The following is a 115,343-nucleotide window of genomic DNA, read 5'->3' as shown; positions in this document are numbered from 1 at the left end:
ATTCCGCCTGCCGTCATGGCACGAAGGACGTCGTCTTCATCCGGTTCGGGTGATGTGGCGGTTAATAGCGAGAGCATAAAACCGGTTAAAAAGGCATCTCCGGCGCCCAGTGTGTCGACGGGCTCGATATAGTCAGGTTGCCAGATGATATGTATTTTTTCAGAGTGGTAATAAACATGTTCATGTCCCCGGGTGGCGATAATATGGCGACAACCGTAATCATAAAGTTGCCTTATTTTTATTTGTGTTTGATCGGGTGTTAACGCGCCGCAGGAGACAAAACCATAATCGACCCACGGGAAAACCTGTTTGAAATAGTCATCCGTTCCTCGTGCGGAGAAATCAAATGACAGTGTGATATTGCGTTGTTTTATTTTTTCCAGTTCCGTTTCGAGGTGTCCGTTTAAACTGGAATGTACCAGATCGAACTGCGCAATATATTCCATATCCTCGGGCGTTAAATGCAGGGGATGCTCGCGCAGTGCACCATTCTTATTACTGGTGACAAATTCCCTGTCCCCCTGATTCAACCTTATGCAGGCATAGCCGTTCTCGCCGTCATAATGACGACAGCGCTGTGTATCGACGGTCAACTCGCGCAGCGTCGCCTGAACGTGCTGGGCGGCGGCATCATTGCCGAAGGCACCTAAAAATGCACTCTCATGGCCGGCGAGTCGCGCATAGGCGGCAAAGTTTAGCGCATTGCCGCCGGGATACATGATGCCGGTGTGCAGATATTTATCGACGACATTGTCACCAATGCCTATCACCTTAATGCTCATCGTGATTCCTTATGCGCTAACGTTATTGAGAGCGTCCCTGCCGATGAATATTCCCGGGTGTTATCAGTATTCCACTTTCCACATATAACGACGGGTGGTTAATGGGTGCTGGCGAACCTCTGCCAGCGCTCGGTTATATACCGGGTACACGTTGTTAAACAGTGAGTGGTTAAAATAATCAATCACGCTGGGTTTGATGGTGGAGAGGCCCAATTCTTTCGCATCCACCACTTCTATCCGACGGCCATATTTTTTCAGAAAGTTGAGGGCACGCTCATCGACGGCGCGCGTGCTGCCTTCGGAAAACTGGAAGAAGAAGGGGGTGTTGGCATCGGTAATTTCAAAAGGACCGTGGAAAAATTCGCCGCTATGAATACACGCGGAGTGGATCCATTGCATTTCCATAAAAATACAGATGCTTTGCAAATAGGCCGCGCCGTAACCGGCTCCGCTGGCCATGGTATAAATCACCTTGTCATCTTTATATTCCTGAGCGAAGGCCGCAGCCCGTTTGCTCAGGTGTTCGCAGGCACGATAAACAATACGGTTGATTTTGCTCAGACCATCCTGGAAATCATCATAAGCGGCATAGCCTTCGGTCTGGTGCAGGATCTCCACGGCGCTGATCAGCCCTTTCAGCGTTTTCTCCTGCGCGATATCTTTGCCATCGCCAAAGCTGTAGCTTTCAACAAAATCGCAGTGAGCTACCAGTGGTGAATCCATTACCCAGGTTAACCCGATAACCGGCACGCCACGGCTTTGCGCCAACGCTGCCGCCTGAATGGTTTCCGGCGTATTTCCCTTGTGAGACGCGACGACGACGATGGCATCTTCACCCAGTGCCACCGGCGGGTTATGGATAAACTCTCCGCTGTTATACAGCCCGACAGACACCGTTTTTGCCTCTTTCTCAATAAAGGCTTTCGCCGGATAAAACGCTGCATAGGAGCCCCCGCAGGCGACGTAGTAAACGTGCTTAACGCCCCCTTTCTCCGTTTTACTGGCCACGATGTCGCTAATAATTTGTTGAATACTCATCTCTTTTCCTCTTCGGTCGCTGCCGACATTGGCGCTATTACGTCATGTCTTGCACATTGAATCTTTAATGTATCTAAATGTATTTTTTTTATGTGTATAACATTGAGATACATTTATGGCAATACACGCAGCAATAAAAAATCGGGAGCCGCGATGCGGATCCCGATTTAAGCCGTAACAGGGCGTGATGAACAGAAAGAAAAAGTGATTACACCGTGAAGCGCAGCTTGTCACCGACCACTAATTGGTGGGAAATGCACGAGATATCGCGGTGGTTATCTACCATTTCACTCTTGATCGAGATGAGCGGATGGCGCTCGGCAACGCCAAGGTAGTGTGCGACATCGAAATTGGCGTACACCAGTTCGATCACTTTGCTGGAGTGGGTAAACCACAGATCGTGGTGTTGGCGCAGGACGTCATACAGTGAGTTATTGTTGAGATCTTCGTTGATCAGAAAGGCAAAACGCGGTGGAAACCACACGGTTTCCAGTGAAACGGGCACATCGTCAGCATAGCGAATGCGCTCCAGCACCACCGCTTTTTCCTCTTTGCTCATGCCAAAGCGCTCACGAATCTCTTTACTGGCGGGTTCGAAAACGGATTTGATGGTGTGTGCGCCGGGCCGGCGTCCCTGTGAACGGCACAGTTCGCTAAAGCTCATGATACCCGTCATGCTGCGCTGAAATTTCTCTTCTGATACAAAGGTGCCTTTACCCGATACCCGGGTTAGCAGCTTCTCTCGGGTCAATGCATCCAGCGCTTTGCGTACCGTTACGCGGCTGACATTCCAACGGGTACTCAGGTCGTTTTCGGTCGGGATTTGTTGTCCGGGCGGAAATTCACCGCTGAGAATCGCCTCTTTCAGCGCTTCTTCGAGCTGTTTATACAGCGGTGTTGCACTCGTGGTATCCGGCAGATTCACGTTAAGTATCCTTTTGTATTATCCTCGCCCTCGCGCAAGGATAGCATACAATACTTTCTCTTATGGATAACGTTCGTCTGTGTAACGCATACTGGCCGTGTGCAACGCCCACTGTCTTTGCCGTCAACCGATCAGGAAGAGGCCGCCAGACGCGGAATAAACGCCGCTGCCTGCTCCTGATAGCGCGGTACATCGTTGACCTGGAAAATCGCTACCGCCTGCGTGAGCTGGCGTGCTTGTTCTTCCAGCGATGCCGCTGCGGCCGCGGATTGCTGTACCAGCGCCGCGTTTTGTTGCGTGACGCCATCGATATCATTAATCGCCTGGCTTACCTGATGAATGCCCTGACTTTGTTCATCGGATGCGGTGGCAATCTCTTCGATCAACGCATTGACCTGACCGATGGCCTCAATAATGCTATCCATCACATCGCCGGTGCGGGTGACGTGGCGTGCCCCGGCATCGACGCGTTCGACGGATTCGGCTATCAGGGTTTCGATATCTTTGGCGGCCTGCGCGCTTTTTTGCGCCAGATTGCGCACTTCGCTGGCAACCACGGCAAAACCGCGTCCTTGCTCACCGGCACGCGCGGCTTCGACCGCTGCGTTCAGCGCGAGAATATTGGTCTGGAACGCGATACTGTTGATCATGCTGGTGATGTCAGTGATTTTATGTGAGCTGGCGGCGATGCTGTCCATAATGCCACCCAACTCTTTACCCATTTCCCAGCCCTGCTTCGCCACGCCGGTGGCTTTTTCTGCCAGACGCGTGGCCTGATGGACATTGTAGGTGTTGTGCTTGAGCGTGGTGCCCAACTGTTCCATGCTGGCTGCTGTTTGTTGCAGTGCCGCCGCCTGCTGCTCGGTACGGCTGGAGAGATCGTTATTGCCCGCATAGATCTCCGACGTCCCCACGTAGATGGCATCGGCGCTGCCGCGAATGGCAATGACGGTCGCCTTCAGGCTGTCCTGCATTTCCCGCAAATAGGGCACTAACTGTCCGGCATCGTTGCGGCCAAAGCCATCCAGATTCTTCTCCAGTTTGCCTTCGGTCAGGGTGCGGAAGTGGTGGCGGATCGCGGTGAGCGGCTTGATGACGCAACCGACCAGATAGCGATCGGTGAGCAGCAGGATCACCGCGCCGGCCAACAGTGCGACCATCAGGATGTTTTTGCACCATGACACCAGACGATCGATGGTTTGCACCGTTTGGTTATCGGCGGCGACCGCCTGGTAGCCATTGACGGCCGCAATAAACTTTTCATTCAACGGATGAAAATCATCGCGGAACACGCGCCGATATTCAGCAAACTTTTTCTCTTGCAGCGCGCTCATCATCGGTTGCAGACCCTGTTGCAGGACGTTCTGCCAGTTTTGCACGGTTTCATCGACCGTTTGCTGTGCAACCTGCGGGTGAGGCATGACTTTGAAGGCCTCCAGACTGGCGGCACTGTTTTTGTATTCGTCAACAGCTTGCGCCAACGTGGCATCGACATCGGTCAGTTTGCCACTTTGCATGAGCGTCACCACCTGATTGAGGCGGATTGCGGTGTTCATGGATTGGTTCGCGCCTTTGGTCAGCGTATTCAGTCCTTCCACCTGGGTGTTACCCACGATCAAATAGTGCGTTGCCTGATTAAGGGCGGAGAGCGTAAACCACGCCACACCTCCCCACAGCAAAAGAAACAGCGTCAACACCATCAGCAACACCTTTCTGATGGTCATATTGCGTAAAAAAGACATGATGATACCTATCCATTTTCCAACCCCTGGTGATGTTAAGCTACGGCAAGATACGGGAATTCTTACATACGTCTTTTTTATAGGTCGAGGGCAGTATAACAAACTGAAATTGTTGAAAGTTACCCAATGTAAACCCCAATCGCGCGCAGGGGATATGTCGACGAGGGGCGCTCGTGGTATGCTCAAGTAAAAAACGTTTATTCCCATCATGGTTTACGGGGCGTGTTCCTTTGCGCGGCCAGGCAATACTGCGTTATTTATGTTGCTTTTATGTAAACGGAATTAACAAAACGTTCAAAAATTGATATGCTGGAGTGCATGACGATCTTACTGCCGGATACGCCACCCTACATTTTCACAGGCGGAGGATACATCGCCTGACGCGTAACCGGGTATGGACATCACAACCGGGAGCGAGAGCGCCGGACATAACGAAGACAATGAGAGCGAGGAGAGAATCGTGCTAGAAGAATATAGCAAGCACGTGGCCGACCGGGCTGCACAGGGCATCGTACCCAAGCCGTTAGACGCTTCACAGATGGCAGCGCTGGTCGAAGCGCTGAAGAAACCGCCTGTTGGCGAAGAAGAGGTGTTGCTGGATCTGCTGGTAAACCGCGTGCCGCCGGGCGTTGACGAAGCTGCCTATGTAAAAGCCGGTTTTCTGGCGGCCGTCGCGAAAGGAGAAGCCCATTCTCCGTTAATCAGCCCGGAAAAAGCCGTTGAACTGCTTGGCACCATGCAAGGCGGTTATAATATTCATCCGCTGATTGACGCGCTGGACAATGAGACGCTGGCTCCCATCGCTGCTGATGCGCTGTCACATACGCTGCTGATGTTCGATAACTTCTACGATGTAGAAGAGAAGGCCAAAGCTGGCAACGTGCACGCTAAACGTGTGGTGCAATCCTGGGCTGATGCCGAATGGTTCCTGTCTCGCCCTAAACTGGCGGAAAAAATTACCGTCACCGTTTTTAAAGTCACCGGTGAAACCAATACCGATGACCTCTCTCCGGCACCTGATGCCTGGTCTCGCCCTGATATCCCGTTACATGCGTTGGCGATGTTGAAAAACGCCCGCGATGGCATTACGCCGGATCAACCCGGCGCCGTTGGCCCGATCAAACAGATCGAAGCGCTCAGCCAGAAAGGGTACCCGTTGGCCTACGTGGGTGATGTGGTGGGCACCGGTTCTTCGCGTAAATCCGCCACCAACTCGGTGCTGTGGTTTATGGGCGACGATATTCCTCACGTGCCGAACAAACGCGGTGGTGGCGTGGTGCTGGGCGGCAAAATCGCGCCTATTTTCTTTAACACCATGGAAGATGCGGGCGCATTGCCGATCGAAGTCGATGTGAACGAATTAAACATGGGCGATGTGATCGACATCTACCCCTACAAAGGTGAAGTTCGCCTGCACGACAGCGATACCGTGTTGGCAACCTTTGCGCTGAAAACTGACGTACTGCTTGATGAAGTGCGGGCGGGTGGGCGTATTCCTCTGATCATTGGTCGCGATCTGACCACCAAAGCGCGTGAAGCGCTGGGCTTGCCCGCGAGTGATATCTTCCGTCAGGCGAAAGATGTGGCGCAGAGCACGCGCGGCTTCTCGCTGGCACAGAAGATGGTGGGGCGTGCCTGTGGCGTTGCCGGGATTCGTCCGGATCAGTATTGCGAACCCAAGATGACCTCCGTCGGTTCTCAGGACACTACCGGACCGATGACCCGTGACGAACTGAAAGATCTGGCTTGCCTTGGCTTCTCTGCCGACTTGGTGATGCAGTCATTCTGCCATACGGCCGCCTATCCGAAGCCCGTTGACGTCACCACGCATCATACGCTGCCGGACTTTATCATGAACCGTGGCGGTGTCTCCCTGCGCCCGGGCGATGGCGTTATCCACTCCTGGCTCAACCGCATGTTGTTGCCGGATACGGTAGGCACCGGCGGTGACTCCCATACCCGTTTCCCGATCGGTATCTCCTTCCCGGCGGGTTCCGGGCTGGTGGCGTTTGCTGCCGCTACGGGCGTGATGCCGCTGGATATGCCGGAGTCGGTGCTGGTACGCTTTAAAGGCAAGATGCAACCGGGGATTACCCTGCGCGATCTGGTGCATGCCATCCCCCTGTACGCCATTAAACAGGGGCTGCTGACCGTAGAGAAGAAAGGCAAGAAGAACATTTTCTCTGGCCGCATTCTGGAAATCGAAGGGTTACCCGACCTGAAGGTTGAGCAGGCGTTTGAACTGACCGATGCGTCAGCAGAGCGTTCTGCCGCCGGGTGTACCATCAAGCTGGATAAAGCCCCGATCATCGAGTACCTGAATTCTAATATCGTGCTGCTCAAGTGGATGATCGCCGAAGGCTACGGCGATCGGCGTACGCTGGAGCGTCGTGTTCAGGGCATGGAAAAATGGCTGGCCGATCCGCAACTGCTGGAAGCCGATCCCGATGCAGAATATGCCGCGGTGATCGATATCGATCTGGCGGATATCAAAGAGCCGATTCTGTGTGCGCCGAACGATCCGGACGATGCGCGCTGGCTGTCGGATGTGCAGGGTGAGAAGATTGACGAAGTGTTTATCGGCTCTTGCATGACCAACATCGGTCACTTCCGTGCCGCGGGTAAACTGCTGGATCAGCATAAAGGCCAACTGCCGACGCGCCTGTGGGTTGCGCCGCCGACCAAGATGGATGCCGCGCAACTGACGGAAGAGGGCTATTACAGCGTGTTTGGCAAGAGCGGCGCGCGCGTTGAGATCCCAGGCTGCTCGTTGTGCATGGGTAACCAGGCGCGCGTAGCCGATGGCGCAACGGTGGTGTCGACGTCTACCCGTAACTTCCCGAACCGCTTGGGCACTGGCGCTAATGTCTATCTGGCGTCTGCGGAGCTGGCGGCGGTGGCGTCACTGCTGGGTAAACTGCCGACGCCTGACGAATATCTCGCCGCGATGGCTCAGGTGGATAAAACCGCGCAGGATAGTTATCGCTACCTGAATTTTGATCGGTTGGATCAGTATACGGCGAAAGCGGACGGGGTGATTTTCCAAAGCGCTGTCTGATTTCTGTGTGTGATAAAGACGACAAGAGCCCATGATGATATGGGCTCTTTTTTTTGGCCGCTCGCCGTTGAGCGCGCAGGTAGGCTTTTGCATGGCCGATGCAACGCGTAAACAGCGTGTCCAGCATGCGTTTATCCTCCGGAGTCATTGACGGTGGCATCTCAGGGCGCTCAAAGGTATTGGTGATACGGTTGAACATGGCGGCTATGCCAACCGGTCTTCCCTTTGAATCCTCATAAACACGGTCGTCTCTCGGCGCGACGCCGCCCGCTGCTACGCCAGGTATATCCATATCGTGGTTCCATCCCGTATTCCGTGTCTGGCGAGTGCAAAGCATTCCTTTTTTCAGCCGGGGCAAACAGCTGACGTATTGTCACCGTATTTATTGTTGGTTTCTTCCAGAGAAACGTGCGCGTTTTGCCGCAATAGCGGGTATCATCCCCGCCGCGTTGCGTGACCTTGCAATATTTGCAGGCTGTCACTGTGAGACACAGTGTGGTCCGCTACACTTGATAGTAAGCACTACCGTGGGAGGATGGCGTCATGGATTATGAATTTTTACGGGATGTCTCAGGCCAGGTTATTGTGCGTATGTCAATGGGGCACGAAGCCGTTGGCCACTGGTTTAATGAAGAAGTCAAAGAGCAGCTTGCTCTGCTTGATGAGGTAGAACAAGCGGCGCGCGAGGTGGCAGGCAGTGAGCGCCAATGGCAAAAAGTCGGGCACGAATATACCCTGCTGCTGGACAGCGAAGAGGTGCTTATTCGCGCTAATCAGCTCTCTTTCGCCATGGATGAGATGGAAGAGGGCATGAGCTATTACGATGAAGAGAGTCTGGCGCTGTGCGGGGTGGATGACTTTCTAACGCTTGTGGCCAAATACCGGGAATTTGTGCAATATCCGCGATAATCAAACGCCTGCGTTGATAAACGCAGGCGCAGTTTCCTCAAGGCAATGCGCTCTTCTGGCGCACACCACCCGCTTGTCGTTACTTTTGCGCTTCCAGCCAGACGTCAGACAGGGTGTTTTCAATACCATCCGCGGTGAGCGAATGATCGTGTACGCGCCGATTGTAAATCGTGATGTACTGCGGTGAAATCAGGCTGATATCCGGCAGTTCACGTCCGACGATTTTCTGAAATTCAATAAACTTCTGTTTACGCACTGCCGGATCGTTTTCGGTTTGCGCGTCTTCCAACAAACGATCGACTTCAGCATTCTGGTAGTGAGACTCATTGGAGAAAGGCACCCCTTTGCGGAAATTCTTCGACCAGTAAATGCGTTGCACCCCAACCGTGGGATCGAACAGATTGCTGTGTCCGTTTAATGTGAATGAAAAATCACGATCGGTATAAACCCGGTTTCACAAAGGCGGATAAATCCTGTGAACGCAGCGTGACGTCAATACCGATTTTGGCCAGAGACGAGCGCACAATCTCCCCGGTGGGTTTCAAACCGTCAGATATCGGGTTGTAATCCAGCGTGGTTTTAAAACGGATACCCTTGGCATCGCGCGGATAGCCCGCCTCATCCAGCAGTTGATTGGCGCGTTTGATATCCAGCGCGTAGGGCGAGGGAGACGGATCGTGGAAATCCTTTAACCCCGGCGCGATGGGAGAGGCCGTCACGGTGGCATAGCCGTAATAAGCCACTTTGCGAATCAGCTCTCGGTCTAACGTGTGTGCAATGGCCTGACGCACTTTCAGGTTTTTGAAATGCTCATCATCCAGATTGAACTGGAGCGAGGAGACATTATAAGAATAGCTGGTACCTTTGGTTTCAAACGCCAGTTTGGGTATCGCCTTCAGACGATCCAGATCGCTGAGCGCCACCGGGGAACGATAGCCAAGATCCACGGTGCCGGTTTCAAAGGCAACCGATCGCGATGAAGCGTCAGGAATAAAGCGGATCACAATTTGATCAACATACGGCTTTTCTTTGTCCCAGTAGTTGGGATTGCGCTTGAGGATCAGATGGCTACCGCGTTCCCACTGGCTAAACAGGTAGGGGCCGGTGCCGATCGGCGCGCTGCCGTTCGGATTTTTAAGCGGATCGGTATTCTCGTAGATGTGCTTGGGCAATATCGGCGATTCTGCTGCGGTCAGCGCACGTAACAGATAAGGCGCAGGCTGCGACAGCGCAATCACCGCTGTGTTGGCATCCGGCGTTTTCACCTCAGTCACGCTGGCGAAGGTGCTGGCCCCGCGCGGGTGGTATTTCTTGAGCAATTCTATCGAATAGGCCACATCCGCTGAGGTGAAATCCTGCCCATCATGCCATTTCACGCCCTTGCGCAGATGAAAGGTGTAGGTTTTACCATCGGGACTGATCTCCCAGGCCGTGGCCAACTGCGGCTGCGGATTGAGGTCGAAATCGTATTTCAGCAATCCTTCCGTTACCTTGCCGCTTACACTCAGGCTTGGCGTAGCAACGGTGGACAGCGCCACCAACGTCGGCGGCTCGGCGTTCAGGACGATATTCAGCGTGCCGCCGCGCTGCGGCTCCGTTGTTTGCGCGTATACGGTAGCACCGCTGGTGGCTAACAGGGCGTACAGCGCCAGCGTTGCCGCCAGCTTTACCGGACGCTGTTGACGCTTTTTCCCCAAATAAAAGTCTAACCAATTCATAAGCACCTCAACCTTGTCATGCGTTGTCGTTATTTGTTTTCATCACCGTAGTGGTAATCACGGCTGGCAGCTTGTGTGCTGACCAATCCGCTACGAACATCCTGGGCGATAGCGTGTGCAGAACGTTCGCGCGCGCCGTCCGCACCGCCTTCTGCGCCACGGGCGGGATAAACGATACGATCCCACGCCGCACCCAGTAACATCGGTGCCTGCTGCCCATGGGAGATTTCGATGACTTGTCCCAATCCTCCGCGTTGCCGACCTGCGCCGCCGGAATCCGGTCGGTACTCTTTACGCCAGAACACCAGCGGGCTCATGGTTTCCAGAATTTCGATGGAGATATTGCGCACCCCGCAGGGGAACGAGGTGGTGGAAAACCCATCCAGCGCCGGACGACCGCCGGTGCCACCAGTGGAAAAACTGGTGATGGTAAAGCGCTGTTCGTTGACCAAGCGCTCATTGGAATAGCCCGCAATCGGATGACCGCCCGACAGGCGGATATTCCACAGCGATGAAGAGCCTTCGGCAGGCACCGCGCCGGGGCGTGCTTGACGCAGGCAGCCAAACACCACATCCGGCAACAGCTGACCGATAATGTGGCGCGCGGCGACTGCCGCAGGGTAGGGCGCATTGACGATAGAACCCTCCGGTGCGCTGACGCGAATCACGCCTAACGATCCGGCATTGTTAGGAATATCGGCACCGATCAGGCAGCGAATGCCAAACGAGGTGTAGGCATCGGTGTAGGCTTTCACCACGTTAATACCTTGCGGAACATAGGGATCGGTGCCGGTAAAATCGACCTCAATCTCGCCGTCGCGAATGTGTAGCGTGGCGCGAATGCGGATCGGCGCATCATAGCCGTCCACCAGCAGCTCATTGCTCCAGCTTCCTTGCGGCCACTGGCGTACCGCATCGCGCATCGCCTGCTCGGAGTGCTGTAAAATATGCTCGCCTACCGGTACCAGCGAATCGAGGGTGAATTCATCCATCATGCGGTTGAGGAAACGGGCGCTGACGTCGTTACAGGCCACCAGCGCCAGCAAATCGCCTTCGACCTGCTCCGGTTCGCGCACGTTGGCGCGAATAATGTCCAGCACCACCTGATTGATCTGGCCGCCATCGATAAAACGCAGCAGCGGCAAAAACAACCCTTCGTGATAGATCAATTGACCGTCCGGTCCTGGGCCTAAGCCACCGATATCCGCAACGTGCAGCGTAGAGGCGAACAGGCCAACCGCCTGTTCCTGACGAAATACCGGTGTCACCATCGTCATATCGTACAGGTGGCCGGTGCCCTTCCAGGGATCGTTGGTTAAAAACACATCGCCCGGACGCATCTGTTCCAAAGGGAACGCGTGCAGGAAGTGTTTGACCGATTCCGCCATCGAATTGACGTGGCCCGGTGTGCCGGTAACCGCCTGCGCGATCATGCGCCCATCTGGCAAAAAGACCCCGGCGGACAAATCACCGGCTTCTCGGGTTGAGGTGCCAAACGCGGTACGGATCAGCGCTTGCGCCTGCTCCTCTACCACGGAAATCAGCCGGTTCCACATCACCTGATACTGTAGTGCTGCCACTGGCGCGGAGACGGACGTTAGGTTACTCATGATGAAAATCCTCGCTGCCAAGCTCAAGAATCAGATGACCTTGCGGACTAAGATGGGCGGAAAAACCGCTGTCCACCACGGTGGTGGTTTCCTCTTCGACGACCAGTGCCGGGCCGAATACGTATTGCTCCTGCGCTAGCGCCGTACGCTCATGGAGCGGCGTGGCGGTAAAGGCGTTATCCTCAATCTGATACACCTGACGCTGATGTGGCGATGACGCGGCCGTCAGCGTGTTGTCCGGCGTCCAGCGAGTGGCCGCCGGAGCAAGATCGTCATGGGTCGAGGCAGCAACCGACCAACTGATGGCTTCAATCGGCACATGGTCGAGACTGCGGCCATACAGCTCGCGATAGCGCTGTGCAAAACGCGCTTGCAGTAGGTTGATGGTTTGCGCCTGCACGGCACCGCCCGGCAGTTCGATAGGGACTTCATGTCCTTGGCCGGCATAGCGCAGATAGACGATGCGCTGTACTTGAATATCCCCCTGCGGCGCGGCCTGACGTACGATAGCGGTCGCTTGCGCGGTCAATCCGGCCAGCAGCGCGTTGACCTCATCGTAGTTCAAGCGATCTAACCGTTGATAGAAGCTACGTACCGCCTGATAGGCTATCGGAGCCCAAAGAAAACCCAGCGCGGAACCGACACCGGCAGAACGGGGGATCACCACGCGGGTAATACCCAACTTGCGTGCCAACCGCGCAGCCTGAAGCGGTGCGGCACCGCCAAAGGCGATAAGGGTGTAGTGCTCAACGTGTTTGCCCTGTTCGCTGGCATGTACGCGTGCTGCGTTAGCCATATTCTCTGCCACGATCTCTGCGACAGAGAGTGCCGCCAGTTCAGCGGAGTAGCCCAGCGGTGCACCGATCTGCGCGGCGAGCGCCTGTTGTGCGGCTTCAATATTTAAGGCCACTTTACCGCGGGCGAAGCGCGCAGGGTCCAGACGGCCGAGTACCGCATTGGCATCGGTTACCGTGGCCTGGGTGCCGCCTAATCCATAGCTGACCGGCCCGGGTTCAGAACCGGCACTGTCCGGCCCTACCTGGATGCGTTGCAGGGTATCCACGCGGGCGATCGAACCGCCGCCTGCGCCGATCTCCACCATTTCAATCACCGGAATGCGGATCGGCAGCCCGGATCCCTTCTGGTAACGGTGCACGCGGCCAAATTCGAAGTTGCGGGAAATTTGCGGCTGATAATCATCGATAAAGCAGATTTTCGCCGTGGTGCCGCCCATATCAAATGACAGTGCTCGGGTTTCGCCCAACTCTGCGGCCACGCGCTGGGCCAGAATAGCGCCACCCGCCGGGCCGGATTCCACCAGACGCACCGGCTGCTCGATGCCGGTTTGCAGCGTGGTGATCCCGCCGCCGGAGGTCATCAGAAACAGCGGGATATGCAATCCGCGCGCGGTCAACAACTGTTCCAGACGTGACAGATAGCCTGCCACCTGTGGTTGCACGTAAGCGTTCGCGCAGGTGGTAGAGAGCCGTTCGTATTCCCGGATTTCCGGGCACACCACGCTGGAAAGCGACACGGCGAGGTGAGGCAGTTCGTGTTGCAGGATCTCGGCAACACGCTGTTCATGCTGCGGGTTGCGATAGCTGTGCAGCAGCACCACGGCAACGCTGTCGATATCTTCCTCGCGCAGCGTCTGTGCAATGCGTCTCACGTCGTCTTCATTGAGCGGCAGCAGCACGTCTCCCTGTGCGTTGATGCGTTCGGTGACGCCAAAGCGCCAATAGCGAGGTACCAACGGCGCCGGTTTTTGCAGGAATACATCGTACTGTGCGAAGCGGTCTTCTAAACCGATTTCGACCAGATCGCGAAACCCCTGGGTGGTGATCAATGCCGTGCGTGCCCCTTTGCGCTCTATCAGCGCATTGGTGGCAAGCGTAGTGCCGAGGATCAACAGGTCGACATCGTGCAGGGTCCGGCCTGCGAGCTTCAGGTTCTCTTCGATACCTTGCAGCACGCCGTGTTCCGGTTCAGTGGGGGTGGTCAGGGTTTTTGACGTGTAACGTTGTTCACCATCGAGCAACACCACATCGGTAAAGGTGCCACCGACATCAACGGCCAAACGTATGGCGGGCTCTGGTTTATCTTGCGAGGAAAGCGGTAATTCAGACATAACGCGAACGTGTTCCAATGCAGTTGCCAAACCATCACCGCGCCGCATGTCAAAACACGCAGCAAACGGCAATGCTCAGGGGAGATGACGAGATGGAAGCACTATCGGGCGATATAACGGACAAAACAATAAAGTATATTTGCTAACCATATGCAGAATAAGCAATAGGCTGCTACGGGGTTTGCCGCCCTGCACCGGTTATCCCGCGAGGAGCCTGTGAGGGGCGGCAATCAGGTTGGTAGGTGTTAATAAACTACAACGATGCGCCACCGCATATCACCAACTGCTGGCCGGTGATGGCGGCGGCAGACGGCGAGAGCAGATAACACACCAAATCGGCCACTTCCTGTGGCTGGATAAATCGCCCGATTGGAGGCAATTTTGGCGGCGAACTCTGTCTACCTGGTTGGTTTAGCATCGGGGTTTCCGTGGCTCCCGGCGCCACGATATTCACCGTGATGCCGCGCGGTGCCAACTCTGCGGCCCAACTTCTTACCATACCGATCATGGCTGATTTGGTGGTGACATACTGGCTGCGTCCCGCCGCACCGCTGGAGGTTCGACTGCCCAACAGAATGATGCGTCCACCGCTTGGCAATTTATCGACCAGCCTATCGGCCAGCACTTCAGCAACCTGTACATGCAAGCGCCACAGCTTTTCGCTGTCGGCCACATTGAGTTGACCCAATGGGGCCGCTTTCATCATGCCTGCGGCGTGAATCACCGCATCGACCCGGGTGATGTGCGCAAGATAACCTTGCAGCGCATCGAGATCGGTAACGTCCAGCGTCTGATGGGTAAATTGTGGATGCGTGAGCGCGCCGGGTTGACGCGACAGCCCCGTCACTTTCCATCCCTGCGCCAACAGCGTTTGGGCAATGGCGGCGCCAATGCCGGAGCTGGTTCCGGTGATCAGCGCATGTTTGCGTTCGCTGACAGCCATAAGGTGCTCTCCTGTATCAAGGTTCGTCAGGGTTACAACGGGGTAACATCGCTGACGGGCACTTTAAACACCGCTTTTTTTACCGGTGCGGGAATATCGCCTATCGCGCACAGCGCCTGATGCGGTTCTCCGGGGTAGAACGTGACGAAATCTCCGGCGCGCAAGTGGATCTGATGCGGCACCTGCGGGTTGTCTAAAATATAGAGATCGGGCTTACGTTCGGTCGCGGGTTGCCCAATCACGCTGTTCAGCCCATAACCGATGATCTCTTCCCCGGACAGAATCAGCTGAATATCCAGAAAGTTGTGGTGGAACTCGGTGTGACGTTCTGCCTGCGGGGCGGTAGATACTGTGCCAATACTGTAAAACCAGTCTGCCCCTTCCGGTTGATATTTTCCTTCCGGCTTGGCGTTCAGTTCATCCAGCGTCATGCCGGGTGAAGAGAGAATCGCTAACAGCGGCGCGGGCAGCGTTGCCAACGGCAGATGCTGTAAATTGCCTGCAATCATGGTGTAGCTCCTGATAAAAAGAGACACCGCAAACGCGGTGCCTCTTGGTGTATCACCCTTTTACCCATGCCTCATCGACACAAACGTATTTGATAGCCTGACGGAAATAGGTGAAGGCCACATGCAATTTCCCTTCCGGTCCCTGCTTGATGCTGGGATAGGAGAACTCGCGGTTCAGCTTCTGTTGCGAGTTGTTGGTCATGCAATAGCCATCGCCCACTTCGATATTGCGCTGCCACGGCCAGGTCTTGCCACCATCTTCCGAAATGGCCAGCGTCATGGGCGCGCGCGGTGCGCCCCAGAAGGCGCTGCGCCCTTCGGTGATTTCCGGCATTTTGGCGTCATTGCCGCCGTCTTCATCTTCGATTTCGTCATACAACGACACGCGGCGCTCGGTGGCATCGGCGGCGCTCATGTGGTTGAACACCAGCGCCAGATGGCCGTTTTGCAGCGTCGTCACCTGAATGGACGAGTTGTTGTTTGGCAACGTGGTGGGCACGGGCACCGACCAGGTTTTGCCGCCATCCGTAGAGTGGCTACGATAGATAAAGTCAGCCCAGCGGCTGCGGAACAGCGCCAGCAGTGAACCGTCCGCCAGCGGCGTGATGTTCATGTGGACACAGCCCGTGCTGTTCGGCACCGGGTATTCCTGCCAGGTTTTACCCTGGTCGCTGGAGATTTTAACTGCGCTATCATCGTTGTTACCCAACCATTTCTCGCCCGGCTCAACGCGGCAATAGAACACCGGCAGCAGCCAGTCGCCGTTCGGCAGCACGGTGATCGGTTGGCGGATAAAGGTGCCCGGCTGATCGAGCAGTGTGCCGATTTCCCCCCAGGTGTGACCCTGGTCGGTCGATTGACGGTAACGCACAATGGCGGTGTCCTGATTACCGGATTTCTGCGCGGTATACAGCAACCACAGTACGCCGTCTGGTGCCAGAAACAGTACCGGGTTCTGCTCAGAGCGCGTGGCATCTTCCGATAACTTCACGGCGTCTGACCATTGCGTGCTGCCGTTAGCCAGGCGCGACTGGTAAATCGAGATATCCGCAATCCCTTCTTGTGTGCCGCCAAACCAGACACACAGCACATCGCCATTCGGCAAGTGGAGCAGGTTAGCGGCGTGGTTTTGCGGGCAAACGGAAGGTAGATAGGCATCAATGCGCTGCGCATCTCCTTCGGCCTGATGAATCACGCCGGTACGTTCTACGGTGATGGTTTCAGTCGTCATGACGATTAGGCTCCTGTTTGAGAGACGGATGTTTTCTTTTCTGACCGTGGTGCGTTTTTGTTCGGAATCAGACGATCCAGGAACATCACAACCGCAGGGGTGACTAAAGCCACATACATGTTATCAATGCCGAACGGATTACCCATCACATACCATACCGAGGTGACTACGCAGGCAGCAATCAGGCTGGCGTTCGCACCGCGAGTGCTGTTGAAGAACGGCAGGTAGAACGCAATCATCGCGACCACCGAGATGGACAGACGGATGGCACGGGTAAAGAACGACAGCTTCAGCACTTCAGGCACCAGCAGCACAAAGACCAGGGGCAGGAAACCGATGATGAGCGAGAATACGCGCGTCATCTTCATCTCTTTTTCCGGCGTCGGGTTGTAGTACGGTACGTAGAAGTCTTTCACGATCAGAGACGCAATTGCCAGCGCCACGGTACTTACGCTGATAAAGATGGATGCCACCAGCGAGGTGGTAACCAGACCTGCCACCCACGGGTTCATGTCTTGCAGGAACACCGGCAGTGCGTACAGGCTCTTGATTTCCGGATGGACGAACTTCGCTGCCACACCGATCACGGCGATGGCCAGGGCAATCGGCATACAGAACAGGAAGGCAATCCAGGTGGCGCGTTTGGCGGAGGTCGCATCTTTGGTCGCGGAAATCGCCTGAATCACGAACTGGGTACAGAAAATCGAGCCGATAGTACCGATCAACCAGGCAAAGATGGTGCTCGCGCCAATGTTACCGTCCCAGGTCCAGTAGAACTCTGGCATCTGTTGAACCATCGGGGTGATCCCGCCGGTCATTTTCAAGGCCACGTACAGAATGATCATCACGCCGACATATTTCACGCCGCTGTGGATCAGCGTGACATAGGCCACACCTTTCAACCCACCGAAGTAGAAGTAGAAGGTACTGACGATTGCGGTGATCAAGGCCGCTACTGGCAGCGAGATTTTCAATACGGTGGAGATGGCTGCTGCGCCGCTGACGTAGTTACCCACGTTTACCAGCAACAGGGCATAGATCATGATGATCGAAATGATGTTTTTGGTGGAAGTGCCGTACTTCTCGGCGATCGCACCGGAAATGGTAACTTTACCGGTGTTGTAGATCTTCTTCACCAGGATCATGCCGAACAGCAGAAAGCCGATGGCAGCACCGATCACTGACCAAGAGGCGGCGATGCCACTTTCGAACGCCGCTTGTGCGGTACCTACCGTGGATTTTGCACCGATAAACTCGGTCATCAGCAAAATACCGACGATAAATGCGGGCAGCGCACGCGACCCTTCCATAAATTCGGAGCTGTATTTACTGCGTAATTTCAGCGTCAGCCAGGAAGTGAACGCGATATAAAACACTATCATCCCGATGATGATGAGGGTATCTGTCAGATCAAAATGGTTCATATCTTTCGACCTATCGTTGTCGTTGTTGTCGCAGGGTGGTTGTTGTCAAACAGAGTAATAAACGTCGCTATGCAAAGGCGCTGACGATACGACGGATAGCTGCTTCATCCTGTTCGGAGAACTGGATAGGGTAGCGACTTACGCCAACGTCATGGCCCATTAACGTCAGTGCCTTTTTCACTGCGGCAGGCGAGAACGCAATGGCGTACAGCGTTTTTCTCAGCTCGCTGACCTGTTCCTGCACCTGACGGGAGCCGTCGATATCACCGGCATGGAAACGGTGCCAGATTTGGCTGATAGGCTCTGGTGCCACGTTAGCCAGCCCGGAAATACAGGCGGAGCAGCCTTCGACGAAGCCCTGATGAATCAAGGAGTCCGGCCCGTGAGCACGTCAAAGTTCGGCATATCTTTAGCGGCTTGCAGGAAGCCGTTCAGGCTTTCATAGCTACCTGCACTGTCCTTGATGCCGATGATGTTGGGATGATCGGCGAGAATGCGCACGGTTTCCGGCGTAAGCGTATTGCCGGTACGTGCAGGAATGTTGTAGAGGAAGATCGGAACGGTTAACGCATCCGCTACCGCGCGGTAGTGGGCGATCAGTTCTTCTTGTTTCAGCGGAATGAAATAGGGAGTGATAACCGAAACGGCGTCGACACCGAGTGCGGCGATACGCTTGCCGAGCTTGATGGTTTCACGCGTAGATATTTCACCGATATGGCCTACCACCGGTGCTTTGCCTGCCACTTCATCCACGCAGGTTTCAGTCACCGCGACTTTTTCATCGGTATGTAGTACGAAGAATTCGCCGTTGGTACCGTTGCAGAAGATACCGTTGCCATACCGCATCTGGCGCTGAATCTGTGCGCGCAATGCTGTTGGATTGAATTCACCCTGACCGTCAAAGGGCGTGACGATTGCGGTCAACACGCCGGTAATACGTTTGCTCATTGTTTTTCCTCGTTACTGCGTAATCAAAAAAGAACACCAAGTCTGTGAATCAGAACAGCGTCAGATAAATATCGCGCACGTCGTCCGCCTTCACCGTGGCGGGCACGTTTTTCATAAGACGCTGAACCTGCAAAGCCCCTTCGACCAGATCGGGCAAATGCGTTTTTTCGATACCTAATTGTTGCAGTGAGCTGGGCAGCGCCAGGCGCTGTACCAGATCGGTGAAATAGGTGACCAGTGCGTGCGATTTCTCCGTGACGGAGAGCGACAGGTTGGCGTCGGGCAGCAGGTCATAAGCTTGCGCGAATTTCGCTTCCGCCGCCGGGCGCACAAAGCGCATGCAGGGGGCCAGCAAAATGGCATTCGCCACGCCGTGGGGAATGTGATACTTGCCGCCGAGCGGGTAAGACATGGCGTGCACCAGATGTGTGCCTGCGTGAGCAATAGCGGCACCGCCGTAGTAGGAAGCCCACAGCATGTTCAGTCGTGCTTCCAGATTCTCGGGTTCACGGATGGATAGCTCGATATTGGCAAACAGCTTTTTCAAACCGATCAGCGCGTAGTTATCACCCACCGGGTTGGCGATGGTCGCGGTGAAGCATTCGATCAGATGACACAGCGCATCGATACCGGTGGACGCCGCAATATGCGACGGCATGCTGGTGGTCAGTTCCGGCACCAGGGCAACATAGTCTGGCAGCATTACCGGTGTGATGATGCCCACCTTGGTGGCTTTCTCAGGGATCGCCAGAATGGCGTTCGGCGTGGCTTCAGAACCGGTGCCTGCCGTCGTCGGGATCAATAAGGAGGCGGTGCGGCGCGTCGGTTTTTCACCGGCCAGCAAGGTATCAAGAGAGACGGCGTCATCACCGACGCACAGCAGACACAGCAGTTTGGCCACGTCCAATACGCTGCCGCCGCCTACGCCAATCACCAGTTCCGTGCGAGCGTTGGGCAGCGCTTCCAGAATACGGGCAACATCGTGCTGGCTCGGCTCCGGCGGCACATTATCAATCAGGGTGATGGCCGGCACGCACGCTTTAACCTGGTTGAGCAGCGCCTGCACACCGGGTTGCTGCACGATATTGCGGTCAGTCACGAACAGAACGTGCTGGCATGAGGTTAATAGGTAGCGGATATCGTTAATGGCCTGGCTGCCGCTGATGATAGTGCTATTGATGTTCATGGCGTTCCTTTACAGTGTTCACGCAGTGAAAGTGATTTTTCTCAATCAATACGTGCTATGCGATCGTGTTTTGACGTAATAACGTCATTTTGTAGCGTAATTTATAGGCTATATTGCTTTTAAATAATTTTATTTTGATCAAATATAATCAAATATGATTCAATATAATCATTATCAGGTAATCGACACATACGCGTCGCTATACCGTTATCGATAAATAAGGGGTGGGTATGCCACAGCGGCAAGATGTCAGCCTGGAATTTACAGCTCCCCAGGTGTTGGTCGTCGCGGATGATTTTACTGGCGCTAACGATGCTGGGGTTGGACTGGCGCTTCAGCAGGCACAGGTCAATGTGATTCTGGAGTTGGACGCATTGACGACGGGAGCGTTGCATGAGGTGACGGTCATCAATACCGACAGCCGTGCGCAGGCAGCGCAAGACGCCGCACTGCGCGTGGTGCACGCCGTGACACGCTGGCGTGAAGCGGGCGGCAACGGGTGGGTATTCAAGAAGATCGACTCCACGCTGCGCGGCAACCTCGGCGCAGAGATCGCGGCGGCCTTGACTGCCAGCGGCGCTGAAATGGCGTTGATTTCACCCGCTGTCCCTGCGCTCGGACGCATCACGCGTGATGGCAACGTGTGGGTCAACGGAACATTGCTGACCGAAACCGAATTTGCCAGCGATCCGAAAACGCCGGTACGCAGCGCAGAGATTGCCGAACGTATCGCCGAACAAAGTGCCTTGACCACGGCCACATTAACCGTGAGTGAAAATAATCATTTTGCGCTCGCTGAAACGCTGCTGCATCTGCGCGAGGCGGGTATCAAGGGCGTGATTATTTACGCTGAGACGCCGCAGACGTTGGCACTGATCGTGGCGGCAGCGCAGACGTTGCCGGTGAAACCGTTATTGGTTGGTGCAGCTGGCTTGAGTGAGGCGCTGGCTCAGGCTCTGCGTTTCACGCCGCCACCACGGCCCGCGTTGCTGGCAGTGGTGGGGTCGATGAGCGAAATGACGCAAAAGCAGATCGCTGCGGTGAGCGCGCTATCGCAGGTGATGCTGCTTGATGTGGATATTCGGCCTTTGCTTACGCCTGCGGGAACCACATTGGCGCAAGACACCGCGCGCACCGCTGCCGCAGCGCTGCTGGCAGGCCGACATTGTTTGATTCGCACCTGCCGTGATGAGCAACAGCGGCACGAGATTGCGCAGCTATGCCAACAGCACGGCCTCAGTCGCCAGCAATTGGGTGAACGGATCAGTGATTTTCTGGGAGAGATGGCCCGTTGTACGGTGACATTGTGCCGTCCAGCTGGACTCTATCTCTCCGGTGGCGACGTGGCGATTGCCGTGGCCGCTGCGCTCGGTGCTACCGGGTTTCATATCAAAGGACAGCTTGCGTCCTGTGTACCTTGGGGACGCTTCATCGACAGCATCGTCGGCGATATCCCTGTCATGACTAAAGCAGGCGGCTTCGGTGATGAAGCCACCTTGCATCACGTTTTACGCTTTATTGAGGAGAGAGTGAGTGAGTAAAATTATTGCAATAACCATGGGTGATCCGGCGGGTATCGGTCCTGAGATTATTATTAAATCCCTGGATGAAGGAGAATTGTCTGGCGCATCTGCCGTGGTGGTAGGCTGCGTACAAACGCTGCGTCGCATCCTTGCGCTGAACATTGTGCCGCAGGTTGAGCTGAATGTTATTGATGAGCCAGCTCAGGCGCGCTTTGCCCCCGGCATTATTAATATCATCGATGAGCCGCTGGCTGACCCGCAGGGGCTCATCCCGGGCGTGGTGCAGGCGCAGGCAGGGGATCTGGCCTATCGCTGCATTAAAAAAGCCACGGCGTTGGCGATGGCGGGGGAGGTTCAGGCGATTGCCACTGCGCCGCTGAACAAGGAAGCGATGCACTCTGCGGGGCACATTTACCCTGGGCATACCGAACTGCTGGCGAAGCTGACCAACAGCCGGGATTACGCCATGGTGCTGTATACCGAAAAACTAAAAGTCATTCATGTGACAACGCACATTGCATTGCGCAAATTCCTGGATACCCTAAACCGCGACCGTGTAGAAACCGTCATCGGTATGGCGGATACGTTCCTGAAACGTGTGGGTTACACTACACCGCGTATCGCTGTCGCTGGGGTTAACCCGCATGCAGGGGAGAACGGCTTGTTCGGTGATGAAGAAATCACCATTGTCGGCCCTTCCGTTGAAGCGATGAAGGCAAAAGGGTTGGACGTTTACGGGCCTTGCGCGCCGGATACCGTCTATCTGCAAGCCTATGAAGGGCAATATGACATGGTGGTGGCGATGTATCACGATCAGGGCCATATTCCGCTCAAGCTGCTGGGCTTTTACGATGGGGTGAATTTAACCGCAGGCTTGCCGTTTATTCGCACCTCGGCCGATCACGGTACGGCATTTGATATCGCCTGGACAGGTAAAGCGAAGTCTGAGAGCATGGCTATCTCGATTCAACTCGCCATGCAGCTTGCCTGACAGGGGAGGGGATTCAACTCATGGACATCGTTGTGGGGCAAACAGTGAGTGATGCTTTCCGCGTTAGCGGAGATAGAGTAAAAGGGCAGAGCCGTCTCGATCAGATTATGGATTATTTGAAAAGCCATAATCTGGTGACGGTAGACGAACTGGTTGCCGTGATCGACGCCTCGCCAGCGACGATCCGCCGCGATCTCATCAAGCTTGATGAACAGGGCGTGATCAGCCGCAGCCATGGCGGCGTCACGCTCAACCGTTTTATTCCCTTGCAGCCGACCACCAACGAGAAGCTGCATCGCAATCTGGCAGAAAAGCAGGCGATTGCCCGCTACGCGGCGTCACTGGTGCAACCGGGTGATGCCGTGGTGCTGGATGCGGGCACCACCATGCTCGAACTGGCGCGTAACCTGACGCACCTGCCGCTGCGAGTGATCACGGCGGATTTGCAGATTGCGCTGTTCTTGTCGGAATTCAAGCAGATCGAAGTGACCATTATCGGTGGCCGCATTGATGACAGCAGCCAGTCCTGTATTGGCGAGCACGGTCGCCGCCTGTTACGCAGCATTTACCCGGATATTGCCTTTATCAGCTGCAACTCATGGAGTATGGAAAAAGGCATCACCACGCCAACCGAAGAGAAAGCGGGGGTGAAACAGGATCTGGGCATGAATGCCAGCCGCCGTGTGTTGCTGGCCGACAGCAGCAAGTACGGTGCCTATTCGCTGTTTTGCGTTACGCCGCTCACGGCACTGACCGACATCGTCACCGACAGTGCGCTGGCGCCGGAGACGCAACAACTGCTGCACGCACAGCCAGTGCAACTGCATTTGGTATAACGTCTTTTGCCGCTTGGCATCATGCGGCTCAGGTTATGATTCAATCGGCGGGCAGCGGTAACGTTCGGGTTCGACAAACTGATCAATACTCGCCGGTCGGCCAAAATACCACCCTTGTACAATCGCATTCGGGCAGTGTTGTGCCACATAAGCGGCCTGTTCCTGGGTTTCCACCCCTTCTACCACGATGCTGGCATCCAGTTTTTGTACCAGTGAGAACAGCACATCGGTGAAGGCGGCGTTGACGGAATCTGTGCCGATGGCACCTACAAAAATCTTATCTATCTTCACCAGATTGAATGAGAAGCGGCTCAGGTAATCCAGATTTGAATAGCCGGTGCCGAAGTCATCCAGCGCGATTTTATGCCCTTGCTGCTGCAATGATTGCAGCGCAATCTCAAGTACCTGCGGCGATGCGGTTGAGCGTTCTGTCAGTTCTAAAATCACACGCTCGCGCATGACGCCGTTGCGCTCACACTCGCGCTGTAAAAAGCGGTGGTAGTCGGGAGAGATGATGTCGCTAACCGCAAGGTTGATGCTGAGCGTAAAGGATGATGGCTGCGTAAGATAAGGCCGCATATCCCGAATGGCACAGCGGGTGATGGCTCGGGTTAACTCATCGATCATGCCGTTTTCTTCGGCGATACGCACGAACACTTCTGGCGAAATTTCCTCACCGGCGCCGTTACGCCAGCGCGCCAACGCTTCAACGCCAATCAGCGAGCGCGTGGCAAGGCTGACCAGTGGCTGGTAGTGGGCGCGCAGTTGATCGTTCTTCAGCGCACGTTCCAGCTGGCAAGGCAGGGAGCGCCGTTTTTCACGGTAAAGTGAGTAGCACAGTGTAAAGCTGCCGCCCAACGCCGCCCCCATCAGAATGATGCCCGCTATCACATACCACGGACGATATATCACACCCGCATCCTCAAACTGCGCCAGCACGCAGATATCAAAGCTGTTTGAGCAGGTGAAAAAATGGCGTGTACCCAAGGTGAGCCAGCCGTTTTTCAATCTGCTTAAGTCTTCTTTATGGGGGAGTGTCAGAGAACCGAAGGTTTGATAGGGGTGGTCGAGATTCTTATTGATTAAGGTGGCGCTGTATCCCTGTGGAGGTTGTGAATAGCGGCGAAAAGCAGCCGAAGCGGTGATCGTCGCTACGCCTCCGCTGCTGGCGATATCGGCGGTGATCCTGGGGTCAACCAGCCTTTCCATCGCGGTCCATAGTTGTGTGCCCGTCGAGGTCGTCAGGTCGGGCGGCAACAGCGCGATAGGGGGATTCAGCCTTCCCCATCCCGCAGAGCAAATCAGGCGATCGTTTTGGATGCGCCCCACGTCGCGCAGATTAAGCGCGTAAAAGGACAGCAGGCGTAACTCGCGCAGATCGGCATCGGAGCAGGGGATATTGCCCAGTAACAGTATGCGCTGCACCGTATCCCGGCTCTCTTGTGCGACGGCAACCCCTTGCGCCAGCACATCGTGTGCGTAGCTCTCCAAACGCTTTTGTTCTGACTGCGCAATAAAGGTTTGGCCAATAAACAGCGCCAATAGCGCGCTGAGCAGCATGAAAATGAGTAATCTGAACCATAATCCGGCATTGTTGGAGGATAGCATCGTTATTATCCAATCAGTGGTGATGAACATAACTCGGCATGTGGATTCAGATATCGCATCCTTGCCAATCTGGTGAAGTTATCGGCCATGTCTACCGTGGCTTGAGAAAAGGCGTTTCAGTTTGCCGCATGACGCAATGTTTAACCTGTATGTGTTGAACCGGTTGCTCGATAACGCAGTGGGTAAATGCGATAAGCCACTGAATACCGTCTCTGTACCCTGCCATGCTATCGACGTTGCTGAGAATGATAATTATAAATGCCGATTATCAATCAGGGTAATTTTTTAATTAATATAACTTACTTGAAGTGTTAGGTTTTTTATACAGATATCCGTATCGACATCGTGCATCGGTAGGTTTTGTTGGCAACGCAGGTGATGCTGCCGCAGGTGATCCCGGTTGGGATTCGGCGTATGGTTGGTGAAGCATTGGGCGACAGGGAGACAGGGACACAATGGTTGATATTCACATCAAAACGCTGATAGAACGCGATCCGCTCATGGCAAGCCTGGTTGCGCTGCGTGACGTGACCTGGTTTAACCCGGAGAGCACCACGCTTGCCGAGGGATTGCCCTATGTCGGGCTTGGGCATGCGGATGTGCAGGCGGCGGATGCGCGCTTACGCCGTTTTGCGCCCTATCTCCGCGAGGTTTTTCCCGCGTTGGCGGCGAGTGAAGGCATCATTGAGTCCGATATGGTTGACATCGCCGCGATGCAAACCGCGCTGGATGCGCGTTATGGCAAGGTATTACCCGGCAAATTGTGGCTGAAAAAAGACAGCCACCTGCCGATTTCCCGTTCGATCAAAGCGCGCGGCGGTATCTATGAAGTGCTGGTACACGCGGAGCAATTGGCGTTACAGGCGGGATTGATTGCTCCCACCGATGACTATCGTCAACTGGCAAGCGAAGCCGCGCGGCACTTCTTTAGCCAATACCGTATTGCCGTGGGATCGACCGGTAATCTCGGTATGTCGATCGGGATTATGGGGGCGACCCTGGGCTTCAACGTCTCGGTACACATGTCGGCGGATGCGCGCCAATGGAAAAAGGACAGATTGCGCGCACACGGCGTTGACGTCGTGGAATATCAACAGGATTACGGCGTTGCCGTCGCACAAGGGCGCAAAGCCGCGCAGGACGATCCCTACTGCTTTTTTATTGATGACGAGAATTCCCACTCGCTGTTTCTTGGCTATGCGGTTGCCGGTGACCGGCTCAAAGCCCAGTTTGCTGAACGTGGCATGGTGGTCGATGCGGATCATCCCCTGTTTGTCTACCTGCCGTGCGGCGTGGGCGGTGGGCCAGGCGGGGTGGCGTTCGGTCTGAAGCTGGCGTTTGGCGATCACGTACACTGTATTTTTGCGGAGCCGACGCACTCGCCCTGTATGCTGCTGGGCGTGTACACCGGTCTGCACGACGGCATTGCGGTGCAGGATTTGGGTATCGACAACCTGACCGCTGCCGATGGGCTGGCGGTGGGGCGTCCATCCGGTTTTGTTGGACGTGCCATGGCGCGGCTGATTGACGGTTATTACACCTTGAGCGACGACGAAATGTATCGCTTGCTGGCGATGTTGGCGCACACCGAAACGCTCTGTCTGGAACCCTCTGCGTTGGCCGGAATGGCCGGGCCGTGGCGCGTAGCGGGCAACGCGGAATACCTGTCGCGCTTGTCGTTATCCGCGTCAGCGATGCAACAGACAACGCATCTGGTGTGGGCGACGGGCGGTGGCATGGTGCCAGATGCAGAGATGCAGAAATATCTGGCGCAAGGGGCAAAATAGCCCGCGCGCCAGATGCCTTGTTTACTTCATGCTGGCGGCAAGGGTGTCCACATTGTGTTTGAACGCGGCGGTGTAGCTGGCGGCCGGGCCCGTGCTGTCAGTTAACGCTTCCGGGTAGAGTTCACCGCCCGGCTGTGCGCCGCTGGCGTTAGCTATCTGTTTCACCAAACGAGCATCGGTCTGGTTCTCGATAAAGTAGCTGGCGACCTTCTCTTGTTTGATCTGGCGGATGAGCGTGGCAACCTGTTTGCTGCTGGCTTCCGCTTCCGTTGAAAAACCCAGCGGTGCCAGGAAGGTTACGCCATAGGCCTGGCTGAAATAGCCAAACGCATCGTGGCTGGTGAGCACTTTGCGTTTTTCGGGCGCAATGGCGGCGAAGGTTTTCTTGGCATACGCATCCAACGCCTGAAGTTGTTGAATATAGGCTTTTCCCTGCTGGCGAAAATAGTCAGCATCCTGCGGTGCCGCACTGGCTAACGCATCGATGATATTCTGTGCGTAGATAACCCCATTCGCCGCGCTGTTCCAGGCGTGCGGATCGGTCTGGGTTTTTCCCTCTTCTTCCATCGCCAACGTGTGGATGCCTTGCGAAGCGGTCACCACTTTCCCTTGATAACCGGAAGCGGATACCAGACGCGTTAGCCAGCCCTCCAGACCCAGCCCGTTAACGAAAACCAGATCTGCGCTCGCCAGCGTTTTGCTGTCTTGCGGTGAGGGTTCGAATTCATGGGGATCGCCGTTGGGCTTGACCAAATCGGTAACGATGATGCGATCGCCGCCAATATTGCTGACCATATCGCCTAAAACGGAAAAGCTCGCGACAACCTGCAACGGCTTCGCCATCGCAAACGTGCTGAATAACAGGCTGGAAAGTGCCAGTGCGATAACAGGGTGTTTCATGATGTCCTCATTGATGATATGTGGATGATATTAGCGGCGCAGGCGAAACATGCCGCCCTCAGCGCCGAAAGCGGCCGAGAACGCAAAAAATAGCGTGGCGGTCAGGATGATGGCGGGCCCGGCGGGCAGCGAGGCATAGTAGGACCACAGTAGGCCGATAAGGCTGGATGCGATGCCCACCAGTACCGAGACTGCCAGCATGACCGGCAAACGGGCTGTCCAGAAGCGGGCGCAGGTCGCGGGTAGCATCATCATGCCGACCGTCATCAGCGTGCCAAGTAGTTGAAACCCAGCCACCAGATTGAGCACCACCAGTGCGAGAAATAACGCGTGGATCAGCGTGCGGCCTCGCGGTGAGGCGAGTTGCATAAAGGTGGCATCAAACGATTCGATCACCAGCGCACGATAGAGCCACGCCAACAGCAGTATCGAGGCCGAACAGATCAGGCCGATATCGATCAGTGCGCCGCGATCGACCGCCAAAATCGATCCAAACAGCAGGTGCAACAGATCGACGCTGGAGCCGCGCAGTGACACTAACGTGACGCCGAGCGCCAGCGACCCCAGATAGAGTCCGGCGAAGCTGGCGTCCTCTTTTAATGTCGTGTTGCGGCTGACAAAACCGGAAAGTAGCGCCACGGTCAGCCCAGCGATAAACCCGCCGGTTCCCATTGCCAACAGCGACATGCCAGAGAGCAGATAACCGATGGCGACGCCGGGCAATACCGCGTGCGACAGCGCATCGCCGATCAAACTCATGCGGCGTAGCAACAAAAAGCAACCCAACGGTGTGGCACTGAGCGTAAGTGCGATACATCCCACCAGCGCGCGCCGCATAAACCCGAATTCCACCAGCGGTGAAAGGAGACTTATTGTCATCATATTACCGCCCTGACTCGCGCCTGCGCGCCGTGGGATGCGGAGCGTGCCGCGGTTAATATATCGTGAGTTGCGCCCCAGCGATGTCCTGCGGCGCTGAGCTGTAGCACCAGCGGAAAATGGCGCTCGACAATGTCACGATCGTGCAGCACCGCCAGAATGGTGCATCCTTGCTGATGACGTTGGTGGATCAACGCCAGCAGAGCCTGCGTTGTTTCGGCATCTACGCCGGTAAACGGCTCGTCCAGCAGCAGTACCGGCGCATCCATCAACAGCAGGCGGGCAAACAGGACGCGCTGTAGCTGGCCTCCCGATAGATGGCCGATAGGGCGGGTGGCGAACGCAGTCATTGCGACCGCCTCCAGCGCGGCATACGCACTGCGCCGCCAGAGACTATTGAGACCACCGAACAGACCGCGTTGCGGCAGGCTGCCCATTAACACCAAATCCATGACGCTCAACGGAAACTGGCGATCGAACTCCGACAGCTGTGGCAAATAGCCAATGCGCGGCACTGTGTTGCCATCGTGCGTCAGCGAGCCTGCCAAGGGGGGGAGCAGTCCGGCAAGGGTTTTTAACAGCGTCGATTTACCACTGCCGTTTTCACCGACGATGGCTGTCAACGAACCTGCGCTGAAGCTGCCACTCAGCGTGCCCAGCGGCGAAGATGACGTGTAGCCAAATGTGACGTTATGCAGTGCGATCATGGCAGCGCTACCGCCCAGGCGACCAGCGCCCATAACAATGCCAACAGCGCCAGCGCAATGCTGATGCGCATCCAGGCGGAAAGAGAATAGAAGCTCACTCGCAAGTGCCATACAGAGGGAATGTATTGTTATGTTATAATATAACAAAAAAAGTGCTAGCAGAAAGGCGTAAGAGAATGTGACATGCCGGCTTTAGCGCCTGTCTGTATGCAAATGTTCTCGTGGTTGTTATTGCGTTAACCCTCGACAGTGTAGAGATAAGCGGTAGGAAAGGGGGCTGATGCGTTGAGTGATGTCTTGCTAAAACCGTCTATTGTGAGCCTCGCAAACACAGGGATGAAGGAATAATGGCAACATTAAAGGATATTGCGGAGTGTGCAGGCGTCTCTATCAGTACGGTTTCTCGTGTATTAAATGGCACTGCGCCGATCAGTGCCAAAGTCAAACAGCAGATCCTGGCGATTGCCACAGAACAGGGTTATCCGCTGCATAAATTGGCGAAACCGGTGGCGGAAGCCTTGGATCCCTTGCGCCATGTTTTGCTGGCAGCACCGCGTAACCTGATGCTGGAGAGTGATTACAATCTGGTTTCCCTGTCATTGATCAATGCGCTCAAAACCTTGTGCGTACAGCGTAATATCCGAATGCGCCCATTTCTCTCGGAGCATGACGCCATGACGGAAGATCAAATGATTGCATCGCTGCAAGGTGTGCGGCAGAGTGGCATCGTGATCGTCAATGATGCGCATATCCCCTTATTGCAGGCGGTGGTGAAAAGCGGAATACCTGCCGTATTGATCAACGGTGAAGATCCCGCCATGTGTTTAAACCGCGTCACACCGGCTAATTATTCCGCCGCTGCTTGTGCCGTTCGTCATCTGATAGAACACGGGCACCGGCGAATTCTGCATTTAACCTGGTCGTCTTGCATCACCATTAAGCAGCGGGAGCGCGGATACCGTGATGCTTTGCTGGAGGCAGGGATTGCTGTCGATGAGTCATTGATTCTTGCTTTGCCTGATTTTCACCCCCTTACTGCACGCGATGCCATGCTGCGCTGGCTTTCCGCACATGCTGACCGCCTTGGTGTGACCGCGATTTTTTGCGCGGCGGACAATCAGGCGGTGGGGGTAGTGGATGCGTTGGCGCAGCGTGGCATTCGCGTTCCGAATGATATGTCGTTGGTGGGAATGGATAATATCTTGCCATTGGATATGCTGCCGGTGTCACTGACCACGGTGCACATGCCGCTTGATGCGGTTGCCAGAGCCGCACTGCAACTATTAACCCAGCAGTTGGTTCCCGCACAGTCGCTGGGGGTGACGCAACATGTTGAGTTGGCTGGGCATTTGGTGGTGAGAGAGTCGGTGAAATGTCTTAACACTCTCGCCTGATGCTCGCTAAAATTGTGCAGCGGTGGCCGCGATCAGCGCATCTATTGCCAGACGTAAGCGGGGCAACATTACTGGCGTTGCCCGCCATAAGGCATGAATGGGCAAATGTCCGGTAATAACCTCGTCCAGCACGCTAACCAGCAAGCCGCGCTCGAGTTCCTCCTTGACTAACCAGTAGGGCACCCTGCCGAGACCGTATCCCTCTTTGATGGCGTTGACGGTCAGCAGTGCGCCATCCAGTAATAAGCGGGTATCGGGCGTCATCACCCGATGTGTTTTGTCTGCCAACTGAAAGTGCCAGGGGGCGGCGTAGCCCTCTTTCAGCGTGCCAATCAGGGTGTGGCGCTGAAGATCGTCGATGCCGTGAAGCGGTGGCGACTGAGCAAAGTAACCCGGCGTACCGCACAGGACGATGCGTTGCGTGCCCAATCTTTTGGCGACAATCCCTGCCGCATCCGGCAATTCTCCTACACGTACGGCAAGATCGACAGACCCATCGAACAGGTCAGCCATTTCGACAGAGGCCGAGATACTGATACTCAATTGCGGCCACTGTTGACACAGTGCCAACAGAGCGGGTGTGATGACCTGTGCGCCGAGCAGCGGCGGTACGCTTACCGCTAGCTGTCCTGCGGGTTCTGCTGTGATACTGGCAAGCAGCATTTCGACGCGATCAACCTCGAGTCTTGCAGCTCGGCAGGCATCCCGATAAATCACACCCTCTGCCGTTATGGTCTGCTGCCGGGTGGTGCGGGTAAACAATGGCGTTTTCAGGCGGTTTTCCAATCGCTGAATGGCTTTGGTGACCGCTGAAGGGGTGAGCCCAAGCAGGTTTGCTGCTGCGGTGAAGTTGCCGCTGTCACATACGGCCAGAAATACGCCGATGTCATCTCCTGGGTAATGTCGCATAGCGCCTATTGCTGAATATCAGGAATAAATTTTGATAGTTTATTTCATTTTACCGGAATAATATTCGTCAATAAGCTCTGTGTTATGAAAAAGACACAGACTTACGCCATTCTTGGTGGCACTTCAGGCATTGGATTCGCTCTGGCTCAGCGACTGGTAGCGCGCGGCGATCGCGTGGTGATCGGCGGTCGTTCGGCAGAAAAGCGGGCTACTGCGCTCAGAACACTCGGCGATCGGGCATCTGGCTATGTTGTTGACGTTACCGATCGCGCATCTTTGGCCGCCTTCTTCGCGCAAACCGCCTCGCTTGCCGGACTGTTTACGCCTGCCGCATCCTACACCACGGGCGCATTTCAGGAGGGAAGCCTGGAGACCAGCGAAGCGCTGTTTCAGGCAAAATTTTGGGGGCAATATTGGGCGGTTTATGCCGCGTTGCCCGCGTTGTTGCCGGATGCGGCGGTGGTATTGATGTCAGGGGCCGCTTCTGCGCGTCCCCTTGGCGCGCCCGCTTATGCCGCGTGCAATGCCGCCCTGGAGGGCTTGGCGCGCGGGCTGGCGGTTGAACTGGCGCCACGCAGGGTGAACTGCTTGTCACCGGGCACCACCGACAGCACATTGTGGCAGCAACGCCCGGCGCAGGTGCGCGAGGCTGCTTATCAACAGTGGTGCAAACTCACTGTGTTGCAACGCCCTGCAACGGTGGAGGAGCAGGCCGACGCGGCGCTGTTCCTGCTCGACAATACGCACATGACGGGCAACACGCTCTATTGCGATGGGGGATATACATTGCGTTAAGCATGGGCAACGTCAATGCTCTGACGTTGCCTTTGCCGTCTCTGCATTGCTTGCCTTTCTTATCAACACATCTCGCCTGTGTCTTAAACTCACCTTTTAACAAATTCCACTCTTGATTTGCCTCCTGCCTTGACGATTTAAGCATCAATTTTATTGTTGTTCGAAGACGATAGCGTCTATTTCACTAATGAAACCGATATCGGAGGGCGCGATGTGCTGGATTCGTGTATCAGATACAAGAGAACAGGCCGTTTAGTGGCAGCGTGGAAAATAACGCCGTCGGCGTTTACCTGCTCGATGGCAAGTACTACGCCCTTGAGGATATTTGTCCGCACGCGTATGCCCTGCTGAGTCAGGGATTTATTGAAGATGGCAGCGTTGAGTGCCCCTTACACGGCGCGGTGTTTGATATCAAAACCGGGCAATGTCTCGGTGGGCCGGGTGAGCGTGACCTGCATTGCTACCGGGTACGATGCGTCGAAAATCACATTCAAATCAGGTTAACGGAGAACACCCTCGCATGAAGACCGAGCAGGAATTCAATCCGGCGCGAGTAGCGCCGCAGCCTACCATTTCGTCCATTGGCGGTGGCAATGGTTGTATCCATTCTCCCGGGGGATATCACAATCGGGTCTGGCAGAGCTGAAGCCGTGCGCCGACGTCTTGGACGCTGGCCTTTATCGCCGGGCTGGAAATCCTGTTTGATAACGGTATCGACACCCTGCCCGGATTGGTGGAAGGGTTGAATTCAACAGCAAGCTACGATCAGCAAGGTCAGCCCTGGCAGGAAGCAACGCTACGGGCCTTTTTGCAACAAAACGGCAAGTAAAGGAGGACGCCATGGAGTCGACGGTGCAACAATACCTCGATCGCGGATTACGTGGCTTGTGGTATCCCGTACTGGCCAGTTGGGAAGTGCAAGCCAATCCTGTTGGCATCACCCGTTTGGGTGAGCAGATTGTCGTGTGGCGCGACAGCGACGGACAGGTTCAGGCACTGGAAGACCGCTGTCCGCACCGGGGGGCTCGTCTGTCGCTTGGCTGGAACCTTGGCGATCGCATCGCCTGCTGGTATCACGGTGTCGAGGTGGCAGGGGATGGGGTGGTCAAGGATGTGCCCGCCGTTGAACGCTGCCCGTTAGTGGGGCAACGTATGGTGGTTAGCTATCCGGTGAAAGAAGCCTATGGTGCCATTTTTCTCTGGTTCGGTGTTACCGCCAACCAGGCAGCGGAGCCGTTGGTGTTCCCTGAAGAGCTGGCCGACGGCGAAAGTTACAGTCATTTTCTCTGCACTGCCGCCTGGCGGTGTAACTATTAGTATGCGCTGGAAAATGTGATGGACCCGATGCACGGGACGTATCTGCATTCCGCGTCTCATTCCATGGCGCAGGGGGCGCGTAAAGCGGAGATGGTGCTCGATCCGACATCAAGCGGTTTCATCTTCAGGAAAAAACATCAATCTGGCGTTAATTTTGATTGGGTGGAATTAGGCATCAGCGGTGCTTACTGGATGCGACTTTCCATTCCCTATCAGCAACGTTTCGGGCCCGGTGGCCCTTTCTGGATTGTCAGCATGGTGGGGCCGGAAGATAACGATAACTGCCGCGTTTTTTTCTGGCGTATTCGTCGTGTCTCGGGCTGGCAGCGGGATATGTGGCGTTTTATGTACCGAAATCGTTTAGAGAAATTGCATTGGGCCGTACTGGAACAGGATAGGCGCTTGCTGGAAAACTTGGCACCGGACGCGAACGCTTACGAATACCTCTATCAACATGATGTTGGGCTCTCTCGCTTGCGTCGAATGATGCAGAAAACGGCAAAAGCACAGGTGGCAGAGCGGGAAACACAGCACGCGTTGCGATAATCGATTCAGACGCCGGACGGGCCCTGATGGCGAACTGTAAATGGAAGATTATCAATCGATCACCCTATAGCATTTCCGCTGAATTTAATAATGAAAGGGTATCAGCGGTAATGATAAGTATCTCGACAGCAAACAGTAATCAAACCAGTGCGGCCAATAGAGAAATCACAACCAGTGCCAAAACGGTCCGAATGAAGGATATCCTTGGATTGAGAAAGGCCGTGAAATACGTTGAGAATCTGGTGACAACGTTTAATCGCGATTTGCAAAATCCGACACACTGGCAACGTCCTAATGTAAACAGCCTCAGACAGCTGTTAGCCGATATAAACGTGGTAAGCGCGCGTGCAAATCAACTGACAGCTAAAATAGAAAGCTCTTCTTACCCGCATCATGCATCCAAAATGGCCAACCTGGGAGAGATCAAGGCAACCATTGATACGTTGAATAAAAACGTCAATACCAGCTTTAATCGCTCACAAAAAAACATGCAAGTTATGCGTGAACGAGAAGATCGATATCAGGAAGATCGAGTGAACAGTGCGAGAGCGCGTTCTGAGCGTCGGCAGCATGTTAACGAAATGATTAATTCGGGAAGAGGTGATGAGCTGTATAACGGGGGAATGGTGAAATAGTGGAGGGGGCGCGGTGTTGTGGCATTATGAATTTCAACATGAATCCTTCAAACATAACGTCCTGCTTTAGCAGGACGTTATGTTTTTGCTGAACCAAAAACTTAGAACGGAATATCGTCGTCAAAGTCCATCGGCGGCTCATTGCCGCCAGGCATCGGGGCATTGTTCTGCTGGCGCGGCGCTTGCTGTGCACCACCGCTGAAAGCCTGACCGCCCTGAGGCTGCTGTGGTTGTCCCCAGCCACCCTGCGGTGCGCTGTTGCCTGCGTTGCCGCCTGCTGGTGCGCTACCGCCTTGACGGCCGCCCAGCATCTGCATGGAGCCGGAAATGTCGACTACCACTTCCGTGGTGTAACGATCCTGCCCACCCTGATCCTGCCATTTACGCGTGCGCAGTTGACCTTCGACATACACCTGCGAGCCTTTACGCAGGTATTCTCCAGCCACTTCAGCCAGCTTGCCGTACAGCGTGACGCGGTGCCATTCTGTGCGCTCTTTCTGCTCGCCGGTCTGCTTGTCGCGCCAGGTATCCGACGTGGCCAGAGTCAGGTTAGCAACGGCACCACCGTTCGGCAGATAACGGACTTCCGGGTCTTGCCCCAGATTCCCGACAAGAATCACTTTATTAACGCCTCTGCTGGCCATGCTTGTGTCTCCTGATGAGTCAATACGTAAAGTCTAAGCCAGAAATCATAACATGCCAGCACTGTGCTGAGTACCCGCGATGTTGCATCCACACTTTTTTTATTGGTTACATTGTTGCATCAGAGTACTGGATGTTTATTCAGTTTTTTGTTAGCGTATTTCTTCTGCATGTCCCCCCACTGAGCCGCCATCTGCGGTGCTAGAAAACGCAGCGGGTGTATTTTTGTGTCATAATTGCACGTTTCGTACCGGTTATCTCCGCCTGCGGGATGATGAAAATAGCGTTAACTCCGGGATGTATGTGAATGGATAAGATCGAAGTTCGTGGTGCCCGTACTCATAACCTCAAAAATATCAATCTGGTAATTCCCCGCGATAAACTGATTGTGGTCACCGGGTTGTCGGGATCCGGTAAATCGTCGCTGGCGTTTGATACCCTGTATGCGGAAGGGCAGCGGCGCTACGTTGAATCGTTGTCTGCCTACGCGCGCCAGTTTCTCTCGTTAATGGAGAAGCCGGACGTCGATCATATCGAAGGGTTGTCACCGGCGATTTCCATCGAGCAAAAATCCACATCTCATAACCCGCGCTCAACCGTGGGTACCATCACCGAGATTCACGACTATTTGCGCCTGCTCTTTGCCCGCGTGGGTGAGCCACGCTGTCCGGATCACGACGTACCACTGGCAGCACAGACTGTCAGTCAGATGGTGGATAACGTGCTGGCGCAGCCGGAAGGGACTCGCCTGATGCTGCTCGCCCCCATTGTTAAAGATCGCAAAGGGGAGCACACCAAAACGCTGGAAAACCTGGCGACACAAGGCTATATCCGCGCCCGTATCGACGGCGAAGTGTGCGATCTTTCCGATCCGCCCAAGCTGGAATTACAGAAAAAACACACCATTGAAGTGGTGGTCGATCGTTTCAAGGTGCGTGAAGATTTGGCACAGCGTCTGGCGGAATCGTTTGAAACTGCGCTGGAGCTTTCCGGCGGTAGCGCCATCGTGGCGGATATGGATGACAGCAAGTTGCCCGAACTGCTGTTCTCCGCCAACTTTGCTTGTCCGCAGTGTGGCTACAGCATGCATGAGCTGGAACCGCGCATGTTCTCCTTTAACAACCCGGCAGGTGCCTGTCCGAGCTGTGATGGATTGGGCGTGCAACAGTTCTTCGATCCAGCGCGTGTGGTGCAAAACGGTGAGCTGTCGCTGGCGGGGGGGGCTATTCGCGGCTGGGATCGACGCAACTTTTACTATTTTCAGATGCTGCGTTCACTGGCGGAGCATTACCGTTTTGATGTCGAGGCCCCCTACGACAGCCTGAGTGAAAAAATTCGTCACGTCATTCTTTACGGCTCCGGTAAAGACACTATCGAGTTCAAATACATCAACGATCGTGGCGATACGTCGGTGCGACGCCATCCTTTCGAGGGCGTGTTGAACAACATGGAGCGGCGTTACAAGGAAACCGAATCAAGCGCGGTGCGCGAAGAGCTGGCCAAGTTCATCAGCAATCGTCCCTGTGCCAGTTGCAGCGGCACGCGCCTGCGTAAGGAAGCGCGCCATGTGTTTGTCGAACAGACTACGCTGCCGCAGATTTCCGACATGAGTATCGGCCATGCGATGACATTCTTCCAAAACATGAAGCTAAGTGGTCAGCGCGCGCAGATTGCTGAAAAGGTGTTGAAGGAGATAGGCGATCGTCTGAAGTTCCTGGTGAACGTAGGATTGAACTACCTGTCGCTGTCGCGTTCTGCCGAAACTCTTTCTGGCGGTGAAGCGCAGCGTATCCGACTGGCGAGCCAAATTGGTGCCGGGTTGGTGGGGGTGATGTACGTATTGGATGAACCCTCCATTGGCTTGCACCAGCGGGACAATGAACGCCTGCTGGAAACCTTGATCCACCTGCGCAATCTGGGTAACACGGTGATTGTGGTGGAACACGATGAAGACGCCATTCGCGCGGCGGATCATGTGATTGATATCGGTCCGGGTGCTGGGGTGCACGGCGGCCAGGTGGTAGGGGAAGGTACGGTAGAAAAGATTATGGCGGTGCCTGAATCGCTGACCGGACAGTACCTGAGCGGTGAGCGAAAAATCTCAGTGCCGTCGCAACGGGTGCCTGCCGATCCTACCAAAGTGCTAAAGCTGGTGGGCGCGAAGGGCAACAACCTGAAAGATGTCACGCTGACGCTGCCTGTCGGGTTGTTCACCTGCATCACCGGTGTCTCTGGTTCCGGCAAATCGACGCTGATTAACGATACGCTGTTTCCGCTGGCGCAACGTCAACTCAATGGTGCAACGCTGGCGGAACCGGCACCGTACCGTGAAATTCATGGTCTTGAGCATTTTGATAAGGTGATCGATATCGATCAAAGCCCGATTGGGCGCACACCGCGTTCCAACCCGGCGACTTATACGGGCGTATTTACCCCTATCCGTGAACTGTTTGCTGGCGTACCAGAAGCGAGAAGCCGCGGATACAACCCGGGGCGCTTTAGTTTCAACGTGCGCGGCGGGCGCTGTGAGGCCTGTCAGGGCGATGGCGTCATCAAAGTGGAGATGCACTTCTTGCCGGATATCTATGTACCGTGCGATCAGTGCAAAGGCAAACGCTACAACCGTGAAACGCTGGAAATCAAATATAAGGGTAAAAGCATCCACGAAGTGTTGGAAATGACCATTGAGGAGGCGCGTGACTTCTTTGATGCCATTCCTGCGTTGGCGCGCAAGCTGCAAACCCTTATCGACGTGGGGCTTTCCTATATTCGTCTTGGCCAGTCGGCAACCACGCTCTCCGGCGGTGAAGCACAGCGTGTAAAACTGTCTCGTGAGCTGTCCAAGCGAGGAACCGGTCAAACCCTGTATATTCTTGATGAGCCGACCACCGGGCTGCATTTCGCCGATATTCAGCAATTGTTGGACGTATTGCACCAACTGCGCGATCAGGGGAACACCATTGTGGTGATTGAGCATAATCTGGATGTGATTAAAACCGCAGACTGGATTGTAGACCTTGGTCCGGAAGGGGGCAGCGGTGGCGGTCAAATACTGGTGTCCGGCACCCCAGAGACGGTAGCCAATTGCGACGCATCGCACACTGCCCGTTTCCTCAAGCCGATATTGGCACGCAGGTAATGCTGTTCACGACGCCCGATATTGCGCCGGGCGTCGTGATTATAAGGAGATCCACGTTAACCTTTTATTTCGATACGCCCCGCTTTCGTTGTCATACTGTTATTTCATGCTATTTCTCTCTGCGATAAATATCCTTTCTACGACAATCACACGACAAATCTTTTCTATTATCTCTGCATCTGACGTGCCACTTACCCTATTAAATAATATCAGTAGAGGTATTTTTTACTTATTGCATGATTCTGTCGATCGATCCACTTATATTGATAAGTTTTGGCTTTTATTTGTTAATTTTTAAGTGATTAAAACGATCAATAGGGTAAAGATGATATGCTTACTGCCGATAAACCTAAAGACATCAGGGGTAATCTGGGGCGAACGAAGCAGATAACAACCATCAGCAACGTATTATGACGGCGACTGCTGGGTAACATTAAGCAGCAATTCTTAGCGTCAGATTTTATTTTTTCGATGATAGCACTGCATCATGGGTGAGGGGATGCTATTTCCCTAACATCGGCGAAACAGCCATTTATATTGCTTAGTGTTAACGCGAGACAGGCTTCGTCAGCAACAGGTCATCACTCATTTTGATGGTATTGAACAATGGAAGAATAACCTGGCTGTGATACGCAATATGGAAAGGAGTGAAGAATGAATATCGCTAACTGGCGCATCGGTTATCGCCTCGGCAGTGGATTTGCTTTTCTGGTGCTGATGCTGTTTGTGGTCAATGCGTTCTCAATCTCGAAACTGTCGTTGTTTCATGAAGATGCGAAACTGATTGTCACGCGGGTTTATCCTGATACTGTGACAACCACCGATCTTATCGATGTGGTGAACAGCACGTTGGTTGCCTATCAGCGACTGCTGCTGGTTACCGATCCGGCTCAAGTAAAAAGCACACTGGACATGCTGGGCGATCTGCGCAAACGTGGCGGCCAGTTGCTGGATAAATTGGTTGCCAGCAATAGCCCCGAGGCATCGCAACAGATCATTCGGGATATCCAACAGGTTCGTCCACAGTTCCTGGCCTCTGGCGATAAGATTATTGCGGCGCTGAACGCCGGAGATCGTGAGGCGGGTGTGCGGGAATTCACCACCGCCATGAATGATATACAGCGCAACTATCGCGAGCAGGTGCGCAAGTTGGTCGCTTTTCAAAACGGCACGATGACCAAAACCCTCGATACCATGACGACCACCTACAATCAGACGCGTCTGCTGCTGGTGTTGATCTGCCTGGCCGCAGCGGCGGCGGGTGGTATGATCGCCTGGCTGATTACGCGCAGCGTGACACGCCCGATTCATCAGGCACTGGCATTGGCCGATCGTGTGGCACAGGGCGATCTCACTTACCGCGTACAGGCTGTTCATCAGGATGAAACTGGCTTGCTGCTCAAGGCATTGGATAACATGAACAGCAGCTTGCGTCAGATAGTGGGTCAAGTGCGCGACGGTGCGGAGGCAATTTCCACTGCGGCTTCACAGATTGCCTCAGGGAATCAGGATCTCTCTGCACGCACCGAAGAACAGGCCAGTTCGCTGGAACAAACCGCTTCTTCCATGGAAGAGCTGACCTCAACCATCAAAAACACCGCAGATAATACCCGTCAGGCCACGTCGGTTTCGCATCAGGCATCAGATGCAGCCAAAAACAGCAGTGAAGTGATGCTCTCGGTGACGCAAAAAATGCGGGGTATTCAATCGTCATCGCAGCGTATGGCTGAGATTATCGGCGTTATTGACAGCATTGCCTTCCAAACCAATATTCTGGCGCTCAATGCGGCCGTGGAAGCGGCGCGCGCGGGTGAGCAAGGGCGCGGTTTTGCCATGGTCGCCAGCGAAGTGCGTTCACTGGCACAGCGTAGCGCAACGGCCGCCAAGGAAATTAAGACGTTGATCGATGACTCCGTCAGCAACATTCAGGACGGGATGAGTTTGGTCGACAATGCCGATGAAACGCTGGGTCGTTTGACCAACCATGTGCAGGACGTTAACGCTATCATTGCGGAGATTTCTCAAGCCAGCCAAGAGCAGAGCGATGGCGTTAGCCAGATTAACGTTGCGGTTGGGCAGATTGATACCACGACTCAGCAGAATGCGGCACTGGTGGAAGAGTCCGCGGCGGCGGCGATGTCGCTGCAATCCCAGGCGTCGGCATTAACCCATACGGTGAGTGCATTCAAACTGAATGCGGGCGAGACGACTGCCAGACCGTTGGCCGCGCGGGAATCAACGCTTGTTCGGCCAGCCAAGCCCGCGTTGGCATTGGCAACGGGCACAGCCGCGCAGAATAATCAGGACTGGACCTCGTTTTAATTGCTCTTCTGGGCGCAGCCTTGGCCGCGCCCCATTTTTCTTTCAGTCCCTGATGCTAATCATTTTGCTGCTTATGCAGCATCATCGCCAGGTCCTCCGGAATATCCTGCACAATCACTTTATTGCGCCCCGCCTTTTTAGCGCGATACAGCGCGTTATCAGCGGTTTTGAGCGCGGCATCGATAGGCACTTCTTTCGGCAGGAAGGAGGTTACACCAATCGAAATAGTGATGTGCTGGCAAATGGGGAAACTCATTTCCGCGACATTTTTGCGTAGCCGCTCGGCAATCACCACGGCAAGGTGGATATCAATGCCGGGCAGCAGCATCAAGAACTCTTCACCGCCGGTGCGGCACACCAGATCCGTTTTGCACGAGTTGGTTTTTAAATGTCGTCCCAGCATTTTAATCACTTCATCGCCTACATCGTGCCCGTAGGTGTCATTCACATTCTTAAAGTGATCAATATCGATAACAATCACTGAAACGACGCTGTTGTTGAGCAGCGACATTTCAATGTTTTCGTGCAATCCACGCCGGTTGAGCAGGCCGGTGAGCGGGTCAGTGTGAGCCTGCGAACTGAGTTTTCCGATACGTTTATGCAGCAGAATAGTGCCCCACAGGATGACGCGCTTAAGGTGTTCGACTTCGAAATACCAGGAAGATACCGCACGAATTTTGCTGATGACATCAGGATCGTCCATACGGCTGGCTGCCAGTCCCAGCATGCGCAGCGGTTTGGCGATGTAGATCGTCAGCAAGGTAATCATGAACAGGGTGATGAGCAGCACGGGCGCACTTTTCTTTGTCACATCAATCATTACGTTATTTAATGCCTGAGTGACAATTTGTTCCGTTTGTAGCGTAAGAATAATCCAATCCGCGCGTTTAACTTTGGCGAACCCGGCTAAAAATGTTGCTCCTTGTGAATCGGTCAGACGAAAATTGCCTTCGTTCCCCAATAGCGCCATCTGTTTTAATGAGTTGTCGTCTATTTTTTGCCCAATGCGGCTTTTATCATGATGATAAATAATTGTTCCATCTTTATTGAGGACATAGGTATCGTAATTATCATCATCAAACTGCGAATTCATAAATTCATTTGTTGCATTGCGGTTGTTGAGATAAATAGAACCGCCAACGTACCCTAGCTGTTCACCTTCAGCATTGTGGATAGGCACAGAAATATAGACAATCAGGTTACCAATTAGAGAAACATAGGGCTGACTGATAAAAAAGGTGTTGGCCTGAACGGTGGCCGCATGGGAAGGGGAAGTCAGTCGCGCATCAATCACCCCAGGTTGTAATGGGGAGAACGCGCGAATGTAGCCCTGCTTGTCAATAACCGAGACGGAGTTGAAGCGATGACCAATCTGCCGAATCCGCTCGAGCTCTTTTTGCAGCGTGTCGGCATTTTTCATGTTATCGGCGAGCAGTTGGGCGCTAAAACTGAGTTGTGATTGGGAAGAAGAAAAAAAAGTCTCGACGGTATTTGCAAGTTTTAATGAATAGTTGAGGTTTATTTTAAAAAACTGATCGGTCAATAACTTTTTTTGCGTGTCGTAGAAGGCGAAATAGCTATTTACAAAAATAACTGACATACCCGATAGTGCGATGAAAAGAATGAGACGTCGTAAATTGACTTGAAGAATAAAATGCTTCTGAAATGGTTTCATTTATTATCTTTCTGCTTATTATTGTTGTCGCAAATCAGCGAGCGATCGGCTGTTCAACATCATGATGTAAGTTAATGATTAAGAAAGTGAATGTTGAAAGTACCCTTTCTTTTTCACAGTAGGGGGAGACTGGCTCCCGTACACCTCAGACTCAGCTGAGGACTGCGCCCTATCCATCAAAATCTGTTGGGTAATAAATTATGGGATATATCTTAAGTAGTAGTTCAGAGCAAGCAGAGTGTCAATGTCACGCTATATAAAAATTTCTTATGAATCACAGCGAAAGGGGAATGATTGGGTAAGTGGAATGGCAAAAAGAAAAGGCTTAACGCAGGGCGTTAAGCCTTTGATGGGTTATTGAACCGCAGCGAACGCTTTGGCAACACGTACCACATTGCCCGAATTCAGGCCTGCAACACACATTCTGCCACTGGCGATCAAATAAACACCAAATTCGTCGCGCAGGCGATCAACCTGTAGCGGGCTGAAGCCGGTGTAGCTGAACATGCCGCGCTGTGTCAGCAGGTAGTCAAAATTGCGCGTTGGCAGTTCTGCTTTCAGGGCATCTACCAGCGCTTTACGCATGGCGAGAATGCGGGAACGCATTTCTTCGACTTCCGCTTTCCACTCCGTGTTGCGCGCCGCATCGTTCAGCACGTTAGAAACCACTTGAGCGCCGTAATTCGGTGGTGTTGAGTAGTTACGACGTACCGTGGCTTTCAACTGTCCCAATACACGCTGCGCGCTATCGGCATCTTCGCACACCACGGAGAGCCCACCCACGCGTTCACTATAAAGAGAAAAAATCTTGGAGAAGGAGTTGGCTATCAGGGCAGGAACACCCGCGCTGGCGATGGCGTGCAGTGCGTAAGCATCGGCATCAATGCCGCCGCCAAAGCCTTGGTAGGCAATATCCATAAACGGAATCAGTTCGTGTTTGATCACCGTTTCAATAATGCGATCCCATTGCGCATGGGTCAGATCGGAACCCGTCGGGTTATGGCAGCACGGGTGCAGCAGCACGATGCTGCGCGCTGGCAGGCTTTCCAGCGTGGCAACCATGCCATCGAAATTTACACCCAGCGTCTGCGCATCAAAGTAGGGGTAAGTGTGTACCTTAAACCCGGCGCCGGCAAAAATAGCGATGTGGTTTTCCCAGGTCGGATCGCTGACCCACACCTCGGAATCAGGGAAATAGTGTTTCAGGAAGTCAGCACCCACTTTCAGCGCACCGGAACCGCCCAGCGTTTGGATCGTTGCAATACGGTTTGCCGCCAGCGCTGGGTGTTCTTTGCCAAACAACAGCGTCTGAATAGCGGAGCGATAAGGCTGGAAACCTTCCATCGGCAAATAGGAGGAAGCCGCTTTGGGTTGCGCTTCAAGTACTTCAACGGCACTGCTCACGGCGCGCAATTGCGGGATGATATTCTGTTCGTTGTAATAGAGCCCGATACTGAGATTGATCTTATCTGCGCGCGGGTCCTGCTTGTATTTTTCCATCAGAGACAGGATGGGATCTCCGGCATAGGCGTCGACATGTTGGAACACGGTTTTTCTCCTGAAATAATTATCTGCCACGCTTAACGCGTAGCGCGCAACCCCTGGACGCCAATTAGACCGTATAACGCCCCGGGCGGTGATTCATCGCAATGATTAAGTTAAGAATCACGGCACCTAATACGGAAACCACCAGCATAGGTATGCTTACCACAAACAGTGAAGCCAGTACAATCACCACATCAACCGCCATTTGTAACTTGCCAGCGCGTATGCCGTAGTGATCCTGAAGGTAGAGCGCCAAAATATTCACGCCACCCAGACTGGCCTTGTGACGAAACAGCACAATAAAGCCCAACCCAATGATGATGTTGCCAAACAGCGTGGCATAGAACGGCTGAAGTCTATCGAAGTGAATAAACAGCGGATGCACGTCTGACAGCAGGGAAACCAGCCCGACGGCACAGAAGGTCTTGATGGTGAAATGCCAGCCCATGCGGCGAACGGCCAGATAATAAAACGGCAGGTTGATCAGAAAGAAAATGGTGCCAAATGAAATGTGCGTGATGTAGTGCAGCAGGAACGCCATCCCTGCCGTGCCGCCGGTGAGCGCGCCAGATTGGCGTAACAGGATGATCCCAAAAGACACCATCAATGAGCCAATCAACAGCGCCAGAACATCCTCCAGCAGCGTGTGTTTTAGATTTTCAGTTGCAACAACGTTATCCATGGTGTGCTCAATGGCAGAAAAAATAAAAATGTGACGCAAGCAAAGCAAGAAATGCACCAAAAATGGGGCTTACCGCGGGGAAAATGACGTATTACCGTGATAATAAATATAAGTTATTGAAATGCTGTCATTACGGTGTGCACAAAAAATGCAGAAAACGTAATTTTTTGCGTGATCTACGCGTAGCTTAAGGTGTTAATGCGCGTTCTTATTCTTTTCATGCACTAAAAGGAAGCGTCTTGCCCTATTAGGGTGCAAGCCTTCAGTTAGGCAACATGAGCCCATTCTCTTTTAGGCGATTCAGTACCACCGAGGTCTTCAGATGAGAAACGCTTTTATTCTGCGACAAGATGCGACTGATCAGATCGCTCAGCCCTTGCAGATCGGCTACTGCAACTTTCAGTAAATAGTCGGCATCGCCGGTGGTTTTATAGGCATCAATGATCGCATCCACCTCTCCTAGCATTTGGTGAAAGCGCTCCACGTAGTCGGGGGTATGGTTGATCAGGCGCACTTCGATCAAACCCAGACACATCCAGACCGATGGCATTGGGTGCCAGGCGGGCGTGGTAGCCCAGGATCTGTTTAGCCTGTTCAAGCGCAATGCGACGGCGCGAGCACTGCGATGCGGATAATCCGATTAGCTCGCTTAACTCTTGATTGGTCAAGCGGCCGTTGGTTTGCAGTAAGGTCAGCATTTTCAAATCATAATCGTCTATCTGGTACATAGTGCTTTATCCGCATGATGTATCGGGAGATAAAACAGACTAGCAGCTTTTTATCACTGCGTGCCGCTTCTTTTCATACCCCGGTTCTCAGGGGGATTGCACAACCAATGGGCATGCACCGTGTTGGCGCAATATCGTGCGTTCGGTGATGCAATTAAGGGCATTTTGTGCATGTGATTGCCTGTTTATGCACCAGTCTGTTTTGTGCTGCCCCGGAGTATCCCGCAATGTGATAATAAAAATAATGAATATATTCATGATATTAGTTTCTTTTATGGCCGAAATTTGCCGTGGTATTGCCGAGGCTGGCCTGATTGTTGCTATGAAATTGCCAACACAACATCTTGTTCGGGGAATGTCATGGATACGTCGCAGACAGCGGATCAACTGAAAAGAGGGTTAAAAAACCGCCATATCCAGTTGATTGCATTAGGGGGCGCGGTAGGTACCGGGCTGTTTTTGGGGATTGCGCAAACCATCAAAATGGCCGGGCCATCGGTTCTGTTGGGTTATGCGATTGCCGGGATTATTGCTTTTTTCATTATGCGTCAGTTAGGGGAAATGGTGGTGGAGGAGCCCGTAGCCGGTTCCTTTAGCCATTTCGCCAATAAATACTGGGGTAGCTTTGCCGGTTTTATGTCCGGTTGGAACTACTGGGTGCTCTATGTGCTGGTCAGCATGGCTGAGCTTTCTGCGGTCGGGATTTACATTCAATACTGGTTTCCCGATGTGCCGACCTGGGTGTCGGCAGCGGTTTTCTTCCTGCTGATTAACGCCATCAACCTCACTAACGTGAAGGTTTACGGTGAAATGGAGTTCTGGTTTGCCATCATCAAAGTGGCGGCGATTATCGGCATGATTGCGTTCGGTTGCTACCTACTGATCAGTGGGAGTGGCGGGCCAGAGGCCAGCGTGGCTAACCTGTGGCAACACGGCGGGTTTTTCCCCAATGGTTTTGGTGGCATGGTGATGGCAATGGCGGTCATCATGTTCTCCTTTGGCGGCCTTGAATTGGTCGGGATCACTGCCGCTGAGGCCGATCAGCCAGAAAAAAGTATTCCGCGCGCCACCAATCAGGTGATTTATCGCATTCTGCTGTTTTATGTGGGGGCATTGGCGGTGTTGCTGTCGCTGTACCCCTGGCAGAAAGTGGTGGAAGGTGGCAGCCCGTTTGTGTTGATTTTCCACGCGCTGGATAGCAACGTGGTGGCAACCGTGTTGAATCTGGTGGTGCTCTCTGCGGCGCTCTCGGTGTATAACAGTTGCGTCTATTGCAATAGCCGTATGCTGTTTGGCCTGCCTAAACAGGGCAACGCCCCTCGGGCACTGTTAAGCGTCAACAAACGTGGCATTCCGTTGAACGCGCTTGGCGTATCGGCGTTGGCAACCGGGCTGTGCGTGGTGTTGAACTACCTGATGCCGGGCAAAGCGTTTGAGCTGCTGATGGCGCTGGTGGTGTCCGCGTTAGTGATCAACTGGGCGATGATTTGCATTACACACCTCAAGTTCCGCCATGCGATGCAAGCGGCTGCAAAGGAAACGCGTTTTAAAAGCTGGGGCTATCCGGTGACCAACGTGATTTGCCTGCTGTTTCTGGCGGGTATTCTGGTGATCATGGCGATGACGCCCGGTATCCAGATCTCGGTATGGCTGATTCCCGTGTGGCTGGTGGCAATGGCTGTGGCTTATCGGGTGAAGAACCGTAAACGCACCCCGGCAGATGTTGCGGTCAGTGACGCGTAATTGATGGGAAAGGCGTACCCTGCGGTACGCCTTTCTTACGCATTAATCGTCGAGATACACCAGCGCCAGGCGCTGTGTCACGCGGGTAATCAGTTCGTAAGCGCTGATCTTGCTGTGTGCGGCGATCCGCTCGACGGGCAGCGCCTCTCCCCACAAGATCACTTCATCGCCCACCCGCTCCCGGGCATCGGGTCCCAGATCGACCGTCAACATATCCATCGATACGCGTCCAACCAACGGCACTTCACGGCCATTGACCAGCACTGGCGTACCCAACGGCGCTGTGCGCGGGTAGCCATCGCCATACCCCATAGCGACCACGCCGAGCAGGGTATCGCGCTCGCTGGTCCAGATACAGCCATATCCTTCGGTTTCACCCGCTTTGTGCTCACGCACCGCGATCAGGTGTGAGGTGAGGGTCATGGCGGGTTGCAGTCCAAAATGCGTGGCGGTTTCAGTGGCCAACGGTGATACGCCGTAGAGAATAATCCCCGGCCGCACCTGATTACGGTGTGCCTGTGGCCACAGCAGAATGCCGCCGGAAGCCGCGATAGATTGCGCGCCGGGCTTCCCTTCGACAAAAGCATCAAAGCAGGCGAGCTGTTTCAGGGTGGTATTGAACTCTGGCTCATCGGCGCGGCAAAAATGGCTCATGATATTCACCGGTTGCACCACATTGCGGCACTGGGTCAGCCGTTGATAAAACGCTTCCGCTTTATCGGGACGCACCCCCAAACGGTGCATGCCCGTATCCAGCTTCATCCACACGGTAAGCTGATGTGGCAAATCGGCCTGCTCCAAGGCTTCCAACTGCTCGACGCTGTGCACCGCGGTTTCCAATTGATGCTGCGCCAGTAAGGGAAGGTCGTCGGCAGAGAAAAACCCTTCCAGCAGCAGGATGGGTTTGGTGATGCCCGCGTGGCGCAGTGCCAACGCTTCCGAAAGTCGGGCGACGCCGAAGCAATCGGCATCCTGAAGGGTGGTGGCGCATTCCACGGCACCGTGGCCGTATGCATTGGCCTTGACGACGGCGACCAGCCGACTGTTAGGCGTTAACTGGCGCACGCGCTGCATATTGTGACGCAATGCGCGGCGGCTGATGACGGCGGTTGCCGTTTTCATTTCTACTGTCCTTAACGCTGCCCACTTAGGTGCGCTATTTATTCATCATCGTATTGTGGACCGGCGTAATTATCAAAACGCGACCACTGCCCGTTGAAGGTCAACCGAACGGTACCGATAGGGCCGTTACGCTGTTTCCCCAAGATAATCTCAGCGATGCCTTTCAAATCGCTGTTTTCATGATAAACCTCATCACGATAGATAAACATAATCAGGTCGGCATCCTGCTCGATAGAGCCGGATTCACGCAGGTCGGAGTTGACCGGGCGTTTATCCGCTCGCTGCTCCAGACTACGGTTAAGCTGAGAGAGTGCGACCACAGGCACCTGCAATTCTTTTGCCAATGCTTTGAGAGAACGGGAAATTTCGGCTATCTCAAGGGTTCGGTTATCCGAAAGGGCGGGCACCCGCATCAGTTGCAGGTAGTCGATCATGATCAGGCTGAGACCATCATGTTCGCGGAAAACGCGGCGCGCGCGGGAGCGCACTTCCGTGGGCGTCAGGCCGGAAGAGTCATCGATATACATGTTCTTCTTCTCCAGCAGAATACCCATGGTGCTGGAGATACGCGCCCAGTCCTCGTCATCCAACTGCCCGGTACGGATACGGGTTTGATCCACGCGCGACAGCGATGCCAGCATACGCATCATGATCTGTTCGCCGGGCATTTCCAGACTGAAGATCAGCACCGGCTTCTCTTGCATCATCGCGGCGTTTTCGCACAGGTTCATGGCGAACGTGGTTTTCCCCATGGAGGGACGTGCCGCGACGATAATCAAGTCTGACTTTTGCAGCCCGGCGGTTTTTTTATCCAGATCCTGATAACCACTGGAAACGCCGGTTACCCCGTCGTGTGGGCGTTGATACAACTGCTCAATACGAGAGACGGTATCTTCCAGAATGCGGTCGATGCTTTTCGGACCTTCATCCTTGCTGGCACGGTTTTCGGCTATCTGAAACACGCGTGATTCCGCCAGATCCAGCAGATCTTCACTGCTGCGGCCCTGTGGATCGTAACCGGCATCGGCGATTTCATGGGCGACAGCGATCATCTCACGCACCACCGCTCGTTCGCGCACGATATCCGCATAGGCACTGATGTTGGCGGCGCTGGGGGTGTTTTTCGCCAGTTCAGCCAGATAGGCAAAACCGCCGACCGTGTCCAGCTCGCCTTTTTGCTCCAACGATTCGGACAGGGTGATGAGATCGATGGGCTTGTTCAATTCCAACAGGCGCTGCATTTCGCTGAAAATCAGACGGTGGGCGCGGTTGTAGAAATCGTTGGCGACGACGCGTTCTGCGACGTTATCCCAGCGCTCGTTGTCGAGCATCAAGCCGCCCAGAACCGACTGTTCCGCTTCCAGCGAGTGGGGCGGAAGCTTTAACCCTTCCACCTGTCGGTCGCGGGGCTGTTTCGATGGGGGTGCGGTGCGCTTTTCTGCCATGGGATTACGTTCTTTGTTGGTTGATTTGTCATTCCAGAAGGAGGCATTGTATACGAAACTGACGTGATAAAAACGCGCCCGTGTGTTTATCGCACCGGACCGCATCAGGAGAAAACATGGCGAAACGCATTCAATTCAGCGCCCACGGTGGCCCTGAGGTGCTGGAGTACGTTGATTTTACCCCGCGTGAACCGGCTGCGGGTGAAGTACAAATTGAAAACCGCGCTGTCGGAATCAACTTTATCGATACCTACGTGCGCAGTGGGCTTTATCCCGTGCAGACCTTCCCGTCTGGGCTGGGCACTGAGGCGGCGGGGGTGGTGGCGAAAGTGGGTGCGGGGGTAAGTGGTTTTCAGGTCGGCGATCGCGTGGTGTACGCGCAAGCGGGGCTGGGCGCTTACAGTGCGGTGCACAACGTGGTGGCGGATCGCGTAGCGCATCTACCAGAGGCTATCAGCTTTGAGCAGGGCGCGGCGTCGTTCCTGAAAGACCTGACGGTATACTACCTGCTGCGTGAAACCTATGAGATTACCTCCGGTGAGACATTCCTGTTCCACGCGGCCGCCGGTGGCGTTGGCCTGATCGCCTGCCAGTGGGCCAAGGCGCTGGGCGCGAAACTGATTGGTACCGTCGGGTCCGATGACAAGGCGGCGCTGGCGCGTCAGGCGGGGGCCTGGGCGACCATCAACTATCGCAGTGAGAACATCGCGCAGCGGGTGCTGGAATTAACCGATGGGCAGAAAGTGCCGGTGGTGTACGACTCGGTGGGTAAAGACACGTGGGAAGCCTCGCTCGATAGTCTGCAACGTCGCGGTTTGATGGTGAGCTTCGGTAACGCTTCAGGCCCGGTGACCGGCGTGAATTTAGGCATTCTAAATCAGAAAGGCTCGCTTTACGTGACGCGTCCGTCGCTGTTTGGCTACGTGACCAACCGGGCTGAACTGGATAAAGCAAGCAGTGAGCTGTTTTCGCTGATTGCCAGTGGCGCCATCAAGGTAGATGTGTCTGCCAACCAGATCTTCGGGCTGTCGGAAGCGCAAAAAGCGCATCGCGCACTGGAGAGTCGTCAGACGCACGGTTCCTGCCTGCTGATCCCAGGACGATAAGTGAGGCGCGGTAGTCTGTCCTAAAAGGGCAGGTCAGCGTAAAAAAGTAAGGGCCCCAAACGGGGCCCTTGTTGCTGCATTATTTTTGATATTTCATCATGCTGTATGTAGGGTACAGCGTGGCGAACGTCAGCGCATCGAGGCGTAATTTTTTTGGATGATGATGCTCTGACGCTGATGAAATCATTTTTTATTGATTCGCACAGGCCGCGTGTCCTGTGCGTGTTACCGGTTACGCAAACCGCCTTGCTACATGGAGGCAGTCATAGTGACCAAGAGCCGCCATCCTAACAGCGGCTTAGGGGAAAAAATATCTGCTGGCGCACAAAATTCGCGTAAATTACTGAGGATTGTGGTGCTCAGAAGCGGTATTTGCAGCTGCCGTCACAACGCATGGCATCAGCGGTAATCGCGCAGCGGTTTTTGCTGCCAGTAACGCCACTGCCAGCAGCAGCCAGGGCAGTACTTTGATGGCGGTAACAATCAGCCCACCCACCAGCATCACCACCGCCGCAATGACCAGTGCGCCCAGTACGCCAATCAGTGAAATCCCGGTGACCATTAACATCACGAAAAAGCCCACAACGAACAAAAACTCCAGCATGATTCCTCTCCTCAATCAGGTGTGCCGTACTAAAGACGTGCTCTGCGGGAGGTATTACAAGAAGCATGCCAACCTTTCCCCTCTGATAACGCTTTGATTTATCAGAAGGGGATGTGGGGGGGGCAATAAATAGTGGCTATTTTGACTAACTATTGGTGTTTTTTATGCTACACGATCGCGTACCAGCGCCAGTGCCGCTTCCACCACCGGGATGCCTGCGCCGGGTTTATGAGCATTTTCGCTTAAGTGACGGCGCCATTGACGCGCGCCGGGGATACTTTGGAACAAGCCCAGCATATGACGGGTGATATGGCCTAAATAGGTTCCGTTCGTCAGTTCATGCTCAATGTAAGGATACATCGCTTCCACCACGCTAAACGGGCTGATGGCAGGGGTATCAATACCGAACAGTTGCGAATCGACATCCAGCAGCAAGCCGGGATTCTGATAGGCTTCGCGCCCCATCATCACCCCATCGAGCTGTGCCAAATGGGTTTTTGCCTCTTCCAGCGTTTTTACACCGCCGTTAATGGCGATGGTCAATGCTGGGAAATCGCGTTTGAGCTGATAGACGCGTGGATAATCCAGCGGTGGGATCTCGCGATTCTCTTTTGGACTGAGACCCGAAAGCCAGGCTTTGCGCGCATGGATAATAAAGGTATCGCACTGGCCGCGCTCGGCCACGGTGTGAACAAAGTCGCACAGGAAAGCGTAGCTATCCTGATCGTCGATGCCGATACGGGTTTTCACCGTAACCGGGATCGATACCCGATCGCGCATCGCTTTAATGCAATCCGCCACCAGTTCTGCTTCTGCCATCAGGCAGGCGCCAAAGCGTCCATTCTGCACACGGTCCGAAGGGCAGCCAACGTTGAGATTGATCTCATCGTAGCCGCGCTGCTCTGCCAACTGCGCGCACTGCGCCAACGCGGCAGGATCGCTACCGCCCAACTGCAACGACACCGGATGCTCGGTATCACTGTAAGCCAGATAATCGCCTTTGCCGTAAATAATGGCACCGGTCGTGACCATCTCGGTGTACAGCAGCGTTTGACGGGTCAATTGGCGGTGGAAATAGCGGCAATGACGATCGGTCCAATCGAGCATCGGCGCAATGGAAAATGTTTGCTTATGAACAGGTCTGTCAGGTTTGACTTCGAAGCTTGATTCTAATGGGGATTCTGAGTGTTGTTTGTGCATCATTTTCGAACGTATCCAGACATTGTTGATGAAACTAGCCTCCTATCTGTCCCTACTGTTTTGGGTAGATGAATACCACAAGCTCTCTATGGCCAGTGGCATAATAGAAAAGCATAGTACCAGCAAGGCGAGTTACGCTATCGCTGCACCGTCAGGCAACATAAAGGCGGGGGGTAGTATACCGAGAATCCCGCGCCTTGGGCAGAGGTTAGAAAACCTAATGCTGACTATCGCAATGAGCGCTTATTGCACGGGGGCGAGTTGTGGATCAACGCCCGTTAGACGGATAGAGAGATCCCAAAGTCGCCTTGCAAGCGCAGGATCCTGTGCCTTCGCTGATATCAATGCCTTGCCAGAACACCCTCTTACGCCACCAAAACCGATCGGGCCATAATAATCGCCAGGTTGAACAGTCGCTGTTGCAGCTTGTAATGTTGGCCATGCTCCTTTTTGGGCGCTATTGAGTATGCATTTGACCAGAGGATTAAGGATCTGTAGTGGGCCCATATAGCGACCCAGCTCAGTTGCAGCCATCCCCGGATGGCAACCTACGGAGATCACGGTATCGTTGATTGCCTGCAAACGACGATCAAGTTCATAAAAGAACAATGCATTAGCCAGCTTGCTCGCCGAATAACGTTTCATCCGAGCATAGCTATTTTCCGCATTGATGTCGTTCCAATCAATGTCTGCATTTCGGTGAGCAATACTGGATGTTGTTACGATCCTCGCCCCCGCAGTCTCCCTGAGTTTAGGGAGGAGGTGGGCGGTCAGCGCGAAGCAGCCGAGATGATTAACACCAAACTGAAGTTCGAAACCCTGTTTGGTACGCATCAGCGGTGGGGTCATTACGCCTGCATTATTGATAAGTACATCGATTTTGGGTTCATCACCCGCTAGCTGGGCTGCTGTTTGAATACTGGAAAGATCGGCAAGATCTAACGGCAGGAAGGCAAGATCTGCCGATGGGATATCGTGTTTTATGCGCGCAATGGCTTCATTTGCTTTCGCCTTATCACGGCAAGCAAGCAGCACTCTGGCCCCACGCGAGGTTAAAACACGCGCTACCTCGAACCCGATGCCCGTGTTTGCCCCTGTGACAATGATGCATTTTCCCGTTTGGTCGGGTACATCGGCTTCTGTAAAGCCCTTGGATGGAGTGGACATGTTAATTTTCTCGCAGCAGTGAATATCTGTTTTTCCCTTGGGGGGATGAGCCGTTTCTTGTTCTGCATGTGTCTGAGGATATTGGTGTAATCCATTCCAGCAGGATTGTGTTGAATCGCGCGGAAAGATAACATGAGGCATCCTCCGTTTATTTAAGCGGAGGATTCCTCCGAATGTCAAGTGAGACGATGAGCCGTGCAAGAAGAAATCAAAATACGCAAACCACGAGCCGATGCGCTACGTAACCGACAGCGTTTATTGGATATCGCCAAAGTAGTTTTTGCTGAACATGGGCTATCCGCCAGTTTAGAGGAGATTGCACGTAGTGCAGGCGTTGGAATTGGGACGCTTTATCGTCATTTTCCTACGCGGGAAATACTCATTAATGAAATTTACAGTGAGCAAGGCATACGGCTGCATCAAGCTGCGCTTAAGCTGTCAACAAACTATCCCCCGCGGGAAGCCATTCGTCGATGGTTGCTGGTGTTCATTGATACATTAAAGAACAAGCAAATTATGGCTGGGGTACTGAGCTGTCGATCGAATGGCGGCGATGCGTTTTGTGCTTTATCGGGTGAGGTACTTGTTACTGCCTTCGACACGTTGTTGGCTCATGTCCTTCAAGAGGGGAGTATTGTGCAAGATATTCGGGCGTTAGATATCTTGTGTGCCATTGCTGGGATCGCGAGTTATGGTCAAGAGAGTGAATGGGAAGAGAGTGCGAAACGCTTGGTCGATGTAGTACTTTCTGGGGCATCCGCAGCCTGATGGACGCTCAATCGCCATAAGGGACGGCATTAACATTGAAATTATTGTAGATGGAGTGGGTATGCAAAACAGACATATCGGCGAAACAATATTGAGTGCAACTGAGATAAAACAAGGGGTAGAAAAGGTTGCTCAACAGTTGAATCATGTGTTTAGTGATGCTGTCGTTATAACCGTTGTTCCTGGCGGAATGCTATTCACCGCTGATGTTGTCAGGATGCTTAATTTCGATATTTCAATGGATTATATCTCTTGTCCCCATACACCCGGGGAGAGAAATAACGGTTCTGATATTATTTTCCATGATAATGTGGGCGTGTCGGGCAGAGATATTATTTTAATGGATGATGCCATCGAGTCTGGCGGCACCATGAAGCGGCTTGTTACTCACCTGAGTGACCACTTCATGCCAAAATCTTTATCGATCGCCACGCTGTTTGTTAAACCTAACCGAGTCGTTATACCCGCCAAACAATACTATGCCTATGAGATGGGAAATGATGATTTGCTCATCGGCTATGGCCTACCCTGGCAGGATAAATATAGAAATATCCCCTATATATCAAAATTGAAGATGTAGTTCGTCTGAAAAATAGCCGGTGTCATCGACACCGGCTTACGGGGAGTGAATAGCGCTTAGGCAGCGAACCCGCCGATCTTAACCTGCAAAAAGGCGCGCCACGCATCGATATTGCCGAGAAATTCCACCGTCTGGACGATCTCTCTATTACCGTTGGCGGTTTCCAGCACAAAGGTGGGGAAGCCGTGTCCGCCCACTTTCGCCAATAATGCGCGGCTCTCCTTGAAATGGTGCTCCAGGCCATCGGCGTTAACGAAGGCATACTCATTGGCAAAAGCAACGGGGTCCAGCCCGATTTCACTGGCGCACTGTGTCAATACATCGACATCAGCGATTTTTCTACCCTGTTCATAATGCGCTCGTTGCACATGGTGCAGCATCTCATAGCCTTTGTTAGCCATACGTTCTGCCGCGATAACGGCTGCCGTCGGCGGCGCGGAGTCCAGCACGACGCTGGTATCGCGCAGCAGTTTATCGAAGTAGGGCCGGCCAAAAGGCTGACCGGTCAGTTCTGCGATACGCTGGTCATGCGGTAACACGTAGTCATGCCACTGCGGGGTGACCTGACGGCGGTTGCTGCCTGTCATCATGCCGCCACCGTGCAGCACCACATTGACGCCTGGCATTGCTTGCGCGGCCTGCGCCAGCGGCGCGGCACCGTAGCACCAGCCACACAGCGGGTCATAAATATAGTGCAGCGTTACTGCGGCCATTTCATTTCACCTTTAAGCACTTTGGCACTCAGTTCCAAGCTGGACTCTTCGTGCAGGTCGGGGTACTGCTTTTTCATGGTATCGATCAGCGCAGCAGAATCTTTACTGGTCGCCAGCGCTTTTTCCAGCGTGTCCAGGTATTGCAGGCTGAACGTGACGCTGCTCAGGCTGTAATCCATGGGCGGCAGGAAGTGACCCGGCACCACTTGTTTCGGTTTTAACTGCTCAATCTGTTGTAACGTCTGACGCCAGTCAGCGCGAGATTGCGGCGTTTGGGTATCGGCAATCCACAGATGGATATTGGCGGAAACCGGAATCCCTCCTACCACGGTGCTCATCGACGGGATCCACACGAACGTGCGATCCGGCGTAGGCCCTGTCAGACCTTTCACTTCCAGTTTCTGACCATCAACGGTGAAGCTGTCGCCCTTCAACGGCGTTGGCACGATAATTTTTTGCGGCGCGTTTTCTTTCATGATCGGGCCCCAGTAGGCCACTTTACCCGCCTGGCTGGTTTCGATCGCGGCGATGGTTGCCGGGGTGGCAATCACTTTCGCATCTGGGAAAGCGGCCTTGATCACATCCAGACCGAAGTAATAATCCGGATCAGAATGGCTGATATAAATGGTTTTCAACGGCTTGCCGGTGGCTTTAATGCGACCCACCAACGTTTGTGCATCGTTACGCTGGAACTGGGCGTCAATCAGTGCCACTTCATGTTCGCCAACAATCAGCGCGGATGATACCGGGAAAATACTGGCTTCACCGGGGTTAAAGACTTCAAGCTTCAACGGCGAGGCGGCGTGAGCCACAGTCGTCATACTCAGTACAGCGGCGGCAACCAGCGTTAAGGTAGATTTTTTCATAGCAAGAACTCCATTCATGTCTTTATTCGTTAAAAGTGAGATTCGTTTAAAAGTACGCAACGGGGTCTATCTTAAGTTGCAATTATCGTAATAAAAATGGCTAAATGGTGGCTTCTCTGTTGCATAAATCGAGCTAATCATGGATCGCATCACTGCTGCTGAAGTATTTGTCGCTATTGTTGAACGGGGAAGCATGAGCGCTGCCGCCGAACTATTGGATATGTCGCGCGCGATGGTGAGCCGCTACCTGAACGAGATGGAAACCTGGGCGCAGGCACGTCTGCTGCATCGCACCACGCGTAAATTGAGTTTAACCGATGCGGGTGAAAAAACCTTGCAACGCTGTCGTGAGATGCTGGCGTTGGCGGGAGATATGCGGGTGGAAAACGCCTCGGATGTGGCGTCTATCGGTGGGCTGCTGCGCGTCAGCTGCTCGCAATCGCTTGGGCAAACAGCACTGGGCGTGGCAATTACGGCATTTTTGCAGCGCCACCCGCGCGTAGCGGTGGATATGCAGATGAATAACCGTGCGATCAATCTGGTGGAAGATCGCATCGATTTGGCACTGCGCATCACCAATGCGCTCGATCCCAACCTGATTGCTCGTCCACTCGGCCAATGTGCCTCGGTGCTGTGCGCCGCGCCCACTTACCTGGCAAAACAGGGGATGCCGCGCCAACTGAGCGATCTTTCGCTGCACAACTGCCTGACCTACACCTACTTTGGCAAAAGTCTGTGGAATTTTACCCATGATAATGAGCCGGTTACCGTACCCGTGAGCGGCAACTTGAGCGGCAACGAATCGCTGGTGCTGTTATCCGGCGCGCTGGAAGGGGCCGGTATCACTCTGCAACCGCGCTACTCGGTTCAGCGCTATCTTGCCAGCGGCGCACTGGTGCCGCTGCTGACAGAGTATCGACCGCAGGATATGGGCATTTACGGCATCTACGCGTCTCGTCAGCATATGCCGCCTGCGCTGCGCGCATTGCTGGACTTCTTGGTGCACTGGTTCGCTCATGAGCCGCGCTGGCTGGCGCTGCAAGCGGAATAGTGGGCCACTCAGCGCACCAGCACCGCGTCCAGTTGCGCGGCAATGCCTGCTGTATAACGCGTTAGATGGGCGATCACGGTATCCACCAGCGCGGAGGCTGGGCGGTGCAGCGGGCGAATCAGGCTGACGGTAAAAGGCACCGCAACGCTGAACGGACGCACCACCACGCCGGAGGCGGCGTAATCCAACGCGGTGAGCGGATTGACGATAGAAATACCAACACCAGCGCGCACCATGGCGCACACCGATGCCGCGCTGTGGGTTTCCAGCACCATATCACGCGCTATCCCGGCGCTATCAAACAGTTTATCTAGCAGTTGGCGATAGCTATCGCTGCTTGAAAGGCTGATAAATCGCTCATGGCGAAAATCTTCCGGCGTCAGTTTCTGGCGCGCGGCTAAACGGTGCTGTGCGGGAAGCACGCACACTTCGTTCAATGTGAGCAGGGTATGGCGCTCGGTGCCTACGGGCGTCACGCTGTTCTCCGTCAGACCAAGATCGTGGCGCTGTGCTGACAGCCACTCTTCCAGCAGCGGCGATTCCTGAGGGATGACGTGCAGGCTGAGCGAGGGATAGCTGTCCAGCAACGGCTTGCATACGTTAGGGAGCAAGGATTGAGAAAACACTGGCAGGCAGGCGATAGAAAGCTGTGCCTGTTCAAAACGCCGAATGTCGCGCGCGGCATTGATGATGCGATCCAACCCGTAGTAAGAACGTTGCACCTCTTCGAACAGTTGCAGTCCTTGCGCCGTAGGGTGAAGACGTCCGCGCACCCGCTCGAACAACGGCATTTGCACCAGATGCTCGAAGCGTGCCAGCTCACGGCTGACCGTGGGTTGCGAGGTGTTGAGCAACGCGGCGGCCTCGGTGAGGTTACCGGTGGTCATGACGGCATGAAAAATTTCAATGTGGCGCAGTGAAATGGTCGGCATCATCGCCTCAGTCGTGGTTGCCTTGCTAACCGATATCATAAATGAATAGCTTAACCGGGATTTATTTATTTTTTCACCAAATGCGGAGGGAATCGCGCTTGCTGGCTGTTCAATCAATCGTGAGGCACATTTTCTGCGGTTAATGTCACATGACGGTAATGTTATCACTGTGGTTCACGGCCTCTGGATGGATGAAGCCATGAGGCTGAACTATCATCGGGTTACTGCACTTCGTGCAGGCGTATTTCACCAGAATCAAACACCGGTATCGCGCAATGTGCACCATGACGGGGAATGTCGAGCCTGGCCCGATGGGTATGCTCTCGTCCCACCTTGCGCGGACATGCGGTTGTCATACACCTGACATATAACTTTCATCCCGCTGTGCTGAATTGGCGTAGTTATTGCTGGCTAACACCAGCGTCGCGAACCTATAAAATCAGGAGCATCATGATGAAGAAATTGTTGTCTTCCGTGTTAATCAGTAGCGCACTGTTCTCCTCAATCGCCTTTGTTTCCGCCCCGGTGTTGGCGCAGTATCTGGCAGCACTGGAAAAAGCTGCGCGGGCTGAAGGCGCGGTAAACAGCGTAGGGATGCCGGACAGCTGGGCCAACTGGAAAGACACCTGGCAGGATCTCTCTACCCAATACGGTTTGAAGCACAGTGATACTGATATGTCTTCCGCGCAGGAAATCGCCAAGTTTGCGGCTGAAAAAGAGAATGCCAGTGCTGACATCGGTGACGTAGGTGCCGCGTTCGGGCCGATTGCGGCGCAAAAAGGGGTAACCCAGCCCTATAAACCGACTACTTGGGAACAGGTGCCTGACTGGGCTAAAGATAAAGACGGGCATTGGGCACTGGCTTATACCGGGTCTATCGCCTTTATTATCGATAAACAGCAGGTGAAAGAGATCCCGCACAGCTGGGCTGACTTGCTTAAAGGCAATTACGTCGTGACCATTGGTGACGTTAACTCCGCCTCGCAGGCGGTAAGCGGCGTACTGGCTGCCAACTTTGCGCTGGGGGGAGACGAGAAAAACCTGAAACCGGCGTTGGAGTTCTTTGGCAAGCTGGCGAAAGCGGGGCGTCTTGGCGTTACCGATCCGGTGATCTCGAATATCGAAAAAGGGGAAGTGCAGGTTGGCGTGGTGTGGGATTTCAACGGCCTGAACTACCGCGACAAAATCAACAAAGATCGCTTCGAAGTGCTGATCCCTTCCGATGGTTCGGTGATCTCCGGTTATACCACCATCATCAATAAATACGCCAAAAACCCCAACGCGGCCAAGCTGGCTCGTGAATACATCTTCTCTGATGCCGGGCAGATCAATCTGGCATGTGGCTATGCGCGTCCGATTCGTGCGCAGCACATCACGTTGCCGGATGATGTGAAAGCTAAACTGTTGCCGGAAGAACAGTACAAAAGCGTGCGCCCGATTGCTGACGGCGAGGCCTGGGATAAAACGGTGAAAACGTTGCCGCGTCAGTGGCAAGAGCACGTGATTATCAATATGAAGCAGTAAAGCCTGTTCCTGTGCGCAGCCTGTCCGGATACGGAGAGGAGGCGCACAGGCCGTATTGGTCCACGCCGCAGAGGGAGGATAACGCGTGAGAAAAAACTGGCTGGTTGCAGGGATCCTGTTGCCGTTTTTTGCCGTCTTTTTTGCGTTCCAGATAGCACCACTTATCTGGATCCTGGTGAACAGCTTTTACAGCCAAACGGAAGAGGCGTGGGGGCTGGCGAACTATACCGATATCCTTTCTTCGCCGTTTTATCTTCAGGCGATCCGTTTTTCACTGTATATCTCGTTTTGGTCCAGCTTCTATGGCGTCATTATCGCCCTGATTGGCGGCTACTCGTTGCGCCAACTGGGGACGGGGCGTTTGCAACGCTTCGTGTTGTCCTTTGCCAATATGACCAGCAACTTTGCGGGTGTTCCGCTGGCCTTTGCCTTCGTGATTATGGTGGGGCTGAACGGTTTTTTTACCTTATTGCTGAAAAAATATGGCGTGATCGAGGGGTTCAACATTTACTCCCGCGACGGCTTGATCCTGATATACACCTATTTTCAGATCCCTCTGGGGATATTGTTGCTCTATCCCGCGTTTGACGGGCTGCGCACGGAATGGCAAGAGTCGGCGGCGTTGCTGGGCGCACCACGCTGGCGCTTCTGGCTGCACATCGGCATTCCAGTGTTGACCCCCGCGCTGCTCGGCACCTTTGTTATTCTGCTTGCCAATGCGCTCGGGGCTTACGCCACTATTTACGCGCTCACAACGGGTAACTTCAACGTGGTGCCGATACGTATTGCCGCGCTGGTTGCTGGGGATATCACCCTGGATCCTAATCTTGGCAGTGCGCTTTCCGTGCTGCTGGTACTGCTGATGGCGCTGATTACCGTTGTCCACCAGTGGTTGCTGCGGCGGAGTTATCTCCATGCTGCGCCGTAATCCCCTGACCGGAGGCTGCCATGTCATCCTTTGAACGGCGCTACCATCAGACGGTGGTATTACTGGTGCTGCTGATTCTGCTGTTGCCACTGCTCGCCACCTTGGGCTATGCGCTGGCGACAGAGTGGGGCGCCACCATTCTGCCCAACGGCGTGACGCTAAAGTGGTTTATTGCCCTGTGGGGCGACGGCCGGTTTTTGGTGGCACTGGGCCATTCGCTGCTGATCTGTTTTGGCGCACTGCTGTTTTCACTGCTGCTGGTGTTGCCCGCGATGTTTGTCATCGCCTGGTGGTTTCCGCGTTTGGATGGGGTGATGAACGTGCTGATTTTGCTGCCGTTCTCGGTGCCACCGGTGGTCTCTTCTGTCGGATTGTTGCAGCTCTATTCCTCAGGCCCACTCGCGATTACCGGCACGCCCTGGATTTTGATCGGCTGCTACTTTGCTATTGCGCTGCCTTTTATCTATCGCGCCATTTCCAACAACATTCAGGCGATTAACCTCAAAGAGCTGCTCGATGCGGCGCATTTATTGGGTGCCAGTACCTGGCAAGCGGCGCTGTGGGTGGTGCTGCCTAATTTGCGTAAAGGCGTGATGATCGCGGTATTGCTTTCGTTCTCTTTCCTGATTGGCGAGTTTGTGTTTGCCAACCTGCTGGTAGGCACCCGCTTTGAAACGTTGCAGGTGTATCTCTACAACAAACGTAATGACAGCGGGCACTTTACCAGTGCGCTGGTGATCTCCTATTTCCTCGTCGTGCTGCTGGTGACCTGACTGGCCAATATCCTTAACCGGGAGAAATCCTGATATGCCCTATCTTGATGTAAAACAGCTTAATAAACACTATGGTCCAACCAAGGTGTTTCACAATATCGATTTCTCAGCGGCAGAGGGGGAGTTTGTTACCCTGCTGGGGCCGAGTGGCTGCGGCAAATCGACGCTGTTGCGCTGTCTGGCTGGTCTGACGCCCGTGGACAGCGGACAGATCTTATTACAGGGGCAGGATATTGTGCCGGTATCTCCGCAAAAGCGCGGCATTGGCATGGTGTTCCAGAACTATGCGCTGTTCCCCAATATGACGGCAGAAGGGAACGTGGCGTTTGGGTTAAAAATGCAGAAGCTCGGCGCAGGGGAGATTCGCCAGCGGGTGGCCGAGGTGCTGGCGCTGGTGGAATTGAATGAATTTGCCCACCGTTATCCACATCAGCTTTCTGGCGGTCAGTGTCAGCGTGTGGCGCTGGCGCGTTCGTTGGTGACGCGCCCACGTTTGCTGTTACTGGACGAGCCGCTTTCCGCGCTGGATGCCCGTATTCGTCGCCACCTGCGTGAACAAATCCGTCGCATTCAGCGTGAACTGAACCTGACGGCCATCTTTGTTACCCACGATCAGGAAGAGGCGCTGACGCTCTCCGATCGTATCGTGCTGATGAACAACGGGGAAATTGTACAGGATGGCGATGCGGTATCGCTGTATACCCAGCCTGCCAATCTGTTTGCCGCCAGTTTTATCGGCAGCTATAACCTGCTAAGTGCCGCGCAGGCACAACAGTTAACGGGAGAACACTTCACCGGTCAGGTGGCACTTCGCCCTGAATCCATCACGCTGGGTGTGCCTGAACAGGGCATTGCTGGGAAGATCCTTAACCACAGCCTGTTAGGGAACGTGGTGCGATACCGTATCGTGGTGAATGGCGTAGAGCTGGCTGTGGATGTACTGAATCGTGCACCGGGCGATTTGTACCGTGCGGGCAGTATGGTGGGCGTGCATATTACGGCTGACGCGCTGCGTGAAGTGGCTTAGCCAATCCATATCATGTATGAATAGAGTATGCGAAAAACGATATTTGTTTAAATCGGTGTAGCCCGTTACCGTGTGGTCATTGCTCCCTTTTTGTTGCACGGAAACCCTATGCCGCACGATCTGAATGACCTTACCCATGCGCTTAACGCGCATAGCCTGCGTGAATTACCTGCTCGTTTTGGATGCCCGGTGTGGGCGTATGATGCGCACACCATTGTGGCGCGTATCGCACAGCTCCGTCAGTTTGACACCATCCGTTTTGCGCAAAAAGCCTGCTCCAACACCCATATTCTGCGTCTGATGCGGGCACAAGGTGTAAAAGTGGATTCGGTATCGCTGGGGGAAATTGAGCGTGCTCTGGTGGCCGGGTTTGTGCCGGGTACGGCAGATCATGAGATTGTGTTCACCGCTGACATGCTGGACACGCCGACGCTGGCACGTGTGGTGGAACTGAATATTCCGGTTAATGCCGGTTCAGTGGATATGCTGGCGCAACTGGGGGCAGCCCAGCCGGGTCACCCGGTGTGGTTACGCGTCAATCCGGGGTTTGGTCACGGCCATAGCCAGAAAACCAACACCGGCGGTGAGAACAGCAAACACGGTATCTGGTATGCCGATTTACCGCTGGCGTTGGCACAAATCCAACGCTACTCCCTGAAGCTGGTCGGCATTCATATGCATATCGGTTCCGGCGTGGACTACGGCCATCTGGAGCAAGTGTGTGATGCCATGGTGCGTCAGGTGGTTGAGTTTGGTCAGGATGTTAAGGCCATTTCCGCAGGCGGCGGGCTTTCCATTCCTTATCGCGTGGGTGAACCGGTTATTGATACTGAGCACTACTTTGGCCTGTGGCACGCAGCGCGTCAGCGTATTGAGACGCACCTTGGTCACCCCGTAACGCTGGAAATCGAACCGGGACGTTTTCTGGTGGCGGAATCTGGCGTCTTAGTGGCGCAGGTGCGCGCCGTCAAAAATATGGGTAGCCGTCACTTCGTGTTGGTGGATGCCGGGTTTAACGATTTGATGCGCCCCGCCATGTACGGTAGCTATCACCACATTTCGTTGTTGCCGGCAGATGAGCGTTCTCTCGCTGGCGCAACGTTGCGCGATACGGTAGTGGCAGGGCCATTGTGTGAATCCGGTGATGTGTTTACGCAACAGGCTGGCGGCGGCGTGGAAACGGTGGCGTTACCTGCGGTTCAGGTCGGCGATTATCTGGTGTTCCACGACACCGGGGCTTACGGTGCCTCTATGTCTTCCAACTACAACAGCCGCCCCCTGCTGCCGGAAGTGTTGTTCGAAAACGGTGAAGCACGCCTGGTTCGCCGCCGCCAAACCATCGAAGAATTGCTGGCGCTTGAAGCGCTGTAACCGCGTGGTATTGAGGTCTCGGATGACGCCACGCTAAGCCGCAGGGATGCGGCCCAGACCGCTGACGCAGTGCGTTGTTAGGTGAAGTGCGGCGATGGGGTCGTAGCGGCGTAAGCCGCCGGGGCGCCCCTCGTCATGATTCGCCGGGAAACCCGGACATACCGAAAAGGAACTTCAGCCGCAGGAATGCGGCTCTTCTCCCCTGCAATGTGATAAACCTCTCGCTTTCTTGTTCTGCGACACAAAAATATTTATACAAATGCCCAGTTTTTTCGTGTTGCGACACATAGGTTATTTTATTGCCAAGTCATAGAATAATTTTCAATCCATAAGAGCATGTGATAAGGAATTATTTATCGGTTCTGATTTCTTCCCAAAGAAAGCTATTTAGAACGGCGTAATTTATTACCACATTAAATAATGCAGATTCCACCAGGAATGTATTTGCATTAGCACCCTATTGTCGAAGACATATAAAATATAAGAGGTCTCATTATGCATACCATAGAACCCTTGGCATGGTACGGGGCGTTGATTGGTCTTTTCATTGCCATTGCGCTCATCCTGAAAAAAATTAATCCGGTGTATTCCTTGTTCCTCGGCGCCATTCTCGGTGCGGTGATCGGCGGTGGTAATCTTGAACAGACCATCGGCCTGCTGACATCTGGCACGCAGAGTGTGATGGGTACGGTGATCCGCGTGCTGGCTGCGGGGGTACTGGCTGGCGTGATGATGGAATCGGGCGCGGCAGAAACCATCGCTCAGGCCATTGTGAGGAAGATGGGGGAGAGCAAAGCGATTTTAGCGCTGGCACTGGCCACCATGATCATCACTGCGGTGGGCGTATTTATCCCCGTTGCCGTATTAATTGTTGCACCCATTGCGTTATCGGTGGGTAATAAAATGGGTATTTCCAAACTGGCATTATTACTGGCGCTTTCCGGCGGCGGTAAAGCTGGGAATATTATATCGCCGAACCCCAATACTATTGCCGCAGCAAACGGTTTTCACCTGAATTTAAGCGATGTGATGATCGCCGGTTTTATTCCTGCCGTATTCGGGTTGATTATTACTGTCGTTGTCGCCTCAATGTTGAAAAATAAAGGGATCATGGTAAGTGGTGAAGAAGCCGCCGCTGCCTACGGCACCCAGAGCGCGAAGAATGACAAAACCTACCCCACGTTGGGTAAAGCCATCGTCGCGCCAGCGGTTGCCGTTATCTTATTGATGATTAACCCGATTGGTTCCATTTTTCACATCAGCGCGCTGACCGCGTTCAAGCTGGATGCCCTGTATGTATTGCCGATCGCCGGTATCGTCGGTCTGATTGCCATGGGGCAAAAGCACAAGGTGATTGCCTATACCGCTTCCGGTCTGGAAAAAATGACTGCGACCGTGCTTATCCTGATTGGTGCGGGTGCAATTGCAGGCCTGATCGCTGCCTCCAACCTGTCTGCCCAGGTGGTACAACTGATTGACATCATGGGTATTTCCGGCACCTTCCTGGCACCTATCTCCGGTATTTTGATGGCGGCAGCCACGGCGTCCACCTCCACCGGGACCATTCTGGCGACCGGAACCTTCGGTAATGCTATCGCCACTATCGGCATTGCGCCGATTGCCTCTGCGGTCATGGTACACACCGGGGCGACCGTTATCGACTCCTTGCCGCAGGGCAACTATTTCCACGTCACAGCGCAGAGCATGAACATGACCATCAGACAGCGTATGGGCCTGCTGCCCTACGAAGCGATTGTCGGTGGCACCATGACCCTTGTCGCTACCGTGCTGTACGGCTTTATTCTTTAGTTTGAGGCAACCCACAATGAAACAAGAAACGTTTGTATTAGCGCCCGATTCATTTAAAGAGAGCATGACGGCGAAAGAAGTGTGTAACGCGATGGAAAAAGGGTTGCGTAAGGTATTCCCCGAAGCGAATTTCGTGCACGTTCCCATGGCGGATGGCGGATGGCGGCGAAGGCACCACCCAGTCGCTGATTGATGCGACCGAAGGCACGCTGTATGCGTTAAACGCGACCGGGCCGTTGGGAGAAACGATTGAGGCCAGCTACGGCATCATGGGGAACGGCGAGATTGCCGTGATTGAAATGGCGTCTGCCAGCGGTATTCAATTTGTTAACCGCGACACCAAAAACCCGTTGGTGACCACCACCTACGGCACCGGTGAACTGATCCGCGCCTGCCTGGACAAAGGCATCAAGAAAATCATTCTGGGCATCGGTGGCAGCGCAACCAATGATGGTGGCGCAGGCATGGCAGAAGCGCTGGGCGTGCGTTTTTATGATGAAGCGGGCAACACGCTGCCGCGCGGCGGCGGCGCGCTGGATCGTTTGCATCATATCGATCTTTCCGGGTTGGATAGCCGCCTGGCACAGGTGGATATTCAGGTTGCCTGTGATGTCACCAACCCACTGTGCGGCGAGCAGGGGGCATCAGCGATTTTCGGCCCACAGAAAGGGGCAACGCCGGAGATGGTCGCACAGTTGGATAACAATCTGGCGCATTACGCGGCGGTGATCCGCAATCAGTTGGGCAAAGAGATTGCCACTGTGCCGGGTGCCGGCGCGGCGGGCGGTCTGGGCGCGGGGCTGATGGCTTTCACCCAATGCACACTGCGTAGAGGCATTGATATTGTCGTCGAATTCAGCGGGCTGAGTGACAAACTGGCCGGTGCGGATTTCTGCTTTACTGGCGAAGGGCGTATCGATTACCAAACCAAGTTCGGTAAAACCCCTTACGGCGTTGCCAGAACCGCCAAAGCACAGGGCGTACCGGTTATTGCAGTATCCGGCTGCGTTGGCGAAGGTGTTGAAGCGCTGTACGGCGAAGGCATCGACACCATTTTCGGCATTATTCCGCGCGCAGACAATATTGAAGCGCTGCTGAAAGATGGCCCGATTAATATGGAACGTGCGTGCGAGAATATTGGCCGCCTGTTGAAAAAAGCGGCGGCATAATTAAGCGCCAGTAATAAAAAGGGAAAAAATATGACTGAAACACTTCGGCGCACCAAGATTGTTGCTACTCTCGGCCCGGCAACCGATCGCGATAATAATCTGGAAAAAATAATTAGCGCGGGTGCTAACGTAGTCCGCTTTAATTTCTCGCACGGTGCGGCAGACGATCATATTGCGCGTGCGGAACAGGTTCGTGCTATTGCCCAGCGTTTGGGTAAGTCAGTGGCTATTTTGGGCGATTTGCAAGGGCCGAAAATTCGGGTATCAACCTTTAAAGAAGGTAAAGTATTTCTGCATGTTGGAGATACCTTTATTCTTGATGCCTTGTTGGAAAAAGGCCTGGGCGATAATACTCAGGTTGGCATCGATTATAAGGCGCTGCCGCGTGATGTGGTGCCAGGCGATATTCTGTTGCTGGACGATGGCCGTATTCAACTGCGTGTCGTGCGCATTGAGGGCGAAAAAATCATCACCGCCGTCACCGTAGGCGGAATCCTTTCCAATAATAAAGGCGTCAACAAGCTCGGCGGTGGGCTTTCAGCCGAAGCGCTGACGGAAAAAGACAAGGCAGATATTCTGCTGGCAGCCAGAATGAAGGTAGATTTTCTGGCGGTCTCGTTTCCACGCACCGGGGACGATTTACGCTATGCGCGTCGTTTGGCGCGCGAAGCGGGCTGTCAGGCGGCCATTGTTGCCAAGGTGGAGCGCGCAGAAACCGTTGCCACGCCAGAAAACATGGATGATATGATCCTGGCGGCGGACGTCATCATGGTTGCACGGGGCGATTTGGGCGTAGAAATTGGTGATGCCGCGCTAGTGGGCGTCCAGAAGCGCCTGATTCAGCGCTCGCGTCAGTTGAATCGCGTGGTGATCACTGCGACGCAAATGATGGAATCGATGATTTCCAGCCCGATGCCGACCCGTGCTGAAGTAATGGACGTTGCCAATGCGGTGTTGGACGGCACCGATGCGGTCATGCTATCGGCGGAAACTGCCGCAGGCAGCTATCCGGCGCAAGCGGTAGCGGCGATGGCGAACGTGTGCCTGGGGGCTGAGCGTAGCCCGAGCATCACCACCTCGAAACACCGCCTCGACGTGCAGTTTACCAATGTTGAAGAGATGGCATCGATGTCTGCGATGTATGCGGCTAACCATTTGCAGGGGGTTAAAGCCGTGATCGCGATGACGGAGTCAGGTCGCACTGCCCGCATGATGTCTCGCATTAGCTCCCGTTTGCCGATTTATGCGCTATCGCGTCATGCCGAAACGCTGAATCAGGTTGCGCTGTATCGCGGCGTTACGCCCTTGCCGTTCAACGGCCGTGCCGAAGGGCTGGGCGCGGCGCAGGATGCCATCGCACTGCTGAAAGCGCGCGGCGCGATTGTGACCGGTGACCGCGTCATTTTGACGCAGGGTGACAGCGTCGGACAAATTGGCAGTACCAATACCTGTCGTATTTGCATCGTGGAATAAGCGCGTGACGATCATCGCCGTCGGTTGGCTATGGCGGCGATGTATCGCATTAATTTCTTGTGTCTATATTCATGATTTATTTTTTTATCGCTGTTGAAGTCTTTATTTTTAAACGGAAATAAAAGGCAAGGCACGTTATGAAATAACGTTATTTTCCTTTCCCTTTATAATAATCGGGTTGGTATAAATAACTTTATTAAATTACAAAAGGCAGTGGTTATTGATGTGGCGTATTTACATGCGGGTTATTTCCTGCTGGTGAAATATTTTTGCGCTGCACCAGGGGAATTGTAAATGACAGATTATGATTTCGACGCGAAATTAGCTTATTCGATCGTTGAACGCACCATGAAAATTATTGACTGTAATATCAACGTCATGGATGCCAGAGGCCGAATTATTGGCAGCGGCGATCGCGAACGTATTGGCGAAATTCACGAAGGGGCGCTATTGGCGCTCAGTCAGCAACGGGTGGTATCGATTGATGATGCTTCCATGCATACGCTGCACGGTGTCAGGCCCGGTCTGAACCTGCCGCTGCGGTTAAATAACCAAATCGTCGGTGTGATTGGCCTGACTGGCGATCCCGATGGGCTGCTGCAATTTGGCGAGTTGGTGTGCATGACGGCGGAAATGATGCTGGAACAGGCTCATTTGCTGCAACTGCTGGCGCAAAACAGCCGCTTGCGTGAAGAGCTGGTGTTGAGCATGGTGCGCAATGATAACTACTCCGCCACCATGCAGGAGTGGGCGCAACGTTTGGGGGTCGATCTGGCATTGCCGCGCGTCGCCATGGTGGTGGAGTTGGACAGCGGCCAGCTCGGTGTCAGCACGGCAATGAGCGAATTGCAGCAGTTGCAGTCTCTGCTGATGGAAACCGGTAAAGATGATCTGATGGCGATTGTGTCACTCACCGAAATGGTGGTGTTGAAACCCGCCTATCTGCACGCGGAGCGCTGGGAGCCCGAAGAGCACAAGCGCCGCATGGCACAGCTTTATCAGCGTTTGCAGCAGGGCAGCCCGCTTAAAGTTCGTCTGGCACTGGGTAACTTTTTCCCGCAGGAAGGGGGCGTGGTGCGCTCTTACCACACGGCGAAAACCACCATCAGTGTAGGCAAACAGCGGATGCCCGATGTGCACTGCTTCTGCTATCAGGACATCAAACTGCCGGTGCTGCTCGACAGTCTGCGCGATGGCTGGCAAGCGGCAGAGCTGGTAAGCCCGTTGCAGCGGCTAAAAGCGAATGACGGCAACGGGGTGTTTCGAAAAACCTTGCATACCTGGTTTCGCCATAATCAGCAGGCCGGTGAGACAGCCAAGGCGCTGTTTATTCACAAAAATACGCTTGAATACCGCTTGCGGCGCATTGCTGAACTGACCGGACTGAATCTGGCGAGTTTTGAGGATCGGTTTCTGCTCTACGTGGCGGCACAGCTGGATCAAGACTAGCGCCGCGTAACGGTATGCAGCTCAGGCAGCACCGGCGAACTCCCGCCGCAGCATCACAATTTCTTCAGCCAGATCGCGACATAACATCGCTGTCATCAGATGATCCTGGGCATGTACCAGGATCAGGTTGACCGGTATCTTTCCTTGTCCTTCATCTTCCCCAATCAGTTGCGTCTGGATCAGATGCGCGGCTCGCACTGCGTCCTGAGCGGCCGCTAATGATGCGGTGGCCAGTTCCCACTTCTGTTGGCGTGCTGCTTGAATGGCCATCATGGCCTGAGAACGTGCTTCTCCGGCATTGATGATCAACTCCATTACGGTGGTTTCCATCTCGATCGTCATTTTTAGCCCCTTATGGTATGCCAAATTTTGCGTTGATCATCATATTGGAATTCCAATATTGGTTTGTGGGAGTGTTGTCACAGAAAAATAACGCATCTTGGTCGAATTTTGGTATGCCAAACGCACATGCGCGATGAGCGGTATGCATTCTGCGCGTAACGGCTATCTGGGGCGCTGTCCCGCACGACACAACCATTGTGATGAGGTGCTGTTATGTCATTCAAGGACCAAGTGATTGACGCATTGGGTTCTTTTGCCAATAAGTTCAATAGCCTGCGTTATATTATGGCCATCAAGGCCTCGTTTATTACCCTGATGCCGGTGATTATCGTCGGTGCCTTTTCCGTGTTGATCTCCAACATGGTGCTCGATCCGAAAAATGGTTTGGCCAGTTTCGCGATGTTTTCTTTTTTGGCACCGCTCAAACCCATCATGAGCGGTATCAATTATGCCACGCTTAATTTTCTGACCATTGGTGCGGTGTTTCTGATTGGGATCGAACTGGGGCGCATTAACGGCTCACGCAGCCTGTTTCCCGGCCTGCTGGCGGTGATCTGCCTGATTTCGATTACGCCCACCACCATCGATATCGTGGTGAACGGACAAACGGTGCCGGTCAAAGACGTGCTGGCGCGACAGTTCTCGGATACCAAAAGCCTGTTTCTCGGCATGTTTATTGCCATCCTCTCGGTGGAGATCTACAGCAAGCTGGAAAAAGTAGACCGCTTGCGCATCAAAATGCCGGACAGCGTCCCACCTAACGTCGCCGCATCGTTTTCGGCGTTGCTCCCCGGCATTATCACCGTGACGTTCATTGCCACCCTCGGCTTCACGTTCCACGCGGTTACCGGTATGCACCTGTATGACGCCATTTACAAAGTGGTGCAACAGCCGCTGGAGTCGGTGGTTCAGAGTCTGCCAGGGCTGCTAGTGTTGATGTTCGTTGCGCAACTGTTCTGGGTTATCGGTATCCACGGTAATCAGATGATCAAACCGATCCGCGAACCGCTGCTGCTGGGGGCGATCGCGGTTAACATGACCGCGTTTGAGCAGGGGCAAGAGATCCCCAATATCATCACCATGCCCTTTTGGGACGTCTATATGAGTATAGGGGGTTCCGGGCTGACCATCGGACTTTTGCTGGCGGTGATGATTGCCTCTAAACGGCGGGAAATGAAAGAGATCGCCAAGATCTCCTTTGGCCCCTGTGTGTTCAATATCAATGAGCCGGTGATTTTTGGTATGCCTATCATGCTGAACCCGATCCTGGCGATTCCCTTTATCATCACGCCGTTGGTTACCGGCACTATCGGGTACTTTGCCACCAGCATGGGCTTTGCCGGTAAAGCGGTGGTGATGGTGCCCTGGACCACGCCGCCCATCATCAACGCCTGGCTCTCTACCGCTGGTTCCATGGGCGCGGTAGTGACGCAGCTGGTGTGCATTCTGACCGCCACCCTGATCTATCTGCCTTTCGTGCAGGTGGCATCACGTCGTGCTGATCTGGCGCAGCGGGAAGCGGAGCAGGCGGCGCAGCAGGCTAACGCGGCGGGCAAATAACCAGAGTGAGGAGCTGAACGATGAGTAAGGTCACTGTCACCATCCCTGAGGATTTTATCCTGGGCGCTGCGGCATCCGCCTGGCAGACCGAAGGGTGGAGCGGAAAGCGTGCAGGGCAGGATTCCTATCTGGACCTGTGGTACAAGCAGGATCGCCAGGTCTGGCATAACGGTTATGGTCCGGCGCGCGCCACCGAGTTTTATCACCGCTATCGTGAAGACATTGCGTTGATGAAACAGTGCGGATTGACGCACTACCGCACCTCGATCAACTGGTCGCGCTTTATGCTCGATTATGAGCGGGGTATCGTCGATGAAACCTATGCCGCCTATGTGGATAGCGTCATCGATGAGCTGCTGCGGCAGGGGGTTACCCCGATGCTGTGTCTGGAACACTACGAGCTGCCCGCTATTCTGATGGAGAAATATCAGGGCTGGGCATCGAAGCAGGTGCTGGAGTGGTTTGTCACCTACGCACAGGCAGTGTTTGCCCGTTATGCGCACAAGGTGAAGCGCTGGTTTGTGTTCAATGAGCCGATTGTAGTGCAAACCCGTGTCTATCTGGACGCTGAGCGTTATCCCTATGAGCAGAACACCGGCACCTGGATGCAGTGGAATCACCACAAAAATTTGGCGACAGCGAAAGTTATCGCCTGTTTTCGTGCCAATGGCCACGATCGCGACGGTGGGCGTATCGGCACTATCCTCAATCCGGAGGTGACCTATCCGCGCTCCCACGCCGCGCACGACGTTGAGGCGGCGCGCCTCTACGACCTGTTTTTCAATCGTGTGTTTCTCGATCCGGCGGTGAAGGGCGAATACCCGGCAGAGCTGCTGACACTGCTGGAGAAACATCAGGTTAAATGGGCCTATACCGATGATGAGTTGGCGATCATCCGTGATAATCGGGTGGATGAACTGGGTATCAATCTTTACTTCCCACACCGGGTGAAAGCGCCGGAGCGTACATGGCATCCCGATACGCCGTTTCACCCCGCCTACTACTATGAGCATTTTGCCTTGCCGGGACGCCGCATGAATCCCTCCCGAGGTTGGGAAATTCAGCCCAAAATCATTTATGACATGGCGCAACGTATGACGCAGGAATACGGCAATATTCCCTGGTTTGTGGCGGAAAACGGCATGGGGGTGGAGAACGAGGCGCGCTTTAAAAACAGCGACGGTGTGATTCAGGATGACTACCGTATCGATTTTATTGCCGAACACCTCTACTGGACGCTGAAAGCGCGCGAAGAGGGGGCAAACTGTCAGGGCTATATGCTGTGGGCCTTTACCGATAACGTCTCCCCCATGAATGCGTTTAAAAACCGCTATGGCCTGATTGAGATCGATCTTGAGCAGGAGCGGGCGCGTCGACCGAAGGCCTCGGCAGGTTGGTTCCGGCAACTGCGCGACACGCGTACGCTCAACCTTATGTTGGATGATGAAGACAAATAGCACCCAAGGAGATTCGCCATGAAACGCATTGTGTTGGCCTGCTCGGCGGGCATGTCCACCTCGCTGGTGGTGACGAAAATGGAGAAAGAAGCCACGGCGCGCGGCTTGGAACTGAAAATTTACGCCATTCCTGAACAAAATCTGCGTGAGGAGCTGCAAGATTACGGTCAGGATATCATCGCGGTATTGCTGGGGCCGCAGGTTCGCTTCAAACTGGCTGAAAATCAAAAGCTGACTGACAGCTATCAGGTGCCGATTGCCGTGATCGACCCTGTGGCTTATGGCACATTAAATGGTGCCAAAGTGCTCGATCAGGCGCTGAGTTTGGTAAACTAGCCACAATATCCTGACGCGCGGCATGCCGCGCGTTGTTGTTAACCGGTGTGCCGTCGTACTCTGACACGGTGGCATCTGGTCAACGTGCGCGTTATTTGTTGGGCTGCGGTAGCTAGGGTGAATGTGTGGCAAAAGATGTGGTTCTGCAAGAAAAGAAACAGTATCAGGAGATCGGCAGCGATCTGCGCGTGAAAATCCAGCAGGGAAAATTCCCGGTCGGGTCGCGCCTGCCGCCGGAAAGAAACATTGCCGAAACCTACGGCGTTAGCCGCACCATTGTGCGTGAAGCGCTGCTGATGCTGGAGCTGGAAGGCACCGTTGATATTCGTCAGGGATCGGGTGTCTACGTGCTCTGCATCCCCGATGAAGAAACGCAAGAGAGTCAGGCGCATCACCGCATTGGTGCTTTTGAAATGTTACAGGCCCGCCAACTGTTGGAGAGTAACATTGCGGCCTTTGCCGCACGTATGGCGACCCGTGCCGATATTGAAAATCTGCGCGTTACGCTGGAAAAAGAGCAGGCGGCGATTGCGGCAAACGACTACCGCAGCGATTACGACAAGCTTTTTCATCTGCAAATTGCCGGCGCGACGCAAAACCAGATGCTGCTGGAATCGGTCAGCCATATCTGGACCTGCCGTGACGATAATCCCCTGTGGCAGCAGCTTTATGCGCACGTTGGCAAACACGGCTATCGTCTGAAATGGCTGGCGGACCACCAGACTATTCTGGCCGCGCTGCGCCGACGCGACGTACCGGGTGCCTATCAGGCGATGTGGGAGCATCTGGAAAACGTCAAAAGTACGCTGATGGCGATTTCCGATGCGGATGCGCCAGAATTTGATGGTTATCTTTTCGATTCGGTACCGATTTTTCAGGGAAAACTGGTCTGAATCTTTATGTTGGGCGCTCGCGTTGCGCCCGTATCAGGATTGCTGGGTTATGGTTGAGATTGTTCCTTTAGCCTCCCATCCGCACCATCAGGCGCAGGTGACGGACTGGCTGTGGCAGGCGTTCGATCGCCACAATGGGCGTGAATTTTTCGCCAGCATTGTACAAAGCAGTATACGGCACGAGGGGCTGCCTCTGACCTTTATAGCACTGGATGAAGGGCAACTGGTGGGCACGGTAGGGCTGTGGCTGTGCGATCTGCAAAGTCGCCAGGATCTCTCTCCCTGGTTGGCTGCTCTGTATGTCGATGAAAATTATCGGGATAAAGGATTAGGTAAAACGCTGCAACAGCACGTGTTGACCTATAGTCGTCATGCCGGTTTTTCATCACTCTATCTGTATGCCACCTTTAGCGGTTACTACGAAAAAATGGGCTGGCACTACATCGGTGACGGGCTGGAATACCCAGCCAAACCGGTACGGCTCTATCATCAGGCGTTGGTATAAACCCAAGAAAGCTCGCCCCGGAAGGCGATCGTAGTCAGGCATCACATCAGAACGATGTCCAATCCCCTTCTTTGTCTGCGGCAGGTTTGCTGACACCAAGAGCCGGTTTGAGCAGAAGCGCACTCGATGCCGCCGCAGGCAGCGGTTTAGTCGCTAATGCGGCGTTGGTCTCCCGGTTGCTAAGGCGGAAAATGCTGACGGTACGCGCCAACTGTGCCGCCTGCTGTTGCAGCGATTGCGTTGCCGCCGAAGCCTCATTGACCAATGCGGCGTTCTGATGGGTAGTGGTTTCCATCTGGTTGACAGCCACGTTAACCTGCTCAATGCCCAGCGTTTGTTCCTGGCTGGCGGAGCTGATTTCACCGACCAGATCGCTCACCTGACGCACACCGTTAACGATCCCAACAATCGATTCGCCGGCCTGTTCAACCAGACGATTACCGGCTTCCACCGTTTGCACGGAATGGTCGATAAGTTCTTTGATCTCTTTGGCGGCACCTGCACTGCGCTGTGCCAGATTACGCACTTCACTGGCGACCACGGCGAAACCGCGGCCTTGCTCACCGGCACGGGCGGCTTCTACGGCGGCGTTCAACGCCAGAATGTTGGTCTGGAAGGCGATACTGTCAATCACGCCAATGATATCAACGATCTTTTTCGACGATGCATCGATAGCACCCATGGTTTTCACCACGTCCGTCACCAACTGTCCACCCGCTTGCGCCTGACCGGCGGTGGATTGCGCCAGGTGATTCGCCTGTTTGGCGTTGTCGGCGTTTTGACGCACGGTCGAAGCCAGTTGTTCAATCGAGGCCGCGGTTTCTTGCAGCGCGCTGGCTTGTTCTTCGGTGCGGCTGGAGAGATCAATATTGCCTGCCGCCAGTTGCCCTGACGCTCCGGCAATGGATTCGGAGCCTTCACGCACTTCACCCACGATATTACGCAGGCGCTGGGTCATGTTGTGCAGGGCGTGCAGCAGTTGCGCGGCTTCATCGCGCCCTTCCGGCCGGACGTCATGGGTTAAATCGCCATCGGCTACCGCTTGTGTCGCCTGTACGGCGCGCGCTAACGGATGCACAATGCTGCGCGTTAATACCCAGGCAATCAGCACGCCGGCCACGGCGATCAGCAGACCGATCACCCCGAGAAACAGATAGCCATTGTGTGCGCTGTTGTCGATGGCTTTGCCCATCTCATCGATGGCGCTGCGCTGGTGTTCGCTCAACGCTTCTACGCTGGCCAGATAGCCGCGCGAGGCGGACATAAATTCATTTTCGAACAGTTGCTTGGCCTGTTCCATATTACCGGCTTTTTTGGCGGCAGTGATCGCGTTGCGCTTGTCCAGATAGCGTTGACGGAATTCCCCGAGCTTATCGAACAGGGCCTTCTCTTCGGGCGTCGAGATTAGGCTGGCAAAGGCATCCTGACGTTTGGTGCTCTCTTTGCTCGCGGCGACATTCTCCGCTTCGAACAATTTAGCCAACGCCGGATCGTCACTCATCGCAACGGCCATACTACGCTGTACGCCTGCCACCAGCGCGCCGTGCCAGTCTGCCGCCAGACGCTCTTTCTGCAACGGTGCCTGCATCATCCAGGCGGTGCTGCTTGAGATTTGTTTCAGTTGGTATACCCCGGAGACCAACATGACCAGAGAAAAAAGGATCAGCAAGCCGAATCCCCCAGCGAGCCTGGTGCCAATCTTATAATTCTTCATTATTTTCCATAACCTTTATACGATTTTATGAACTTGCCCGATGCAAGCGTGATTGATAGTAGCGCGTGAGTGGGAAATAATTCCGTTGAAAAAAGCGCCTAAATACACGTTATTTGTGTGGTTATTTGTTCCTGTAAAATGCAGTGCTGTTTTCCCTTACCAGGACAACTGCATCCAGAAATCCACCGAGCAACGCCTGATAGCTATCGGCAAACTGGGCCGAACAGCGTGAGATGTAGATCACGTTTTAGGCCGGAAGGGGATTTTTATCACAATGTGGGCGGCCGACTTTACATGACTCGGCAGAAATTTACAGTTGGTTGCACTTAGAGCAGAACTCTTGCGATTGTCCACTGGCCTCATCCAGGGCGAGTCTCTAGAGTAGACCATCCCAGAGGTATTGATTGGTGGTAAATCGATGGACTCTGTCGAGTAAATCGCAGAAGTACATTGAACCATGAAATTGCACCAACCTACGCGGATGCTTAGGTTTTTTTTTGCCTGCCGTTCACTTCCCCGCTTTTCCTATTTTTTCTCGTTATTTCCGCATCATGCATGCGGCACAGTTGCCCTGACACTCGTCTGATAGCTATAGTAGTTTGAATGTCCCGCCGTTTTTATGTGGTCGTTTAACTGTGAAGGGCCAGCCTGCTTGCGGCACGCTGATGGCCTGACTATGGGAGAAGGAATGATATACACCCTGCTGCGTTGGTTGTTCCAGCGCCTGTATCGCATACGGATTGAAGGCGATAGTGCGGTATTTAAACAATCAAAGCTGCTGATTACGCCAAATCATCAATCCTTTTTAGACGGTGTGCTGCTGGCGCTGTTTTTGCCGATTAAGCCAGTGTTTGCCGTCTATTCCAGCATCAACGATCGCTGGTTTATGCGTTTCCTGAAACCCTATATCGATTTTGTGCCGCTCGACCCGACCAAGCCGTTGGCAATCAAGGGACTTATCAAAGTGATTGAGCAGGGGCGCCCGGTGGTGGTGTTTCCCGAAGGGCGTATCACCGTGACCGGCTCTCTGATGAAGATCTACAGCGGTGCTGCCTTTGTTGCGGCAAAATCGGGTGCGACGCTGGTGCCAGTGCGCATCGAAGGCATTGCGTTCAGCCCGTTTGGTCGCCTGAAAGGTACGTTTAAGCAACGCCTTTTCCCACAGGTCACTCTCTCTTATTTGCCGCCGACCACCTTACCGATGCCAGTGGCGGGTAGCGCGCGTGAACGGCGCGAGCTGGCGGGTGAGCACTTGCATCGCATCATGATGGCCGCGCGTATGGAAACGCGCCCGCGCCAGACGCTGTATCAGGCGTTTCTCTCTGCCTGCCAGCGCTATGGCTACAGCTCGCCGTCCATCGCAGATATCGCTTTCAGTGAAGACAGTTACCAAGGGCTGCTGAAAAAGTCCCTTGGCGTTGGGCGCATTCTGCAACGTTTTACCCGGGAGAAAGAGCACGTCGGCCTGCTGTTGCCCAATGCCACGGTGACGGCGGCGGCCATTCTCGGTGCTTCGCTGCGCGCCCGCGTGCCTGCCATGTTGAACTATACGGCGGGGGCAAAAGGCATTAAGAGCGCGATGCTGGCGGAGGAAATCAAAACCATCGTCACTTCGCGTCAGTTTCTGGAAAAAGGGAAACTGACCCACCTGCCGGAGCAGGTGAAAGAGGCCAACTGGGTGTATCTGGAAGATTTGAAGGGCACGGTAACCCTGGCTGACAAAGCGTGGATTTTCTTCCACCTGCTGTTCCCGGTGCGCGCCATGGTGCCGCATCAGCCAGATGATGCGGCGATGATCCTGTTTACCTCCGGTTCTGAAGGCAACCCGAAAGGTGTGGTGCACTCCCACGCCAGCCTGCTGGCGAACGTCGAGCAGATTCGTACCGTGGCGGATTTTACTCCGCGCGATCGCTTTATGTCGGCGCTGCCGCTGTTCCATGCCTTTGGCTTGACCGTGGGTTTATTTACCCCGTTGCTGACCGGCGCGCGGGTTTTCCTTTATCCCAGTCCGCTGCATTACCGTATCGTTCCTGAGCTGGTTTACGATCAGAACTGTACCGTGCTGTTTGGCACCTCCACCTTCTTGGGGCACTACGCGCGCGTGGCACATCCTTATGATTTTGCTCGCTTACGCTACGTGGTCGCCGGGGCGGAGAAGCTGTCTGAGAATGTGCGTAACGTTTGGCAGGATAAATTCGGTATCCGCATCCTTGAAGGCTATGGCGTTACCGAATGCGCACCGGTGGTGGCGATCAACGTCCCAATGGCGGCAAAGGTGCACACCGTAGGGCGCTTGTTGCCAGAGATTGAATTCCGATTGATTCCGGTGCCGGGCATCGAGCGCGGCGGCCGGTTGCAATTGCGTGGCCCCAATGTGATGAAAGGCTACCTGAGGGTAGAAAACCCCGGCGTGCTGGAGCGCCCGGTGGCGGAAAATGCCGAGGGTGAGCGCCAAGAAGGGTGGTATGACACTGGCGATATTGTCGATGTGGACGCGCAGGGCTTTTGTACCATCGTGGGCCGGGTGAAGCGCTTTGCCAAGCTGGCCGGAGAGATGGTCTCGCTGGAGAGCGTGGAACAGTTGGCGCTGCAGGTTTCAGCGGACAAACAGCATGCTGCCAGCGCGAAAAGCGACAGCAGCAAAGGGGAAGCGTTAGTGCTGTTTACCACCGACAGTACGCTGACCCGCGAGCGTTTGCTGGCGCAAGCGCGCAGCAGCGGCGTGCCGGAACTGGCGGTACCGCGTGACATTCGCGTGCTCAAAGCACTGCCCCTTCTGGGCAGTGGCAAACCGGATTTCGTGACGCTGCGCCAGATGGCAGAGCAGCCGGAGGGCGCAGAGTGAGTTCGTCGCAAGGAGCCATGCCGCCGCTGCTGTCGCGCAGTATGAATGCGGTCATCGTTGCGCAGTTTTTCTCCGCCTTTGGCGATAATGCGCTGCTGTTTGCCACGTTGGCACTGATCAAATCGTTGCTCTATCCCGAGTGGAGCCAGCCGGTGCTGCAAATGGGGTTTGTGGCGGCCTATATCGTGTTGGCCCCTTTTGTTGGGCAAGTGGCCGACAGCTTTGCCAAAGGGCGAGTGATGATGTTCGCCAACGCCTTGAAGCTGCTGGGTGCCCTGTCGATCTGCGTGGGGGGCAACCCATTCCTCGGCTATGCGTTGGTTGGCGTCGGGGCGGCGGCATACTCGCCGGCTAAATACGGCATTCTTGGCGAAATCACCCACGGCGATCAGTTGGTGAAAGCCAACGGTTTAATGGAAGCGTCGACCATTGCGGCCATTTTGATTGGTTCGGTCGCAGGCGGCGTGCTGGCTGATTGGAACCTGTATCTGGCGTTGGGGGCCTGTGCGTTGGCCTATGGCATTGCGCTGGCGGCGAACCTGATGATCCCACGCTTGAAAGCGGCGCGACCGGGCACCTCCTGGCATCCGAAACGCATGGCGCAAGGCTTCTTCTCTGCGGCTATCACGCTGTGGCGTGACGGTGATGCCCGGCTCTCTTTGATCGGCACCAGCCTGTTTTGGGGGGCGGGCGTGACGCTGCGCTTTCTGCTGGTGCTGTGGGTGCCACTGGCGCTTGGTATTACGGACAACGCTACACCGACGCTGCTCAATGCTATGGTGGCGGTGGGGATTGTGTTGGGTGCGGCGCTGGCGGCCAAATTGATTACGCTAAACACCGTGCGCCGTTGCCTACCTGCTGGGGTGCTGATTGGCGTTGCGGTGGTCTTTTTTACCTTGCAGACCAACCTGATAGGCGCCTATGGCCTGCTGGTGATTATCGGTGCGCTGGGCGGCTTTTTTATCGTGCCGCTTAATGCGCTGCTGCAAGAGCGAGGACGTATCAGCGTGGGGGCGGGTAACGCCATTGCAGTACAAAACCTGGGTGAGAATACCGCGATGCTGCTGATGCTGGGCCTCTACTCGTTGGTGGTGAAACTGGGCGTTCCGGTTCTCGGCATTGGCGTCGGGTTTGGCGTATTATTTGCCTTAAGTATTGTGGTGCTGTGGGTGGCGACGGCGCGTGCGCGACATTCAACCGGTGGAGCGTAAGGATAGACGACATGGCGGTAATGGCTGAGGAAATGAAAATGAACCTGATTTGGCACGACTGGAGTGCCAAGGATCTGAACCTGTATGCGCTGTATGACATCTGGCGTTACGCAATCAGGTCTTTGTGGTCGAGCAGAACTGCCCGTATCAGGATATTGATGGACAGGATTTGGTGGATAGCCATCGCCATGTAGCCGCTTATCATCAAGGAAAAATGGTGGCCTACGCCCGGTTGCTCGCGCCTAAGACGATAAAAGACAGCGTGAAGATTGGGCGTGTTATCGTTGCGCCCAGCGCGCGTGGGCAGCATGTGGGGCATCTGCTGATGGAGCATGTGCGGGTGGTTTGCGCGCGTCACTGGGCTGACAAGCCGCTTTTCCTCTCGGCACAGGCCCACTTGCAGCACTTCTACGGCGGTTTCGGCTTTACGCCTTGCAGTGAGGTGTACGACGAGGACGGCATCCCACACATTGATATGCAATCACCGCGCTAAGTTACTCCCCTTCTGTGTTGGTGCGATATCCCGCTGGTAGGGTTATCGCTCTGATCAATATCCCCCCCTCTTAACATGTCCCTTGTTACCGTCAATGTGTCATTTGATGACTATTGATGTTGCTAATTTGTTTTTGTTGCCCGTTTTGTGATTCATATTGTAGTACAATATTTTATTATAGTACTACAATGAGCGCCAGAAGAGAGAGCCTGGTGTGTGAATTGTGCAGCAATTCGACGACGCATAACGGTCTGGCAGGTAAAGTAGATGCAGTGGCATCCATCCGTTTTGGCTCTTTGAGGTGAATATGAACCAGCAGGACCTGAGTAAGACTGACCGCATCATTCTCGATATTGGTCAACAGATTGTCGGTGGAAAGTATGCGCCAGGCGCACCGTTACCGGCTGAGGCGGAACTGTGCGAGGAATTTCAGACGTCGCGCAACATCATCCGTGAAGTGTTCCGGGCGCTGACAGCCAAGCGCTTGGTTGAGGTGAAACGGTATCGGGGCGCGTTTGTTGCGCCGCGCAACCAGTGGAATTACCTGGATACCGATGTGCTGCAATGGGTGCTGGCCAGCGACTATGACCCCCGACTGATTGGGGCCATGAGCGAAGTGCGTAATTTGGTGGAGCCGACCATCGCACGCTGGGCGGCAGAACGGGCAACATCGAGTGAATTGGCCGTGATTGAGGCGGCGCTCACCGACATGATCGCCAACCACCAGAACCGGGCGGCGTTCAATGAAGCGGATATTCGTTTCCATGAGGCGGTGCTGGCGGCGGTGCACAATCCGGTTTTACAACAATTGAGCGTGGCAATCAGTTCACTGCAACGGGCGGTGTTTGAAGGCACTTACATGCCGGATGAAGCGAACATGCCGCGCACCTTGCAAGAGCACCAGAATTTGTATGATGCCATCCGGCATCAGGATGTTGAAGCAGCAGAGCGGGCGGCCCTCACCATGATCGCCAGCTCGACCAAACGGTTAAAGGACATTACATGAGTGCAAGCTATATCGCCGTTGATTGGGGATCTACCAACCTGCGTGCCTGGTTGTACCTGGATGGCGTGTGTATTGACAGCCAGAAATCGCAAGCGGGTGTGACTCGCCTGAATGGTCAAACGCCGCAGCAGGTCTTTCAGCGTGTTATCGCTCCCTGGCAGCAACATAACGTGCCGGTGGTGATGGCGGGTATGGTGGGCAGTAACGCAGGCTGGCTTTCCGTGCCTTACCTGCCTTGTCCGACGCGTTTGACGGAGATCGGCAAGCGCCTGACGCGCGTCGACGCGGCTGAACCCTTTACCGCCTGGATTGTGCCGGGACTGAGCATTGAACAGACTGATAACTGCAATGTGATGCGCGGGGAAGAAACCCAGTTGATCGGTGCTTATAGCGAAGTACCTTCCTCTTTGTATCTGATGCCTGGCACCCATTCAAAATGGGTTCACGCAGAGGGCAATCGCGTACTGGATTTTCGCACCGTGATGACCGGCGAATTGCATCACCTGTTGATGGCGCACTCGCTGATCGGTGTCGGTCTTTGCGAGCAGCAGCCTTCGCCGCAGGCTTTCCAGCAGGGATTAGCGCTCGGCTTTGCCGACGACAACATCATTCGCTGCCTGTTTGAAACACGCGCGGCTCACGTGCTGGGGCGCTTGGAGAAAAGCGCGGTGAGCGAGTGGCTCTCAGGGTTGCTGATTGGCAATGAAGTGGCACAGATGCAGCGCCACTATCCGGTGTCGGCAGAGGAGTCCATCACCCTGATTGGCGCTTCCGCACTTACGGCCCGTTATGAACTCGCATTACAACAAGCTGGATTACGCTGGCAGCAAATGGACGGCGATCGGGCTTTTCAGGCAGGTATAAGGAGCATTGTGAATGAGTTGGAAAACTGATCTTCCCCTGATTGCCATTCTGCGTGGCATTACGCCGCCAGAAGTGGTGGCACATGTTGGGGCACTATTGGATGCCGGGTTTGATGCGGTGGAAATTCCGCTCAACTCTCCGCAACCCTATCTCAGCATTCAGCAGGCGGTTGAACATTTTGGGCATCGTGCCCTGATTGGCGCGGGGACGGTGCTACAACCTGAAAATGTCGATAAATTACAGGAAATTGGCAGCAAGTTGGTGGTGACACCCAGCATTTCTCCAGAAGTGATTCGCCGTGCGGTGGGGTATGGCATGGTGGTGTGCCCAGGGTGTGCCACCGCAACAGAAGCCTTTACCGCACTTGATGCCGGGGCGCAAGCCTTGAAAATTTTCCCTTCTTCCGCCTTTGGACCGGCCTATATCAAGGCGTTGAAAGCCGTGCTGCCGAAAGAGATACCTGTATTCGCGGTCGGTGGCGTGACGCCAGAAAACCTGAAGGAGTACCTGCAAGCCGGTTGCACCGGGGCGGGATTAGGCAGCGATCTTTATCGGGCCGGCCAGTCTGTTGAGGTCACCGCGCAGCAAGCGCATGCATTTGTTAACGCCTATAAGGATGCTGTTGAATGAAAATTACCAAACTCACGACCTACCGGCTGCCGCCGCGCTGGATGTTCCTCAAGATTGAAACCGATGAAGGGATCGTCGGTTGGGGGGAGCCGGTGATTGAAGGCCGTGCGCGCACCGTTGAAGCTGCCGTGCATGAGTTGTCTGACTATCTGATTGGACAAGATCCGGCGCGGATTAATGATATCTGGCAAGTGCTCTACCGTGCGGGTTTCTACCGGGGTGGGCCGATCCTGATGAGTGCCATCGCAGGTATCGATCAGGCGCTGTGGGATATCAAAGGCAAAGCGTTGGGCGTTCCCGTCTATCAGTTATTGGGTGGGCTGGTGCGTGACAAAATCAAAGCCTACAGCTGGGTGGGGGGCGATCGTCCTTCAGAAGTGATTGCGGGCATTAAAAAGCTCACCGAGATTGGTTTTGATACCTTCAAACTCAACGGCTGTGAGGAAATGGGGATCATCGACAATTCCCGTAAAGTGGATGCCACTGTCGCCGTGGTCGCTGAAATTCGTGAGGCTTTTGGTAACAGCATTGAATTTGGCCTGGATTTCCACGGTCGCGTGGATGCGCCAATGGCAAAAATCCTGATCAAAGAACTGGAGCCGTATCGCCCACTGTTCATTGAAGAGCCGGTGCTGGCCGAGCAGGCGGAGTATTACCCGCGTTTGGCTGCGCAAACACACCTGCCTATTGCCGCCGGTGAGCGGATGTTCTCGCGCTTTGACTTTAAACGCGTACTGGCAGATGGCGGTTTGGCGATTATTCAGCCCGACCTGTCGCACGCAGGCGGGATCACGGAGTGCTTCAAGATTGCTGCCATGGCGGAAGCTTACGACGTGGCACTGGCACCACACTGCCCACTGGGCCCGATTGCACTTGCTGCCTGTCTGCATCTCGATTTTGTCTCCCGCAACGCGGTGTTCCAGGAACAAAGCATGGGGATTCACTACAACAAAGGGGCAGAATTATTAGATTACGTGGTGAACAAAGACGATTTCACCATGACCGATGGCCACTTCTACCCGTTAAATAAACCGGGACTTGGCGTGGAAATCAATGAAGAACTGGTCATCGAGCGCAGCAAAAACGCGCCAGATTGGCGTAATCCAGTGTGGCGTTATGCCGATGGTGCCGTCGCTGAGTGGTAATCGCTTGCCACAATAGCGGTACCCTACATAACAGAGAAAAAACCTATGCGGTATACATTAAGAGCACGAGCTACCCTTCGTGCAGAAATAGAACAAACGCGAGTTCCCTCTGACACGTTGGCCATCTGGAGCCTTGGTCAGGCGGGATTTGTATTAAAAAACAGTGAAAATAATATACTGGTTATCGATCCGTATTTGACGCGTTCTATCGAGATAAATAAACCCGGCACTGAATTTGTGCGGGCGTTTGATCCGGTGGTTGAACCCGAGGATATCGCCAGTGCGGATGCCATTTTGATTACGCATCATCACGATGACCATATGGATTTATCAACGCTGCAACGCATCGCTGCCGTCCGGGAGAATATGCCGTTTTATATTCCCTCCGAGGATGCCGATGCATTAAGGCATACTCATGCCAACATTCAGGGAAATATCCATTCAGCGCTGACCGGCGTGGCGTTTCAGGTTGGGAATTACCGTATCCTGCCGATTGCCTCTGCCCATAGCGTCTATGAAAAAAATGCGCAGGGGCACGATCGCTATCTCGGGTATCTGATCACCACCGATAATCTGTCGTTTTACCACTGCGGCGATACGTTGCTGACACCGGAATTGGAAGCCGAAGTGACGGCGTTCGCGCCGGATATTATTGCATTACCGATCAATGGGGGAGATTACAGCCGGGAAAAAAGAGGCATTATCCCGAATATGAATTTCAGGGATGCGGCAGATCTTTATCATCAGTCTGGTGCGGATATGATGCTGCCTTTTCATTTCGATATGTTTGCGTGCAACACGGATAATCCCAGTTATTTTGTGGATTATATGCTATCAGCGTATCCAGGAAACAAGTTCCATTTAATGGTCCCCGGAGAGCGTTTTATTTATATGAAATAGGTGGTGTCATGCGTCCTTTAAAACCATCTTTTGTTGATGATGTTCCGATAAGTACCCTGATTAGACGGGAATTCTTCTTTATGGTGATTTCCGGACTAATGATAAGCATATTAATCGCATGGGCGACGGTAGGGTTATTTGAAACCACGTTTGCTGTGCGCTTTTTCTATGCGAGTGTAAGTATTATCTCGTTAAATGTAATTGCCTATATAGTCAAAATGTCACGGCGATTAAAATAATAAAATTAGGGGGATCATATGGTTGGTTTCAAAGTGCCAAGGGGCGCCCGTGCCAGTTGGATTATGCTGTTCCTCACGTGGCTGCTATGGGTGATGAATGCCAATGACCGGGAAATTATGTTCCGTGTTCAACCATCCATCATTAATGAGTTTCATCTGACTGGGGTGGAGTGGGGTTATATCGTTAGCCTGTTTTTCCTGGCTTATGCCTTGGTGGCGCTACCTGCCGGTATTATTGCCGATAAGATTGGCCGTGGCTGGAAAAGGAAGAAGAGTCAGGTGTGGTATATGGTGTTTTTCACCACGTTTTCGATCCTGATTGGTATTAAAGCGACCTGTTTGAATTTATGGCAATTCATCCTGTGGCGCGTGTTAGGCATGGGGGCGGCCGGTGGGGCTGAAGTCACTAATATTGCGCAATGTTCTGAATATTGGCGCAAAGAGCACCGTGGTTTTGCCTTGGGTTTGCACCACACCGGGTATCCGGTAGGCGCATTGCTGGGCGGTTTGGCGGCAAGCTGGATTTTGGCGACCTTTGGTAGCGAGAATTGGCGTTTGGTGTTCCTGCTGACGCCGATCATTGGTTACGTGCTGGCGGTGATGTTATGGATGTTTGCCACGCCGAAAAGCTATCAGGAAGTGAATGACTATGCGCATGCACATGGATTGACTGCGCCGTCTGACGAGCCGGAAGAGGTGCTGACGTTCAAAGAACAGTTGGCAGAAACCAAGCAGGTTCTGGCGAATCGCAATATTTTGCTGACGGTGATCGGTGCGGGCCTGATTAACTTTTCACAAACGGTAGGGCTGTGGTTCCTGGCTCCTTATGTGGTCTTTACCATGAATCAGCAGGATACCTTTGGTGCCATCATCGGCGTGGTGCCGTATATCACCGGCTGGTTTGGTCAACTGTTCTTCGGCTATATCTCCGATCATATTGGCCGTCGCAAGACGTTGATTTTCCTGTCAGCCTGGTATGCGGTGTGTGTGTTCTCGCTGATTTTCGTATCCGGTATCAGCATGCTTTGGGTCGTGTTGTTGATGTGGGGGTTGGGATTGAATGCGGTATTCCCGGTGTACTACGCCATGATGGCGGACCATGCGCCGAAAGCATCCGGTTCTGCAATGGGCCTGTTGCTGATGCTGACATTTTTAGGCACGTTGCCCGCGTCGCCACTGGCCGGGTGGATGATTGACCACTTTGGTGGTTGGGGCAACGCGCAAGGTTACCTGGCGGGCTTTATTGTTGGCTCGGTAGCGGCATTGTTGGCCGCCGTGTTGCAATATTTCACGCGGGACAGTGTAGGCGCAAAAGCCGTCCATTAAGATAACCAGGAGGCGTTGGCAACGCCTCCTTATCCTCTGTTTTCAGCGAGTAATGTTACTCTTGCGTCAAATAAAAATACTGAACACTACTATTGCGCCAACGCAGTACGCAGATCCCAAACGGTTGAGAATTTTTTTATCGCCACTTGATCAACGGAAGCGGGATCAGCACAGTTTTTTCTCATGTCTTCCCCGATACTCAACAACTGCGCATAACTTATCTTATCGACGGACGTTTCCTTTGAAGAAAGAAATTCAGAAATAAAATTATTTCCACGTAACAGGTAAGCATTATCGTGTGTGAAGTTTCTTTTTCTATTGACAGGAAGTGCATCGCATATATATTTTATCTTTTCGGTAATAGCAACATCAAGCATTGGTTTTTTTTCCGCATTTGACGAATCTGTTTTTGTGCGCTGCTCTAGTGCCGTGACGGCAAGTCCGAGAGTGCGCAGGCGTTCCCGCTGATTTTTCAGAACACCAGGTGTGTCACATAAAATATCGTCGACCAGCAGATCATATTTTAATGATATTTCTTTTGCTTTAGTTTTGATGTCATTGCTTGAATTTTCGGTAAAACTGATACACCGAGAGAGATTTTTTTTGTGCGCCGTATCCTTTGTATTTTGCGCGCTGAGAGCGATATGCATTGTAGGTGGGGAATATATTTTTATTATCATTGATAATGTCCTTCGAGTCCGTCAAGGGGCGTGAAATTATCACCTCGCAGGTTTGCCAACAATCAAAAAACAGGCGTTATTACTATTCAGAGGACAAGTGACGGTCAGCATTGTCTAACCGTTCACCTGTTTTTTCTTTTTCTGGTTGCAATCATTCCGCCAGAAACCCTTCCAGCAAGGAGTTCAGAAACAGCTTACCGTGTTCGGTAACCTGCCAATGGGTCTCGGTTTCTGTCAGATAGCCTTGCGTCAACGCCCAGTCTATTTGCGGGCGCACAGCGCTTTCTGCCAAGCCGGTGTAGGCACTGAATTCGCTACGCGGCGCGGGTTCCAGCAGCCGAAAGCGGTTCATAAAGAATTCGAACGGCAGGTCTTCTGCTTGCACCTCATTGCGCTGGTCCAGGTAAGTACCGCGCATATAACCGCGCGGATGGCGGGTTTTTACGGTTCTCAGGATAGGTCCATCATCACGTGTAATTTTGCCATGTGCACCACACCCAATCCCCAGATAATCGCCAAAACGCCAATAGTTGAGGTTGTGTTGACACTGATAGCCCGGTTTGGCGTAGGAGGACGTTTCATATTGCTGGTAGCCTGCGGCAGTGAGTAACGCATGGCCCTGCGCAAAGATATCCCACAGCGCATCGTCATCGGGCAGCACCGGTGGGCGCGAACCGAACAGGGTATTCGGCTCAATCGTCAATTGATACCACGACAGATGCGGCGGATTGAGCGCAATCGCCTGGCGCAAATCGTCCAGCGCTTTTTCCAGCGTCTGATCCGGCAAGCCGTGCATCAGGTCAAGATTGAAACTGCGCAGCCCAAGTCCAGCCGCCAGACGCGCGGCACGCTTAGCTTCTTCTGGGCCATGAATGCGTCCGAGACGCGTCAATTTTTCCGGGCTGAAACTTTGCACGCCAATGGAGATTCGATTAATGCCTGCGCGCTGGTAGCCGCTAAAGCGATCGGCCTCTACCGTGCCGGGGTTGGCTTCCATGGTGATTTCGGCATTCGCGCTAAGGGGCAAGCGGGCGCGCACGCCATCGAGCAGCGCCTGCATACCTTCTGCGCTCAGCAGGCTTGGCGTGCCGCCGCCGATAAAGATTGAACTGAGAGCCCGGTTGCCGCTCAGTGGCAGATCCGCATCCAGATCGGCCAATAAGTGATCCACGTATTCCTGATGCGGCACCTCGCCTTTCAGGGCGTGGGAGTTAAAATCGCAGTACGGGCACTTTTGCACACACCACGGAATGTGAATGTAAAGGCTGAGCGGCGGCAGTTTATGCATGACGCAACGCATCCAGCAGCAAACGCAGTGCCTGACCACGGTGCGATAGCGCATTTTTCTCATCGCGCGTCATTTCTGCGGCGGTTTTGCCTGCGCTCGGCACGTAAAAGATAGGATCATAGCCGAAGCCGCCTTCGCCAACCGCTGCTCGCGTCAGCACGCCCTGCCAGCGGCCGTGGCAGACCAGCGGCGTCGGGTCATCGGCGTGGCGCAAGTAGACCAGCACGCAGTGGAAGCTGGCTCCGCGCTGTTCGTCAGGCACATCCTTGATGGCATCAAGCAGTTTGTCCAGATTGGCTTGATCGCTGGCATCCACCCCGGCGTAGCGCGCAGAGTAGATGCCCGGTGCGCCGCCCAACGCATCCACCGCCAGACCCGAGTCATCAGCCACTGCAGGTAATCCGGTGATGTGCGCCGCGTGGCGTGCTTTGAGCAGTGCATTCTCGATAAAGGTCAGTCCGGTTTCTTCGGCAGAATCAACGCCCAGTTCGGTTTGTGCGACGATATTCATGCCAAAATCTGCCAGCAGATCGGCGAGTTCGCGAACTTTTCCGGGGTTGCCGGTGGCTAAAACGACGTTTTGCCTCGTGGTATCCATGCGTGTGTCCTGCATTCTGTTAATGCCATCGTCGGGAATGGCGGGGCGTTATCTGTTGCGATGCGCAGTTCCCTGCGGTGGGTTACTGCGAGATCAATGCGGCGATTTCCGTAGGAATGTGCTGCGGATTAACAATTCTAATCTGTTTATGGCGGCCCAGCTCGCCTTTTTCAATGTTCACCGCGCCTTTTGCCACCCGGAACTGCTTGGCAAGGAATTTGACCAAATGCGCGTTGGCCTGGCCATCGACCGGCGGCGCGGTGATGGCGACTTTCAGCTCATCACCGTGCAGGCCGACTATCTGGTCACGGCTGGCCTTCGGCTGAATATAGAGCCGAATGACCAACCCGTCGGGCAGCAGTGCTATGGCACTCACAGCAGGAACCAAAATTCCGGGAACAAGTCCATGCCGAGGTAGTTCAAGAGATACAGGATCAAAATTACCGCCATGGCGGAGAAATCGATGCCGCCCATGGCTGGAATAATACGGCGAATCGGCGCCATAAACGGCTCGGTGAGTTGGAACAGCAGGTAGTCCACTGGGCTGCGTCCCTGGCTCACCCAACTCATCAGCGCTCGGATGATCACCACCCAGAACACCAGATAGCCTGCGGATTTTAACAGTGCCAACAACCCCACCAGCAAGTTCACCGGGCTTATCGCGAAAGCGCCTACCTGAATCAGCATCAGCAGCGGGTATTTCAACGTGGTAAGCAGAAACGCCAACAGCAGCGATGCGCTATCGATGGGGCCGAGTGCGGGCAGAATACGGCGCAGCGGCCTGACGATAGGCTGCGTGATTTTCACCACGAATTGCGACAGTGGGTTATAAAAGTCACTGCGTGACCATTGCATCCAAATGCGTAACAGCAGCACCATTACATACAGGTCGACCAGTGTCTTGACCAGAAACGTCAGGGTTAGCATAGAAACATCAATTCCTTATCAGCTATAGGGAGAATAACGGTGCGTTAAAACAGTTTTTCCATTTCCTGCGCGCGATGCACGGCAGCCTGCATGGCATCGGCGACGGTTTGTGTCAGTTGGTGTTCGTTAAACACGCGCAGCGCCTCTGCGGTGGTGCCGCCTTTGGACGTCACATTCTCACGCAGCGTTGCAAGCGGCGTATCGGGACTGGCTTCTACCAGTGCGGCTGCACCGAGTGCGGCCTGCTGCACCAACTGACGTGCACTGTCCGGTGTGAATCCCTGGCGAATGGCTTCTTGCTGCATCGCTTCCATAAACAGGAAAAAGTAGGCCGGTGCACTGCCTGCGGCGGCGATAACGCCGTTGATGCCGCTCTCTTGCTCAACCCAGCATACTTTACCCACGCTCTGCATCAGTTCGGCGCTAAAGGCCCGATCTTCCGCTGATACGTTAGCGGGGGCGTAAAGGCCGCTCATGCCTTTGCCCACCAACGACGGGGTGTTGGGCATAATGCGCACCAGCGTTAGCGGCTCCCCTAACAGTGCTTGAAAACGCGCTACGCTGACGCCAGCGGCAATAGACAGCACCAGCTTGCCCGGTACGTTCAGCAGGCCGCGTAACGGCTCGCATACGCTTGCCATCAACTGCGGTTTCACCGCCAGCACCACGACATCAGCGTCCTGCGCACCCGCGAGGTTATCGTCGCTGCTGATAACGCCATAGCGCTGTGCCAGCGCATCCCGTCGTGTGGCGCTTGGTGCGCAGACGCGGATACGATCGGCAGGATAACCGCCGTTAACCAGCCCTGCAATGATGGCCTGTGCCATGTTTCCTGCACCAATAAAGGTGAGCTTGCGGTGTTGCATCGTTATGTTCTCTCGTGTTCGTCAACCGGCCAGTAGCAGCGTTCAGCCCCGAAGGGGATTATCCATGGCGAGAATTATCCATGTATAGGCTTTCCATGCTGAGGCCTATACATGCTGAGGATAGTCACGCGCACCGAAAATGGCGGTGCCGATGCGTACCAGCGTACTGCCTGCCGCAATGGCGGCGCTCATATCATCCGTCATCCCCATGGAGAGGGTATCCACCTGAGGATAATGCAATTTTAACTGCGCAAACAGGTCATTCATCGATTGAAATACAGCCAATTGCCGTGCGTAGTCACTTTCCGGTGCCGGAATGGCCATCAGGCCCCGCAGCATCAGGTGTGGCAGTGCCGCGACGGTGGCGGCCAGGGCGGGAAGATCGGCCGGTGCGATCCCCGATTTGCTGGCTTCACCGCTGATATTCACTTGCAACAACACGTTCAACGGCGCTATTGCCGCCGGACGCTGTTCGCTCAGACGTTGGGCGATTTTAGGGCGATCGACGGTGTGACACCAGTCAAAATTTTCGGCAACCAGGCGGCTCTTGTTGGATTGCAGCGGCCCGATAAAGTGCCATTGTAATGCCACCTGAGGCATGGCCTCACGGAAATAAAGGACCTTGTCCACGCCTTCCTGTACATAGTTTTCCCCAAAGCCTCGCTGCCCACAGGCAATTGCTTCTTCGATCGCCGCCACAGGTTTGGTTTTACTGACGGCAAGCAGGGTCACCGCGTGCGGGTCGCGTCCACATGCCGTGGCGGCGGTAGCGATCTTCTCTCTGACGTTCTGTAGATTCTGCTCAATCGGGTTCATGGTCATGCTAAGGATGGGATCTATGGATATCAATGAGTGGATAACCTGTAGTGTAAAACAGAATGCCTCCGATCTGCACCTGTGTAGCGGATATCCGCCGATGTGGCGTATTGAGGGTGAGTTACAACCGCTACAGACCAACGCCTGTTGCAACGCTGTGCAGTTGGAGCGTTGGGCTGACAGTTGGCTGACGGCCTTTCAGCGCCAGCAATTACACCGCGAGGGGCAGGTCGATGGCGCGTTGACCACACCCGATGGCATTCGGCTGCGCGCACATCTGTTTCGTCAGCATGCCGGGCTTGCCGTTGCGCTACGTACCATTGTTACGACGGCGCACGCGTTGGAAACACTGCATGCGCCACCGATTCTGTCTTGGTTAATCATGCGACCTGCTGGGTTGATTCTGGTGACAGGCGCAACGGGCAGTGGAAAATCCACCACATTGGTGGCGATGGTGAATGCGCTCCGGCAGCGGCAAGCTTGTCATGTGATTACGCTGGAAGATCCTATTGAATTTGTCTATGCCTCCGAGCCTTCGGCAGATCGCGGCCTGATTCAACAGCGTGAAATCGGCGTGCACTGCCCGTCGTTCGCTCACGGCCTACGCGGCGCGCTGCGTGAAGACCCGGATGTCATCCTGCTGGGGGAATTACGCGACGGTGAAACCATTCGGTTGGCGTTAACGGCGGCAGAAACCGGGCATTTGGTGCTGGCGACGCTTCATACGCGCGGCGCCGCTCAGGCGGTAGAACGCCTGCTGGATGTGTTTCCCGCACAAGAGAAAGATTTCGTGCGCAGCCAACTGGCGTTGTGTCTGCAAGGCGTGGTGGCGCAGCAGCTGGTGCGACGATGCGGTGGCGGTCGCATCGCGCTGTATGAAGTGTTGCTGGCGAATACGGCGGTGGCCAACCTGATTCGTGAGGGCAAAAGCCATCAACTGCCGGGTCTGTTGCAGATGGGGGGGCAGCGCGGGATGCAAACTTTTGCGCACAGTTGGCAGCAGTGCTGGAAAGCCGGATTGCTACCACCGGATGCGGAACCGGCGTTCACGCCATAAGCAGCACGCTAAACAACGATGAAAAAAGCCCCGTGGCGGCCCGATACGCCACGGGGCTGCCAGAGTTACTTCAGCCCGGCTAATGCCTCTGTCAACGCCAGCATGGTAAGCGACTGACCATACGCGCGCTGTTTGATGGCAATATTGCGATAGTGATCGAGATCGTGCCCGACGGATGTCCCTGCGGAGACATCCGCGACTTCCCCCTGTGGGCTGATACGGCTTAGCAGGGCATCGACGCCTTTCCAGGCCGCATCGTGATAGCGTTCGTCAAGCAGACCAAGGCGTATGCCTTTCAACAGCGCGTAGGTGAAACCGGCGGTGCCAGAGGCCTCCAGATAGCTGTCCGGCTGGTTAAGCAGGGTTCGCCACATACCGCTGGCATCCTGATAGCGCACGGCTGCATCCGCCTGACGGCGGAAGGTGTTGAGGATCATCTGGTAGCTGGCATCTTGCCTACCCAGCATCTCAAGAAAATCAACGGTGCTGATGGCTGCCCAACCGTTACCGCGCCCCCACAGTGCTTTGCCGTAGTTACCGTTACCGTTACCGGTGAAGTTCCAGCCGTGCATCCACAGTCCGGTATCTCTGTCGATCAGGTACTTGATGTGCAACAGGAACTGATAGCTGACTTCATCCAGGTAGCTTGGGCGATTGAGATAGGCGCTGGCGCGCGCGTAGAACAAGCCGCTCATAAACAGCGTATCGACCCAGAGTTGCTCTTCATTAAGGTGATCGCTGGTGCAGTGGGTGAACCCATTCTCCTGGGTGCGTAGCAGTTCGTGTTCAATCCAGTGGGCGTATTCCTCGATTAGCGCCTGGTGCTCGCGAGTTTCCTGGGCGATCCCCATGGTGGTGAGCGTCAGCATCGGTGCCATGCGGTTGATGTTTTTCTCCGGCAACCCTTCCGCCAAGCGGCGTTGATACCATGCCAGCACATAGTCCAGATAACGCTGTTCGCCCGTGACCTGATAAAGACGCCAGATACCGTAGATCCCCACGCCTTGCGACCAGTCCCAGTTTTCGATCGAGAGATCGGAGGCGATCACCTTCAGCTTCTTCAATGCGGCATCGTCCGTGCGAACGGTGATGATCTCATTGAACAATTGCTCAAGTTTTTGATAAATCGCGTCGTAGCGGCGTGTGTCTGCCGCGGTGTCCGTGTGCGCAGTGTCAAAGGCGTTCATAGTTTTCTCGCATGTTTACAAATAACGTAGTGACAGAATAAAACGGTTTACCCATTACTCATAGCGCCTACGCCACACGGATGCGTAGCGTAGGTGTCGGTATTACATGATTTTTTTCAGAATGCGCTGCCCCGATTTGGGGAACGACTGCGCCATTTCTTCCAGCGTCATTTGGCCGTAATCGTATTTTTGCAGGTGTTCAAGGAACGAGGCCAACAGCTGTGGGTTCTCCATATAGGGAGACGGTGCGATATTGCCATACAGCGATTCCACCTGTTTCAGCCCCTGTACGGGCAACTGTGTAGTATTGAGCGTACCCGCATCCATTAACTGTTTGCTGGCAACCTGACTCAACGGTACGCCGCGTTGCAGCCCCATGGCGCTGACCCCTTCCGGCGCGTTCAGCAAGAAGTTGATCAATTGGGCAGATTCCTGCGGATAGCGGCTGTTTTTGCCGATAGAAAGCATCATCGCTGGTTTGTAGAACATGCCGCTGTCTTTGGCCCCTGGCAGCGTCGGATAGGGCCCCACTTCCAGCGTGGCCGGTGCTTTCAGGCTACCGGAGAAGGTGTTGTCGGTGCTCCAGGTGTGTACGCCGCCAATCTTGCCTTCCAGCCAGTTGGGAATTTCCCAGGCGTTGGTTTTGCCGTAGGCGGCGAAAAATTTCATGTTAGGGATGACGTGCCCATCCACCAGTTTTTTGTACATCCCGAAGTAGTCCAGCCACTCCTGCGGGGTAAAGGTGAAGGACTGGGTTTTATCATCGATCATGGTTTTGTTGTATTTCTGAATCATGTACGAGTTCAGAAACGTCATGATAGTGGTGTCGTGATTAGCCAGTACGAATGGGTAGTGATCGTCGCCCAGTTTCTGTTTAAAAACCGGACCGGCCGCCAGCATGTCATCCCAGGTTTGCGGATAGCTCAATCCCGCTTTTTGCCACAACTCCGGGTTGTAATACATGGAACGCCCCGTCATCGCGACAGGAATGGCGTTAAGCTTGTTGTCCACGCTGGTCATTTTGAGCGCTTGCGGGGAGAACTGTGTCAGGTCAATCCCTTTGGCATTGTTGAGGTTATAGAAACCGTTGCCGTCCTTGGAAAACAGCACCAGCCAGTTCCAGTTGGTTTGCATCACGTCCGGCTCGGTGTTGCCCGCCAACTGGGTGGTTAATTTGGAGAGGTAGCCATCCCACCCCGCGGGTTCTGCTTTCACCTTGATGTCCGGGTGCACTTTTTCAAACGCGGCAATGGCGGCGAGCGTGGCCTGGTGGCGCTGGTTGCCCCCCCACCAGGAAAAACGCAGTTCTTTGGTTTGCGCCTGCGCACCAGCGATTCCTGTTACGGCAAAACTCACAGCAAAACATAAGGGCAGTAATTTTATTTTCATAGCAACCTCATTATTTTTTGTAGGGTAAGGCTTTCGTCCAATGATTTCGCAGAGTGAGATTAAAACTCCACGACCGCCTTCAACAGATTTTTATTATTAACTATTTCAGTTTCATAAATCGCCGCCAGGGATGAAAAGTCAAATCGATGACTTAACATCATTCTCGCACTGATTTTTCCTTCACTCATCAATCTTGCCACTTTAGCAAAATCCTCATGGGTGGCATTCCGGCTTCCTTTCATGGTTGTCTCTTTTTTATGAAAATCAGGATCGGAAAAGGAGAGGTTTCCTTTAAATAAACCAACAAAAATAATTTGTCCACCGTGACGAATAAGGTTAACGCTGTTATTCATCGCAATTTCATTGCCGGTGGCATCAATCACTTTATTGGGCAGTTCTCCCTGGAAGTTGGCACGAAGTTGTTGCTCAAACTGGGGGGGTGCCGGGTCCAGTACCGGTATGCCCAGCAGGTTATGGGTATGCGCCCGTCGCTCTGCTTGGGTATCGGCCAGTGCGATATTCAGACCGTCCGCCAGGCCAATGGCCGCGACGCCCAGCCCAATCGGGCCACCGCCGACGACCAGCACGCTGTCGCCCGGCGCACATTCAGCGCGACGGATTGCGTGAGCGCTGATGGCAAAGGGTTCAATCAGCGCCGCCGCCGCGGGGTCAATGCCTTCTGCCAGCAGTACGTTACTTTCCGGCACAGCGATATATTCCACCATGCCGCCGTCCTGATGTACGCCGATGACTGAGATATTTTCACAGCAGTTCGGACGATCATTTAAACAGGCGCTGCACGCGTTACAAGAGAGATAAGGAATAACAGCGGCCTGCTGTCCAATATGAAAGCGGGTGACATTATTTCCGATAGCAACAACGTCACCACAAATTTCATGACCGAGCACGCGAGGATAATTAAAGAAAGGCTGTTTCCCCGCCCAGGCATGAATGTCGGTGCCGCATATGCCGACCGTTTTGACTTTTAATAATACGTCGTTTTCCGCTGGTGTTGGCACGGGTCGTTCTTTATATTCGAATTGTGTGGGTTGGCGGCATATAAGACTTTTCATTTTTTATTCTCTACATCAATTTCCCCTGGTGCAGTTATCTTTTCCTAAAACCAAAGACCATGTTGCAGAGTGTTTTCAGTAATGTGATAAATCACACTGACTTCGGCTCTTAATCGGTTTTTAATGAATAAAAAACCATAACGGGTACTTTATGAGCCGTACACCGACCTTACGCCAGCATGTCATTAATCAGTTTCTCGATGCGATAAATCAGGCTTCGCTGGTTTCTCCGTTGCCTTCGCAGGCGGTGCTGGCCGAGATGTTCAACATCAGTCGGACTACCGTGATGCACACGCTGGATTACCTGACGGAGCGTGGCATTGTGGTGCGCGAAGGCGGCAAATATCACATCGCGCGCGTGCCGCAGAACAATGACGGTTTTGATGTGATTGCGGAAACGCTGGAGGAACAGACGGCACTGTTCGAAAAGCGCTTTTATCACATGATCAATCAGCGCCAGATCGTGCCGGGCGATGCTTTTACCGAACTGCAATTGGCGCGTTGGTGCCACGTCCGACCGGTAGTCGTGCGCGAGTTTCTGCTGCGTTTCTCACGTTACGATCTGATAGAGAGTCTGCGCCGGGGCTATTGGCGTATGAAGCAGTTCGATCAGGCCTATGCCGAAAAACTGTTCGAACTGCGGGAGATGTTGGAAACGCACGCGCTCAACGCCTTTATGAACTTGCCTGACAGCGATCCGCGTTGGATCACGGTGAAAGAACTGCTGGAGAGCCACCGTGAACTGCGTAATCGCATTCAGGAATACTATCGCCTGTTTTCGCCGTTGGATCAGCAACTGCACCAACTGATTATTTCTGCCGCGGATAATCCGTTTTTTGATCAGATGAGCGAGATAATCTCGGTGGTGTTCCACTTTCACTACCAGTGGGACGAGCGCTCGCTCAAGCAACGCAATGCGCTGGCGGTGGAGGAGCATCTGGCATTGCTGAGCGCGATGCTGTGTCGTAACGATCTGCTCGCAATGCGTGAACTGCGCCGCCATTTGGATACCGCGAAGCAGTCGATGATCGATTCGATGGAACGACAAATGCCCGCCAATGCGGCGTCCTGAGTGCCGCGTTGGCGGGAGGGGAGGGTTATGCCGGGTAGATCAGTTGTTCCGGCACGCGCTGCATGATGATCTTGCCATGACGAATGGAAACGCGCGCTTTGGCCTGCTTGCGCACGGCATCGTAGTCGTTTTCTGCATCCAGAATCACCAGATTTGCCGGGCGACCCACAGCAATCCCGTAACGATTGCCGAGGTTGAGCGCCTTGGCGCTGTTATCGGTGACGAAATCCAGACAGCGTTGCAGATCGTCATACCCCATCATGTGGCAAATGTGCAATCCGGCATCGAGTACGCGCAAAATATTGCCATTGCCCAGCGGGTACCACGGGTCTTTGATGGAGTCTTGTCCGAAGCAGACGTTCATACCCGCACGATCCAGCTCCGCCACGCGGGTAACGCCACGGCGTTTCGGGAAGGTGTCAAAGCGCCCTTGCAGGTGAATACTCTCGGTGGGGCAAGAGACAAAACTGATCCCTGAGCGTTTTAGCAGGCGGAACAGTTTGGAGCAGTAGGCATTATCGTAAGAGCCCATCGCCACGGTGTGGCTGGCAGTGACTAATTCACCCACTTGACGCGCACGCGCCTCTTCCGCCAGCACTTCGAGAAAACGCGACTGTGCGTCGTCGGTTTCATCACAGTGCACATCCACCAGACAACCGGTGCGTTCAGCCAAATCCATCAGGAACTTGATGGAACTGACGCCCTGCTCGCGAGTGTATTCGAAATGGGGGATACCGCCGACCACGTCGGCCCCCATATCAATCGCGGCCTCCATCAGGCGACGGCCATTATCGAAAGATTCAATGCCCTCCTGCGGGAAAGCGACAATCTGAAGATCGATCAGATCGCGCGCTTCTTCTTTTACTTCCAGCATCGCTTGCAGCGCAGCCAGCGTCGGGTCGGTTACGTCGATGTGGGTGCGTACATGCTGAATGCCGTGATCGCGCAACATACCGATGGTGGTGTGGGCGCGACGTTTGGTGTCTTCGTGGTCGATGGTGGCTTTGCGTTGGCTCCAGCGCTCAATGCCTTCAAACAACGTGCCGCTCATGTTCCATTCTGGCTCGCCTGCCGTCAGGGTTGCATCCAGATGGATATGGGGTTCCACCAGCGGCGGGATCACCAGATTGCCTGCGGCATCCAATAGATCAGGGGCAGTAACCGGTGCGATTAAGGCCGGTTGCGCATCGATGGCGGTAATCACGCCATGCTCCAGAGAGAGTGTGAACAGGCCGGGTTGATGACGCAGTGCGGCATTGATGATTTTCATAGAAACTCCTGCTGTTGCGCATGAGACATGCGCCAGATTAAGAGGGCAACGGAGACGTTCAGCCGCCACTGCGGATCGTTCACGCGGTGGTCGGATTGACGTTCGATCCGTTGCAAGCGTTGATTGAGGGTGTTGCGGTGAATGCCGAGACGCTCGGCGGCTTTGATCACGTTGCCGTTTTCTTGCAATATTGCCTCCAGCGTGTCGATCAACAGCGCCGGATGTTTACGGTTGGTGGCAAACAGCGGCCCCAGTGTTTCCTTCATAAAGCGGTTGAGCAACTCTTGGTCGGGAATCGCTGTCAGCAATTGCAGCACGCCCAAGGCGCTAAAATCACATATCCCTTTGTCAGGACGCATGCTTTCAGCCACTTCCAACGCGCGTCGCGCCTCGCCCAATCCACGCCGGTAATGGTGTGCCTGGGTGACTGTGCAAGAGAGGCCACAAAATAGCGACAGCGGTTGGAGCGATGGGCTTAAAGACTGGCGCATTTCTCCCAGCCAGGCTTTGCCATCAAGAAACGCTGCATCCACTTCTGGCCAGAACAGAATAAACAGTTCACCTAGCGTGACCAGCGGCAGCGAAGCAGGCAGAGTGGCAAGCCGCTCTTCAAGCGCCTGTCGCAGCGCCTGACGCGCGGCTTGTAGCTGCGCTTCGGCACGGTCCGGCGGCGCGTTATCAAACAATGCGGGGATACCTGACAGGCGCAGAGTAATCACCCGGTGCGGGCGGTTCAGCGTTAACTGTAAATGTGAAGCACGTTGACGCGTCAGTTCGATGCTGGGGTAATCGCCGGTAAGCAGTTGGGTCAAAATTTCCCGCTGTGAACGTAGCAGGCTGTCGCGTTGTACCAGCGCCGTGCCCACAAGCTGTGTGACGATGACCATTTTCAGCATGTAGGGCTGTTCTATCAGGGGAATACCCAGCGCATCCGCCTGTGCAACCACAGAATCAGGGATCGCGTGAATAAACGCCTCACCGGTGAGAATAACCATCCCGGCGATGCCGTTCTGGTGGCCTTCCTGCAACAAACGCAGCAGGTTCGCTTCATCGCGGGTATGGTTGATGCCGGTGACGAACACCAGTTCACCGCCCATGACCCAATCGGCGATCCCTTCGTTTTCTGCCACGTAATACCAGCGTACTGGTCGATGGCAGTGGCGTTGACCAGCACGCAGCCGCAGAGCTTCAAGCCCCGGCAGTGCCAGAATGTCACCCACCGTGAGGTTCATGATTTACTCTCCTGACAGCGCCAGAGCTGGCGCAAAACGTTTTGCCAGTACGCTCAGCAACACATAGCTGCCTGCCGAAGCGGCAATCCCTACCAGTGGTGCAATCCACGGCGACAAATAAGCCAGAACGGCACCGATGGCATAGGCACTGAGGCCGATATAGTTGAAGCGAGGCAGCGTGGTGGAGTGCAGGGAAGGGTACTGGCCGCGATAGCGGAAAACATAGTCCGCCATGATGACCCCACCAATCGGAGGAATGATCGATCCCAGCAGGATCAGAAACGGAATCAGCATTTCATACATGCCGCCAATGGCGAGCACAATACTGATGGCAGCGCCAATCAGCGTCAGGGTACGACGTCGCTCACTGCGCAGCAGGTGGCAGGCCGCGGCGGAAACGTTGTAGATGGTCGGTCCTTGGATGGTCCACAGGTTCAGACACAGCATGATCACCGCAGCGATCGAGAGCCCCTGCAACATCATCACGGCTACGATATCAGCCTGCTTGTAGACGATGGCACAGTAAGCCCCGGAAATAATCATCAACCCATTACCGCCGAGGAAACTGATAAAGCTGGCACTGACGGCGATACGGCCGCTACGTGCCAGGCGTGTCCAGTTGGTGGCTTGCGTGGCACCACTGGCGAAGGTGCCGAACACCATAGTGATGGCGGCAGAAAAGCTCATGGTTTGGTCCGGCACCCTTTTCGCCAACCCTTGCCAGCCGCCGACGTCATGCGTGGCAATCCACATGGAGACAATCAGCATCACAAACATCAGTGGTACAGAGATGCGTGACAGCGCATCCAACCCTTTGTAGCCGACGATGGCGGTCAGGCAGAAGCCGAGGCCAAACAGCACCATCAACAGCGACGTGACGCTCTCCGGCAGAGCCAACAGCTTGACCAGTGCAATCGCTACCGTGGCTGTTCCCCAGGCGTACCAGCCCAGTTCGGCAAAGCCGAGCAGAAAATCAGAGAGTTTACTGCCGTGTTCACCAAAGCAAAAACGTCCCATCAGTACTGAATTCAGGCCGCTGCGTGCGGCGATCAGGGCCAGCGCGGCAGCATACGTGGCCAGCAAAACATTACCGATGATCGCTACCCACAACATATCAACGATATTGAAAGCGACGCCGATTTTTCCGCCAGCAAACATGGTGCCGGTAAAAAAGGTAAAGCTGAAGAGCACCATGGAGATAGATAGTAATCCCTTGCGTCCCTCTTTGGGGGCTTCGCTAAGGGGGAATTCGTTTTGAGCCGACATCATTGCATTCCTCTGGTATGCCCACAGTAGGGCTGATAAAAACGTGGGAAATACAGCAATATCCGTGCCCGTTTTACGGCATAAAAAGATGGATAAACAGAATAAGGTTATCTGTGCATGATGCACATTTTTAGCTGTTTTATATTATGTATATGCCCTGCGGCTGTGCAAGGTGGTGTGCATTGCACAAAAATGGGGGCGTCTTTTTTCAGAAAAAAAAACAGAACCCCTGTCGAAACGCGGGGAATATGCTAAATAATTCGCCGGATCATTTGCGACTGGTTTATTATTGCTAGTAAATCTGGTTCTTATGTTGTTTTTCGTTCATGTTGGTGGCGTATTTTCTTTCTGTGGCTTTGCCAACATGAGTTTTAATGATGTGATGAACGTTGCTGCTGTGAACATTGTTGCGCTGAGCATTGTTGCGATGAACATGGATGCGACGTTCCTACCGATACTCAAGGGTATCCGAGGTTTCTGTGCAGTTAACCAGTTTTACGGATTATGGATTACGCGCGCTGATCTACATGGCATCACTGCCTGAAGGGAAGATGACGAATATTACTGAAGTGACGCAAGTGTATGGCGTCTCTCGTAATCATATGGTCAAAATTATCAATCAACTTAGTCGGGCTGGCTTTGTGATGGCCGTGCGCGGTAAAAATGGCGGCATCCGTTTGGGCAAGCCTGCACAAACCATTCGCATTGGCGATGTGGTGCGCGCGCTGGAGCCACTGTCTCTGGTCAACTGTAACCATGATTTTTGCCACATCACGCCAGCATGCCGCTTAAAAGGGGTACTGCAACAGGGCGTTCAGCGCTTTCTCTTCGAACTGGACCAACATACGTTGGCCGATATGGTGAAAGAGAACCCGCCGCTTTATAAATTATTGTTGGTTGAATGAAGTCCGTTCAGCCTTCTGCTGAAGACAACGGAGGAACCGCAATGTCCCAAGATCCATTCCTGGAACGTGAAGCAGAAAAATACGAATCACCCATCCCCAGCCGCGAATACATTCTGGCCCACATCGAAAAACGCAATACGCCTATCAGCCGCGATGACCTGGCAGCCGATTTGGAACTCACTACGGAAGAGCAGCAAGAAGCGCTGCGCCGTCGTTTGCGCGCGATGGAGCGTGACGGTCAACTGGTGTTTACTCGCCGTCAATGCTATGCGCTGCCGGAAAAACTGGATTTGCTGCGCGGCACGGTGATCGGCCACCGCGACGGCTTTGGTTTCCTGCGCATAGAAGGGCGTAAAGACGACCTGTACCTGTCAGCGGAAGAGATGAAACGCACCATGCACGGCGATGTGGTGCTGGCACAACCGCTGGGTGCCGATCGCAAAGGGCGGCGTGAGGGCCGTATCGTGCGAGTGTTGGAGCCGCGTACCGGGCAGATTGTCGGCCGTTACTTCCTCGATGCCGGTATGGGGTTTGTGGTGCCGGATGACAGTCGTCTGAGCTTCGATATTCTTATCCCGCAAGAAAACATCAACGGCGCTCGCATGGGCTACATGGTGGTGGTGGAGTTAACCCAACGCCCCACGCGTCGCACTAAAGCCATCGGGAAGATTGTTGAGATTCTGGGCGATAAAATGGGTACCGGCATGGCGGTGGATATCGCGCTGCGTACCCACGATATCCCGCATACCTGGTCGAAACAGGTTGAAGAACAGATCAAAGATTTCAACGAACAGGTGCCGGAAAGCGCGAAAAAAGGGCGTGTTGATTTGCGCGCGTTGCCGCTGGTGACGATTGACGGTGAAGATGCGCGCGATTTTGACGATGCGGTTTACTGCGAGAAAAAACGCGGTGGTGGCTGGCGTCTGTGGGTGGCCATTGCCGATGTCAGCTATTACGTACGCCCTAACACCCCGCTGGATCATGAAGCGCGGGCGCGCGGCACCTCGGTCTATTTTCCTTCGCAAGTGGTGCCAATGCTGCCGGAAGTGCTGTCGAACGGCCTGTGTTCGTTGAACCCGGACGTGGATCGGCTGTGTATGGTGTGCGAGATGACCATCTCTGCGACGGGTAAACTGTCGACGTACAAATTTTACGAAGCCGTGATGCGCTCCCATGCGCGCCTGACCTACACCAAGGTGTGGCATATGCTGCAAGGTGATGAGGAGCTGCGCGCGCATTACCAGCCGCTGGTAGGCGGATTGGAAGAGCTGCACAGCATGTATCAGGTGCTGGAAAAAGCGCGCGAAGAGCGTGGCGGCATCGCTTTTGAAACCGAAGAAGCGAAGTTTATCTTCAACGCGGAACGCCGTATCGAACGCGTGGAATCCATGGTGCGTAACGATGCGCATAAACTGATTGAAGAGTGCATGATCCTGGCCAATATCTCGGCTGCCAGATTCGTTGAGAAAAATCAGGAGCCTGCGCTGTTCCGGGTGCACGATCGCCCGAGTGAAGACCATGTGCTGGCACTGCGCAGCGTGCTGGGCGAGCTTGGTTTGACGCTGAAAGGCGGGATGAAGCCGGAACCGAAAGATTATGCGGAATTGATGACGCTGGTGGCGGATCGTCCCGATCATGAAATGCTGCAAACCATGATGTTGCGCTCCATGAAACAGGCGATTTACGATCCGGAAAATCGCGGCCACTTTGGCCTGGCGCTGACCTCATACGGTCACTTTACCTCGCCGATTCGCCGCTATCCCGATCTGTCACTGCACCGTGGCATCAAGTATTTGCTGAGCGATCGTCGTGAGCGTTGGACGCCGACCGGCGGCTGGCACAGCGATCTCAATGAAATGCTGCAACTGGGCATGCACTGTTCGTTGACCGAGCGGCGTGCGGACGAAGCCACACGCGATGTTGCCGACTGGCTGAAGTGTGACTTTATGCAGGACCACGTCGGTGAATCCTTTACCGGGATTATTGCCAGCGTCACCGGCTTTGGCTTCTTCGTGCGCCTTAACGACCTGTTTATCGACGGTCTGGTGCATGTCTCCACGCTGGATAACGACTACTATCGTTATGACAATGTGGGCCAACGTCTGATCGGTGAATCGAGCGGACAGGTTTATCGTCTGGGTGATGAGGTCGAAATTCGCGTAGAAGCGGTCAATATGGACGAACGCAATATCGATTTCTCTCTGCTCTCCAGCACGCGCAAAGTGCGTGGTGAAGGTAAAACCGCACGCGACAAGGCGAAAAAGCCTGTCCGCCGTGATGCAAGACCTGCACGGCGTGGCGGTAAAAAACCGGCTAATTTTGAACCTGATAGCGCGTTCCGCAAGGACGATAACGCAGGGAAAAAGGCTGCGCCTGATAAGGTGAAAGCAAAGGCAAAAGCGAAGAAAAAGACCGACAAGACGCAGAAAAACGCCGAAAAAACGCGTAAGATCGCCGCCGCCACCAAGGCGAAACGCGCCAGTAAAAAGAACGCGGCACAGTAAATGCCCACAGCGAACGGCGGAGTTTGCGCCGTTCGTTAACACATCACGTTTGAAGAGTATCAATGAGCGAAATTATTTACGGTATCCACGCAGTCAATGCCCTGTTAGAACGCGACCCGCAGCGTTTTCTGGAAGTTTTTATCCTTAAAGGGCGTGAAGATCGCCGCTTGCAACCGGTGATCGCGGCCCTGGAAGCTAATGGCATTGTGATTCAGGTAGCGAATCGTCAATGGTTGGATAGCAAGGTCGAAGGGGCAGTGCATCAGGGGATCGTGGCGCGCGTCAAAGAGGGGCGTCAGTATCAGGAAAGCGATCTGCCGGATCTGCTGGCAAGTGTGGCGCAGCCGTTTTTATTGATATTGGATGGCGTCACCGATCCTCACAACCTCGGCGCGTGTTTGCGTAACGCCGATGCCGCCGGGGTGCATGCGATCATTGTGCCGCGCGATCGCTCTGCGCAACTCAATGCTACCGCGAAAAAAGTGGCCTGCGGGGCGGCGGAAAATGTGCCTTTGATTCGCGTGACCAATCTGGCGCGCACGCTGCGTCTGTTGCAGGAAAATCAGGTGTGGATCGTCGGGACGGCAGGTGAGGCTGACCATACGCTTTATCAAAGTAAGCTGACCGGTCCGCTGGCGCTGGTCATGGGCGCGGAAGGGGAAGGGATGCGCCGCTTGACGCGTGAACACTGCGATGAGTTGATCAGTATTCCAATGGCCGGTAGCGTTTCGTCGCTTAACGTTTCGGTCGCGACTGGCGTTTGTTTGTTTGAAGCGGTCAGACAGCGTCTGGCGTAACCACGCCTGTTTTGTGCATCAACAACGCGTCGGTTTAGCGGTACAGCACGGCGCGTGATGTCCACGTGTTGGTCAATGCATGCTCTTGCTTCAACGTGATGGTGTAATAGCGTGCGCCGTAAGCGTCCGCGCGTTGTTGAATGGCGCGATCGGCGTCATCGGTACTGCCGCGCACATTGACCGATATCGATCCCATTTTCTCTAAGGTGCCGGTTTGGACATAGACGATAAGCTGCGCCTGCGGTGTTGGCGGTGGCAACGGCATTGGCTTGCCTTGAAAACTACTACAGGCGTACAGCAGCGTCGTGAGGGAAAAGGTGATGAACCGCGTGAGCGCAGTCATAAGTTCCTTGCAACAGTAAAAAGGGGGCGTGGTATTCCGCAGTCTAGCGTGGCTTGCCCTGAGTGAACAGGGGCGTTAAGCCCCTCGGTGGTGGCGTGTTATTTCACCAGATGTACGGATTTAACGTCGATCTCTACGCTATTCCAGTCTTTATCGACTTCGCCTTCGATACGAATTTTGTCATTGGGGGTGATGGTTTGCCCTGCCCAGCGCTTGTCATCGATATCAACATTGACGGTGCCTGAACTGTCGCGAAACTCGTACAGTTCATGCCCTAACTGCCGGATCAGATGACCTTCCAATACCACCCACGCATCGTCCCTGAGCGTTTTAGCCTGTTCTACGGTGGTCAAACCGGGCACCGGGCCTTTGAATCCTCCTGACGTAGTGCCTGCACTGTTCGGTGCAACAAATCCTCCTTGCTGCGCAACCGCACCAACCGAAACGGCACCCAATAAAAGGGCGATAAACGTTCTCTTCATCATGATGTCCTTGAGGGTTATGGCCTGAGATAAGTGTGGGCGGTTATGCTTTTATTCTCAAGAAATGAAACGCTTTATCCTGTTTTTTTCCGGTTTTATTGTGTCTTATAACAAGGGTGTTTTCTGTAACATGCTGTTTATTAATTGATTTATCATCCCGCCTTTTTTCACTCGTCTTTTTTAATCCTTTTAGAAAGGTATCTTTCCATGACGTTGTTACCTCCTGTCTCGGGCGCTTCTGGCGACGCGATGCATTCTGTGATGCCACCGTCCCGGTGTGAAACGCCATCAAACGGGGTTCACGATGAACGTAAACCGCTACGAGATACATTGCGCGCAGTATCCGCCTCCTCTCTGACGTTAGAATCTGACGTTGAGGCCGCTAACAGGGCATTCAGGCCCAGGAACACGCGGGGAAGCGCAGGGGCATCGCGTGTTAAAAAAACGGTGCTATTGGGGGGCTTCTGCTATTGGGCGAGATGGCGTGGCGGGCAGGGGCCGCCGGGATCGCCACTTTTCGCTCGCGATATCAGGAGGAGCCTGAGGGGCGGCTTATCGATTTGTATCCTGGCACTGCCCACGTTGGAACATGTTCACCCTATTTGCCTCCCGCGGGATATCGCGATAGCGCATTGGCGCTTTTGCCGCTAGCGTCCGAGTCAGTGGAACACGCCAGTGCGCGTGCTGATGCGAACCCGGAGGTGTATGCGCAGGTTGAGGTGCTTTCAGACGCTGAGCATAGGGCGCTGGCGGATTATTTACGTCAGTTTCAGACCGCAAAGAAAAGGCATGCGGATCGCGCCATAAGAGCGCTGCGCAATACCAAGAACGCTTTCTTACCGATCTCTCGTATTAACCTGATGTATGACCGCGCTAAATTACCGACGGAGGATAAGTCTCATGTCGTTGCCATATTGAGTAGTGAGTTTTTGCGTTTTCCCTTGCAAGACATTCAAACACGAGGACCCGCCTATAGCTGGATGGTTCTCGATATGCTATTGCTGGGGCTGGGGGAAAAAGAGACACCGTTTCGCCTTAGCTATCAAAAGCTGGGACGCGCAGCCCGCCGACGGCTGGCGAAATTCAGCCACATCAGCTACGTCAAACACTATCTGAATGAAACGCCTCCGCATTTTTCGCCCAGGCGCAAGACGGCTGCAGCGCAATCATTGATGAAAAAATATGCGCAGGAATCACGTCAGCATGCTATTCAACACTCTGCATACTGGCAGGGAAATGCGGCAGGTCTGAACCGTGTAATAACAGACGTATACAAGAAATATTATGCGCAACTGGCGAAACATTTTCCGCCTCCTGCGCTCGATCAATCTCATCGAATCATGTTTGCCCATCGGATGCTCAATGGGGATCGGGTCTACCTGCCTGAGCATTTCACCACTAAGGCGCTTTATCTGGGGGTTCACACGCGAGAGGCGCTTGCGCAAGGAGACTCGTCCTTCTACTTCCCTGCCGATGCCAATCCCTTTTTGCGTCTGGCGTGTATGAGAACGCCGAACATTGCGGACCATATCGCTACGGAGCTTGGTGCGTTGCTCAGCGAACTGAAAGCCAACACTACGTTTCAGCGCCTGTTTGAGGCGACGCTCGACTTCCGTGCCATTGGTATTGTGATTCATGCGCTTGAAACGCTCGATTCATCGGATATTCCCCCTGCCATTCGCCATTTTCTTAACGGTAAACTCAATCCGCAGTTGGTAACCGTGAAGGATCGTGTTGTTCCGCATCTTCTTGCTCTGTCCACCGTGCTTGATTCGCGCGTGGCGTATATTTCTCTGGCCCATTCAGAGATGAAAATTGCCAATCGTTATGCATTTGATCCTGCGTTTGAAGATTTTATTCGTAAGCATCTCTCGATATTTGATGAGCAGCGCTTAGCTGAGGGGGGATTGAAGCCTACGCTGATGTGTAACCCGAATATGTATCGTGGCGTGGATCTGCCCACATTTTGCCTACAGCCGGCGCTGCGGCACGAATATCGACAGGATTATCAACGTCGGCTGTATCAGGCCTTGCTGGAACAGATGGAGAAGAATATCGATGCCGTGGTGTATACCCGCGATGAGTTTACCCGCGACAGGAATTTGATGTTTTATAAAAGGGTTCTGGCCGCTACTGGCACCATTGCTGGCATGCTGTTGCTGATAGTAACTGGCCCTACAGGCGCTGCGGTACTGGCAACTATCGGGCTTGCCTCTGGCTTGGGTGAAATAGCGGTCAATTTGAAACAGGCTGCCAGCACTGATAATGGTGCTGTGTATGAGCAGGCACTCTCCGAAGCTCAAATCGGGGCGTGGTTTCTTGCATTCGGCACCCTGGGTGATGTCATTGGTGCCGGTCGCTTGAGTGTTCAACAGATACAGGCACGACAAATGATGGTATCTACGGGCAAGCGTCAATCATTTGTGCCAAAGCCGATTCGATTAAAAGGCAAAAAAATCAGGGGTGAGAGACGCCATCACGACAAGCGACTCTATAAAAAAAGCCCTGATTTTACGCCCATCAATATACGTAATGCACGCGAGGTTGGCACCGTCGGCTATCGTACTCTGGCAGATGACCATTATGTGCAGCTTTTTACCAAAAGCCCCAAAGGCGCCCAACAACAGGGTAGCAAAATATTGGTGATTTCGGCCCATGGCGGCTATTTCGATAGCGATCTGGCTCAACCCAGCGTTATTCTCCCTTCGGATATCACGTTAAAAATGCTCTCTCCGCATGGTACTTTTCTTGAGGATCCCGGTCTGGACGCCGTTATGAATGATGAAGCGGGTTTCAGGGCATTTTTAACGATCAGAGGCAAAAAGCAGGAGACGCATTTTATTCCCCAGCACCACGATGAGTGGCTATATAAAGATGATTATCAGCCGCTCAAAGTAAAAAACAGCATGGGGCGCGCGGAGGGGTTGCAGAATTACCGCCATTTCCATTATGCCGGTGACACAAAATGGAAGATTGGTCAGGCACTGGTGAAAAATCGGCGACTGGCTGCGGAGCACAAAGCGGTGTTAAGCGATGTGTTGATCGTGAACACGCAGCTTAAATATGAGATTGATTCCGATCCGATGTTGGCGAGCGTTCAGCGCGTGATTGATCTCGACAAGGAAGGGAAACTGCTGAACGTCAACGGTGAGCTCTATAACACGCTGGTGTTCTCCCATTGCCGCAGTAATTTTGCACTGCCGGAGGACCAGATATCGACTTACCGATTAGCGTATCCCGCACCGGATAATCTGTCGAAGGGACAGCGTCTGGTCAGAGTAACGCGTACCACATTGACGCGCGAACACGAGGACTTGCCCTTTCAGCGTTACGATGACGATCTGGGTGACGCGGTGTTATCCTCTGGCGCATTGCCCGTCGTGTAAACACCACCGGCCTCACGCTGCCTAAGCGCAGCGGAGGCCGGGAATTAACCCTGTGCTTAACGTTGCAACTGCGTCAGCGCAGGGGTTGATTCGTTTATCTGAAACACGCTGACCAGTTCAGTAAGATGATGCCCCTTCTGGCGCAGTCCTTGTGCCGTGAACTCCGAATTACTCACCAGTTCAGTGCTTTTTTGCGTTGCCTGACCAATGTGTACCACGGCGATATTGACTTGTTCGATGCCTGTCGATTGCTCACGTGAAGCGGTGTCAATTTCATTGATGATGGTGCTGAGCTGATGAATACGTTGCAGTAAATCGTCCATCGCCGACTGGGTTTTGGCGGAAATGCGATAACCCGCTTCAATTTTTTCCAGCGATTCGTTAATCAGCGTTTCAATCTCCTTCACTGCGGTTGCGCTGCGCTGTGCCAGCGCGCGTACTTCGGCGGCAACCACGGCGAAACCTTTACCGTGCTCTCCGGCGCGAGCCGCTTCTACCGCGGCGTTCAGTGCCAGAATGTTGGTTTGGAACGCGATGGATTCGATCACTGAGGTGATATCGGAAATACGCTGCGATGAATCCTTGATGTCGCTCATGGTAGAGACGCTATCGCTATCGCTTACGCGCTCGCTGCCGTGCTGTGCGGCGTTGGCGCTCTCTTCTGCCAACTGGCGCACGCTGGAAACGTTGTCGGCGTTCTGTCTCACCGTCGCTGAAATCTGCTCCATACTGGCAGAGGTTTCCTCCACGCTGCTGGCTTGACGACTGATCTGTTCGCTGATCTCTTCTGCGGAGGCGCGCACCTGGGCGACGATGCGCGTCAATCCCTGTCCGATACCGTTGATGGTACCGATCAAGCGGCCCACTTCATCATTGCGCTGCGTGGTCATCGTGGCTTGCAGGTTTCCGGCAGAGAACTGTTCCGCCACTTTAACCACCTCTTCCAGCGGTCGGCTTAGCCATTGGCGTGTCAGTAACATAAAGAACACGGCAAAGATCAGTGTCAATAAGGCACCACCCGCCAGGAACAGATTGCGCGTGTGAGTGATGTTAGCCAGCAGGCTGCTTTTGCTCAGCGTACCCACGATCACCCATCCCCACTGCGGTACTGCCTGAAAAACCATCACCTGTTCCTGTTCGTTCGGCGACAGGCTGTTGTCGCGATACTCCAGCGTGCCGTCATGGGTAGCCAGAATCTGGTTCAGTGTGCCTTCGGACCAGTCAGGACGCTGGTTAGCGCGCGTTGGGTGGAAGAGGTAATTGCCGAGTTCGTTGCCTTTTTTCGCATTAATCACGAAGAAATGGCCATCTTCACCAATTCGCTTTTCCAAAATGCGTTGCTGCATTTGAGTGAATTCACGCGTGATATCGATACCCACAAACTGGATACCGATAATCTGGCCTGACGTATCTTTGATGGGCGTGTATTGGGTGATGTACTGCTTGCCGAACAGCGGCGCCAGTCCGCTATAGGTGCCACCCTTCATAATGCTGGTGTAGGCAGCGCTCTCTCTGTCAAGTCGGGTGCCGATGGCGCGGGTGCCATCCTCTTTTTTCAACGAGGTTGTGGTGCGTACAAAGTCATCGCCGTCGCGCACAAACAGTGTTGAAATCGCGCCGGTGCGGCTGAGAAAATCATCCACGATGGCAGTATTCACATTCAACTGCGTATCGCCTGCTTTCAGCGTGGGCTGTGAACCATCTCCGTAAGGCACCCGTTGGGTAGTATCAATGCTGTATTGGGTTGGGAGGAAGCTGGCGAACAGCGTGCTGTAATTACCCACTTCTGCTTGTAATCCGGCATCGTACATGGTGATCATGTCTGTTACACCAGTCACCTGGCTTTGCATATCGTGCAGCGTCAGTGATTTTAGCTGATCGCCCGCAGAGCGCGTCAGTGACAGTGTGAAAACCAAAAACAGCACGGCCACACTCAGCGAGGCGATTGCCGAGAGCTTGATGCCTAAACCCCAGTGTCGAAAAGAAGAAAATTGCAGCATGCTATGTCTCTTTTATTAGTGCAATCCGTGCTGGAAAATGACCCATGATGTTGTCAACTGCCGTACAGTCAAGCGCCAGCAGTTAACGCCAGTAACGGCAGTGTAAGTAAATAATTCATCTGATTTGTGTAACTTTACATTGCAGTCTTTGTTATAAATCATTGCGAATTTGTATTTAAAAAAAATTTATTTTTGGTGATAGGGTGTTAGGCAACCCGAGTTTATGCTTAATGATGTGCGGAAAGAAAAAAGAGAGAGAACCCACATGGTAGAAATTTCGCCAGATACCCTCAACGGGATTGATGTCCTGCATGCAACGCCTAGTGGTAAGCAGGCGTTTCCGTTACAGACGATATTCTTTTTTCATGGCTATACCTCATCCAAGGAAGTATACGCCTATTTTGGCTATGCGTTAGCACAAGTGGGGTTTCGTGTTATTTTGCCTGATGCGGCGATGCACGGTGCGCGTTATGACGGTGATGAGGCCCGCCGTTTACGCCATTTCTGGGATATTCTGCAATTTAACGTGCAGGAATTGCCGGGGCTGGTGGATGCCGCGCGTCAGCGCGGGTGGATTGCTGATGAGAAAATTGGCGTTGCGGGTGCGTCGCTCGGAGGCATGACCGCGTTGGCCAGCATGGCGCGCTACCCGTGGATCTCAGCCGTCGCGGCGTTTATGGGGTCCGGGTATTTTTCAGCGCTATCGCGCTCGCTTTTCCCTCCGGTTCCCGTGGGCAGTCCGGGATCTGACGATCTGCTGCGCCAGTTGGCGCAAACGCTGGCCAACTATGATGTCTCCGACCGGCTGACTGCGTTAGCAAATCGCTCACTATTACTGTGGCATGGTGATGCTGATGACGTGGTACCCGCCGCCGATAGTGCACGCTTGTATGCAGCACTCAAAGCGGATAATCAACATCATAACGTCACCTACCTGACTGAACGCGATGTGGCGCACCGAATCACTCCGTTGGCACTGACGGCGGGCAGCCGCTTCTTTACCCGACAGTTTGCCGCCGAGCCATTGCCTAAGGCGCCGCTAGCCGGGACTGTCTGACGTCCCCCTTGACGCGCTGTGGTTACGGCTCAGGATAGATGGATGCCATCTGCCAGTGGGTAAAGGTCTGGCAGTATGCCTCCCCATTCTCGGCATAAAGCGCGATGCCGCGTCCTTCTGTTGGCGGATAAATACGGCTGGTAAGACAGGTCTCCCCTTGATTGACAAAGACTTCCACAGAGGAGCGGTCGATAAAGATCCGCAGATCAAGCGTGTCGCCGTCGGGCAGCGTCACGCTGCGATAGCCGCCGACGCCCAGTCCGGATTGACTGCGATCCAACACCAACCGACGAGACTGTGTATCGACATAAAACCGGGTGACATAGCGCCGATCGTCGCTGACGGCAATCTCGATGCCGAAGCGTTCCGCTTGGCTTTTTTGAATATCCCACGTCATGTGAATTTCTGCCTGAAGTGCGCTGATCCCCAGCCTGCGCCGTTGGTTTTTCAGCGAAAAAGCGGGCAGGGTGTGCGCTTCCCGGCGTAGTGCTTGCAGTTCCCGTGCCGGCATCATTCTGACGCGCCCTTGCGCATCCAGCGACAATTCGCGCGGCAGCGTGAGGCATCCAGCCCAGCCGTCGGCCTGAGTGGGTCTCTCGGACTCCCACATATCCATCCAACCGAACAGCAAACGGCGTCCATCGGCGGTGACAAAAGATTGTGGCGCATAGAAATCGTGACCGGAATCCAACTCCTGAAAATGCTGCTCAAGCGTAAAAGGGTGATCCGGTTGCCAGCGTCCCAAAATATAGCCACTCTGAAAGCGATTACGGTAGCGATAGCCTTCGGGCGTCATGCCCTGTGGTGAAAACATCAGCAGGTATTTATCCCCAAGCGGGAAGAAATCCGGGCACTCCCACATGTAGCCCAACCAGCGATCGGCTTTAGCCAGCACCCCTTCCAGACGCCATTGGAACAGAGAGGTGCCGCTGTAGAGCAATACCTGACCCCGATCATTGGCATCACGCGCGCCCACCACCATAAACCAGCGGCCATTCTGCTTCCAAACCTTGGGGTCGCGGAAATGCATGATGCCGTCGGGTGGGGTGACTATCACACCATGCTTGGTGAAATGGAGGCCATCTTCGCTGGTGGCAATGCATTGTACCTGGCGGATTGCGCCGTCATTACCAACACCCTGTAACCACACG

Annotated in this window: 97 protein-coding genes and 5 pseudogenes (2 of these 102 cut by a window edge); 50 read left to right on the top strand and 52 right to left on the bottom strand. The window is 54.1% G+C overall.

Going from position 1 to position 115,343, the window contains the following annotated elements; translation table 11 throughout:
- The 4 genes from K6K13_RS17755 to K6K13_RS17740 form a co-directional block, all read right to left on the bottom strand.
- Positions 1-782, bottom strand: partial view of a fructoselysine 6-kinase gene (locus K6K13_RS17755; protein ID WP_222158162.1) — the 5' portion only. It extends 64 nt beyond the left edge of the window; the window shows 782 of its 846 coding nt (coding positions 1-782); its start codon is at positions 780-782; the stop codon falls past the left edge of the window.
- A 63-nt stretch (positions 783-845) separates the two neighbouring features.
- Positions 846-1,820, bottom strand: coding sequence for a 6-phosphofructose-aspartate deglycase (gene fraB, locus K6K13_RS17750; RefSeq protein ID WP_222158161.1), 975 nt, complete (start codon positions 1,818-1,820; stop codon positions 846-848).
- 208 nt (positions 1,821-2,028) lie between these two features.
- Positions 2,029-2,745, bottom strand: a complete 717-nt coding sequence (locus K6K13_RS17745) for a GntR family transcriptional regulator (protein ID WP_222158160.1) — start codon at positions 2,743-2,745, stop codon at positions 2,029-2,031.
- A 131-nt stretch (positions 2,746-2,876) separates the two neighbouring features.
- The gene (locus K6K13_RS17740; RefSeq protein WP_222158159.1) at positions 2,877-4,487 is read right to left on the bottom strand and encodes a methyl-accepting chemotaxis protein; all 1,611 of its coding nucleotides are present in this window, start codon (positions 4,485-4,487) and stop codon (positions 2,877-2,879) included.
- Between the two features lie 460 nt (positions 4,488-4,947).
- On the opposite strand from K6K13_RS17740, the gene acnB reads away from it, so the two are divergent.
- Together acnB and yacL are read left to right on the top strand one after the other, a co-directional pair.
- Positions 4,948-7,545, top strand: a complete 2,598-nt coding sequence (gene acnB / locus K6K13_RS17735; protein WP_222158158.1) for a bifunctional aconitate hydratase 2/2-methylisocitrate dehydratase — start codon at positions 4,948-4,950, stop codon at positions 7,543-7,545.
- A gap of 543 nt (positions 7,546-8,088) precedes the next feature.
- Entirely contained in the window at positions 8,089-8,454 is a 366-nt protein-coding gene (gene yacL, locus K6K13_RS17730) for a protein YacL (protein WP_222158157.1), read from the top strand.
- Positions 8,455-8,533: 79 nt separating this feature from the next.
- Here yacL and K6K13_RS23380 read toward each other — a convergent pair whose 3' ends face one another.
- From K6K13_RS23380 to K6K13_RS17685, 10 genes and pseudogenes are all read right to left on the bottom strand, one after another.
- Positions 8,534-8,833: a hypothetical protein gene (locus K6K13_RS23380; RefSeq protein WP_252120342.1), complete on the bottom strand. Its 300-nt coding sequence runs from the start codon at positions 8,831-8,833 to the stop codon at positions 8,534-8,536.
- A 52-nt stretch (positions 8,834-8,885) separates the two neighbouring features.
- Positions 8,886-10,172 carry an ABC transporter substrate-binding protein gene (locus K6K13_RS17725; protein ID WP_252120341.1) on the bottom strand — a complete coding sequence of 429 codons (1,287 nt, stop codon included), beginning with the start codon at positions 10,170-10,172 and terminating at the stop codon, positions 8,886-8,888.
- Positions 10,173-10,201: 29 nt separating this feature from the next.
- Positions 10,202-11,782: a hydantoinase B/oxoprolinase family protein gene (locus K6K13_RS17720; RefSeq protein WP_222158156.1), complete on the bottom strand. Its 1,581-nt coding sequence runs from the start codon at positions 11,780-11,782 to the stop codon at positions 10,202-10,204.
- Positions 11,775-13,910: a hydantoinase/oxoprolinase family protein gene (locus K6K13_RS17715; RefSeq protein WP_222158155.1), complete on the bottom strand. Its 2,136-nt coding sequence runs from the start codon at positions 13,908-13,910 to the stop codon at positions 11,775-11,777. Before K6K13_RS17715 ends, K6K13_RS17720 begins: the two co-directional genes overlap by 8 nt.
- Positions 13,911-14,163: 253 nt before the next feature.
- Positions 14,164-14,853 carry an SDR family NAD(P)-dependent oxidoreductase gene (locus K6K13_RS17710; protein WP_222158154.1) on the bottom strand — a complete coding sequence of 230 codons (690 nt, stop codon included), beginning with the start codon at positions 14,851-14,853 and terminating at the stop codon, positions 14,164-14,166.
- 32 nt (positions 14,854-14,885) lie between these two features.
- Positions 14,886-15,362, bottom strand: a complete 477-nt coding sequence (locus K6K13_RS17705; protein WP_222158153.1) for a NanQ anomerase/TabA/YiaL family protein — start codon at positions 15,360-15,362, stop codon at positions 14,886-14,888.
- A 52-nt stretch (positions 15,363-15,414) separates the two neighbouring features.
- A complete protein-coding gene (locus tag K6K13_RS17700) occupies positions 15,415-16,593 on the bottom strand; it encodes a sialidase family protein (protein ID WP_222158152.1) in 1,179 nt (392 codons plus the stop codon).
- Between the two features lie 5 nt (positions 16,594-16,598).
- Positions 16,599-18,017, bottom strand: coding sequence for a sodium:solute symporter family protein (locus K6K13_RS17695; protein ID WP_222158151.1), 1,419 nt, complete (start codon positions 18,015-18,017; stop codon positions 16,599-16,601).
- Between the two features lie 67 nt (positions 18,018-18,084).
- A pseudogene (locus K6K13_RS17690) lies at positions 18,085-18,965 on the bottom strand (dihydrodipicolinate synthase family protein).
- A gap of 49 nt (positions 18,966-19,014) precedes the next feature.
- The gene (locus K6K13_RS17685) at positions 19,015-20,151 is read right to left on the bottom strand and encodes an iron-containing alcohol dehydrogenase (RefSeq protein ID WP_222158150.1); all 1,137 of its coding nucleotides are present in this window, start codon (positions 20,149-20,151) and stop codon (positions 19,015-19,017) included.
- Positions 20,152-20,381: 230 nt separating this feature from the next.
- Between K6K13_RS17685 and dtnK the strand changes: the two genes are divergently transcribed.
- The 3 genes from dtnK to K6K13_RS17670 are packed head-to-tail and all read left to right on the top strand — an operon-like array spanning position 20,382 to position 23,501.
- On the top strand, positions 20,382-21,692 hold the full coding sequence (dtnK, locus tag K6K13_RS17680) for a D-threonate kinase (RefSeq protein WP_222158149.1): 1,311 nt from the start codon (positions 20,382-20,384) through the stop codon (positions 21,690-21,692).
- Positions 21,685-22,665: a D-threonate 4-phosphate dehydrogenase gene (locus K6K13_RS17675; RefSeq protein WP_222158148.1), complete on the top strand. Its 981-nt coding sequence runs from the start codon at positions 21,685-21,687 to the stop codon at positions 22,663-22,665. Before dtnK ends, K6K13_RS17675 begins: the two co-directional genes overlap by 8 nt.
- A gap of 20 nt (positions 22,666-22,685) precedes the next feature.
- A complete protein-coding gene (locus K6K13_RS17670) occupies positions 22,686-23,501 on the top strand; it encodes a DeoR/GlpR family DNA-binding transcription regulator (protein WP_222158147.1) in 816 nt (271 codons plus the stop codon).
- A 33-nt stretch (positions 23,502-23,534) separates the two neighbouring features.
- Here K6K13_RS17670 and K6K13_RS17665 read toward each other — a convergent pair whose 3' ends face one another.
- On the bottom strand, positions 23,535-25,109 hold the full coding sequence (locus tag K6K13_RS17665; protein WP_222158146.1) for an EAL domain-containing protein: 1,575 nt from the start codon (positions 25,107-25,109) through the stop codon (positions 23,535-23,537).
- Positions 25,110-25,564: 455 nt separating this feature from the next.
- On the opposite strand from K6K13_RS17665, the gene dsdA reads away from it, so the two are divergent.
- Positions 25,565-26,896, top strand: a complete 1,332-nt coding sequence (gene dsdA, locus K6K13_RS17660) for a D-serine ammonia-lyase (protein ID WP_222158145.1) — start codon at positions 25,565-25,567, stop codon at positions 26,894-26,896.
- Positions 26,897-26,917: 21 nt separating this feature from the next.
- On the opposite strand, the gene K6K13_RS17655 is transcribed toward dsdA, so the two are convergent.
- The 3 genes from K6K13_RS17655 to K6K13_RS17645 are packed head-to-tail and all read right to left on the bottom strand — an operon-like array spanning position 26,918 to position 29,382.
- Positions 26,918-27,796 carry a metal ABC transporter substrate-binding protein gene (locus K6K13_RS17655; protein WP_222158144.1) on the bottom strand — a complete coding sequence of 293 codons (879 nt, stop codon included), beginning with the start codon at positions 27,794-27,796 and terminating at the stop codon, positions 26,918-26,920.
- A gap of 30 nt (positions 27,797-27,826) precedes the next feature.
- On the bottom strand, positions 27,827-28,678 hold the full coding sequence (locus K6K13_RS17650; protein ID WP_222158143.1) for a metal ABC transporter permease: 852 nt from the start codon (positions 28,676-28,678) through the stop codon (positions 27,827-27,829).
- Positions 28,675-29,382: a metal ABC transporter ATP-binding protein gene (locus K6K13_RS17645; protein WP_222158142.1), complete on the bottom strand. Its 708-nt coding sequence runs from the start codon at positions 29,380-29,382 to the stop codon at positions 28,675-28,677. Before K6K13_RS17645 ends, K6K13_RS17650 begins: the two co-directional genes overlap by 4 nt.
- A gap of 347 nt (positions 29,383-29,729) precedes the next feature.
- Between K6K13_RS17645 and K6K13_RS17640 the strand changes: the two genes are divergently transcribed.
- The gene (locus tag K6K13_RS17640; protein ID WP_222158140.1) at positions 29,730-30,776 is read left to right on the top strand and encodes a LacI family DNA-binding transcriptional regulator; all 1,047 of its coding nucleotides are present in this window, start codon (positions 29,730-29,732) and stop codon (positions 30,774-30,776) included.
- A 6-nt stretch (positions 30,777-30,782) separates the two neighbouring features.
- Here K6K13_RS17640 and K6K13_RS17635 read toward each other — a convergent pair whose 3' ends face one another.
- Positions 30,783-31,685: a LysR family transcriptional regulator gene (locus tag K6K13_RS17635; protein WP_222158138.1), complete on the bottom strand. Its 903-nt coding sequence runs from the start codon at positions 31,683-31,685 to the stop codon at positions 30,783-30,785.
- Positions 31,686-31,769: 84 nt separating this feature from the next.
- Between K6K13_RS17635 and K6K13_RS17630 the strand changes: the two genes are divergently transcribed.
- The 5 genes and pseudogenes from K6K13_RS17630 to K6K13_RS17615 all read left to right on the top strand — a co-directional run bounded on the left by K6K13_RS17630 (position 31,770) and on the right by K6K13_RS17615 (position 34,978).
- Positions 31,770-32,480, top strand: a complete 711-nt coding sequence (locus tag K6K13_RS17630) for an SDR family oxidoreductase (RefSeq protein WP_222158137.1) — start codon at positions 31,770-31,772, stop codon at positions 32,478-32,480.
- Positions 32,481-32,704: 224 nt separating this feature from the next.
- Entirely contained in the window at positions 32,705-33,004 is a 300-nt protein-coding gene (locus K6K13_RS17625) for a Rieske (2Fe-2S) protein (RefSeq protein WP_222158136.1), read from the top strand.
- A gap of 146 nt (positions 33,005-33,150) precedes the next feature.
- Complete coding sequence (locus K6K13_RS23630) at positions 33,151-33,309, top strand: recombinase-like helix-turn-helix domain-containing protein (RefSeq protein WP_350338159.1); 159 nt, start codon at positions 33,151-33,153, stop codon at positions 33,307-33,309.
- Positions 33,310-33,320: 11 nt separating this feature from the next.
- Positions 33,321-34,343, top strand: a pseudogene (locus K6K13_RS17620) (Rieske 2Fe-2S domain-containing protein).
- A 26-nt stretch (positions 34,344-34,369) separates the two neighbouring features.
- Positions 34,370-34,978: a hypothetical protein gene (locus tag K6K13_RS17615; RefSeq protein ID WP_222158135.1), complete on the top strand. Its 609-nt coding sequence runs from the start codon at positions 34,370-34,372 to the stop codon at positions 34,976-34,978.
- A gap of 101 nt (positions 34,979-35,079) precedes the next feature.
- Here K6K13_RS17615 and K6K13_RS17610 read toward each other — a convergent pair whose 3' ends face one another.
- Positions 35,080-35,622: a single-stranded DNA-binding protein gene (locus K6K13_RS17610; RefSeq protein WP_222158134.1), complete on the bottom strand. Its 543-nt coding sequence runs from the start codon at positions 35,620-35,622 to the stop codon at positions 35,080-35,082.
- 305 nt (positions 35,623-35,927) lie between these two features.
- Here K6K13_RS17610 and uvrA point away from each other — a divergent pair, with 305 nt between their 5' ends.
- Positions 35,928-38,759, top strand: coding sequence for an excinuclease ABC subunit UvrA (gene uvrA, locus K6K13_RS17605; protein ID WP_222158133.1), 2,832 nt, complete (start codon positions 35,928-35,930; stop codon positions 38,757-38,759).
- A 654-nt stretch (positions 38,760-39,413) separates the two neighbouring features.
- A complete protein-coding gene (locus K6K13_RS17600) occupies positions 39,414-41,081 on the top strand; it encodes a methyl-accepting chemotaxis protein (RefSeq protein ID WP_222158132.1) in 1,668 nt (555 codons plus the stop codon).
- 55 nt (positions 41,082-41,136) lie between these two features.
- Here K6K13_RS17600 and K6K13_RS17595 read toward each other — a convergent pair whose 3' ends face one another.
- From K6K13_RS17595 to K6K13_RS17580, 4 genes and pseudogenes are all read right to left on the bottom strand, one after another.
- Complete coding sequence (locus K6K13_RS17595) at positions 41,137-42,756, bottom strand: sensor domain-containing diguanylate cyclase (protein ID WP_222158131.1); 1,620 nt, start codon at positions 42,754-42,756, stop codon at positions 41,137-41,139.
- A 354-nt stretch (positions 42,757-43,110) separates the two neighbouring features.
- Positions 43,111-44,304: an amino acid aminotransferase gene (locus K6K13_RS17590; protein ID WP_222158130.1), complete on the bottom strand. Its 1,194-nt coding sequence runs from the start codon at positions 44,302-44,304 to the stop codon at positions 43,111-43,113.
- A gap of 64 nt (positions 44,305-44,368) precedes the next feature.
- Entirely contained in the window at positions 44,369-44,983 is a 615-nt protein-coding gene (locus K6K13_RS17585) for a YitT family protein (RefSeq protein ID WP_222158129.1), read from the bottom strand.
- Positions 44,984-45,245: 262 nt separating this feature from the next.
- Positions 45,246-45,711, bottom strand: a pseudogene (locus K6K13_RS17580) (Lrp/AsnC family transcriptional regulator).
- Positions 45,712-46,071: 360 nt separating this feature from the next.
- Here K6K13_RS17580 and K6K13_RS17575 point away from each other — a divergent pair.
- Positions 46,072-47,454, top strand: coding sequence for an amino acid permease (locus tag K6K13_RS17575; protein WP_222158128.1), 1,383 nt, complete (start codon positions 46,072-46,074; stop codon positions 47,452-47,454).
- A 42-nt stretch (positions 47,455-47,496) separates the two neighbouring features.
- Here K6K13_RS17575 and alr read toward each other — a convergent pair whose 3' ends face one another.
- Positions 47,497-48,576, bottom strand: coding sequence for an alanine racemase (alr, locus tag K6K13_RS17570; protein WP_222158127.1), 1,080 nt, complete (start codon positions 48,574-48,576; stop codon positions 47,497-47,499).
- Between the two features lie 38 nt (positions 48,577-48,614).
- Positions 48,615-50,021 (bottom strand): replicative DNA helicase, encoded by a 1,407-nt coding sequence (dnaB, locus tag K6K13_RS17565; protein ID WP_222158126.1) that lies wholly within the window; start codon positions 50,019-50,021, stop codon positions 48,615-48,617.
- A gap of 116 nt (positions 50,022-50,137) precedes the next feature.
- On the opposite strand from dnaB, the gene K6K13_RS17560 reads away from it, so the two are divergent.
- Positions 50,138-51,127, top strand: coding sequence for a quinone oxidoreductase (locus K6K13_RS17560; protein WP_222158125.1), 990 nt, complete (start codon positions 50,138-50,140; stop codon positions 51,125-51,127).
- Positions 51,128-51,467: 340 nt separating this feature from the next.
- Here K6K13_RS17560 and pspG read toward each other — a convergent pair whose 3' ends face one another.
- The 3 genes from pspG to K6K13_RS17545 form a co-directional block, all read right to left on the bottom strand.
- The gene (gene pspG, locus K6K13_RS17555; protein WP_222158124.1) at positions 51,468-51,731 is read right to left on the bottom strand and encodes an envelope stress response protein PspG; all 264 of its coding nucleotides are present in this window, start codon (positions 51,729-51,731) and stop codon (positions 51,468-51,470) included.
- 162 nt (positions 51,732-51,893) lie between these two features.
- A complete protein-coding gene (gene dusA, locus K6K13_RS17550) occupies positions 51,894-52,838 on the bottom strand; it encodes a tRNA dihydrouridine(20/20a) synthase DusA (RefSeq protein ID WP_252120539.1) in 945 nt (314 codons plus the stop codon).
- A gap of 336 nt (positions 52,839-53,174) precedes the next feature.
- Positions 53,175-54,098: an oxidoreductase gene (locus K6K13_RS17545; protein ID WP_222158123.1), complete on the bottom strand. Its 924-nt coding sequence runs from the start codon at positions 54,096-54,098 to the stop codon at positions 53,175-53,177.
- A 195-nt stretch (positions 54,099-54,293) separates the two neighbouring features.
- On the opposite strand from K6K13_RS17545, the gene K6K13_RS17540 reads away from it, so the two are divergent.
- Both K6K13_RS17540 and K6K13_RS17535 read left to right on the top strand, forming a co-directional pair.
- Positions 54,294-54,866 (top strand): TetR/AcrR family transcriptional regulator, encoded by a 573-nt coding sequence (locus tag K6K13_RS17540; RefSeq protein ID WP_222158122.1) that lies wholly within the window; start codon positions 54,294-54,296, stop codon positions 54,864-54,866.
- A gap of 61 nt (positions 54,867-54,927) precedes the next feature.
- Complete coding sequence (locus K6K13_RS17535; protein WP_222158121.1) at positions 54,928-55,446, top strand: phosphoribosyltransferase; 519 nt, start codon at positions 54,928-54,930, stop codon at positions 55,444-55,446.
- A 56-nt stretch (positions 55,447-55,502) separates the two neighbouring features.
- On the opposite strand, the gene K6K13_RS17530 is transcribed toward K6K13_RS17535, so the two are convergent.
- Positions 55,503-56,159, bottom strand: coding sequence for a DsbA family protein (locus K6K13_RS17530; protein WP_222158120.1), 657 nt, complete (start codon positions 56,157-56,159; stop codon positions 55,503-55,505).
- The gene (locus tag K6K13_RS17525; RefSeq protein WP_222158119.1) at positions 56,147-57,025 is read right to left on the bottom strand and encodes an MBL fold metallo-hydrolase; all 879 of its coding nucleotides are present in this window, start codon (positions 57,023-57,025) and stop codon (positions 56,147-56,149) included. The genes K6K13_RS17530 and K6K13_RS17525 overlap by 13 nt, the downstream gene beginning before the upstream one ends.
- A 139-nt stretch (positions 57,026-57,164) precedes the next feature.
- On the opposite strand from K6K13_RS17525, the gene K6K13_RS17520 reads away from it, so the two are divergent.
- Positions 57,165-58,076 (top strand): LysR family transcriptional regulator, encoded by a 912-nt coding sequence (locus K6K13_RS17520; protein ID WP_222158118.1) that lies wholly within the window; start codon positions 57,165-57,167, stop codon positions 58,074-58,076.
- 8 nt (positions 58,077-58,084) lie between these two features.
- Here the strand turns inward: K6K13_RS17520 and K6K13_RS17515 are convergent, their stop codons facing one another.
- Positions 58,085-59,008 (bottom strand): LysR family transcriptional regulator, encoded by a 924-nt coding sequence (locus K6K13_RS17515; RefSeq protein WP_222161163.1) that lies wholly within the window; start codon positions 59,006-59,008, stop codon positions 58,085-58,087.
- 453 nt (positions 59,009-59,461) lie between these two features.
- On the opposite strand from K6K13_RS17515, the gene K6K13_RS17510 reads away from it, so the two are divergent.
- The 9 genes and pseudogenes from K6K13_RS17510 (at position 59,462) to K6K13_RS17470 (ending at position 70,531) form a co-directional block, all read left to right on the top strand.
- On the top strand, positions 59,462-60,532 hold the full coding sequence (locus K6K13_RS17510; protein ID WP_222161162.1) for an ABC transporter substrate-binding protein: 1,071 nt from the start codon (positions 59,462-59,464) through the stop codon (positions 60,530-60,532).
- A gap of 85 nt (positions 60,533-60,617) precedes the next feature.
- Positions 60,618-61,460, top strand: a complete 843-nt coding sequence (locus K6K13_RS17505) for an ABC transporter permease (protein ID WP_222158117.1) — start codon at positions 60,618-60,620, stop codon at positions 61,458-61,460.
- 20 nt (positions 61,461-61,480) lie between these two features.
- The gene (locus K6K13_RS17500) at positions 61,481-62,233 is read left to right on the top strand and encodes an ABC transporter permease (protein WP_222158116.1); all 753 of its coding nucleotides are present in this window, start codon (positions 61,481-61,483) and stop codon (positions 62,231-62,233) included.
- A 34-nt stretch (positions 62,234-62,267) separates the two neighbouring features.
- On the top strand, positions 62,268-63,260 hold the full coding sequence (locus K6K13_RS17495) for an ABC transporter ATP-binding protein (RefSeq protein WP_222158115.1): 993 nt from the start codon (positions 62,268-62,270) through the stop codon (positions 63,258-63,260).
- Positions 63,261-63,368: 108 nt separating this feature from the next.
- The gene (lysA, locus tag K6K13_RS17490) at positions 63,369-64,631 is read left to right on the top strand and encodes a diaminopimelate decarboxylase (RefSeq protein WP_222158114.1); all 1,263 of its coding nucleotides are present in this window, start codon (positions 63,369-63,371) and stop codon (positions 64,629-64,631) included.
- Between the two features lie 495 nt (positions 64,632-65,126).
- The gene (locus K6K13_RS17485; protein ID WP_222158113.1) at positions 65,127-66,440 is read left to right on the top strand and encodes a GntP family permease; all 1,314 of its coding nucleotides are present in this window, start codon (positions 65,127-65,129) and stop codon (positions 66,438-66,440) included.
- Between the two features lie 16 nt (positions 66,441-66,456).
- Positions 66,457-67,609, top strand: a pseudogene (locus K6K13_RS17480) (glycerate kinase).
- Between the two features lie 30 nt (positions 67,610-67,639).
- Complete coding sequence (gene pyk / locus K6K13_RS17475; protein ID WP_222158112.1) at positions 67,640-69,082, top strand: pyruvate kinase; 1,443 nt, start codon at positions 67,640-67,642, stop codon at positions 69,080-69,082.
- Positions 69,083-69,376: 294 nt separating this feature from the next.
- Entirely contained in the window at positions 69,377-70,531 is a 1,155-nt protein-coding gene (locus tag K6K13_RS17470) for a CdaR family transcriptional regulator (RefSeq protein WP_222158111.1), read from the top strand.
- A gap of 21 nt (positions 70,532-70,552) precedes the next feature.
- Here the strand turns inward: K6K13_RS17470 and K6K13_RS17465 are convergent, their stop codons facing one another.
- The gene (locus K6K13_RS17465) at positions 70,553-70,873 is read right to left on the bottom strand and encodes a PTS lactose/cellobiose transporter subunit IIA (RefSeq protein WP_222158110.1); all 321 of its coding nucleotides are present in this window, start codon (positions 70,871-70,873) and stop codon (positions 70,553-70,555) included.
- A gap of 213 nt (positions 70,874-71,086) precedes the next feature.
- On the opposite strand from K6K13_RS17465, the gene K6K13_RS17460 reads away from it, so the two are divergent.
- From K6K13_RS17460 to K6K13_RS17440, 5 genes are all read left to right on the top strand, one after another.
- Entirely contained in the window at positions 71,087-72,433 is a 1,347-nt protein-coding gene (locus K6K13_RS17460) for a PTS sugar transporter subunit IIC (protein WP_222158109.1), read from the top strand.
- Positions 72,434-72,453: 20 nt separating this feature from the next.
- Positions 72,454-73,890, top strand: a complete 1,437-nt coding sequence (locus K6K13_RS17455) for a glycoside hydrolase family 1 protein (RefSeq protein ID WP_222158108.1) — start codon at positions 72,454-72,456, stop codon at positions 73,888-73,890.
- An 18-nt stretch (positions 73,891-73,908) separates the two neighbouring features.
- The gene (locus K6K13_RS17450) at positions 73,909-74,226 is read left to right on the top strand and encodes a PTS sugar transporter subunit IIB (protein ID WP_222158107.1); all 318 of its coding nucleotides are present in this window, start codon (positions 73,909-73,911) and stop codon (positions 74,224-74,226) included.
- A gap of 125 nt (positions 74,227-74,351) precedes the next feature.
- Entirely contained in the window at positions 74,352-75,119 is a 768-nt protein-coding gene (locus K6K13_RS17445; protein ID WP_222158106.1) for an FCD domain-containing protein, read from the top strand.
- Between the two features lie 49 nt (positions 75,120-75,168).
- Positions 75,169-75,624: a GNAT family N-acetyltransferase gene (locus K6K13_RS17440; protein ID WP_222158105.1), complete on the top strand. Its 456-nt coding sequence runs from the start codon at positions 75,169-75,171 to the stop codon at positions 75,622-75,624.
- A gap of 46 nt (positions 75,625-75,670) precedes the next feature.
- Here the strand turns inward: K6K13_RS17440 and K6K13_RS17435 are convergent, their stop codons facing one another.
- Entirely contained in the window at positions 75,671-77,338 is a 1,668-nt protein-coding gene (locus K6K13_RS17435; protein WP_222158104.1) for a methyl-accepting chemotaxis protein, read from the bottom strand.
- Positions 77,339-78,026: 688 nt separating this feature from the next.
- Here K6K13_RS17435 and aas point away from each other — a divergent pair.
- The 9 genes and pseudogenes from aas to K6K13_RS17390 all read left to right on the top strand — a co-directional run bounded on the left by aas (position 78,027) and on the right by K6K13_RS17390 (position 87,997).
- On the top strand, positions 78,027-80,183 hold the full coding sequence (aas, locus tag K6K13_RS17430; protein ID WP_222158103.1) for a bifunctional acyl-ACP--phospholipid O-acyltransferase/long-chain-fatty-acid--ACP ligase: 2,157 nt from the start codon (positions 78,027-78,029) through the stop codon (positions 80,181-80,183).
- Positions 80,184-80,200: 17 nt separating this feature from the next.
- On the top strand, positions 80,201-81,394 hold the full coding sequence (gene lplT / locus K6K13_RS17425; protein ID WP_222161161.1) for a lysophospholipid transporter LplT: 1,194 nt from the start codon (positions 80,201-80,203) through the stop codon (positions 81,392-81,394).
- 38 nt (positions 81,395-81,432) lie between these two features.
- Positions 81,433-81,887, top strand: a pseudogene (locus tag K6K13_RS17420) (GNAT family N-acetyltransferase).
- Positions 81,888-82,194: 307 nt separating this feature from the next.
- Positions 82,195-82,893 carry a D-galactonate utilization transcriptional regulator DgoR gene (gene dgoR, locus K6K13_RS17415; protein ID WP_222158102.1) on the top strand — a complete coding sequence of 233 codons (699 nt, stop codon included), beginning with the start codon at positions 82,195-82,197 and terminating at the stop codon, positions 82,891-82,893.
- A complete protein-coding gene (locus K6K13_RS17410) occupies positions 82,890-83,786 on the top strand; it encodes a 2-dehydro-3-deoxygalactonokinase (RefSeq protein ID WP_222158101.1) in 897 nt (298 codons plus the stop codon). The genes dgoR and K6K13_RS17410 overlap by 4 nt, the downstream gene beginning before the upstream one ends.
- Positions 83,770-84,387 carry a 2-dehydro-3-deoxy-6-phosphogalactonate aldolase gene (locus K6K13_RS17405; protein WP_222158100.1) on the top strand — a complete coding sequence of 206 codons (618 nt, stop codon included), beginning with the start codon at positions 83,770-83,772 and terminating at the stop codon, positions 84,385-84,387. The genes K6K13_RS17410 and K6K13_RS17405 overlap by 17 nt, the downstream gene beginning before the upstream one ends.
- A complete protein-coding gene (dgoD, locus tag K6K13_RS17400) occupies positions 84,384-85,532 on the top strand; it encodes a galactonate dehydratase (protein WP_222158099.1) in 1,149 nt (382 codons plus the stop codon). Before K6K13_RS17405 ends, dgoD begins: the two co-directional genes overlap by 4 nt.
- Before the next feature lie 45 nt (positions 85,533-85,577).
- Positions 85,578-86,432, top strand: a complete 855-nt coding sequence (locus K6K13_RS17395; protein ID WP_222158098.1) for an MBL fold metallo-hydrolase — start codon at positions 85,578-85,580, stop codon at positions 86,430-86,432.
- Positions 86,433-86,689: 257 nt separating this feature from the next.
- Positions 86,690-87,997, top strand: a complete 1,308-nt coding sequence (locus tag K6K13_RS17390) for an MFS transporter (RefSeq protein WP_222158097.1) — start codon at positions 86,690-86,692, stop codon at positions 87,995-87,997.
- 89 nt (positions 87,998-88,086) lie between these two features.
- On the opposite strand, the gene K6K13_RS17385 is transcribed toward K6K13_RS17390, so the two are convergent.
- The 7 genes from K6K13_RS17385 to K6K13_RS17355 form a co-directional block, all read right to left on the bottom strand.
- Entirely contained in the window at positions 88,087-88,677 is a 591-nt protein-coding gene (locus K6K13_RS17385; protein ID WP_222158096.1) for a hypothetical protein, read from the bottom strand.
- A gap of 151 nt (positions 88,678-88,828) precedes the next feature.
- Positions 88,829-89,965: a radical SAM family heme chaperone HemW gene (hemW, locus tag K6K13_RS17380; protein ID WP_222158095.1), complete on the bottom strand. Its 1,137-nt coding sequence runs from the start codon at positions 89,963-89,965 to the stop codon at positions 88,829-88,831.
- Complete coding sequence (gene rdgB, locus K6K13_RS17375; protein WP_222158094.1) at positions 89,958-90,563, bottom strand: RdgB/HAM1 family non-canonical purine NTP pyrophosphatase; 606 nt, start codon at positions 90,561-90,563, stop codon at positions 89,958-89,960. Before rdgB ends, hemW begins: the two co-directional genes overlap by 8 nt.
- A gap of 82 nt (positions 90,564-90,645) precedes the next feature.
- Positions 90,646-90,939: a DUF167 family protein YggU gene (gene yggU / locus K6K13_RS17370; protein ID WP_222158093.1), complete on the bottom strand. Its 294-nt coding sequence runs from the start codon at positions 90,937-90,939 to the stop codon at positions 90,646-90,648.
- On the bottom strand, positions 90,936-91,490 hold the full coding sequence (locus tag K6K13_RS17365) for a YggT family protein (protein ID WP_222158092.1): 555 nt from the start codon (positions 91,488-91,490) through the stop codon (positions 90,936-90,938). Before K6K13_RS17365 ends, yggU begins: the two co-directional genes overlap by 4 nt.
- Before the next feature lie 44 nt (positions 91,491-91,534).
- A complete protein-coding gene (gene proC, locus K6K13_RS17360; RefSeq protein WP_222158091.1) occupies positions 91,535-92,356 on the bottom strand; it encodes a pyrroline-5-carboxylate reductase in 822 nt (273 codons plus the stop codon).
- A 105-nt stretch (positions 92,357-92,461) separates the two neighbouring features.
- Positions 92,462-93,172, bottom strand: a complete 711-nt coding sequence (locus K6K13_RS17355) for a YggS family pyridoxal phosphate-dependent enzyme (RefSeq protein WP_222161160.1) — start codon at positions 93,170-93,172, stop codon at positions 92,462-92,464.
- A gap of 22 nt (positions 93,173-93,194) precedes the next feature.
- On the opposite strand from K6K13_RS17355, the gene K6K13_RS17350 reads away from it, so the two are divergent.
- Positions 93,195-94,229, top strand: coding sequence for a type IV pilus twitching motility protein PilT (locus K6K13_RS17350; RefSeq protein WP_222158090.1), 1,035 nt, complete (start codon positions 93,195-93,197; stop codon positions 94,227-94,229).
- Between the two features lie 65 nt (positions 94,230-94,294).
- On the opposite strand, the gene K6K13_RS17345 is transcribed toward K6K13_RS17350, so the two are convergent.
- From K6K13_RS17345 to K6K13_RS17335, 3 genes are all read right to left on the bottom strand, one after another.
- A complete protein-coding gene (locus K6K13_RS17345) occupies positions 94,295-95,416 on the bottom strand; it encodes a glycoside hydrolase family 88/105 protein (RefSeq protein WP_222158089.1) in 1,122 nt (373 codons plus the stop codon).
- Positions 95,417-95,518: 102 nt separating this feature from the next.
- Positions 95,519-96,805 carry an ABC transporter substrate-binding protein gene (locus K6K13_RS17340; protein WP_222158088.1) on the bottom strand — a complete coding sequence of 429 codons (1,287 nt, stop codon included), beginning with the start codon at positions 96,803-96,805 and terminating at the stop codon, positions 95,519-95,521.
- 59 nt (positions 96,806-96,864) lie between these two features.
- The gene (locus tag K6K13_RS17335; protein WP_222158087.1) at positions 96,865-97,878 is read right to left on the bottom strand and encodes a zinc-binding alcohol dehydrogenase family protein; all 1,014 of its coding nucleotides are present in this window, start codon (positions 97,876-97,878) and stop codon (positions 96,865-96,867) included.
- 151 nt (positions 97,879-98,029) lie between these two features.
- Here K6K13_RS17335 and K6K13_RS17330 point away from each other — a divergent pair, with 151 nt between their 5' ends.
- Positions 98,030-98,950, top strand: a complete 921-nt coding sequence (locus K6K13_RS17330) for a GntR family transcriptional regulator (RefSeq protein WP_222158086.1) — start codon at positions 98,030-98,032, stop codon at positions 98,948-98,950.
- A gap of 25 nt (positions 98,951-98,975) precedes the next feature.
- Here K6K13_RS17330 and codA read toward each other — a convergent pair whose 3' ends face one another.
- Genes codA through codB form a run of 3 tightly spaced genes read right to left on the bottom strand, consistent with a single transcriptional unit; the run spans position 98,976 to position 102,718 of the window.
- The gene (gene codA / locus K6K13_RS17325; RefSeq protein WP_222158085.1) at positions 98,976-100,220 is read right to left on the bottom strand and encodes a cytosine deaminase; all 1,245 of its coding nucleotides are present in this window, start codon (positions 100,218-100,220) and stop codon (positions 98,976-98,978) included.
- Positions 100,217-101,452 carry a PucR family transcriptional regulator gene (locus K6K13_RS17320; protein WP_222158084.1) on the bottom strand — a complete coding sequence of 412 codons (1,236 nt, stop codon included), beginning with the start codon at positions 101,450-101,452 and terminating at the stop codon, positions 100,217-100,219. Before K6K13_RS17320 ends, codA begins: the two co-directional genes overlap by 4 nt.
- A 3-nt stretch (positions 101,453-101,455) precedes the next feature.
- Positions 101,456-102,718: a cytosine permease gene (gene codB / locus K6K13_RS17315; protein WP_222161159.1), complete on the bottom strand. Its 1,263-nt coding sequence runs from the start codon at positions 102,716-102,718 to the stop codon at positions 101,456-101,458.
- Between the two features lie 289 nt (positions 102,719-103,007).
- On the opposite strand from codB, the gene K6K13_RS17310 reads away from it, so the two are divergent.
- The 4 genes from K6K13_RS17310 (at position 103,008) to rlmB (ending at position 106,924) form a co-directional block, all read left to right on the top strand.
- Positions 103,008-103,262: a hypothetical protein gene (locus K6K13_RS17310; protein WP_222161234.1), complete on the top strand. Its 255-nt coding sequence runs from the start codon at positions 103,008-103,010 to the stop codon at positions 103,260-103,262.
- Entirely contained in the window at positions 103,198-103,623 is a 426-nt protein-coding gene (gene nsrR / locus K6K13_RS17305; protein WP_222158083.1) for a nitric oxide-sensing transcriptional repressor NsrR, read from the top strand. Before K6K13_RS17310 ends, nsrR begins: the two co-directional genes overlap by 65 nt.
- Positions 103,624-103,664: 41 nt before the next feature.
- Positions 103,665-106,127 carry a ribonuclease R gene (gene rnr, locus K6K13_RS17300; protein ID WP_222158082.1) on the top strand — a complete coding sequence of 821 codons (2,463 nt, stop codon included), beginning with the start codon at positions 103,665-103,667 and terminating at the stop codon, positions 106,125-106,127.
- A 62-nt stretch (positions 106,128-106,189) separates the two neighbouring features.
- On the top strand, positions 106,190-106,924 hold the full coding sequence (gene rlmB, locus K6K13_RS17295; protein ID WP_222158081.1) for a 23S rRNA (guanosine(2251)-2'-O)-methyltransferase RlmB: 735 nt from the start codon (positions 106,190-106,192) through the stop codon (positions 106,922-106,924).
- 34 nt (positions 106,925-106,958) lie between these two features.
- On the opposite strand, the gene bsmA is transcribed toward rlmB, so the two are convergent.
- The 3 genes from bsmA to K6K13_RS17280 all read right to left on the bottom strand — a co-directional run bounded on the left by bsmA (position 106,959) and on the right by K6K13_RS17280 (position 108,080).
- A complete protein-coding gene (bsmA, locus tag K6K13_RS17290) occupies positions 106,959-107,267 on the bottom strand; it encodes a biofilm peroxide resistance protein BsmA (protein WP_222158080.1) in 309 nt (102 codons plus the stop codon).
- A 98-nt stretch (positions 107,268-107,365) separates the two neighbouring features.
- Positions 107,366-107,749 (bottom strand): YgiW/YdeI family stress tolerance OB fold protein, encoded by a 384-nt coding sequence (locus tag K6K13_RS17285; protein WP_222161158.1) that lies wholly within the window; start codon positions 107,747-107,749, stop codon positions 107,366-107,368.
- 43 nt (positions 107,750-107,792) lie between these two features.
- Positions 107,793-108,080, bottom strand: coding sequence for a hypothetical protein (locus K6K13_RS17280; RefSeq protein ID WP_222158079.1), 288 nt, complete (start codon positions 108,078-108,080; stop codon positions 107,793-107,795).
- 148 nt (positions 108,081-108,228) lie between these two features.
- On the opposite strand from K6K13_RS17280, the gene K6K13_RS17275 reads away from it, so the two are divergent.
- Positions 108,229-111,135: a putative adhesin gene (locus K6K13_RS17275; protein ID WP_222158078.1), complete on the top strand. Its 2,907-nt coding sequence runs from the start codon at positions 108,229-108,231 to the stop codon at positions 111,133-111,135.
- Between the two features lie 56 nt (positions 111,136-111,191).
- Here K6K13_RS17275 and K6K13_RS17270 read toward each other — a convergent pair whose 3' ends face one another.
- Entirely contained in the window at positions 111,192-113,135 is a 1,944-nt protein-coding gene (locus tag K6K13_RS17270) for a methyl-accepting chemotaxis protein (protein ID WP_222158077.1), read from the bottom strand.
- Between the two features lie 265 nt (positions 113,136-113,400).
- On the opposite strand from K6K13_RS17270, the gene yjfP reads away from it, so the two are divergent.
- The gene (gene yjfP, locus K6K13_RS17265) at positions 113,401-114,192 is read left to right on the top strand and encodes an esterase (protein ID WP_222158076.1); all 792 of its coding nucleotides are present in this window, start codon (positions 113,401-113,403) and stop codon (positions 114,190-114,192) included.
- 22 nt (positions 114,193-114,214) lie between these two features.
- Here the strand turns inward: yjfP and K6K13_RS17260 are convergent, their stop codons facing one another.
- Positions 114,215-115,343, bottom strand: partial view of a glycoside hydrolase family 32 protein gene (locus tag K6K13_RS17260; protein ID WP_222158075.1) — the 3' portion only. It continues 350 nt past the right edge of the window; only the last 1,129 of its 1,479 coding nucleotides appear in the window; its start codon lies off the right edge, out of view; it ends in the stop codon at positions 114,215-114,217.

This window comes from Symbiopectobacterium purcellii (genome assembly GCF_019797845.1).
Lineage (GTDB): Bacteria > Pseudomonadota > Gammaproteobacteria > Enterobacterales > Enterobacteriaceae > Symbiopectobacterium > Symbiopectobacterium purcellii.
Note: the sequence above shows the minus strand (reverse complement) of the source record. Positions and strands in the feature narration are given on the sequence as shown.

What these genes read in the sequence shown, in the direction of transcription:
- K6K13_RS17670 (WP_222158147.1), top strand. Translation starts at nt 22,686, where the DNA reads ATGGACATCGTTGTGGGGCAAACAGTGAGTGATGCTTTCCGCGTTAGC.
- lplT (WP_222161161.1), top strand. Translation starts at nt 80,201, where the DNA reads ATGCCGCCGCTGCTGTCGCGCAGTATGAATGCGGTCATCGTTGCGCAG.
- K6K13_RS17455 (WP_222158108.1), top strand. Translation starts at nt 72,454, where the DNA reads ATGAGTAAGGTCACTGTCACCATCCCTGAGGATTTTATCCTGGGCGCT.
- K6K13_RS17640 (WP_222158140.1), top strand. Translation starts at nt 29,730, where the DNA reads ATGGCAACATTAAAGGATATTGCGGAGTGTGCAGGCGTCTCTATCAGT.
- K6K13_RS17530 (WP_222158120.1), bottom strand. Translation starts at nt 56,159, where the DNA reads ATGGCCGCAGTAACGCTGCACTATATTTATGACCCGCTGTGTGGCTGG.
- K6K13_RS17460 (WP_222158109.1), top strand. Translation starts at nt 71,087, where the DNA reads ATGTCATTCAAGGACCAAGTGATTGACGCATTGGGTTCTTTTGCCAAT.
- dgoD (WP_222158099.1), top strand. Translation starts at nt 84,384, where the DNA reads ATGAAAATTACCAAACTCACGACCTACCGGCTGCCGCCGCGCTGGATG.
- K6K13_RS17610 (WP_222158134.1), bottom strand. Translation starts at nt 35,622, where the DNA reads ATGGCCAGCAGAGGCGTTAATAAAGTGATTCTTGTCGGGAATCTGGGG.
- dnaB (WP_222158126.1), bottom strand. Translation starts at nt 50,021, where the DNA reads ATGGCAGAAAAGCGCACCGCACCCCCATCGAAACAGCCCCGCGACCGA.
- dusA (WP_252120539.1), bottom strand. Translation starts at nt 52,838, where the DNA reads ATGCTCGATTGGACCGATCGTCATTGCCGCTATTTCCACCGCCAATTG.
- K6K13_RS17285 (WP_222161158.1), bottom strand. Translation starts at nt 107,749, where the DNA reads ATGAAGAGAACGTTTATCGCCCTTTTATTGGGTGCCGTTTCGGTTGGT.
- yjfP (WP_222158076.1), top strand. Translation starts at nt 113,401, where the DNA reads ATGGTAGAAATTTCGCCAGATACCCTCAACGGGATTGATGTCCTGCAT.
- bsmA (WP_222158080.1), bottom strand. Translation starts at nt 107,267, where the DNA reads ATGACTGCGCTCACGCGGTTCATCACCTTTTCCCTCACGACGCTGCTG.
- K6K13_RS17545 (WP_222158123.1), bottom strand. Translation starts at nt 54,098, where the DNA reads ATGTCCACTCCATCCAAGGGCTTTACAGAAGCCGATGTACCCGACCAA.
- K6K13_RS17395 (WP_222158098.1), top strand. Translation starts at nt 85,578, where the DNA reads ATGCGGTATACATTAAGAGCACGAGCTACCCTTCGTGCAGAAATAGAA.
- K6K13_RS17520 (WP_222158118.1), top strand. Translation starts at nt 57,165, where the DNA reads ATGGATCGCATCACTGCTGCTGAAGTATTTGTCGCTATTGTTGAACGG.
- aas (WP_222158103.1), top strand. Translation starts at nt 78,027, where the DNA reads ATGATATACACCCTGCTGCGTTGGTTGTTCCAGCGCCTGTATCGCATA.
- yacL (WP_222158157.1), top strand. Translation starts at nt 8,089, where the DNA reads ATGGATTATGAATTTTTACGGGATGTCTCAGGCCAGGTTATTGTGCGT.
- lysA (WP_222158114.1), top strand. Translation starts at nt 63,369, where the DNA reads ATGCCGCACGATCTGAATGACCTTACCCATGCGCTTAACGCGCATAGC.
- K6K13_RS17585 (WP_222158129.1), bottom strand. Translation starts at nt 44,983, where the DNA reads ATGGATAACGTTGTTGCAACTGAAAATCTAAAACACACGCTGCTGGAG.
- K6K13_RS17630 (WP_222158137.1), top strand. Translation starts at nt 31,770, where the DNA reads ATGAAAAAGACACAGACTTACGCCATTCTTGGTGGCACTTCAGGCATT.
- K6K13_RS17615 (WP_222158135.1), top strand. Translation starts at nt 34,370, where the DNA reads ATGGCGAACTGTAAATGGAAGATTATCAATCGATCACCCTATAGCATT.
- K6K13_RS17655 (WP_222158144.1), bottom strand. Translation starts at nt 27,796, where the DNA reads ATGAAACACCCTGTTATCGCACTGGCACTTTCCAGCCTGTTATTCAGC.
- K6K13_RS17710 (WP_222158154.1), bottom strand. Translation starts at nt 14,853, where the DNA reads ATGGCTGTCAGCGAACGCAAACATGCGCTGATCACCGGAACCAGCTCC.
- K6K13_RS17525 (WP_222158119.1), bottom strand. Translation starts at nt 57,025, where the DNA reads ATGAAAAAATCTACCTTAACGCTGGTTGCCGCCGCTGTACTGAGTATG.
- K6K13_RS17665 (WP_222158146.1), bottom strand. Translation starts at nt 25,109, where the DNA reads ATGCTATCCTCCAACAATGCCGGATTATGGTTCAGATTACTCATTTTC.
- K6K13_RS17465 (WP_222158110.1), bottom strand. Translation starts at nt 70,873, where the DNA reads ATGACGATCGAGATGGAAACCACCGTAATGGAGTTGATCATCAATGCC.
- K6K13_RS17500 (WP_222158116.1), top strand. Translation starts at nt 61,481, where the DNA reads ATGTCATCCTTTGAACGGCGCTACCATCAGACGGTGGTATTACTGGTG.
- K6K13_RS17435 (WP_222158104.1), bottom strand. Translation starts at nt 77,338, where the DNA reads ATGAAGAATTATAAGATTGGCACCAGGCTCGCTGGGGGATTCGGCTTG.
- K6K13_RS17450 (WP_222158107.1), top strand. Translation starts at nt 73,909, where the DNA reads ATGAAACGCATTGTGTTGGCCTGCTCGGCGGGCATGTCCACCTCGCTG.
- K6K13_RS17515 (WP_222161163.1), bottom strand. Translation starts at nt 59,008, where the DNA reads ATGCCGACCATTTCACTGCGCCACATTGAAATTTTTCATGCCGTCATG.
- proC (WP_222158091.1), bottom strand. Translation starts at nt 92,356, where the DNA reads ATGCAACACCGCAAGCTCACCTTTATTGGTGCAGGAAACATGGCACAG.
- uvrA (WP_222158133.1), top strand. Translation starts at nt 35,928, where the DNA reads ATGGATAAGATCGAAGTTCGTGGTGCCCGTACTCATAACCTCAAAAAT.
- pspG (WP_222158124.1), bottom strand. Translation starts at nt 51,731, where the DNA reads ATGCTGGAGTTTTTGTTCGTTGTGGGCTTTTTCGTGATGTTAATGGTC.
- K6K13_RS17280 (WP_222158079.1), bottom strand. Translation starts at nt 108,080, where the DNA reads ATGTATCTCGTAGCGGTTTACGTTCATCGTGAACCCCGTTTGATGGCG.
- K6K13_RS17275 (WP_222158078.1), top strand. Translation starts at nt 108,229, where the DNA reads ATGGCGTGGCGGGCAGGGGCCGCCGGGATCGCCACTTTTCGCTCGCGA.
- K6K13_RS17405 (WP_222158100.1), top strand. Translation starts at nt 83,770, where the DNA reads ATGAGTTGGAAAACTGATCTTCCCCTGATTGCCATTCTGCGTGGCATT.
- K6K13_RS17410 (WP_222158101.1), top strand. Translation starts at nt 82,890, where the DNA reads ATGAGTGCAAGCTATATCGCCGTTGATTGGGGATCTACCAACCTGCGT.
- dsdA (WP_222158145.1), top strand. Translation starts at nt 25,565, where the DNA reads ATGGTTGATATTCACATCAAAACGCTGATAGAACGCGATCCGCTCATG.
- K6K13_RS17440 (WP_222158105.1), top strand. Translation starts at nt 75,169, where the DNA reads ATGGTTGAGATTGTTCCTTTAGCCTCCCATCCGCACCATCAGGCGCAG.
- dgoR (WP_222158102.1), top strand. Translation starts at nt 82,195, where the DNA reads ATGAACCAGCAGGACCTGAGTAAGACTGACCGCATCATTCTCGATATT.
- rnr (WP_222158082.1), top strand. Translation starts at nt 103,665, where the DNA reads ATGTCCCAAGATCCATTCCTGGAACGTGAAGCAGAAAAATACGAATCA.
- K6K13_RS17335 (WP_222158087.1), bottom strand. Translation starts at nt 97,878, where the DNA reads ATGAAAAGTCTTATATGCCGCCAACCCACACAATTCGAATATAAAGAA.
- K6K13_RS17355 (WP_222161160.1), bottom strand. Translation starts at nt 93,172, where the DNA reads ATGAACCCGATTGAGCAGAATCTACAGAACGTCAGAGAGAAGATCGCT.
- K6K13_RS17385 (WP_222158096.1), bottom strand. Translation starts at nt 88,677, where the DNA reads ATGATAATAAAAATATATTCCCCACCTACAATGCATATCGCTCTCAGC.
- K6K13_RS17350 (WP_222158090.1), top strand. Translation starts at nt 93,195, where the DNA reads ATGGATATCAATGAGTGGATAACCTGTAGTGTAAAACAGAATGCCTCC.
- K6K13_RS17330 (WP_222158086.1), top strand. Translation starts at nt 98,030, where the DNA reads ATGAGCCGTACACCGACCTTACGCCAGCATGTCATTAATCAGTTTCTC.
- K6K13_RS17650 (WP_222158143.1), bottom strand. Translation starts at nt 28,678, where the DNA reads ATGATGACAATAAGTCTCCTTTCACCGCTGGTGGAATTCGGGTTTATG.
- K6K13_RS17720 (WP_222158156.1), bottom strand. Translation starts at nt 11,782, where the DNA reads ATGAGTAACCTAACGTCCGTCTCCGCGCCAGTGGCAGCACTACAGTAT.
- K6K13_RS17575 (WP_222158128.1), top strand. Translation starts at nt 46,072, where the DNA reads ATGGATACGTCGCAGACAGCGGATCAACTGAAAAGAGGGTTAAAAAAC.
- K6K13_RS17485 (WP_222158113.1), top strand. Translation starts at nt 65,127, where the DNA reads ATGCATACCATAGAACCCTTGGCATGGTACGGGGCGTTGATTGGTCTT.
- K6K13_RS17270 (WP_222158077.1), bottom strand. Translation starts at nt 113,135, where the DNA reads ATGCTGCAATTTTCTTCTTTTCGACACTGGGGTTTAGGCATCAAGCTC.
- K6K13_RS17700 (WP_222158152.1), bottom strand. Translation starts at nt 16,593, where the DNA reads ATGACGACTGAAACCATCACCGTAGAACGTACCGGCGTGATTCATCAG.
- fraB (WP_222158161.1), bottom strand. Translation starts at nt 1,820, where the DNA reads ATGAGTATTCAACAAATTATTAGCGACATCGTGGCCAGTAAAACGGAG.
- K6K13_RS17695 (WP_222158151.1), bottom strand. Translation starts at nt 18,017, where the DNA reads ATGAACCATTTTGATCTGACAGATACCCTCATCATCATCGGGATGATA.
- K6K13_RS17705 (WP_222158153.1), bottom strand. Translation starts at nt 15,362, where the DNA reads ATGATTGCAGGCAATTTACAGCATCTGCCGTTGGCAACGCTGCCCGCG.
- K6K13_RS17390 (WP_222158097.1), top strand. Translation starts at nt 86,690, where the DNA reads ATGGTTGGTTTCAAAGTGCCAAGGGGCGCCCGTGCCAGTTGGATTATG.
- K6K13_RS17715 (WP_222158155.1), bottom strand. Translation starts at nt 13,910, where the DNA reads ATGTCTGAATTACCGCTTTCCTCGCAAGATAAACCAGAGCCCGCCATA.
- K6K13_RS17510 (WP_222161162.1), top strand. Translation starts at nt 59,462, where the DNA reads ATGAAGAAATTGTTGTCTTCCGTGTTAATCAGTAGCGCACTGTTCTCC.
- K6K13_RS17725 (WP_252120341.1), bottom strand. Translation starts at nt 10,172, where the DNA reads ATGAATTGGTTAGACTTTTATTTGGGGAAAAAGCGTCAACAGCGTCCG.
- pyk (WP_222158112.1), top strand. Translation starts at nt 67,640, where the DNA reads ATGACTGAAACACTTCGGCGCACCAAGATTGTTGCTACTCTCGGCCCG.
- codB (WP_222161159.1), bottom strand. Translation starts at nt 102,718, where the DNA reads ATGTCGGCTCAAAACGAATTCCCCCTTAGCGAAGCCCCCAAAGAGGGA.
- K6K13_RS17365 (WP_222158092.1), bottom strand. Translation starts at nt 91,490, where the DNA reads ATGCTAACCCTGACGTTTCTGGTCAAGACACTGGTCGACCTGTATGTA.
- hemW (WP_222158095.1), bottom strand. Translation starts at nt 89,965, where the DNA reads ATGCATAAACTGCCGCCGCTCAGCCTTTACATTCACATTCCGTGGTGT.
- codA (WP_222158085.1), bottom strand. Translation starts at nt 100,220, where the DNA reads ATGAAAATCATCAATGCCGCACTGCGTCATCAACCCGGCCTGTTCACA.
- rdgB (WP_222158094.1), bottom strand. Translation starts at nt 90,563, where the DNA reads ATGGATACCACGAGGCAAAACGTCGTTTTAGCCACCGGCAACCCCGGA.
- K6K13_RS17470 (WP_222158111.1), top strand. Translation starts at nt 69,377, where the DNA reads ATGACAGATTATGATTTCGACGCGAAATTAGCTTATTCGATCGTTGAA.
- K6K13_RS17345 (WP_222158089.1), bottom strand. Translation starts at nt 95,416, where the DNA reads ATGAACGCCTTTGACACTGCGCACACGGACACCGCGGCAGACACACGC.
- K6K13_RS17685 (WP_222158150.1), bottom strand. Translation starts at nt 20,151, where the DNA reads ATGAACATCAATAGCACTATCATCAGCGGCAGCCAGGCCATTAACGAT.
- K6K13_RS17560 (WP_222158125.1), top strand. Translation starts at nt 50,138, where the DNA reads ATGGCGAAACGCATTCAATTCAGCGCCCACGGTGGCCCTGAGGTGCTG.
- K6K13_RS17595 (WP_222158131.1), bottom strand. Translation starts at nt 42,756, where the DNA reads ATGAAACCATTTCAGAAGCATTTTATTCTTCAAGTCAATTTACGACGT.
- dtnK (WP_222158149.1), top strand. Translation starts at nt 20,382, where the DNA reads ATGCCACAGCGGCAAGATGTCAGCCTGGAATTTACAGCTCCCCAGGTG.
- K6K13_RS17320 (WP_222158084.1), bottom strand. Translation starts at nt 101,452, where the DNA reads ATGAACCTCACGGTGGGTGACATTCTGGCACTGCCGGGGCTTGAAGCT.
- K6K13_RS17740 (WP_222158159.1), bottom strand. Translation starts at nt 4,487, where the DNA reads ATGTCTTTTTTACGCAATATGACCATCAGAAAGGTGTTGCTGATGGTG.
- K6K13_RS17645 (WP_222158142.1), bottom strand. Translation starts at nt 29,382, where the DNA reads ATGATCGCACTGCATAACGTCACATTTGGCTACACGTCATCTTCGCCG.
- K6K13_RS17600 (WP_222158132.1), top strand. Translation starts at nt 39,414, where the DNA reads ATGAATATCGCTAACTGGCGCATCGGTTATCGCCTCGGCAGTGGATTT.
- K6K13_RS17340 (WP_222158088.1), bottom strand. Translation starts at nt 96,805, where the DNA reads ATGAAAATAAAATTACTGCCCTTATGTTTTGCTGTGAGTTTTGCCGTA.
- K6K13_RS17635 (WP_222158138.1), bottom strand. Translation starts at nt 31,685, where the DNA reads ATGCGACATTACCCAGGAGATGACATCGGCGTATTTCTGGCCGTATGT.
- rlmB (WP_222158081.1), top strand. Translation starts at nt 106,190, where the DNA reads ATGAGCGAAATTATTTACGGTATCCACGCAGTCAATGCCCTGTTAGAA.
- alr (WP_222158127.1), bottom strand. Translation starts at nt 48,576, where the DNA reads ATGAAAACGGCAACCGCCGTCATCAGCCGCCGCGCATTGCGTCACAAT.
- K6K13_RS17535 (WP_222158121.1), top strand. Translation starts at nt 54,928, where the DNA reads ATGCAAAACAGACATATCGGCGAAACAATATTGAGTGCAACTGAGATA.
- K6K13_RS17495 (WP_222158115.1), top strand. Translation starts at nt 62,268, where the DNA reads ATGCCCTATCTTGATGTAAAACAGCTTAATAAACACTATGGTCCAACC.